We start from the raw sequence: 114,550 nt of genomic DNA, 5'->3' as shown, positions 1-114,550 counted from the left end.
GCGCTGGCGCACCACGGCACGGCCGAGAATTGCCATACTGTCGAACAGCGGCAGCGAACGCGACGAGCCGGACATGGCGACAAACAGCGGCGCGACGACGATGCGCAGCTTCTTGCCCATGTCATCCGCAAGCTGGCGCAGCGCTTCCTCGACGGTCGTTGCATTCCATTCGGCCAGCTTTTCCAATACGGGCTGAACGGCTCTCAGGATTTCCAGAATTTCTTCCGGATTGGTCTTCTTGATCTTCGAAAACGCTTCCGGCGCCGGCACCATGTCCGACTGCAGCAGGAAGCCCATCAGCGCCGGCAGTTCGCCGAGCTTGGTGATCCGGCTCTGGGAAAGCTTCAGCCCGTCCTTCAGCCTTGCATTCTCCGAAGCCCAGGCGGCGACACGGAGGATGAACTCTTCTTCCGACAGCGTTTCGCGCAGGAACCGGCCGTTCAGCCATTCAAGCTTCTGCGTGTCGAAGACGGCGCCGGACTTGTTGAGATTGTCCTGATCGAATTTCTCGATCAGTTCTTCCATCGTCATCAGCTCCTCGCCCTCGGCGATCTGGATGAAGAACAGGCCGAGGAAGTTCATCAGCGCTTCCGGCAGATAGCCAAGCGCCGAATAATAGGAGATCGAGGTCGGGTTCTTGCGCTTCGACAGTTTCGACTTGTCGGGATTGCGCATCAGCGGCAGATGGAAGAACTGCGGCGGCTCGAGGCCCAGATAGGTATAGAGCAGAATGTGCTTCGGCACCGAGGCCAACCATTCCTCGCCGCGCGCCACATGGGTGATTTTCATCAGATGGTCGTCGACGACATTGGCCATGTGATAGGTCGGCATGCCGTCGGCCTTCAAGAGAACCTGCATGTCGACCGCATCCCACGGGATTTCGACATCGCCGTAAACGCCGTCGGTGAACTTGCACGCGCCCTCTTCCGGGATCTTCATGCGCACGACATTGGGCTCGCCCGCTTCGATGCGGGATTTCACCTCTTCGGCCTTCAGATGCATGCAGAGCCCGTCATATTTCGGGGCGCGACCTTCGGCGCGCTGGCCGGCGCGCATGCGCTCCAGCCGTTCGGGCGTGCAGAAGCAGTGAAAGGCATGGCCCTCTTCCACCAGCCTGTCGACGAAGGGTTTGTAGATGTCCTTGCGGTCGGACTGACGATAGGGACCATAGTCGCCGCCGACATCGGGGCCCTCATCCCATTCAAGCCCGCACCATTTCAGCGCGTCGAGCACGTTCTTCTCATATTCGGGCGTCGAGCGCGAAGCGTCCGTGTCCTCGATACGCAGAATGAAGGTGCCGCCCATCTTCTTGGCGTAGAGATAGTTGAAAAGCGCCGTATAGGCTGTGCCGACATGCGGCTCGCCGGTCGGGGAAGGCGCAATGCGCAGGCGGGGGCCGGTTGTGCTCATCGTGTTCGTCCATGCTGCCGGCCGAAGACGGACACATCCGGCCGAAAGAGTTTTCCAGTGCTGAATAAGCGAAGCCGCAAGGCATGGATAGCCCGTCAGTCAGGGCGGCTCTTAACTGGCCTGCCTTAGGCCATATTCAACCCTTTCCGTCAAGCCGTCAGGCTCAATGGCCGGCCGATCCGCCTTCCGTGGCGGGCTTTTCGCCGCCAGCGGCGCGGTCGAGCCTGCGTTTGCGCCGCGCCAACATGTTGAGCCCTTCGACGAGACCGGAAAAGGCCATCGCCGCATAGACATAGCCCTTGGGCACATGGAAGCCGAGCCCGTCGGCAATCAGGGTCGTGCCGATCATCAGCAGGAAGGCAAGTGCCAGCATGACGATGGTGGGGTTGGCTTCGATGAAACGGGCAAGCGGGCCGGAGGCGACCAGCATCAGCGTCACCGCGACGACCACGGCAATCACCATGATCGGCAGGTGCTCTGTCATGCCGACGGCGGTGATGATGCTGTCGATCGAAAAGACCAGGTCGAGCAGCAGGATCTGGAAGATCGCCGCGGAAAAGCCGGTCTTAACCGCGCCACCGACCAGTTCGCCAGGCTCTTCCTCCGGATCAACATTGTGATGGATCTCCTTGGTCGCCTTCCACACCAGGAAGAGGCCGCCGGCAATCAGGATGATGTCCTTCCAGGAAAAGCCGTGGCCGAAGGCGGAGAAGAGAGGCGTCGTCAGCTGCACGATCCAAGCGACGGTCCCGAGCAGCACGAGGCGCATGATGAGAGCAAGGCCAAGACCGACGCGACGCGCCGTCTGACGGTTCTTCTCCGGCAGCTTGTTGGTGAGAATGGAGATGAACACCAGATTGTCGATGCCGAGCACGACCTCCATGATGATCAGGGTGACAAGCGCCGCCCAGGCTTCGGGCTGGGCCGTCAGGGCAATCAGATCGGTCAATGCGGTCTCCTCGGCCGGGCGGAAAATGGGGGTCGATGCGGTCGCTGATCTATAGCCGCAAATCGACGGCTGCACCATCAACGTCTTCGCCTGGACGAGGTTCCCATCAGGGCTCGCGGGTTGACAGCGCGCGAAGCGAGGCGCATTAGCAACGCAACAATCGAACTCATCAGTTCGAAATGAAAATTGCCAGTTCACTTGCCGGTCCGCCTCCCGGGACCGGCGCAGAAAGGCCTTTCAGGATGAGCAACGAACACGAGGGCAACCACGCCGCTGAGGCACAGGCTCCGGCGGAAAAGTCCGGCGGTGCGCGGAAAATCATCTTCGCCGTTCTCGGCCTCGCCATCATCGCCGGCGCCGGCTGGTTCGGCTATGAGTGGTGGACCGAGGGCCGCTTCATCGTTTCCACGGATGATGCCTATATCGAAGGCGATATCGCGACGATTTCGCCGAAGGTTTCCGGCTATGTCGAAAGCGTCGCTGTCACGAACAACCAGAAGGTCAACAAGGGGGACCTTCTGGTCAAGATCGATGACGGCGACTACCAGAACGCGCTCGCCCAGGCCGAAGCGCAGCTCAACGCGCAGAATGTGGCGCTGAAGGCGACCGAAGCGCAGATCGCCGGCGCCAAGGCCCAGCTCAATCAGGCGCAGGCCAATCGCGACGCGCTCGACCCGCAGATCGAGAATGCGAAGAGCGCGCTTCAGCGCGCCAACACCCTGAAGGAAAAGGGCGCTGCCACCGTCGCCGCCTTTGACGATGCCAAGGCGCAGGTCGACCAGCTGAAAGCGCAGGTCGAAGCAGCCAATGCCGCAATCGAGGTCGCGAAGTCGAACATCAATACGGCCAAGGCCCAGCTTGCGCAGCAACAGGCTGCGCTGAAGGAGCGCCAGCTTGCCGTCGACATGGCGAGGCGCAATCTCTCCTTCACCGAGATCAAGGCTCCGTTTGACGGCGTCTTCGGCAACCGCAATGTCCAGGTCGGGGACCTCGTTTCCTCCGGCGCCCGCCTCGGCGCACTGGTTCCGACGGAGGACCTTTATATCGTCGCCAATTTCAAGGAGACGGATCTCGACCGTCTGGGCATCGGCGAAGAGGTCCATGTCAGCGTCGACGCCTTCAAGGAGGATGACTTCACCGGCAAGGTCGTTTCCTTTTCGCCGGCCTCGGGCGCGGTCTTCGCGTTGCTCCCGCCGCAGAATGCGACCGGCAATTTCACCAAGGTCGTCCAGCGCATTCCGGTCCATATTTCCATTCCTGAGGACATGCTCGACCGGGGTTACCTGAAGGCCGGGCTTTCGGTGACGGCCGAAGCCGACAGCCGCACCGCGCCCGACGGCACGCTCGGCAAGGTCGTTGCCGGCAGCCGCTGAGAATGAGGCGCGGAACCCGCCGCCGAGGTGAAGCATGACTGAGACTGCCCAAAGCAGAGACCAAAGCGAAAACGCGTCTGCGGCCCCCGCAGGCGTGCCGTCTGACCATGTCAGCGCCCGCACATGGGCGGCCTTCGTCGTCATGGCCTTCGGCATGTTCATGGCGATCCTCGACATCCAGATCGTTGCCTCCGCGCTGACCGACATCCAGGCCGGCATTTCCGCAAGCGCGGACGAGATCGCCTGGGTGCAGACCTCCTATCTGATCGCCGAAGTGATCATGATCCCGCTGTCGGGCATTCTGGCGCGGATCTTTTCCACGCGCGTGGTGTTTTCCGTTTCCGCCGCAGCCTTTACCGCCTGCAGCGCGCTCTGCGCCACGGCCACCTCGATCGACCAGATGATCATCTACCGGGCGCTGCAGGGCTTCATGTCGGGCGGTCTGGTGCCGGCCGTCTTTGCCGTTGCCTTCACCGCCTTTCCGCCGTCCAAACGCTCGACCGTCATTCCCGTTGTCGGCCTGGTGGCAACGATGGCGCCGACCATCGGTCCGACGGTGGGCGGCTATCTCGTCGATGCCTTTTCCTGGCACTGGCTGTTCCTGATCAATGTCGTTCCCGGCATCCTGGTCACGATCGGCGCCTGGCTGCTGATCGATTTCGACAGGCCCGACTATTCGATCATGAAGCATTTCGACTGGATCGGCCTGGTCGCCATGGCGCTGTTTCTGGGGTCGCTGGAATATTTCCTCGAAGAGGGCAATATCGAGGGCTGGTTCCAGGCCGAGGTGATCCGCTATGCCTTCGTGGTGATGATCGTCGCCGGCGTCGCCTTCTTCTACCGATCCTTCACCAGCCGCTATCCGGTGGTCGAACTCAGGGCCTTCGGCAATTTCAACTTCGCCGTCGGCTCGATCTTTTCCTTTTCGCTCGGCATCGGGCTTTACGGCCTCGTCTACCTCTTCCCGCTCTACATGGCCCGCATTCGCGGCTATGACGCGCTGATGATCGGTGAGACGATGTTCGTCACCGGCGCCTTCATGATGGCGACCGCACCCGTCGCCGGCATCCTGCAGAACAAGCTCGATCCGCGGGTGATGATGGGCGCGGGGCTTGGCCTTTTCGCGCTCTGCACCTGGCAGATGACGCATATCACCGCCGAATGGGACTATTGGGAACTGTTCTGGCCGCAGGCCGGACGGGGCGTGGCGCTGATGATCTCGATGATCCCCGTTTCCAACATCGCGCTCGGCACATTGCCGCCCCAGGACGTCAAGAACGCCTCAGGCCTATTCAACCTGACGCGCAATCTCGGCGGCGCGGTCGGCCTTGCCATCATCAACACGCTTTTGAGCCGGCGCGACGATTTTCACTATGACCGCCTCGCGGCAAGCGTCGATGCGGCGAGTCGGACGACGCAGGAATGGGTGGGAACGCTTCAGGGGCTTTATTCCAGTCACGGCCTCGACGGCGAAAAGGCGGCGCTGCTGCAGCTTGGCCAAATGGTCTCGCAACAGGCATGGCTGCTCGCCTTTATCGACGTCTTCGTGCTGCTGACGGCGCTGTTTGCCTTCCTCACCCTCTGCAGCTTCCTCGTGCGCAAGCCGATGGATGGCGCAGGCGGCGGGGCGGGTCACTGACGATCTGTGCCGGAATTCAGGTCCGGGCGGAATAGCGGCTGAGGAACAGGGTGACGGCATTCTCCGCCATCTCCGAGATCTCCGCCTCGCTGGGCGGGGCATCCATCAGGCCAAACAGGCGCTGTTTCCAGAGATGCCCGGTGGAAAGCTCGAGAAGCTGGACGGCGGCAAGGCGCGGGTTCTCGGCCTGAAGCTCGCCGGTCTCGATACGCGCAGCAACGAAGTTGCTTACCGTATCGACCAGGTTTTCGGGATGGCCGCCGAAAAAGGAACGTACGAGCTCGGGGAAACGCTCGGCAACGCCGATGGCGATCCGCATCGCCTTCACCGTCTCCTCGCAAGTCATGCCAGTGGCGAGGCGCGCGGAGAAGCGCTTGAGAATATCCTCGGCCGGACCTTCCGCATTCAACGTCGCTCTCAGATCCTCGAAAATGAGCTGCTTGGCCTCGAGGATGATCGTCTGGAACAATTCGCCCTTGTTTTCGAAATAGACGTAGATCGTGCCCTTGGAGACGCCGGCGGCGCGGGTGATGTCGTTCATGCTGGCGGCATCGAAACCGACATTCATGAAGACTTCCCGCGCCCCTTCCACGATCTGCCGGCGCTTGACCGGATCTTCGCCCGCCGCATGCCGGCCCATGCGCTTTAGTGCGCACCGTGTCGGCTCATCGCGGCGACAGAACCTGCTTTTCGATTTCCCGAAACCCATTTTGTCTCACTCGCCGGCGCATGTCCCGACATCAGAAATGCGCCGTCAGCCTTTCGCGTTTTTCCTAGGGATACGCTGAGGCCCGGCGCATTTCAATGATTTAGTGAACTGATCGGTTCGATCAGTCTTCCCTGACTTCATCCGGCGTATAGACATACGGCGTCGAGCAGAACTCGCAGGTCACCGTTATCTTTCCGTCCTCGACGCTGTCATCGACCTCTTCGGCGGTGAAGCCCTTGAGAACGCCGAGAATGCGCTCGCGTGAGCAACTGCAGCGGTCGTAGACGCCCTGGGCGGGATAGACCGTCACGCCGCGTTCGTGGAACAGGCGGTAGAGCAGGCGCTCGGCGCCGACTTCCGGATCGGTCATCTCGTCGAGATCGATGGTCTCGACCAGCGCCTGGGCTTCCGTCCACGCGTCATCGGGGGAATGGGAGAGCGTGCCGTCATCGCCGTCGCCGCCATGGAGATCAGGCTGACGCATGCGGCCCGCCTCCTCCGGCAGGAACTGGGCGACAAGGCCGCCAGCGCGCCAGCGCTCGCGCGGCTGGCCGTTGTCGTCACGGTCAAGCAGCTTGGCAACGCCGAGCCGGACGGCGGTCGGGATTTGCTCCGACTGACGGAAATAGCCCATGGCGATTTGCTCCAGAGAGCTACCGTCAAGCTCGACGATCCCCTGATAGGGCTGCATGAAACTGCCCTGGTCGATGGTAAAGGCAAGCACGCCGCGACCGAGAAGGTCCTCCGGCGCGGCCTTGCCCGCATCAACCGCCGTCTTAAGCGCTTCTTCGCTGAAGCGGGCATAGCCGCGCAGCGCATCCGGCGTCGAGAAGTCGGCGACCAGAAGATCGACGGGTCCGTCGCTCTTGGTCTGCACGGTGAACTTTCCTTCGAATTTCAGCGACGTGCCGATCAGCGCCGTCAGCACCACGATCTCGGCGAGAAGCCGGGCGACGGGCTCGGGGTAGTCATGGCGCGACAGGATGGCGTCCAGCAGCGGCCCGAGCTGGACCGTGCGGCCGCGCACATCGAGCGCATCCACCTGGAAGGGCACAACCATGTCGTCTCCGGCGAAACCGAGTTCGCCGAGTTGCTGTTCCAAATCCTGCATAATTTCGTCTCCTTCGCCCCTTTCGAGGGCAAGGCCGGTCTCGTCGTCAGTCGATGGCGCCGAGACACCAGGCCATTACGGATTTCTGGGCGTGAAGCCGGTTCTCGGCCTCATCGAACACGACCGATTGCGGTCCGTCCATCACCTCGTCTGTCACTTCCTCGCCGCGATGGGCCGGCAGGCAGTGCATGAAGATCGCATTGTCGGCAGCCCGCGCCATCAGTTCGGCATTGACCTGATAGGGCTGGAACACATTGTGTCCGCGCGCCTTGTGTTCCTGGTTCATCGAGACCCAGGTATCGGTCACCACGCAGTCAACGCCCTCAACCGCTGACTTGGCATCCTCGAAGAAGGTCACTTCGGCGCCTTCCTTGCGGGCCCAGTCGACAAAGCGGCTGTCGGGTTCGGATCCCGGCGGCACGGCGATGTTGACGCGGTACCTGAACCGCGCCGCACCCTCGAGGAAGGAGTGCAGCACATTGTTGCCGTCGCCGGTCCAGGCGATCGTCTTGCCGGCCACCGGCCCCAGATGTTCCTCAAAGGTCTGCAGATCGGCCATGATCTGGCAGGGATGGGTGGCATCGGTCAACCCGTTGATCACCGGCACGGTGGCATATTCGGCAAGCTCCAGAAGTCGCGAATGATCGGTGGTGCGGATCATGATCGCATCGACATAGCGCGACAGAACGCGAGCCGTGTCGCCGATCGTCTCGGCGCGGCCGAGCTGCATGTCTTTGCCCGAAAGCACCAGCGTATCGCCGCCGAGCTGACGCATGCCGATGTCGAAGGAGACGCGGGTGCGCGTCGACGGCTTCTCGAAGATCATCGCCAGCACCTTGCCGGCAAGCGGTTTGTCGGCGGAGCCCGCCTTCTGGGCAGCCTTCCGGGTCGCCGCGTCATCCAGAATGTCCCGCAATGCGGTTGCCGAAACGGCGGAGAGATCGAGAAAATGTCTCGGAGAGGGCATGGAACTACTCTTTCTAGTGCTTCAGGCGGAGCGGGCGGACGAGAGCGTCGCTGCGGCGCGCGAAAGCCGCGCAAGCCCTTCCCGGACGTCCTCGTCACTGACAGTGAGCGGCGGCAACAGGCGCACGACATTGTCGCCGGCGGGCACCGACAACAATTTCTCGTCGCGCATCGCCGCCGCAAGCTCGCCGGCCGGCACCTTGGCCTTGACGCCGACCATCAGGCCTGCGCCGCGGATTTCCTCGATCACGTCGGGATAGCGGTCCTTCAGCTCGGCAAGCCCCTGGCGGAACAGAAGGCCCATCTCGCGGACATGAGCAAGAAAACCCTCTTCCAGCACCACGTCGAGAACGGCGTTGCCGACGGCCATGGCCAGCGGGTTGCCGCCGAATGTCGTGCCATGCACGCCCGGCGCCATGCCGGAGGCCGCCTCGTCGCTGGCAAGGCAGGCGCCAACCGGAAAGCCGCCGCCAATCCCCTTGGCGATCGCCATGATATCGGGCGCAACGCCGGTTTGCTGGTAGGCAAACAGCGTTCCCGTCCGCCCGACCCCGGTCTGCACCTCGTCGAAGATCAGCAGCAGGCCTTGCTCATCGCAGATCTCGCGCAAAGCCTTCAGGAAGGCCTTGTCGACGCTGCGCACGCCGCCCTCGCCCTGGATCGGCTCGATCATCAGCGCGGCCGTCGTCTCGCCGATCGTCTCCTTCAGCAGGTCGATATCGCCGGCAGGGATCTGGACGAAGCCCGGCGCCTTGGGGCCGAAGCCCTCCATGTATTTCGCCTGGCCGCCGGCCGCGATCGTGGCGAGGGTCCGTCCGTGGAACGCGCCCTCGAAGGTGATGATATCGATCCTTTCCGGATGACCCTTGGCGAAATGATAGCGCCGCGCGGTCTTGATCGCGGTCTCGAGCGCTTCCGCGCCGGAATTGTTGAAGAACACCTTGTCGGCAAAGGTCGCCGCCGTCAGGCGTTCGGCAAGCGTCTCCTGGCCCGCGACCTCGTAGAGGTTCGAGACATGCCAGAGTTTTTCCGCCTGATCCTTCAGGGCCTCGACCAGATGCGGGTGGGCGTGGCCGAGGGAGTTAACCGCGACGCCGGCGGCGAAATCGAGATATCGCTCGCCCTTGTCCGTCACAAGCCAGACGCCCTCGCCGCGCTCGAACCGGAGCGGTATTCTGGCGAAGGTGTTGAAAAGCGGCGATGATGCGGACATGGTGGTCAAGCTCCCGGCAAGGACAATATTGCCAGCCAGTTTCAGTCTGGGGCGGTTGCAGAAATTAAAAATGCCGCCTCAGGCGGCGGCTCGGCATATATTGTCATCTCCAACCCCAATGTCAACAAAGGCGGTGCGGCGCAACGCGATCGCACGCATGGCACATGATGAATGCGAAAAACACCAAGTTGGGGAAAACCACGAAAAAGGATTCCGGCGATTCGCTGTCGCCTTGCCACGATAGTGCCATGGGCCTAACTTAAACCCCAACAGAGAACTGCAGGCGGCGGATCTGATTACCCGGATTGGCGACACTTTCCTGTTTCGGAGGCATTCCGGAGCACGGTGATCGATTCCGCCCGCAAATAAGCCGGAGATAACACATGAGCTGGACAGACGAGCGTGTTGAAAAACTCAAACAACTCTGGTCCGAAGGGCTGAGCGCGAGTCAGATCGCCAATCAGCTCGGCGGCGTGAGCCGTAACGCCGTCATTGGCAAGGTGCACCGTCTGGCGCTGCCGGGCCGCGCCAAGAGCGGCGGCGCGACCCCGTCCGCCGCTACCCGTGCGACCGCCCGCAACACCGCGCCGCCGCGCGCGCCGAACTTCGCTTCGCGCGCCGCCGGCCGCAAGCCGTCGGATACGCCGGCATCGGCGCCAAGCGCGCCGCGTACCGCCGGCGCCACCGCGCTGAAACAGGAGATCGTCGCCGAGACGGAGGCCGCGCCCGAACAGAAGACCGCACCCGATAACAACGTCGTGCCGATCATGCGCAAGATTCCGCTGACCGACCTGACGGAGCGGACCTGCAAATGGCCGGTCGGCGACCCGACCCAGGAGGATTTCTACTTCTGCGGCTGTGAATCGCCGGAAAATTCGCCCTATTGCAAATACCACGCAAAGCTCGCCTACCAGCCCGCCAGCGATCGCCGCCGCGCTGGCTGATCCGGAGCTTCTGGTGCCGAAAAAAAGACCCTCGCAGCGTGGCCGCGAGGGTCTTTTCATATCCGGGATGAAGACGGATCAGGCAGCGCGCCGCAGCGGCTTGGCGCGGGCCGATGGCGCCTTGACGCCGGCGGCAACGAGAAGGCCGGCCGCGCCGGAAAGAGACCCCTCCCTCAGTTCCAGACCGAGGAAGCGGCGGCGCTCGAACGGTCCCGGCATGACGAGATGCTCCGCCTTCTCGGCGACAAAGCCGAAGCGCTGATAATATTCAGGGTCGCCAACCAGCAGGATCGCGCCGTGACCGCGGGCTTCGGCCGCAGCGATCGCCGCGCGCATCAAGGCCGAGCCGACGCCCTTGCCGTTGGCAGAAGGATCGACGGCGAGCGGGCCGAGCAGAAGCGCGGGCACGGCGCGACCGGCGGCATCCACGCCGGCATCGACATGCCAGAGCCGGACCGTGCCGATCAGCACGCCGTTGTCATCGCGTGCGACGAGCGCCAGGCCTTCGGCCGGCAGCCGGTTGCGGCGGAGCTTTTCCGACGATTTCTTCTTGCGCATCGGGCCCATGGCGCGATCGAGAAGGTTTTCCCGCGCGACGGCATCGAACGCGGCTTCCTCGCCGATGGTGAAGGCCGGAGCGTCCGCGAAAATCACATTGTCCTGAAAGAAAGGGGCCATCAGACCAATCCCCCGAAAAATCAGCCTCAAAAGACCGGCAGCGTCAGCCGCGCCGGCGTGCTACCGAGACTGCGGCCGCAGGGAGGGCCGCAGTCTCACTTCACACCCGTCATCCGAAGAGGTCTTCAGATGACGTAGGACTTGAGCGGTTCGAAGCCGTTGAAGGCGACGGAGGCATAGGTCGTCGTATAGGCGCCGGTGCCCTCGATCAGAACCTCGTCGCCGATCGTGAGCGTGATCGGCAACGGATACATGTTCTTCTCGTACATCACGTCGGCGCTGTCGCAGGTCGGACCGGCCAGGACGCAGGGTTCCATCTCGTCGCCGTCGCGGTCCGTGCGGATCGGGTAGCGGATGGCTTCGTCCATGGTTTCGGCGAGACCGCCGAACTTGCCGATGTCGAGGAACACCCAGCGATGCTTGTCATCGTCGGACTTCTTCGAGATCAGAACAACTTCCGACTTGATCACGCCGGCATTGCCGACCATGCCGCGGCCCGGCTCGATGATCGTCTTCGGCAACTGGTTGCCGAAGTGACGCGAAAGGGCTGCGAAGATCGCCTGGCCGTAGGCTTCCGCCGTCGGCACGTCGCGCAGATATTTGGTCGGGAAACCGCCGCCCATATTGACCATCTGCAGGTAGATGCCCTGCTTGGCAAGCTGGGCGAACACGCGCTTTGCATCTGCAAGCGCGGCATCCCAGGCTTCGAGCTTGGTCATCTGCGAGCCGACATGGAAGGAAACGCCGTAGCTTTCCAGACCCAGCTGATGGGCATAGACCAGCACGTCGACAGCCATCGGCGGAACGCAGCCGAACTTGCGCGACAGCGGCCATTCGGCGCCTTCGCCATCAGTCAGGACGCGGCAGAACACACGGGCGCCGGGGGCGGCACGGGCGATCTTCTCGACTTCCTCATGGCAATCGACGGCAAAGAGGTTGACGCCAAGCGCATGGGCGCGGGCGATATCGCGCTCTTTCTTGATGGTGTTGCCAAAGGAGATACGGTCGGCGCCGGCGCCGGCCTCCAGGACCATTTCGATTTCGGCCACGGAGGCGCAATCGAAATTGGATCCGAGGCTAGCGAGAAGCTCAAGGATTTGCGGCGCGGGATTGGCCTTCACCGCATAATAGATGGCGCTGTCGGGCAGCGCGCGGCGGAAGGCGGTATAGTTGTCGCGCACCACTTCGCGATCGACGACCAGGCAGGGGCCTTCGGGACGGCGGGTCTTGAAGAATTCGGCGATACGTTCGGTGGTCATGGTAACCCCCTTCTTTCGAAGCAATGACCCTGAAGCTAGGGTCGACAAAGGGCGTATCGATCCGCGCACGAACCCGGCCGGTGGAGACCCCGGGGACCGTTTGCGGCGACCGCTTAAGATTGAACAAGCCTGTTACAGCTCATCCGGCTTTGTCTGCCTTGGATTGGAGGGATATCCCAACCGCACTTCCGGCAATGATGGTATGTGCCTCTTTAGTACCCCGACTGTTGGAAAGTCGGGAGACACCAGAAAGGCCCGCACCGTCGTTGCTTCAAGATGTCCTCGCTTGACCGGTTGGCCGGAGAAGCGACTGGAGGGGTTAATTCCAGGTACCTTACCGAGTTCCTCACCATTCGAGAGATCGGCGGACACCCACAGGCACGCGCGACTTTGGGCAAGCGGAGAGATATTAAAATCGCTCTTGAAAATCAAGTGGGTGAACCCCAAAATCCTCTAATACAAGATCGCATTCGTGCTATCTGTTTGACAAAGCTCAAACAAATTTCCCTGCCAGCCAACAGGAGCGGCCATGGACACCCTGACGCGGATGCGCGCCTTTATCGATGTGGTCGAAGCCGAAGGGTTTTCCGCCGCCGCCCGCAAGACCGGACGCTCGAAGGCGCTGCTTTCCAAATATGTGCGCGAGCTTGAGGATGACCTCGGCGCCTTGCTGCTCAACCGCACCACGCGGCAGTTTTCGCTGACGGAGGCGGGCCATATCTATTTCCGCCGCGCCGCCGAGATCATCCAGGAGGTCGACAACCTCTCCGATGCCGTGCGCGCCAACAATACCGACCTGCGCGGCAGGCTGCGGATTTCGGTTCCGCGCACCTTTGTCGACGCGCCGGCGGGCCAGTCGCTGATCGATTTTGCCAAGGCGCATGCCGAACTGACGCTCGAGATCGTCGCCGAGGACCGTTTCGTCGATCTCGTCGAGGAGGGCTATGACGTCGCCGTCAGGATTACCCGGCTTGAGGATTCGACGATGATCGCCCGCAAGCTCGCCGATTCGATCAACCGGGTCTGCGCCTCGCCCGCCTATCTGGCAAATCTCGAAAGGCCGCTCAAAAAGCCCGCGGACCTTGCCCATCACCCGGTGATCGTCGACACCAATCCGAAATCCTTCAACACGATGCGTTTCGTGAACCCGGAAGACGGCACAACCTTTAGCGTGCCGATCCACGGACCGATCGAGGTCAATTCGCCGATGGTGACCATGCGCGGCGCGTTGTCCGGCCTTGGCATCGCGCTTCTGCCCGATTTCGTCGCCCGCCGGGCGATCGATTCCGGCGAACTTGTATCGCTGTTCGACGAATACCTGCCGCAGCACTCCGGCATTTATGCGGTATTTCCGCACCGGCGGTACCTGCCCGTCAAGGTCCGCTCCTTTGTCGATTTCCTGTCGAAGTGGTTCCGGGAAAACGACTGCGAAAAACAATGAGTCGGCACGTTTCTGACTCAATTCTGGTCCATGAGATCACAATCCGGCCAGATCGCCGCCATCGGGGGATGATGACTTGAAAATCAAAGCCGCGCTTTTTGGCCTGCTCTGCGCCGCCGGAGCTTCCGGACAGGCATTCGCGCATCCGCATGTCTTCGTCGACGCGCGCCTCGAGGTGGTCGCCGACGCGAATGGCAATGTGGCGGCATTGCAGAATGTCTGGCGGTTCGACGAGTTCTTTTCATCCTCCGTCATTCTCGACTACGACACCAACATGGACAATCAACTGACCGGCGACGAGCTGACCGAGATCGGCGAGACCGTGCGCCAGTCGCTCGCCGACTATAATTACTACACGCAGATCAGCGACAATGGCGAGGACGTGGCGCTTGCCATGCCGGATGTGATCCATGCCGACATGGTGGACGGGCAGTTGCTCCTGTTTTTCGCGGCAAAGCCGAAGAAGCCGCTGCCGCTGTCCGGCCACCTGACCTTCGGCGTCTACGATCCGACGATGTATACGGCGATCGATTTTCGCAACGACACCGACCTGGTGACCGAGGGCGCTGCCTTTGAGCAGTGCCAGACGAATGTCCTGCGGCCTGATGCAGACCAGATCCTGTCGGAAAACGCCGACAGCCTAACCGCCGCCTTTTTCAATGACCCGACCGATATGAGCAAACTTTTCGCCACCAAGCTGGATATCACATGCGACTAGCCCGCCCTCTTCTCGCCGTTGTCCTGATGGTCCTCGCCTTTGTCGCCGGCGCGAAATTCGCCGCCGCCCAGTCTCCGCTCGGCATCGGCGCGTCGGAGCCGTCCTTTTCCTCCTCCTTCGGCCCGTTCCAGGGGCTTCTGATCGCCATCAACCACTACCAGCAGCAATTCTACCGGGCGCTCACCGGCGCGCTGAAGGCCATGCAGGACGACCCGGTCAAGGTGCTGGGACTCGTCGGCCTCTCCTTCGCCTATGGCGTCTTTCACGCGGCCGGCCCGGGTCACGGCAAGGCGGTGATCTCGTCCTACATGATTGCCAACGAGACGGAGCTGAAACGCGGCATCCTGATCTCGCTTTTGTCGTCGCTGGCACAGGGACTGACGGCCGTGTTGCTGGTGGGCGCGGCCTATCTCGTCCTGCGCGGGACTGCCGTTTCCATGGGTGATGCGACGTTGCTCATGGAACGGGCGAGCTTTCTTCTGATCGCCGGATTCGGCGCATGGCTTGTCTTCGCCAAGTCGCGCCCGCTGTTCTCCGGACATGGCGGCCATGCAATGGCCCTTGCCGGAGCGGGCGGCGATCATCACGGACACAATCATGGGCACGGGCACGGGCACGCCGACCACCATCATCATGACGACCACCATCACGCAGCACATGATCACCATGACCATGTCCACGGCCCCGATTGCGGCTGCGGCCACGCCCACATGCCGGAACCGTCAATGCTTGGGGCCAAGGATTTTGACTGGAAGGGCGCAAGTGCCGCGATCCTTGCCATCGGCATGCGACCCTGCTCGGGCGCGCTGATCGTGCTGACCTTCGCTCTGCTGAATGGCCTGATCCTCGGCGGCATTGCCTCGGTCTTCGCCATGGCGATCGGCACGGCGATCACGGTGTCGGCGCTCGCCATCATCGCAGTATCCGCCAAGGGGCTCGCCGTCCGGCTCGCCGGCCCCGGCTCGGGACGTGCAACGGCCATCGGCCGCGTCATCGAGATCGGCGGCGCGCTGCTGGTGATGCTGATGGGGTTGACCCTTTTTGCCGCCTCGATGGCTGGCTAGTCCCGTTCACGCATCGGCGGAGTAGGCGACGAGGGCCGAACCTTCCTTGCCATAGAGAAAGCCGTTCGACAGAGGAACATCGGGATAGATCGCATTCAGCCGCGCCTTGCCAGTCTGCGCGTCGAGCCGACCTTCAAGCACATCGCGATAAACCTCTGCTACCGCCACCATGTCGCAATCCTGCGGCGACAGGCGGAAGCGATTGATGCCCGCGCGCCTCAATTCGTCCAGTTCGCCGATGAGCGACTGGCAGGTGTGCGACATGGTCTGAACCCCGTTGAGGCTCAGGAACGGCTGGCGATCAAGCGTGCGCACCTCAAGCCCGTCCGGCTCTTCACCGCAGACGAACAGGCAATTATCCTTGATCTTGCCCTTCGAGCGCGCATGGGCGCAGCGCGCCGAGATTGCCAGCGGCACCCGGCCAAAGGCAAAGACCTCAAGCTCGACGCCCGGTTCGTCTCCGGCAATTGCTGCAATCGAATCCATTGGCAGCTCGGGCGGAAGGCAGAGCGCGGTCGCGCCCCGCGTCTTCAAGAGCCTTGCTGTTGCTGCGTTATAGACATTGACGAGCGGGCCGACCGTATGCGGCCTGCTGTCGAGATACATGAAGGCGGAGAGATCGTTGACCTCGATCAGCCGGTCGTTTCCCTCGGCAATGGCCCGCAATGTCTTGGTCTCGCGCATCAGCGTGACCAGCGCATAGGTGGAAATCACCACTTCCTTGCCGGCGGCCTCCAGCCGTTCGATCACTTCATCCATATGCGGGTCGATGAAATGCTGCCGCTTGGAACAGACCGTCTCGCCGACAATGACGCGCGAAACCGGCGCTTCGTCGGCGATGCGGAAATAGAAGTCGCGCCATTTCGGTCCGTCCCAGAGATAATAGACCGGGCCGAGCGTGAGTTGCGTGCTGGTCATGCGATCTCCTCCTTATCGCCACTTCTTTTCATAGGCGCCAGACGTCGTTTTCTGGCCTTCAGACAGGCCGCGCAACCCGGCGAGCAGCGCCGCCCGGCGTTCCGGCTCGGCATCAAGCGCGGCCTTAAGCGTTGAGACGACCTCGGCCACATAAGCCTTGCCGCGCTGGCGACCCTCGATCTTGAGCGCAGAAACGCCCGCAGCGCGCAATGCGTCGATCTCGCTCATCACATCGAGCGAAACCGGGTCTTCGAAGGCATAGCCGCAGGCCTCGCCGATATCGAAGCGACCCTTGCAGAGCGTGGGATAACCGGCGGGCTCGCCCTGGCCAAAGCGATTGATCGTGTAGCCGCCAAGCTCGGAAACCATCTCATTGCCTTCGCGGCGGTAGCGCACATGGCTTGCAGGCGAACAGACGCCGTTCATGTTCGGCGACTTGCCGGTGGCGTAGGAAGACAGCGCGCAGCGCCCCTCGGCCATCACGCAAAGCCCGCCGAACACGAAGACCTCGATCTCGCATTTCACGGCCTTGGAAATCCTGGCGATGTCGGCAATCGTCAGCGTGCGCGGCAGGACGACGCGTTTAGCGCCGAAGGCATCGACCAGAAAGCTGATCGCATCCGCATTGGAGGCGGAGGCCTGAACCGAGACATGAAGACGCTGCTCCGGCAGGTTTTCCGCCACATAGGCCATAAGCCCCATATCGGCCAGGATCAGGGCGTCGGCGCCGAGCCTTGAAGCATCCCGTGCGCCTTCGTACCAAATCTCTTCCGCTCCGGCGCGCATGAAGGTGTTGAGCGCGACCAGCACCTTGGCGCCGTGCCGGTGGGCATAGGCGATCGCCTCGCCAAGCTCCTCACGTGAAAAATTCAGGCCCGGAAAATTGCGGGCATTGGTCTCATCGCGAAAGCCGCAATAGACGGCGTCCGCGCCGGCATCGACGGCGGCGCGAAAGGCGGAGGGGGTGCCGGCGGGGCAGATCAGCTCCATGAACGCGGCTCCTCGAACAGAACTTTGCCGCGAATACGCGCCGCCGTACGGGCAATGACCGGAGCGAAGGGACCCGCGAGCGTCGAAAGATCGCTCGGCAGGTCGATGTCGCAATCGTCAAGCGCGTTTCTCAGCGCCAGCATGGCTTCCATGTCGCCCGAGATCGCCAGATCGCGCGAGAAGAACAGCGCATCGCCGTCCAGCCGGCCTTCCATCAACGCCAGCAGCATGAAGAACGGCCCTTCGACGGACGCATCGGCACCATCTGGAGCATCGCCGCGCAGCACGGTTACCTCTTCGTCAGCCGGAGAAACGACAAAGACGAAAGGCAGGTCGATCGGGCGAAATGAGTAGCGTTTGGCCTTATGTTCGCCCAGCCGTTCAAACAGGCCGGGGTGGCGGCGGACCAGCCGCTGCAGCAGCATGTTGGCGGTGCGCTCGGCAATCGGAACCGGCACAAGATCAAAGGGTATCGCGAGTGCTGGCGGAAGTCTCATCAGTTCTGCCTTTTGTTAAGCCGTGATGGCTGCAAACTATCGGCAGTAGGAGCGCTCCGATTTGAGCTAGCGCAAAGACCCGAGCTTTTGCGAACGTCAATGAAACAACATGAAAAAAGACATGCCGCCGCACCGTTATGACGGGCTCCAGGACTTCCTTGAAACGCTCGAACGCCGTGGCCGGCTGAAGCGGATTTCAAGACCGGTCGCGCTGAAACACGAGATCACGGAGATCCACAGGCGGGTGCTCGCGAAGGGCGGCCCGGCGCTGATGTTTGAAAAGCCGGTAGATGATAGCGGAAGAATCAGCGCGATCCCGCTCGTCGCCAACCTCTTCGGAACGCGCGAGCGGATCGAATGGGGTTTCGGCCTGGCGGAAGGCGGAATCGGCGAACTGGCCACGCTCCTGAGCGAGCTGAAGTCCCCCCATCCTCCGGCAAGCCTGAAGGATGCAATGGGAAGCCTTCCGCTTCTGCGCTCGGCGCTTTCGCTTGGCGTGAAGGAAGAAAACCGCCCCCCCTGCCAGGAGATCGTCTGGCGCGGCGAGGATATCGATCTTGGCCGCCTGCCGATCCAGTGGTGCTGGCCGGGCGAGCCGGCCCCGCTTGTCACCTGGCCGCTGGTGATCACCCGTGATTGCGGGGGCTCCGGCCCCGCCAATGTCGGCGTCTACCGCATGCAGGTGCTCGGAAAGAACCGGCTGATCATGCGCTGGCTCGAGCAGCGCGGCGGCGCAAAACATTTCCGTTCGTGGAAAAAGGCTGGCAAGGACATGCCGGTGGCCATCGCCATCGGATCCGATCCGGCCACGATCCTGTCGGCCGTGATGCCGCTGCCGGAGGATATGAGCGAACTTGATTTCGCCGGCGTGCTCAGAGGCCGCAAGACGCGCATCGCCCCTGCCCTCACCCAGCCGCTTTCCGTGCCCGCCAATGCGGAAATCGTGCTGGAGGGCACGGTCTCAGTGACCGAGGAAGCCGATGAAGGCCCCTACGGCGACCACACAGGCTATTTCAACGCCGTCGAGCGCTTCCCGGTGGTCACGATCACGGCGATCACCATGCGCAGGAAACCGGTCTATCTGTCGACCTATACCGGACGCCCGCCGGACGAACCCTCCGTTTTGGGCGAGGCGATGACGGAGCTGTTCATTCCGCTGGTGAAACAGCAATTTCCCGAGATCACAGACATCTACCTGCCGCCGGAGGCCTGCTCCTACCGCGCCATCGTCGCTTCGATCGATAAGCGCTATCCCGGACAGGCGCGCCGGGTGATGATGGGGCTCTGGTCGATGCTGTCGCAGTTCAACATGACCAAGCTGATCATCATCGTCGATCCCGATATCGATGTCAGACGCTGGGACGATGTGATGTGGGCGCTTGCGACGCGTTTCGATGCCTCGCGCGACACGCTCATCCTTGAGCGCACGCCGGTCGACTATCTCGACTTTGCCTCGCCGAAACCTGGGCTCGGCGGCAAGCTCGGCCTTGACGCGACCAACAAGATCGGCCCGGAAACGGAACGCGAATGGGGCGCAGTGCTGGCGATGTCGGAACCGGTCAAGGACAGCGTCGACCGGATGTGGCATGAACTGGGGCTCTGAGAGGAGCCCGAAGGCCGGTCAGATGCCGGCGCCCTGGTTTTCGTAATTCGCCATGCCTTCCAGAAACTCCGAGACGAAGGGGCTTGCCGGCGAGCGCACAAGCTCCTCAGCCGTGCCAAACTGTTCGATTCGACCCTCCGACATGACGGCGATGCGGTCGGCGATCTCGAAGGCCTCTTCCTGGTCGTGGGTGACCAGAATGGCGGAAATGCCGACCCGTTTCTGCAGGTCGCGCAGCGCGGTGCGCAAGCCTTTCCGGATTTTCGTGTCGAGCGCGGAGAACGGCTCGTCCAGCAGCAGAAGGCGCGGTTCGATGGCGAGCGCACGGGCAAGGGCCACACGCTGGCGCTGACCGCCGGAAAGCTGCGAGGGATAGCGGTCCGCCAGATGGCCGATCTCGGCCATGTCGAGCAGGGTTTTCACCCGTTCGCCGATCTCGGAGCGCGATGGGCGACGCCCGCGCGGGCGCATCTTCAGCCCGAAGGCCGTGTTGTCGGCAACGCTCATATGCTCGAACAACGCGTAGCTCTGGAAAACCATGCCGAAGCGGCGCAGTCGCGCCTCCAGCCCGGTAATGTCCTCGCCCTCCATCAACAGCCTGCCGCTGTCGGCAAACTGCAAGCCGGCGATGATCCGCAAAAGCGTGGTCTTGCCGGAGCCGGACGGGCCCAGGAGCGCGACAAACTCGCCCGGCGCCACATCCAGATTGACGGCATCCAGCACCAGGTTGCTGCCATAGGATTTCGATACATTTTCGATCTCAAGACCCATGATCGGTCTCCCGGTTGAACTCAGTGCACATTCGGATGCCGCGCCTCGATTACCGATCGCAGGATCAGGGTGAGGACGGCGATCGCGGCAAGGATGGTGGCTGCGGCGAAGGCGCCGGTCACGTTGTAATCATCATAGAGAAGCTGGACCTGCAGCGGCAGCGTCATGGTTTCCCCGCGAATATTGCCGGAAACGACGCTGACGGCGCCGAATTCGCCGATGACGCGGGCATTGGCGAGGATCGCGCCATAGAGCAGTGCCCAGCGGATGTTCGGCAGCGTGACGTAAAAGAAAGTCTGCCAGCCATTGGCGCCGAGCGTCAGTGCGGCCTCTTCCTGATCGCGGCCGGCAATTTCCATCAGCGGGATCAGTTCGCGAGCGACGAAGGGGCAGGTCACGAACAGCGAGACCAGCACAATCCCCGTCAGGTTGAACATCAGCTGGATGTTCCACTGGTCGAGGAAGCCGCCGACAAGGCCGGTGGATCCATAGACGAGCAGGTAGCAGAGACCGGCAACGATCGGCGAGATCGAGAACGGCAGTTCGATAATGGTGACGAGCGCGCGGCGGCCCGGAAAACGGAACCGCGTGACCGCCCAGGCCGCGCAAATGCCAAACACGATGTTGACCGGCAGCGCGATCAGCGCCGTGATCACCGTCAGCGTGATCGCATGCAGCGTTTCCGGCTCGTTGATGCTTGCCACATAAGCGCCGATCCCTTCGGAAAAGGCACGCACGAAGATCGCAAGGCTCGGCATGCCCATCACCAGAGCTGCGAAGGCCACGGCAATGATAACGAGCACGAAACGCCGGGCACGTCGGCGGCGCATCAGGGCGCGTACTTGCGGGTGCATGGTCTCAGTCGCCATTGCTCAGCCTCCCCTCTTCAGGTGGCGTCCGGCGCGACCGGTCGCGATATTGGCCGCAATCAACACCACCAGCGCCAGCAACAGCAGCGTTCCGGCAATCGCGCTTGCGGCGGGAAAATCATATTCATCGAGGCGGATCATGATCAGCAACGAAGCGATCTCGGTCTTGTAGGGCATGTTGCCGGCAATGAAGATGACAGCGCCGAATTCGCCGAGCGAACGGGCGAAGGCAAGGGACGCGCCCATAATGAAGCTTGGCCAGAGCTGCGGAAAGATGATGTGGCGGAATACCTGGATATCGCTTGCGCCCAGCGTCTGCGCGGCCTCTTCGAGATCCGTTCGGAGGCTCTCCATCACCGGCTGCACGGTTCTGACCCCGAAGGGCACGGAGGTAAACGTCATGGCGATCGCGATCCCCCACCAGGTATAGGCGACCTTGATGTTCATCTCCGCCAGCAGCATACCCATCCAGCCATTGCGGTCGTAAAGGGCGACCAGCGCGATACCGGCAACGGCCGTCGGCAGTGCGAAGGGCAGGTCTATCAGGGCATCCAGGAGGCGCTTGCCGGGAAACTTGTAGCGCACGATCACCCAGGCGAGCAACAGACCGAAGCAGGCATTAAACACTGTCGCCATCAGCGCGGCCGAAATCGTCACCCGGAAGGCCGCGAGCGTGCGATCCGACGAGATGATGCGCCAGTAATCGCCAAACCCAAGCTGACCCAGTTGAAAGAACAAGGCGCTCAGCGGCAAGAGGATGATCAGGCAGGTAAACAGCAGCGTAACGCCAAGCGTCAGCCCGAAGCCGGGCATGACGCTGCGGTTCGCGCGTCTGTTCTCTGTCGGCATGATGAGAGTCATGATGGCCTTTGCAAGGTGATGCCGAGGGTTCTAGCAATGACTGTGTGACGGTGCGCGGGATTTGTTGACAGGTCAGGAGAAAGGCTTTGCGACAAAGACGGTAGAGCAGATCAGCCGCCATCCGACAATCAGCTTTTCGACAGATCCCGTACCTATCGACGTGTCTTGCTCGGGCTTGACCCGAGCATCCAGGCCGCTCGGAAAGCCTCGCCAGGACCCTCGGGTCAAGCCCGAGGGTGACGCGTTTCGGAAGCGGAGTGCGAAATGCCACTGAACCCGAGAAAAAAGCGCCGCCCTGCAAGTGTATCAGACGGCGCTCCTCACAAAGTTCGATTTACCGCGCTGCCTGGATCTGGTCCAGCACGCCACCGTCGCTGAAATGGGTTTCGTTGGCCGCTTCCCAGCCGCCGAACACCTCTTCGACCGTCACCAGCTTCACCTCCGGGAACTTGTCGGCATATTCGGCCTTCACTTCCGGATTGTGGACGCGGTTGTTGAACGAAGCGACAATCTCCTGACCTTCCTTGGTATAGAGGAATTCGAGATAGGCGGTGGAAACGTCCAGCGTGCCGCGCTCTTCGGCGACCTTCTCGACGACCGCGACCGGGAATTCGGCCAGCAGCGAGATCGACGGGACGACGCGCTGGTATTCATCTTCGCCGTACTGGGCCCGAATGTTTTCGACTTCGGCCTCGAAGGTGATCAGAACATCGCCGATGCCACGCTCGACGAAAGTCGTCGTCGCGCCGCGGCCGCCGGTATCGAAGACGGCGACATTGCCGAGAACCTTGCCGACAAATTCGCGCGCCTTGGCATCATCGCCGCCGAACTTCTCAAGTGCATAGGCATAGGCCGCCAGATAGGTGTAGCGGGCGTTGCCCGACGTCTTCGGGTTGGGGAAGACGAGCTGGACATCGTCACGGGCGAGATCGTCCCAGTCCTTGATATCCTTCGGATTGCCCTCGCGCACCAGGAAGGCCGGCAGCGAGTAATAGGGCGATGCATTGTTCGGCAGGGCCTGCTGCCAGTCCTCGGCGACAAAACCATTGTCGGCGAGGATCTGCACGTCGAGCACCTGGTTGAAGGTCACCAGATCGGCCTTCAGCCCCTGCAGAATGGCGCGCGCCTGTTTGGAGGAGCCGGCGTGGGACTGCTTGATGGTCACATCCTGTCCGCTCTCGTTTTTCCAGTACTCGGCGAAAGCCGGGTTGATCGTGGCGTAAAGCTCACGCGCGATATCATAGGACACGTTCAGGATTTCCACCTGTTCCTCGGCCTTTGCGGGCGCACCGGCGGTCAGGAGGAGAGCGGCGCCAAGCGCGGCGAAGAGTGTTTTTCTCATTGGGAAACCATTCTTTCGTGTTTCGAACTGTGGCGAAATCTAGAAAAGTTGATCACCCAATCCAAGAAAGCCATTCGCCTGAACACAACCTGGCTAGAAAATCATTTTCAATCTTTTGCCGATTTGCGCCTGTTATTTCCGCAGCGCACAAATCGGCCTCTGAGCATGGAGACAAAGGCGCCCTTTTGATCGCAGCCGCTGCTGGGCGGGGCCGCAAAGAGGCTTCTGAAAAGGCCTTGATTTTAGTTTCATCAAATATTATGTAGCTTGCTATCAATTAGCTCATTAAATAATAGAACACTATCATTATGCCGCCTGTCAGTACCCAGCAATATGCCGCGTTTGTCGAAGCGCTTTCGGTCGCGAGCCGCAAGATGCGCACAAATTACAACGCTCAGGTCGCCCGCTTCGGACTAACCTTCACGCGGGCGCGGGTCATCCAGCTCCTGTCGAAGCACGAGACGATGAACCAGAGCATGCTCGCCTGCGAGCTGGAGCTGGAAAAGCCGACCGTCGTCCGCATTCTCGATCGCATGGAGGCGCACGACCTGATCGAGCGCCACCCGGATCCCGCAGACCGACGCGCCAAACTCATCGTGCTTTCAAAGCACGGCGCGGCAATGGCCGACGAGCTTTCTGTTCTGCGCGGCGAGATCGCCCGTACGATTTTTGCCGACATGGATCCCGCCCATATCGATATCGCAACCGGTGTCTTCGAGGCGATCATCGCGAGGCTCGACCAGCTTTCGGAGGTGCCGGAAGATGAATGAAGCCGTTCAGGAGAGGCCGGCGGCGGCAGAACCGGCGCCCCGCCCGCTTTATCCCGGCGCTGCGCCGCCGCAGCCGCCAAAACCGCTCCCGCAGCTTCTGGCCTATATGTTTGCGGCAGCGGTCATCGGGCTGACCCAGGGGCTCGGCATGTCTTTCATTTCGGTCACGATCCAGCAGATCGCCGGGCCGCTCAAGGCGACCACGGCCGAAGCGAGCTGGCTCATGGCCGCCTACCTGGCGCCCAATGCCTGCCTGACGCTTATGCTGTTCAAGATGCGCCAGCAGTTCGGCATTCGCCGTTTCGCGGAAGTCTCGATTGTGCTTTTCGTCCTGATCAATCTCGCACATCTATGGGTCGATAGTTTCCAGACCGCGCTGATCGTCCGCTTCTTTGCCGGCATTGCCGCAGCCCCGATGTCGTCGATTTCCATCCTCTACATGCTGGAGGGCCTGTCGCGCGAACGGAAAATGAATATCGGGCTCAGCAGCGCCATGACCGTGATGCTGATATCGACACCGCTTGCCGGTGTCATCGCGCCCTATCTCTTCAATCATGGGGGCTTCAAGTCTCTCTATATCTTCGAAATCGGCATGGCGATGCTGTCGCTGGCATTGATTTTCCGCCTGCCCCTGGTTTCGGGCGAACGGGTCAAAGTGATCAGCCGATATGACCTGATTTCCTTTGGTTTTCTTGCCTTTGGCATGGGAGCGATAACCGTCGTGCTCTCGCTTGGCCGCATCTATTGGTGGACGGAAGTGAGTTGGACAGGCGCGCTGCTTATTGCCGGCGTGGCGTCGCTGACGGTCATGGCGATCATCGAGCTCAACAGGGACGATCCGCTGCTCGACATCCGCTGGCTAACCTCGGCGGAAATCATCCATTTTACCGGCGCATTGATGATCTTCCGGCTCATCCTCGCCGAGCAATCCACCGGCGTCAGGTCATTTTTCATCATGCTTGGCCTTTCAAACGAGCAGTTTGTCGGGCTTTACGGCATTATCCTGATCGCGACACTTGCAGCAGGTATGACCTGCGCCATGGTGCTGAAGCCTGGACGCGTGGCCTATATGCATGGTGCAGCGCTGGTCCTTCTGATCATCGGCAGCTTGCTTGACAGCCAGGCAACGGTCCTGACCCGCCCGCGTGATATGTTCCTGAGCCAGACGCTGATTGCGTTTGCCTCCGGCCTGTTCATGCCGCCGGCCATGATGATCGGTTTCATCGCGGCATTGAAACGCGGGCCGAACTATATTTTGAGCTTCATCATCGTATTTCTGACCACGCAACGGCTCGGCGCCATTTTGGGCTCGGCTCTGTTCGGCAGTTTTGTCACCTGGCGCGAACAGGTTCATTCGGCAGCCCTGGTGCAATCATTGCCGGCAGACAGCCCGCTGGTTTCAGAACGGATCGGCCAGCTTGCCGGGGCCTATGCACCGACGATCACCGACAGCGTGATCCGCTCGGCGGAAGGCGCTGCACTGCTAGCCCAGCAAGTCACCCGACAAGCCTATGTGCTTGCTTATAATGATGCTTTTCGTTTCACTTCGCTGCTGGCACTGCTCGCGCTCGTTATCCTTATTCTCGATGTCCTGTTCGAGAAATGGGAGAGTGCACGACTGCGCGCAAAGGCGGAAGGCCTTCCGGCCTGACCATTTCAAGGACTATAGAAATGACACGTGCTCTTCGCTCGCTCGCAACCTATGTCGTCTTTGCGGTCGGCATTCTCGGCATTCTGGCGCTTCTCTTCGCCTGGAATTTCCCGCCGTTCAACTTTGCCGACACCCGCACCGATGACGCCTATATCAGAGGCCAGGTCACCCGACTGTCACCGCAGCTTTCGGCCATCGTTGCAGATGTGCCGGTGCAGGATTTTCAGAAAGTCAAGAAAGGCGATCTTCTCGTCCAGCTCGACGACCGGATCTATTCCCGCCAGCTTGCGGAGGCGGACGCCGCGGTGCGCGTCGCCAGCAATGCGCTCGAAAGCAATATGCAGGCTCAGGAAACGGCCAAGGCACAGATCGAAGCCGCAAGCGCCGATGTCGCAAGCGCTGAAGCCGTGCTCGCCAACGCTACCTCACAATGGGAGCGCATTCACAAGCTCAGTAAAAAGCAGGTGGCCTCCGAAAGCAGCCTTGAGACGTCGAGAGCTACGCTTGATCAGGCCAAGGCATCGCTCGCAAAGGCGAATGCGGCGCTCGATGTCGCCCGACAGTCGTTGAAATCCACGATTATCGACAGGGAAACGCTCAAAGCGCGATTGGCTTCCGCCGAAGCCGCACGCACGCTTGCCAGGATCAATCTGGAAAACACCAGGATCATTGCGCCACGCGACGGAACCCTTGGCCAGGTGCAGGTGCACAGCGGACAATATGTCTCCGCAGGCTCCCAGCTCGTCTCTCTTGTCCCGCAAAACGTTTGGGTGATTGCTAACTACAAGGAAACGCAGTTGCCCGGCATGCGGGTAGGGCAAAAGGTCAGCTTCACCGTGGATGCGCTGGATGGCGAGCGCTTCAGCGGACACATTGAACGCTTCTCTCCCGCTGCCGGGTCTGAGTTCGCGGTGATCAAGGCTGACAATGCCACAGGCAATTTCACCAAAGTCTCCCAGCGCGTACCGGTCCGCATCGCGATCGACCCCGACCAGAAAGACATGGACAAGCTGATCCCCGGCCTCTCCGTGGTGGCAACGGTGGAAACCGAAAAGGGATAGCCGAACATCTTGCTGATGGGACCGTCAACCGAAAGAGGTCACCGCGAACACCACGGCACACGACCATGCCAGAATACCGGAAATTAGAAAGAAGGCTTTTTGGTGCCTCTTGCCGGGTTGATAGCACCCATAGCATCATTGTTTTTATTTTATTTTTTCCAACTAACGCATTTCGTGATACACATAATGTTACCCATTTTGCGCGCCATAGACAGCCAAGCGAACGGCTGTGAGCCCCATCGAGATTTTGTAGAAACCGACCGAGAGCTCTCGTGACCGCTCAGCGCTGGTGCTGCGCCCCGGACGTGAAGTCCGAACAACGGAATACCATCTGAGAGAAATGGGCATCTCCGAAACGGCGATCAGACAGCCATTTCTCTGACGCGACGCCCGTCGGCATCGAACAGATGAAGGCAGTCTTCTTCTGCGCCGAGAAAGACGAAGTCTCCGCGCTTGATGTTTGGTTCACCGGGAAGTTTGACCACAAAGGGCGTTTCCTCCCGACCGATGTCAACATAGGCAAGCGTGACCTCCCCCAAAGGTTCGGTCATCATCACCTTTCCGGCAAACAATGCGCCTTCTTCCGCCACCAGTGTCGTGTCTTCAGGTCTTAATCCAATATACCCCGGACCGCCTGTTCCCGGCAGAGGTCGCGAAATATGTATACGCTCGCCCGCCTCCAACGCGATCGCGAAGCCGTTGTCCTCCGGAGAAAAAACGCCGGGAACAATGTTCATGGATGGCGAACCGATGAACCTGGCAACAAACAGGTTTGCCGGATTGCGATAAAGCTCCATCGGTGTCCCGAACTGTTCGATCATGCCCTGATTGAGGACCACGATCCGGTCGGCCAGCGTCATCGCCTCGACCTGATCATGGGTCACATAAACCATTGTCGTATCGCTCATGCGCTCGGCAAGACGGGCAATTTCGAGGCGCGTCGCTACTCTCAAGGCCGCATCGAGGTTACTCAATGGTTCGTCGAAGAGAAAAACCCTCGGGTCACGGGTAATGGCGCGTCCGATGGCAACGCGCTGGCGCTGGCCGCCCGACAGTTCCTTGGGCCTTCTGTCGAGGTAGGGAGTAATCTGCAGGATTTCCGCAGCCTCCCGAACACGCCGGTCGATCTCGCTCTTGGGCGTGTTGCGTCCCAAAGACAGACCGAAGGCCATGTTTTCGTAAACGGTCATATGCGGATAGAGAGCATAGGACTGGAAAACCATGGCTATGCCGCGTTCTTTCGGCGTCAGGGAATTCACTACACGCCCGTCAATTTCCAGCGTGCCGGCGGTAATCTCCTCCAGCCCCGCAATCATGCGCAGAAGCGTGGATTTTCCACAGCCAGACGGTCCAACGAAAACGACGAATTCGCCAGGCTGAATGTCGAGGTCAATGCCGTGAAGCACCTCGACCGAGCCGTAGCTCTTTTTGACACCGGACAGGGTTACACCGGACATGGATCATTTCCTCTCGATTTTTCCGAAGAATGCGCTGGTGCCTTCCAATGAGATGACGCCATCTGACACGCTGTTCCTGAAACTTGGCACCTCAAGTGCGCTGAACGTGCTCACATCGAAGGGCGGCTTATATCGCGCCGGCAAGCGCCCCAGATTGAAGACACAGAGGACCTCCTCGTCTGCATACATGCGGCGGAAAGCCAGGATCGGCTCGCCGCCAACGCTGGCCGGGAGCAATTCGATATCCCCTTTGATCATCGCCTGATGAGCACGCCGGAAAGCGAGAAAAGCCCTGTAATGCGACAAGACGGAGGTCGGATCGGTTTCCTGACGGTTCACAGCCAGCGGCAGATGGTTGCTATCGACCGGCAACCAGGGGCGGGCTGGCGAAAAACCGGCATGATCCGCTCTGCTGTCCCAGGGCATTGGGGTGCGGCAACCGTCACGACCTTTGAACTCGGGCCACAGCCGAATGCCGTACGGATCGACGAGATCCTCGTAGGCCAGTTCGGCCTCGGTCAGCCCGAGCTCTTCACCTTCATAACAACAGACCGATCCGCGAAGCGAAAGCAGGAGCGAACCCATAAGCTTGGCAAGCCGGCCGACATCATCGGCATGTTCATGCCACCGGCTGACGTGTCGTGAAACATCGTGATTGGAAAAGGCCCAGCATGGCCAGCTGCCGGCTGCCTTTTCCTCAAAGCGGGCAATTCGCTTTCGGAAAATGTCAGCATCGTACTCGTCACCCAGAAAGTCGAAGGTGTAAGCCATGTTGAGCTTGTCGTTGTTCGACGTGTATTCGGCCATCAGGTCAAGCGACTGAGGACCATAGCCGATCTCGCCGACGCTCGCAGAGCCCGGATATTCGTTCAGCAAAGCCCGGAAACGGCGCAAGAAATCCACTGTTTCGGGGCGATTCTTGTCAAACAGATGGTTCTGGTAGTGATACGGCTCGATCTCTTTGGACTTCTCGACAAAGTCTGCCGGCGGATTGGAACGAAGGCGCGCGTCGTGACAGTAAAAGTTCGTCGTATCGAGCCGGAAACCATCGACGCCGCGTTCCAGCCAGAAGCGTACCGTATCCAGAATAGCGTCCTGCGCTTCCGGATTGAGCAAATTCACATCCGGTTGTTCGGCCAGGAAGTTATGAAGGTAGTATTGTCGACGCGTGCTGTCCCATTGCCAGGATGAACCGCCAAAGACCGAAAGCCAGTTGTTCGGGGGCGAGCCGTCAGGCTGCATGTCAGCCCAGACGAACCAGTCCGCCTTTGGGTTGGTTCGGCTTGACCGGCTCTCGATGAACCATGGGTGCTGGCTCGAAGCGTGGCTTAGAACCTGGTCAATCATGACCCGAAGACCGAGACGATGCGCCTCGGCAATCAAGGCATCAAAATCGTCAAGAGAGCCAAACATCGGGTCGACATTGCAATAATCCGAAATGTCATATCCGAAGTCCTTTTGTGGCGAGGCGAAAAAGGGCGAAAGCCAGATCGCGTCGACACCGAGCGCCGCAACATAGCCCAGCCGGGCGGTTATTCCGGCGAGGTCCCCAACGCCGTCGCCATTGCTATCCTGAAAAGACCGGGGATAGATCTGATAGATGACGGCGCCGCGCCACCAGTCTTCATCGCTGGAGATAGTGGCGAAGCCATTCTTCATATCTTTGGAAGGCATAATGAAAGTCATCCTTTGACACCTCCGGCAGTCAGACCAGAGATGATCTTTCGTTGGAAAATGAGAACCAGCGCGATCAGCGGAACCGTGACAATCACCGAGGCGGCCATGATGTTGCCCCACGGAACCTCGAACTCGGTGGCGCCGGACAGGAGCGCGATTGCCACCGGAACGGTTCTGAGGTCATCGTTGGAAATAAAGGTGAGCGCGAACAGGAACTCGTTCCACGCGTGAATGAAGGCAAGCAGCCCGGTCGTGACCAGTGCCGGCCACATCAGCGGCAGGAACACCCGGGTCACGATCGTCCACGGAGAAGCGCCGTCAACGATCGCCGCTTCCTCGATTTCGACGGGCAGGTCGCGCATGAATGTGGTCAGGACCCAAACCGTAAACGGCAGGGTAAAGATCATATAGGCAAGGACGAGCGACCAGAGCGAATTATAAAGGCCGATCGCGCGAATGACTTCAAACAGCCCCGCCAGCACTGCGATTTGCGGGAACATGGATACCGACAGGATCGTCAGAAGCAGCAATCCGCGGCCCCGGAACTGAATGCGGGCCAACGCATATGCCGCAGTGACTGCCAAAAGAAGCGAAATCAGAACGACGACAGTGGCTACGAAGACCGAATTCAGGATGTTTCTCGGAAAGGTCCCGTTGCCGAGAACAGCCATGTAGTTGGAGAGATTGAAATCAACCGGCAGATAGTTCACCCGGAACAGGGCCGTGCCGGACTTCATCGATGTCAGGGCGGCGTAGTAAAAAGGGAAAACCGACTGCAGCACAATGAATGCGACCAGAGCATAGAATGCAACTTGCTTGATCAGGCGCGGCATATCAGGCTCCTTTCCCGATATTGATCCGTCCGATACGGATGTAAGCGATGGTAATCAGCGCAACGACGAGAAAGAGCAGTGTCGATGCGGCCGAGCCGTAGGCGAACTTGTCGAAAGCGAACAGGTTCTGCTGGGCGAACACCGACATGGTTTGCGTCTGCTCGTTGTTCGGCGTGAGGATGTAGATCAGATCGAAAATACGAAGCGCATCGAGCAGACGGAAAATGACGGCGACCATCAATGCGGGCCGGACCAGCGGCAGCGTAATGCGCCAGAAAACCTTGAGCGGCGAGACGCCATCAATATAGGCAGCTTCATAAATGTCGCCCGGAATCATCTGCAATCCGGCCAGAACAAGCAGAGCCATGAAAGGCGTTGTTTTCCAGATATCAACGATCAGCACCGCAATCATGGCCGTGTCGGGAGAGGCCGTCCAGGCGATGGGCGTCGATATAAGGTGAAGGTTGAGCAGTACATCATTGATGATGCCGAACTGGTCGTTCAGCATCCAGCCCCACATCTTGGCTGAAACCACCGTGGGGATTGCCCAGGGGATAAGCACCGCCGCACGCACCACGCCCCGCCCGGCAAAATTGCGGTTCAGGACAAGCGCGATAACAGTCCCGAAAACGGTTTCGAATGCGACGGACACGAAAGCAAAGCGCAGCGTGTTCCAGACCGCTTGCCACCACGCAGCATCGGCCAACAATCCGAAGGTGAGCGTTCGTCCGTTGGGCAGCGTTATGGATGAAAGATAGTTTGAAAAACCGACAAACTCTGCGGCAGCGAGGTTGCTGAGCGAAGCGTCCGTAAAGCTGTAGTAGATGGTCAGGAGAAGGGGCCACCCCGCCACGAATGCCAGGATGATCAACATCGGGGTCACAAAAAGTATCGCCCAGCGTCTTCGGCTGGCTGAGAGCTGCAGCTTCTGATTCATGGCACGCCGCCAATCCCGTCTGATTTTTTCAATGTATATGGAGAAGGAGGGCGCGGCGGTGGCTTGACCGCCGCGCTGATGGCCGATTACCAGCCGTTGCCGCGAAGCTGATAGAGCTTCAGTTCAAGCTCTTCCAGATTGTCCTGAGCAGAACCATTGCCTGAAAGCGTATTGTAGGCGGTAGTCCAGAACAGCGACGAAACTTCGTTGTATTTCGACTTTGTCACGTTCGATGGTCTGGAAACGGCGGTCTCAAGCGAATCTTCCCAACGCAAAGCGAAGGGTTGTTTGGCCTGCACTTCCGGGTCCTCATACAATGCGACAGCGGTCGGCGCGTTCGAGTTATACATCACGCGATATTTCTGCGCTTCGGGAGAAGTCAGGTATTTCACCAGTTCAACCGCCGCGTCCGGGTGCTCCGAATATTTGGAAACCGCAAGGTTGAAGCCGCCAAGGGTCGCAGCGGACTCGCCGTTTTCGCCGGCGGGAAGCGGCGCAACATCAAATTTGCCCTTAATGGCCGAATCGTCCTGCTCACCCAGAGCGTAGGCATATGGCCAGTTGCGCATGAAGACAGCATTTCCAAGTTGCCAGATTCCGCGCGTATCCTCCTCCTTGTAGGAAAGAGTTCCTGGCGGAGAGATAGTGCCGATCCATGATTTCGCGCGCTCAAGCGCTGCTGCGGCATCTGGGTTGTTGACGCTGATTTCCCCATCAGCCTCGACGATATTGCCGCCGCCGCTGGAGACAAGCCATTCCAGCCCGTCGCATGTCAGCCCTTCATAGGGCGCCCCCTGAAACAGAAAGCCCCACATGCTGGCGTTGCCGTCCGCTCTTTCAGCGTCCATGATTTCCCGAGCAGTCGTGGTCATTTCATCCCAGGTCTTTGGGACATCCTTGCCGTATTTCTCGAGCAGGTCCGTCCTGTAGTAAAGTCCGGGGATGGTTGCATACCAGGGCAAGGCGACGAGCTTGCCATCGACGGTCTGGGAGCGGATGGTCGACGGGAAATACTCATCGATGACATCTTCGGTATAGGGCGTCAGATCAATGAACTGATCGGCAAGTTGCGGCGCCCAAACCACATCGGTGCGATAGACGTCGATGTCGGGATTCCCAGCCGCAAGCCAAAGCCGGTACTGAGAGAATTGATCGCTTGAGGAGGGCGGCAGAGAAACCACCTTGACCGTATGTCCGGTCTTGTCCTCGAAAGACTTCAATTGCTCCTGAAGAAGCCCGAGATCGTTCCCGACAAGCCCGGTCACAATCGATATTTCGTCGGCACGGGCTGCGGTCGAGGCGAGCAGCGACAAGGCGAGTGCCGCACCGCTTATGGTGCAACCGGCCAATAGAGATTTCATGGTTTTCGTCCTCCCAAGGTTCTAGATCCTGCTTCCTCAAACACGGGAGATTGCAGCGACGGCGAAGCCCGACTGCAGCCTACAGGACCCAAATTGGCTATCCAATTCGTATTGGATGAGTCGTAACCTAATCCCTATTCATCGGTTGTCAAACACATTTTTTTGACGTTTTAATTGGAAATATGACTCTTTTTGCTATATGTCTGATATAATTATGTTTCCAAATCGAATTGGAATTTAACCAGCTCGCCATTGTCGCGAGCCTCTACGCCAAGTGCCTTTTGACATGAACCAGAAAGAACTCGCGACATTTCTCAATCTCTCCCAGACCACTGTTAGTCGCGCGCTTGCCGGCTATGCCGACGTGAGCGAAGAAACGAAGCGGCTCGTTCTTAAGACGGCCCTGGAACATGGTTATCGCCCGAATTCGTCAGCACGCCGGCTTGTCACCGGAAAGGCGGGCTCTATCGGCGTGGTCTTCCCGATGGAGAGAAATTTGATCGTCGATCCGCACTTTCTCGAGGTGCTCGCAGGGTTGAGCGAAGCGCTGGGTGAAGTGGGAACCGACATTCTGCTGACGCCGACAATTGCGGCTCACGAAATCGACACCTATGACCGTCTGGCTCGTGAAGGCGCCGTTGACGGCATCATCATCGTCGGCACAAAGGTCGAAGACGAGCGGGTCGAACACCTTGCCAAGCTTGACTTCCCGTTTGTCACGCATGGCCGAACGAAGCGCGGAAGCGAGCACGCTTATCTTGACATAGACAATGAAGGCGGATTTCGGCGGGCAACGGAACTTCTGCTTGACCTTGGCCACGAAAAGATCGGGCTGATCAACGGACAGCCCGACCGAAATTATGCAGATGACCGGCTTATTGGCTACCGGAAGGCCTTGGAGGGCCGCCATCTGAATTTCGAGCCATCTCTTGTGGTTGCTGCGCCGATGACGGTGGAAAAAGGATATCAGGCTGCGCGTGCGTTTTTGTCGCAAACCGTGAAACCCACGGCAATTGTCTGTGGCTCAACCGTTGTTGCCATAGGGGTCATGCAGGCTTTGCGGGAGAACGGGCTCGATATCGGAAAAGATATCTCGATCGTTGCACATGATGATGGCCTATCCACCGTTCGCGCGGATCTGTCGAGCCTTCCGCTGACGACGACATTCTCTCCCGTTCAAGCCGCCGGCAAGCGCATCGCCCAAATGCTGCTTGACCGCATTGGAGGTGAGGCCGTGACGGCACTTCAGGAAATATGGCCCGTCGACCTGATTGTCAGAACATCCACCGGTAAGGTTTGACGACCTGCGATCGCCACTATCCCCGCAAGCCCTTCACCCAGAAATCCGCGTATCATCAGGACGCCGGAGCCTAAAATGAGTTCTTAGTCGCCTCCGAGCAGGCTTCCCACTTATACACGATGGAGGCGAACAGCTTCTTTTCATGGGCCACCCGCGGATGATCCGCGAGTTGCGCATGAGCACTCGACAGCAGTAGGCGTTGGTTCCTTGCGGTTTCCACTTCGCCATCGCACCGCTTTTCCTGCGCTTTGAAAAGATCGTACCGCGCTGTAAGAGAGACCTCCCGTCAGCCAAACGCAATAGAGGCTTCGCGTTCAAGCTGACCGAAATCCATCCACGCCGCCCAGCACGTTCGGACGGTTGATCCTGGAAAACGCCGCACCTCTATCATCAAAGAGATGCAAAGCGTCCGGCTGAAAGGTAACAGGGTATGCGCCCCCGCGGCTCCAGAACGTATCACCGCTTGCTTTCACCATCAGCGACTGCCCCCCTGCCCCCTGCAACTGCAGCATGGCATGATCGCCAATATTCTCGGCCACCTCGATAGCGCAGGCAAAACCACCAGCATCGCCAGCGGGGTCGATATGTTCCGGGCGGATGCCGATCGTCACCGTGTCGCCGCTGCGCGTATCAGAAGCAGGGCGAACCGGCACGGAAACCCGGGCAAACCCGGAAACCTCCACAATAATCGCGTCGGCTTCCACGGCGGCGATGGTCCCTTCGAGAAAGTTCATCTTCGGCGAACCTATGAAGCCCGCAACGAACAGGTTTTGCGGCAAGTGATAGAGCTCCAGCGGTGTTCCCACCTGCTGCACATCGCCATGGTCAAGCACCACGATCCGGTCGGCAAGCGTCATCGCCTCGATCTGGTCGTGGGTCACATAGGCCATGGTGGTGCCAAGGTCGTCATGCAGTTTCGACAGCTCGAGCCGCATGTGGACGCGCAGCGCCGCGTCGAGGTTCGACAGCGGCTCGTCGAACAGGAACACCTGCGGGTCGCGGACGATCGCCCGACCGATGGCGACGCGCTGGCGTTGACCGCCCGAGAGTTGACTGGGGCGCCGCTCCAGCAGATGCTCGATGTGCAGAATGCCGGCCGCCGCGCGCACCTTGCGGTCGATTTCATCCTTCGGACGTTTGGCGAGCTTGAGGCCGAACGACATGTTTTCGTAGACGGTTTTGTGCGGATAGAGCGCATAGGACTGAAACACCATGGCAATGCCGCGCGCTTTGGCCGGAATATCATTGCAGCGCTTCTCCCCGATCAACAGATCGCCGCCGCTGACCTCCTCCAGCCCGGCAATCATGCGCAGCAGCGTGGATTTACCGCAGCCGGAAGGGCCGACAAAAACGATGAACTCGCCGTCGCGCACCTCGAGGTCAATGCCCTTGATGACTTCCAGCGCACCGTAGGACTTGCTCAGATTTTTCAGGGTAAAGCCGGCCATTGGTTTCCTCCTCGGCTGTTTCGCGTCTGTCAGGGCCGCGCGTCGAAGACAACGCCATTGCCGGTGATGAACTGGTTTGAATAGGGGTAGAAATGCTTCTCGAAAGGCATGCGCGGAGTGGCGGCATAGCGCGCAGCAAAGCCCTCCGGCCTGAAAAAGGCCTCGGTCGCCGCCCGCAGATCCGCCTTCAGCGCCGCCTCTCCCGGCGCCCGTGAGAGATCGTTCCACTCGTCGGGATCATCGGCGAGGTTGTAGAGCTCCTCGCAGCCGTCCAGGTAGAGGCAGTATTTCCAGTCGCCGCGGCGCAGCATGCAACCGGCGTGGTCCGGCTGCTTCAACACGGCACTTTCGCAGAAGAGGTCACGGTCCGGCGCCTCACCTCCGGCGATCACCGGCGTGAGGTCACACCCTTCCAAACCGTCGGACGGAGTAACTCCCGCTGCGGCGCAAAGGGTCGGGTAAAGGTCGATCAGTCCGGCAAGCGCATTCGTCCGGCACCCGGCCTCTGCCACGCCGGGCCAGCGGATGATCAGCGGAACACGGGCGGAATCCTCATAGAAGACGGTCTTCTGCCAGAGCCCCCGCCGCGCCGCCATCTCACCGTGATCGGAGGCGTAGATGACGATCGTATCCTCGAAGAGACCGAGATAGTCGATCACATCCAGAAGCCGGCCAACGGCATCGTCGACCCATTCGACGCAGCCGTAATAGGCAGCCAGCGCCCGGGCATTCACCGCATCATCGCCCCGGTGATGCGCCGTGCCGCTCGCCGCCGCCGCTTTCCGCACAAAGGCGGGCGCATGGGAAAGCCAGTCGGGATCATAGTCCGGCAGTTCCACCCTGCCCGCGAAACGCTCGAAGAAGCGACGCGGCGGGTTGATCGGAAAATGCGGTTTGTCGAAATGGACGGCCAGAAAGAACGGCGCATCTCCCGGTCGGCCCGCATGGCCCTGCAGCCATTTGGCCGCCTCGCTGACGCAGATCTCCGTCTGCGTCATGGCAAGGGGAATGCCTGAAGGGCCGGCATCGCCCAGGATATCGCCGAGGCCGGATTCGTTGGCGTGGCGGGCGGGATCCGGCTGGTGCGCCTGGCCGTAGAGATCGCCGTAGGGGCGTTCCTGAAAGCCCTGGAACTGCTCGCCGTTGAAATGCGTCTTGCCCACAAGCGCGGTGCGGTATCCGGCGCTGCCGATCGCGCGCGCCAGCGTTGGGCCGTTGGCGGGGAGGATGTGGCGATTGTCGTAAATGCCGGTCGTGCGGCAGTATTTTCCAGTCAGAAGGCTCGCCCGGCTGGGCACGCAAAGCGGGTTCTGGCAATAGGCATTGTCGAAACGCATGCCGCCCGCGGCCAGGCGGTCGAGCGACGGCGTTTCCACCGGCGTGTCCGCACAATTACCCATCGCACGCACGCTGTGCTGGTCGGAAAACAGGAACAGAATATTAGGCTTCTTTTTCATGATCTCTTCCTCAGGCCTTGACCGCGCCGCCAAGCCGAAGACCACCCTTCTGCAGCGGCTTCTGGATCAGGAAATAGACAAGCAGCGTGGGCGCTGTGTACAGCAGCGCGAAGGCGGCAAGCTGGCCATACATGGCCTCGCCATATTCTCCGAAGAAGCTGTAGAGCGAGACGGCCATCGGATAGTTGTCGCGGCTTTGCAGCAGGATGAAGGGTACGAAGAAATTGCCCCAGTTCTCGATGAAGGAGAGGATGAAGATGGTCGCGATCCCCGGCGCCAGGAGCGGCACGACGATATAGGCGACGCCTTCCATGCGGGATGCCCCTTCCGTCCACGCCGCCTCTTCCAGATCGGTCGGAATGGCATCCATGAAGCCCTTCATCAGCCAGACCGCAAAGGGAAGCTCCGCCGCCGTGCGGAAGACGATGACGCCCGCAAGCGTATCGACGAGGCCGATATGGACGAACATCACATAGATCGGCACCATGATGGCGGTGATCGGCAGCGCGCTGGCAAAGACGATGGTGTAGATATACTGCTTTCCGTAGCGCAGCCTGTAGCGCGACAACGGATAGCCGGCAAAGAGCGCGAGGATGACCACCAGGCAGGACGTGCCGGCCGAAATGATGACGCTGTTCATGAAGGGCCGGATCGCGACATCCTCCGTCAGGATCGCGCCGAAATTCGTCAGGCTCCAGCGGGCCGGCAGTTGAATGGCAAGCGTCGCCTCGGCATCGAAAGCGGCCAGCACCATCCACACCATCGGCACGACGAAGGCGATGGCAACGAAGGTGAGCGCGATATCGGCGGCCAGCCGGTCGCGGGTCTTGGCCTTGGCAAGATTAGCCATTGCGCGCTTCTCCCACTTTGAACAGACGGACATAGATGAGGGAGGCGATGACGCCGAAGCCAAGCAGCAGGACGGCGATTGACGAGCCGTAGCCGATAAGGCCGAAATCATAGGCCTGATTGTACATCAGGAGCGGCAGCGTTTCCGAGCGCGTGCCGGGCCCGCCCGCCGTGGTGATCCAGATGATACCGAACACACCGAGCGTGTTGAGCGTGGTCAGCACCACATTGATGGCGATCACCGGGCGGATGATCGGCAGGATGACGCCGAAGATCGATTGCATGCGCCCTGCCCCGTCGATCTCGGCGGCTTCAAGCACTTCGCTCGAGACATCCTGAAGAGCTGCGGAATAGACGAGCATGGAAAAGGCACAGCCGCGCCAGATGTTGATGACGATCACCGCGGCAAGCGGCGCCGTCAGAAGCCATTGCTGGTGGGCAAAGCCGAAAATATCGAAAATCTGGTTCATGCCGGATTCGTCGCCGCGCAGGAATGTGTACCACAGAAAGCCCGCAACGACTTCCGGCACCACCCAGGCGGTGATGACGATGACCGAGGCAAGGCTCTGGATGGCAGGCGTCGCCATCTGCCGCACATAGGCAATGCAAAAGCCGACAATGTTCTGCCCGGCAACGGAGAGGCCGACGAACACCGCCGTCCGTCCGAGCGCCGCCCATGTGCGCGGATCGGTAAAGAGATAGTAGTAATTCTCAAAGCCGATGAAGGCCGGATTGCGTGCTGCGTAGCCCGACAATCCGAGATTGGTCATGGATGTGTAGATGGCCCAGATGATCGGCACCAGAAAGAAGGCGACGATCATCAGGGTGGCCGGGGCAAGCGGCACAATGCGCATCAGCACTGCTGCCGGCCCTTGGCCCGTTCCGCTTGCCCCTTGCGCCATGTCAGTTCGCTTTTTCGACGTTCGACGAGCCGGCAAGACGGGTGAGCTGGCGGTCGAAGCGGCCGGCGGCGTCTTCGACGCTGTCTCCGCCGACCGTTACGGCCTCCATCGTCTCCTGGATGAGGGAGGAGACCTGCGGATAGATTTCCAGCGCCGGGCGGAAGTTGGTCACCTCAACCAGTGAGGAGAAGAAACCGGCGGTCGGATTGGTCTCGAGATAGGTCTCGTCCGCGATGACGTCCTTGCGCACGCCGATCGATCCGGCGCGAATGGCATAGGTCAGGCTGTTTTCGAAATTGGCGACCGTGGTCATGAAATCAAAGGCGAGATCCTTGTCCTCGGTCTTCGGGCTCATGGCGATGGTCCAGCCGCCGGACATGGAGGTGAAGCCGTTGCCCTGGCCATTCTGCGTCGGGATCTTGGCCATGCCCAGCGTCTCGTTCCACGCCGCCCAGGGCGCGGTGCCGCCCTCGATCCAGCGCGCCCAGATCCAGTTGCCGTCGATGAACATGGCAACCTTGCCCTCGGGCACGCGCTGTTCGACGAGAACGTTCTGGAAGCTCGAATCCTGAAGATCGGTATCGGACACGAGATAGCCGTTGTCATAGGCGGTTTTCAGGAAGGCCAGCGCATCGCGGAAGCCCTTGGATCCGACGATCCATTTCTGCGTTTCCGGATCGAAAAGCGTTGCCGAGAGCCCGCCCGGCGTGCCGGAGATCAGGTTCATGAGACCCCGCATCGTGCTCGCCTCGTTGCCGGCCTTCGTCACATAGATATTGATCGGATCGACGCCGGGGAGGTTTTCCTTCACCTTGGCCGCGGCATCGAGAATGTCCTGCCAGGTCTTCGGCTGCCAGTCAGCCCCCACTCCGGCCTTTTCGAGAAGGTCCTTGTTGTACCAGATGGCCTGGGTGTCGGTGCCGAGCGGAATGCCGTAAACCTTGCCGTCGACGAAAGACTTTCCGTTCTGGACCGCGATCTGGGAGAACTGATCCCACTCGTCCCAGCCGGAGAGCCGCTCGTCCAGCGGCTCGAGATAGCCCGCGGCGGCATCCGCGGTGATCTGGAAACCATCCTCATAGATGATGTCAGGCGCCGTCGATGCCGACTGGTTCATCAGCGAAACCTTGGTGTAGTAGTCGCGCGCCGACGAACTGATCGCGTTGAGCTCGATCGTGTCGCCGGGGTGTTCGGCTTCGAATTCGGCCTTGGCCGCCTCCATGACCGCCGACACATAGGGCGATTCGCGATAGACAACGGACAATTCCTCCGCCTGCGCCAGGGCAGGTAGACCACAGGCAAAGCCAGCGGCCAGCAGCGTTGACAGCTTCAATTGAGCACGCAAATTCATGTTGTTTCCTCCCTAAAAGACCTGCAAACGATATCACATATTTTTCGCTGGTCAACAAAGCTTCACACCAAATTTCACGCTCTATCTGCGATTTCTGCCTTAAAACTAGCCTTTTACGGGACTTCTCTTTGATGTATTGACTAAATTTAAGGCGCGTGCCAATGATGCGGACATGCAAACGTTACCAGATAAGTGATATGGCAGAACAAAGAGACACTATGACGCCCGTCGTCCTGGCGGTGGATATCGGGGCCACCAAGATCGCCGTCGGCCTCGTGCATGCCGATGGCGCAATCGCCTTTCAGTCTCGCGAGCGCTCGCCCGTCAGGGCGGAGCCGAGCCTGGCGCTGATCGAGCGGCTCGGCAGGGCAGCCGAGGCCCACGCCAGAAAGAACGGGCTCACCATAGAGGGAACGGGCATTGCCTGCGGCGGTCCGCTCGACCTCGAAAAAGGCCTGGTCCTGTCTCCGCCCAACCTGCCGGACTGGGATCGCATACCGCTGACAAAGCAGATGGAAACCAGCTTCGGCGCGAAGGCCTATCTGCAGAATGACGCGGCGGCGGGCGCAATCGCCACGGCGCTTTGGGACAATCCCGACGCGGTGAGGGACGTGACCTATATCACCGTCTCTTCGGGGATTGGCTGCGGCGTCATCACCGATGGCTTTCTTTATACCGGCCATACCGGCAACGGGTCGGAGCTCGGCCACATCCCGCTGATTTACGATGGCCGCGCCTGTAACTGCGGCCTGACGGGATGTTTTGAAGCCTATGTCTCGGGAACATCGATCGGCAAGCGCTACACCGAAGCCAAGGCCACGTGCATGGCGACGCCGCGGTCCTATTCCGCGCGCGACGTCGCCGAGGCGGCGCTTGCCGGCGACGAGGAGGCCCTTGCCTTCTGGCACAGTTCGATGGGCATGCTTGCCCGTGCGGTGCGCGCGGCCGCCGATCTGTTCGATCCCGCCCTGCTGGTGCTCGGCGGCGGCGTGACCGAGGCCGATGGAGAGCTCTTCGCGCCCGCGATGGCGCTCGTCGGCAGCAGCATGGCCGCCGGCGTCGGTCAACGCCTGACGGTGCGCAAGACGGGCTTCGGCCGCAATTCGGGCGTAGCCTCTGCGGCCTCCGTCGCATGGAACGAAATCGGCAGCGCCACGGGCGTCAAGGTGAGGATCAGAGAATGACGGCAAGCCTGGAAGAGGAGATGGCGGCCCATTTTGCCATGAACGCGGAAATGCGGGCTCGCCTTCCCGATATCATCGCCATCGCTGACGCAATCTGGCAGAGCGTATGTGCGGGCGGTTGCGTCTATGTGTTCGGCAATGGCGGTTCGGCCGCGGAAGCGTTGCATTTCAGCGGCGAGCTGATCGGCCGCTATAAATCCAACCGGCGCCCCCTGCCCGCGACCTGCCTCTCCGCCGATGTCTCGGCGCTCACCTGCATCGGCAACGACTTCTCCTTCGATGCCGTTTTCGCCCGTCAGGTCACGGCCCTTGCCGGACCGCGGGATATCGTCATTGCCTTTTCCACGAGCGGACGGTCGGAGAATATCCGCTCCGGGATTGCCGCCGCCTGGGCAAAAGGCGCCAAAACCGTTCTCTTCACCGGCCAGAACGGCGCCGAAATCGCGAAGGATTGCAGCCTCGCCTTCATTTCACCCCACACGATGACCGCCCGCATTCAGGAAATGCACCAGCTAGCCATGCACCTGATCTGCGCCCGTCTGGAAACACTCGTCGCGGAGAGCGAAAATGTCTGAGCAGAAATCGCGTTTTGCCACCATTCACATGGTCGGCCATGCCCATCTCGATCCCGTCTGGCTGTGGCGCTGGACGGAAGGCTATCAGGAGGCCCGCGCGACGCTTGCCGCAGCCGTCGCCCTCCTGGAGGAGTTCGAGGATTACGTCTTCACCTTCGAACAGGTCGCCGTCGTCGACTGGATCCGCGAGAGCGACCCAAAGCTTTTCTCCCGACTTCGCGACCTCATCATGTCCGGGCGCATCGCCATGGTTGGCGGCTGGTGGGTCGAGCCGGACTGCAATCTGCCGAACCTCGAATCCTTTGTGCGCCAGGGCCTGATCGGCCAGCGCTATCTGCTTGAGCATTTCGGCGGCATCGCCAATGTCGGCCTCAATGCCGACCCCTTCGGCCACTCCGCGGCCCTGCCGCAGGTGCTTGCCGGCCACCGGATCGCCTCCTACTGCTTCCTGCGCCCCGGCCCGCACGAAATCGACATGCCGCATACGCTTTTTGAATGGCAAGGGCTGGGCGGCGCCTCGGTTGCCGCCTACCGGATCCCGCATGAATACTGCACGACGGCGGAAAACGTCGACCGGCATATGGAATCCGCCATCAGCAAGATCGGCGCGGCGCTTGAGGACGAGGCCATGGTCTTCTATGGCGTCGGCAATCATGGCGGCGGCCCGACCCGGCGAAACCTGAAGAGCATCGAGGCGCTTGATGCAGACGGTCGGTTCGGAAGCCTGGCCATGTCCGGCCCCGACCGCTATTTCGAGGCGCGCCGGAAGAACGGCACGCCCATGCCGGTTCACGAGGGCGAGCTTCAGCGCCACGCCGCCGGGTGCTACGCGGCCTTTGGGAAGATCAAGCAGATGAATCTGAAGGCAGAAGCAGCCCTTCTGGAGGCGGAGCGCTATGCCACGCTTTCCGCGGCCACACAGGGGGTCCCGTACCCCCGCGAAAAGCTCGACGAGGCATGGAAGACGCTGCTCTTCAACCAGTTCCACGACATCCTGCCAGGAAGCTCGATCCTTCCCGCCTGCGAAGACGCGGTCCATGCTCTTGGCGGCGTGATCGCGACGGCAGACAGGGTCACCAACCGCGCCCTGCAGATCGCAGCCCGCGACATCGCCATACCGGCAGACGAGGAAACGCAGCCGCTCATCGTCTTCAACCCGCATCCGTTCGAAGCCGAGATCACGGCGGAACTGGAACTATCCTTCCTGCCGGGCAACTGGATTGTCAGCGCCGAGGATGGCGAGGAAACGCCCTGGCAGAAGATCAGGGCCGATGCGACCATCCGCGAGGAAGATATCTTCCGCGACCGCTATCGCGCCCGCATTGCCTTTCCCGTCAGGGTCCCGGCCTTGGGCCACAAGCTCTATCGCGTGCGTAGAACCGATGCGCCGCAAACCACGCCGCAAGTCCAGGCGCGCGCTCACGCGACCACCATCGAGAACGCGCATCTGCGGGTGACCATCAACCCGCAGACCGGCTGGCTTGACGAATTCGTCACTCTTGCCGACGGGCAGGATCTCGCCCCTGCCAAAGGCGCCATCCATACCGTCGTATCGGCCGATGGTTCCGACACCTGGGGACACCGGGTCGAGACCTATGTGGGCCAGGGCCGCCAGTTCGAAGTCGAGAGCATCCACATCGAGGATGCCGGCCCCGTTCGCGCCGCCGTCCGCGTCAATGCCCGCCTCGGACGCTCTCGCCTGAGCGAGCTCTTCGTGCTCGACAGCGACGCCCGATCGCTCGAAATCCGCACCGAGATCGACTGGCATGAAGAACTCCACCTTCTGAAACTGCGCTATCCGACGGCGATATCGGCCAGTACGGCGCGCTACCAGATGCAATATGGCTATGTGGAGCGGCCTGCGGACGGTCTCGAATATCCCGGCCAGCGATGGGTCAGCGTCGCCGGTTCGGATGGCAAGCGGATCAGCGTGATCAACAATGCCAAATACGCCTATGACTGCGTCGATGGCGATATCGGCATCACCGCCGCGAGAAGCCCTGTCTTTGCCTGGCACGATCCGCGCGAATTGCGCGACAGTGAGCATTATCACTATCAGGATCAGGGCCTGCAGCGCTTCAGAGTGCGGCTTTTGCCCCAGACGGGCGACGATATGGGCGAGGCAACCCGGCTTGCCGAAATGATGGTCATGCCGCCCCGCGTTATGATGGAAAGCTTCCATCCTGGCGACATGCCTGCAGCGCGCGGGCTGATTTCCGGCCTTGAAAAAACGCCCGGCCTGCGGCTGACGGCGCTGAAGCCCTGGGAAGACGATCCTGCGGCGACCGTGATGCGCTTCGTCAACGACACGTCCGGCCCGATTGCGGCCCGGCTTGAACTTGACTTTGCCGGCGGCCATCCGCTTTCGCTCGACCTCAAACCGTTCGAGATCCGCACGGTGGCGATCACGCCCTCAGGCAAGATCGTCACCCTCGATCTTCTCGAATTCGAGCCCGACCGCAAACTTCACCTCCTGTCCGAAGGTATCTGACCATGGCCCGCAAACCCGAAATCTGGCCGCCCCTCCTCACCCCGTTTCTGGAAAACGGAGAGGTCGACTTTGGGGCCATCCAGGGTCTTGTCGACTTCTATCTCGCGCGCGGCGTTTCCGGCCTGCTTGTGACTGGTCTCTCCGCCGAGCCGCTTTCGATGAACGATGTCGAGCGCGCCGAGATCGTCGCTGCTTCGGTCCGCGCCGTGGCGGGGCGCGTCCCCATCGCCGCTTCGGTGTTTCGCAAGGAAGGCGAAGCCTGGCCTGAGGCAATTGCGCGCCTAAGGGCGATCGGCGGCGTCGATTGCGCCGTGCTTTTGACCGGACACCTCGTCGAAGAGGGTGAAAGCGACGAGCGTTTTCTCCAATGTCTTGAGGCGATCATCGCCGATAGCAGCGGCGATCTCGGTCTCTACGAGGCGCCCCGTCCCTATAAGCGGCTGATCTCGGACAAGGCTCTTGCCTGTGCGGCTGAGAGCGGACGCTTCACCTTTTTGAAGGATACATGCTGCGATCTTGCGCGAATCAAGCGCCGGATCGACATTGTCAGCGGCAGCCGGCTGAAGCTGATGAACGCCGAGGTGGCAACATTTCGGGCCTCGTTCGAGGCCGGTGCAGACGGATTCTGCGGTCTCATGGCCAATGTCTTTCCGGACATGCTTGAGCGGGCGGCGAGCGAGGAGACCGACGCGCTCTCGCTGCTGCTGACGGCCGGTGATATGGCGCTGGAGCAGAGCTATCCCGGATCTGCCAAGGCCCTGCTCGGCGAAAACTATGGGGTCGGCCTGACCAGTTTCTCACGCGTTTTGGGGCGGCTGACGACGCGCAGCGACTGCACCGGTCTTTTCGCTCTTGATGAATACTTCAACAGATACCAGAAAACGCGTTAAAAGGGCATTTTTGATGAGGCACGTACTCCATGGCAGATAAGCGCGTCACGATCGGCGATATCGCGGAGGCGGTCGGTCTTTCGACATCGACCGTCTCGCGCGCGCTCAGCGGCAAGGGCTATGTCGCGGCAGACGTCAAGGCGCGCGTCGTCGCGGCGGCGCAGAAGATCGGCTATGTGCCCGACCTCAATGCCCGCAATCTCAGGCAGGGCTCCAGCACCCAGATCGGCCTCGTGGTCTCGAGCATTCTGGACCCTTTCTATGCCGAACTTGCCACCGGTTTTCAGGAGGTCGCGCGATCGGAGGGCTATGAGGTCATCCTGATCATCGACCGGGCCGATCCGAAGGAGCAGAGGGCGGCAGTGAAGTCGCTGATCGCCATGGGTGTTTCGGCAATCGCGATCACGCCGGTCTCCGCAGAAGCGGTGGCAAGCGTGCGCGATTTCGGCCGACCGATTCTTCAGATCGACCGTTCCGTCAAAGACGACAACTCGCTCGTCGCAGGTGACAACAGGGCCGGCGGCAAGATGGCAACGGAACATCTGATCGGCTTCGGCCACGAACGGATCGCCCTCCTCATCGACCACGACCAGTGGACGACAGGGCGCGCGCGCATCGAGGGCTGGCGCGAAGCCTTTACCGAGTGCGGCCTAGCCGTGCCGGAAGACCTCATTTTCAAGCTCGGCTCCTCGGATGCGGAAATCGCCTCCGGTCTTGACCGGTTCGTCGGCACGCTGAAATCAAAATCAATCACCGCAATCTTCTCGGCCAACAGCGTCGTCTCGCAGCGCCTTTACGTGGCGCTTGGCAAGCACGGTGTGCGCGTTCCAGACGATGTCTCGGTGGTCGCCTATGACGACGCGCTCTGGATGACGATGGTGACCCCGACCATCAGCGCCGTCAGCCAGCATGTCGAAGAAATGGGCCGCCATGCAGCGGAATTGCTCATCCGACAGATCGGCGCGGGCCGCAAGGGCCCTTGGCCCGTTCGTACCTTTGTTCAACCGAGCCTGATAGCGCGCTCCAGCGTGCTCGCTCTGAATAGCGGGTGATGATCGAGCCCCAGGCTCTGACACGGCAAAGACCGTGAGCGTCGATGCCGGCGAGCCGCAGGCGCCGAAGCACCGGCCGGCCGCTCATTCGTGCCAACCAAGGCGCTGGGAGATCACGCGCGCCTGATAGACGACGATCTTGGCCAGATCCGGAATTTCGTTTTCGGGAATCTGCCAGGCCGGGCCGTTGACGCTGATGCCGGCGAATACGCGGCCATTCTGATCGTGGATCGGAGCGCCGAGACATCGCAGTCCCGGTTGATGCTCCTCATTGTCCACGGCATAGCCCTTCTCGCGAATTTCGGCCAAGGCTCTGCGCAGATCATCGGGCTCTGTCATTGTCTGGTCGGTGTAGCGCGACAGGCCCGCCGAAATCACCCGTTCGACGGCGTCCTCCGTCTGAAATGCGAGGATCGCCTTGCCGATGCTCGTGCAATGCACCGGCGCGTTCTCGATCATGCCCGCTTTGGTATGGCTCTCGGTTCCGGAACCGACGCGATGGATGACCACAGCCTGCATCCCGTCGAAAACAGCCAGATGAACGGTCTGGCCGGTCATGTGCTGAAGAGATTCCATCATCGGCCGGGCTTCCCGGCGCACATCGAGATTGGCGAGCACGATATCGCCGAACTCGAACAGCCGGAGCCCCAGGCGATAGCTGTCACGCTCCCTGTCCTGATCCAGGAACCCGACCTCTCGCATGGAAGCCACAAGCCGGTGCGTCGTGCTCTTCGGAAACCCCGTCCGCTGACATATCGTCGCTAGCGACAATGCGCGGTCATTGACCGAAAAGCACTCCAGGATGCGCACCACCTTCGACAGCGACTTCAATCCCTCATCGCCTTTGGTTTTCATCCGTGTTGTCTGATCGTCATTCATGATTACCCCCAACAGCGTTCCGTGGATCCGTTTGCCATAATAAGGAATTTCGTCCTGTTATACGGAATGCCTAAATCGTTTCAGATTCGAGTTAGGCTCTGAAATAAATTCACCGAAAGACACCATAAACGATCTTTGCCACTCCGTAAATCCCGATATTCGGAACAGTATTCTTTTTTTTGGGACTCATGTTGACAGATCTGACCTCTGGTGAGAGTATCAATTCGCGGTACAGCATTCCGCTATGCGGTATTGCGTCAGGGAGGTCAGATCTGACGTGCAGCACAATTGCGATGTGGCGGGGCCGTTTCCGAGTGGAAGGGCGCAGGCTTCGCTGCCCGCGTCAAACAAAGAGGATTCTGGACCGCAGGGCCTTGTCGGCTCTTTTCGGAACCCAAAAGGAAGATTGGGAGGAGAATTCAATGAATATTCTGAAGACGCTTCTGGCGACGACCGTGGTGGTCGTCGGCGGCATTTCGGCAGCGTGCGCCGAATACCCGGAACGGCCGATCACGCTGATCGTGCCCTGGGGCGCGGGCGGCGGAACGGATGCCACCGGCCGGATTCTGGCAACGCTGATGGAAGAAGAACTGGGCCAGCCGATCAACGTCGTCAACCGCACCGGGGGCGGCAGCGTCATCGGCCACAAGGCGATCGCCGATGCCGATCCCGACGGTTACACGCTGGGCATTATCACCACGGAATTGTCGATGTTCCATTGGCTCGGCACATCCGACCTGACCTACAAGGATTTCACCCCTCTCGGCCTTTATAACGCCGACCCGTCCGCCGTGGTCGTCAGAACCGACGGCCCGTTCGACAGCATGGACGCGCTTACAGCGGCGATCGAGGAAAATGCCGCGGCGATCCGGGCGGGCGGCGCCAATCAGGGCGGCGTCAATCACCTGGCCTATGTCACGCTGGTGAACGAGCTTGACGGCGACAGGGCATTCTGGGTACCGACCGAAGGCGCCGCTCCTGGCCTGCAATTGCTGGCATCCGGAGCGATCGATGTCGGCGTCGTCCAGCTTCCCGAGGCTCAGGGATTGATCGATGCCGGCGAGCTCAAGGCGCTGACAATCCTCGGCACCGAGCGCGATCCGGCACACCCGAACCTGCCGACAATCAAGGAAAGCACGGGGATCGACTTTCCGATCAATGGCTGGCGTGGCCTCGGCGGGCCAAGCGACCTCCCCGGCGATGTCAGCGCCACGCTGATTGAGGTCATGGCCGATGTCGTCAGCAGCCCCGCATTCGCTGACCTGATGGCCAAACGCTCCTACGGCGTCGTGTGGGAAGGCGGCGACGCCTTCGTCGACTACCTCGCCCAGCGTGACGAGGCCTTCGGCAAGGCCATGAACGCCGCCGGTCTCGTCAAGGACTGACGGACCGGACCGGTCGCCGAAGGCACTCCATTCCACAACTGAAACTCGTTCTTTTCGGCCGTATCCCGGCCGGAGTGCCTTCGGCCGTCTGCTCGCGACACCAATGGAAAGGAGTGAGGCCATGAATGCCCCCTCACCAAGAGACGACAATGCAGATCGCATCGCCACCGGCGTTCCGGACACCGTCCTCGGATTGCTTTTCATGATCGGCGGCGTGGTTCTGGCTGTCACCGGAACGCGTATGGAAGGGCTCGGCGGCATGACGATCGGCGGGGGCACCCTACCCATCATCATCGGTTGCGCCTTCGTTCTGGCGGGCGGCATCCTGGCATTTCAGGGACGCGTGGAAATCGCGATGCTGCGTCGTCATGCGGCCGTGCTGTTCAAACGCGAGGATTTCACCTGGTTTCCGGTCACCGTGCTGGTGAGCCTTGGCCTCTATACCCTGCTTCTGGAATCCGTCGGCTTCCTGCCGCTTACCTTTCTGTTCATCCTGCTGATGATCCGCATCGGCGGCGGCGGCCTGGTACGCGGCAGCCTCTATGCAGCATTTCTGACGGTGTTCATCTACGTCCTCTTCGTCAACGGACTTCGCGTTCCGTTGCCGGTCGGCATTCTCGGGTGAGGAGAAACGGCCATGCATGTCTTTCTCGAAGCAATCGAACTTGTCATCACGCCCTATACATTACTGGTGATCTGCGCCGCGGCCACTTTCGGCCTTTTCGTCGGGGCCATTCCCGGCCTCACCGCGACGATGGCGACGGCCCTGCTTGTACCTTTCTCGTTCTACATGGATCCGGTTCCCGCCATCGCGGCCATCGTGGCCTGCACCACGATGGCCATCATTGCAGGCGACATTCCCGGAGCGTTGATGCGCATTCCCGGCACCCCGGCATCCGCAGCCTATGTCGACGAGGCCTATGCCATGACCAAAGCCGGCCGGCCGGCAAAGGCGCTGGGCATTTCCGTCTGCTCGTCATCGGTTGGCGGTATGATCGGCTTTGTCGCCCTGCTCTTCATCGCGCCGGCCCTCGGCAAGATCGCACTGCAGTTTTCGAGTTTCGAATATTTCTGGCTGGCGATGCTGGGGCTGTCATGCGCGGCGCTGATCAGTTCGGGAAGCAAGGTCAAGGGAACGCTTTCGCTGCTTCTCGGCCTGTTCATCGCGACCGTCGGCCTCGACCCGCTGACGGCCACGCCCCGCTTTTCCTTCGGCTGGACGGAACTGATGGGCGGCATCAGCTTCATACCGGCCATGATCGGCATGTTCGCCCTGTCCGAAATCCTCCGGCACAAGGCCGGCGAGCCCGGCAAACGCGAACCGGTCATGAAGATCGGCAACCCGCTTGCCGGTATGGTGGGCACGCTTTGGCGTCATAAATTCAATGTACTGCGCGGCAGCGCGTTCGGCACGGTGATCGGCGCTCTGCCCGGCGCCGGCGGCGATCTCGGCGCCTGGATTTCCTATGCCATCTCGAAGAAATTCTCGAAAACGCCGGAAAAATTCGGGACCGGACATTCCGAAGGACTGGTGGAGGCCTCCGCGACCAACAATGCCGCGCTGAGTTCGGCGTGGATCCCGGCCATGGTCTTCGGCATTCCCGGCGATGCTGTCACGGCCATTGCCGTGGGCGTCCTGGTGATGAAGGGCATGAATCCCGGCCCGACAATCTTCATCAACAATCCCCAGAACTTCTACGCGGTCATGATCGTCTTTGCGCTGGCGAACCTGCTGATCATCCCCCTCGGATGGCTTGCCGTACGTTTTTCGCGCTCGATCTTCCGCCTGTCGCGCACCTATCTCAACGCCTCCATTCTCGCCTTCTGCATCGTCGGCTCCTACGCGGTCAACAATTCGGTCTTTGGCGTCGGCGTGATGCTGGCCATGGGCGTGGTCGCCTTCATTCTCGAGAGCAAGGGGTTCCCGATCGCTCCGATCATCCTCGGCATCGTGATCGGGCCGCTCGTCGAGAAGAACTTTCTCACATCGATGATCATCGCCGACGGAAACTTTCTGGGCTTCTTCGAACGCCCGATCGCCGCCGGACTGGGCCTCTTCACGATCGCCATCTGGGTGCTGCCCTTGATCATCAGAGGGGTCCGCCAAACCCGCAAGCTTGCCGGCGCGACCGGCGGGATCGCCAATACCGACCGGGGCCCGCAGTAAGGCGCGAGGAACCGGCGACTCGAAAGGAAAGGAGATGACGGAAAAGCAATATCGACGACACCCCCGTACCGGGACAACCATCGTTTGGAAAACTCCAGAAAGAGACTGAAATGTATAACAAGGACACTTACGGCCGCGTTCTCATCCCGCTCGTCACCCCTTACGGCGAGGACCAGAGCGTCGATCACGGCAAACTCGCGGCCCTCGCAACCCATCTGGTCGACAACGGCTTTGCCGACTCGCTCATCCTGTCAGGCACCACCGGCGAGTTTCACACTCAGACATTCGCCGAACGGGTCGCCATTCTCGAAACAGTCAAAAAGGCAGTGGACGGCCGCGTTCCGCTGATCGCCGGCGTCGGCTGCACCTCGACGATCGAGACGATCGCGCTTGGCAATGAAGCAAAGAAGCTGGGTTTCGAGACGGTCATGGTCGTGGCGCCTTACTACACCAAGCCGGCGCAGCAGGAGATCCACAACCACTTCGTCAAGGTTTCCGAAGCGCTTCCGGACCTCAACATCATGCTCTACAACATTCCGATCTTCACCGGCGTCAACATTGACCCCGCTACGGTCGGAAAGCTTGCATCGCTTGACAATATCGTGGCCATCAAGGAGGAGGCAGAACTCAATCCCAAGCAAATGACCGCTTTCCTCAACGCCACGCCGGAAGACTTCATCGTCTATAATGGCGACGACACCATGGTTCTCGAAGCCTTCACACAAGGCGGCGAAAAACGGATCGGCGGCGTGGTGTCGGGCGCGTCCCACGTGGTCGGCGACTATATCCGCAAGATGATCGACACTTTTCTGGCAGGCAATATTGCCGAGGCCGCGGCGATGCAGCGCAAGCTCTATCCGTTGCTGAAGGTCATGGGAATCAACGGTCGCACGAACCCCGTAAGCCTCTGGAAGGACGCTCTGCGCCTGACTGGAACGGATGCGGGCGTGCCGCGTCTGCCCCTGACCCCCGGCACGCCAGAAGAAGTCGAAGCTGTTCGAAAAGCCCTTTCCGACTTCGGCATCCTCTGACGCAACCACCGGGAGAGGACGCTGGCGGGCGTCCTCTTCTGGAGCCCCAAACGTTTCGACCAAGCGCGCTTGATAGCCACAGGACCACAGACAATGAAAAAAGGTACATCATTCCACGGGATCATTCCACCCGTCGTCTCGACCTTCACCAAAGACGAAGCGATCGACGCGGCCCTTTATCGCCGAGAGGTCCGCTACCTGCTGGATGCGGGCGTCCATGGCATTTCGCCCGGCGGAAGCACCGGCGAGGGCGCGGCGCTGACGAATGCCGAGCTGGTGCAGATGATCGAGATCATCCAATCGGAAAACCGGAAGGGTGTTCCCATTGTCGCCGGCGTCGCCCGCTGCTCCACCGCTGCGGCGATCGAAACCGCCATGGCGGCCAAGACGGCCGGCGCGGATGCGCTTATGGTCACGCCGACGTTCTACAATGTCCTGGTGCCGGACGCTGCCGGAAACAAGCGCTTTTACGGCGCAATTTCCGAGGCGGTCGGCCTGCCGATCATCATCTACAACGTCGTGCCGCAAAACGAGATCTCGTCCGAACTCTTTTCCGAGCTGCTCGACATCGAACACGTGATCGGCGTCAAGCAGAGCGTCGGCGGCGTCATGGCGATGTATGACATGCGGGTCGCCTGCAGCGATCGCGGCATGGTTTATGCCGCAACCGACGAAATGCTCCATTCCTGTTTCGCGCTCGGCGCCGACGGCGCGATCTCTGCCATTCTGGCACTTTTCCCCCGGCTTTCGGTGCGCATGTGGGACCTGACGCGGGCCGGAAAACACGACGAGGCGCTCAAGATTCAAAACCGCCTCTATCCTCTCTGGAAGATCGTACGCGGACCGCAATTTCCCGCCCGCATGAAGGCGGCAGCCCGGCTTCTCGGGCGCGACTGCGGATTCTCGAAAAGCCCGATGTCCGACGTGCCGGAAGAACTGGTCGACCGGATGGCGGCAATTCTGAAAGGCGTGAAAGACGAATAGATGCAGGAGATATTGCATGAAGCGTCGATGACAGGGGTAGCCGCAAATCAGCCGATGAACCTGTGACAGCGGGAAATTTGATTTCGAGGCGGCAGCGCGAGCGAGGTAACTGGCGTGCCGCCCTTGATCTCCAGCTGCGCAGGCTCGCAGAATGTGCGCGCCGCATCGGGCCGGATCCGCAACCATCGAACGGTCCTTCTTCTGCTATTGCCACCTTCTTTTCTCATCTTGGGCGGGAAAGTCTCTACAATTCGCGGGGCTATTCACTTTAGGGCGTCCAGAAATTGACGCCCTCTATAACCTTCAGATTCCAAAGCCCTTTTTACGGCTTCCGAAGATTCACCATGCGCGGGGCCGAGGGTTGTCTGGAACGTTCAGGAGCTAACGGGGACCGGTGCGGGGACACGACCGCATGATTTGCGAGAATTGGAGTTTCGAGCACATGCCCTTGAGGGGGATATTCAGGGAGAACGAAAGCGCCCCCTAAGTCATTATTTATATTGAAAAAATAAAAGATAGGTGGTGCCCCTTGCCGGAATCGAACCAGCACTCCTTTCGGAACCTGATTTTGAGTCAGGCGCGTCTACCAGTTCCGCCAAAGGGGCCCTCCGGTCGACTTGGCGACCGGGTTGGGGCGAAATATACGGGGTACGGCCGTTGCGTCAACCGGGATTTTGATCCCGATCATGCGAAAAGGCGGCTTCACGCCGTAGTGAAGAATGGACAAGCGGCGCAGGATTTACCATCCTCCGGCAATATTCTAAATCCTTGTCGCCAATTCTTTCCGGATCATCACATGTTGCGCCGCCTTTATAACTGGACACTCTCCCTTGCCGCGACGCGCCACGCCGAACGCGCGCTGTTTGCCGTTTCTTTTGCCGAAAGTTCGTTCTTTCCCATCCCGCCGGATGTGCTGATGATCCCGATGGTGATCGCCAAGCCGCTGAAATGGGTGCGTATCGCGCTCATCTGCACGCTCGCCTCGATCCTCGGCGCGATCGGCGGTTACCTGATCGGCATGTTCCTGTTCGAGGCCGTCGGCCAGCCGATCCTCGCCTTTTACGGCAAGGAGCACTCCTTCGAGCAGATCGCCGAGTGGTACAATACCTGGGGCGGCTGGGGGGTTCTCTTTGCCGCCATTACCCCCTTCCCCTACAAGGTGCTGACGATCTTCTCCGGCGCGACGGGGCTCAATTTCGGCATCTTCCTCCTGGTGAGCGTCATCGGTCGCTCGTTCCGCTTCTTCCTGATCGCCTTTCTGCTCAACCGCTACGGCGTGCCGATCCGCGATTTCATCGAGAAATATCTTGGCATTCTCTTCACCGTTTTCGTCGTGCTGCTGTTCGGCGGATTCTACCTCGTCAAATATGTCTTTTAGGTCCATCCCATGCTCCCCCGCTTCATCACAGACAATCGTCTCGTCATCAGCCTCGCTCTGGTGACGCTCGGCATGGCCGTCTCGGTACTTTCGGCCCTCGGCTTCGAGCATATCGGCGGTTACATTCCCTGCCATCTCTGCCTTTTGGAGCGCAAACCCTATTACATCGGCGTGCCCGTCGGCATTGTCGGGCTGCTTGCCATCCGCTTCGGCTTCATACCGCGCCTTATCGGCAGGCTGGCGCTCCTCGTCATCGCCGGGCTGATGATCTGGGGCATGATCATGGGCATCTACCATTCCGGCGTCGAATGGCACTGGTGGGCGGGTCCGACGGATTGTTCGGGTTCGCTTTCCGGCATGACGACGGATGCCAACTCGCTTCTCGCCGACCTCGATCGGGTCACCGGTCCGAAATGCGACGAGGCAGCGCTGCGCGTGCTGGGCCTCTCCTTCGCCGGCTGGAACGTCGTCGTCAGCATCATCATCGCGGCGATCGCGCTCTGGGGCGCCGGCACGCCGAAGAAGTAGGATCATGGCAGAACACCGGGCACACTTTTCGCGCCCGGGCCCCTTGATCCTCACCCCGCTATAGCTTCTACATTCCTCTCAATCTCAAACGCGGAGGCGAAGCATGTCGGGGCATCATCACGATCACAGCCATGGCGGGCACGGTCACGGCGGGCACGGTCATGGCGGGCACGGGCATTCCCACGCGCCCAAGAGCTTCGGCCGCGCCTTTGCCATCGGCATTTCCCTCAACATCATCTATGTGGCGCTGGAGGCGGTGTTCGGCATCATCACCGGCTCGCTGGCGCTTCTGGCCGATGCCGGACACAACCTCTCTGACGTTCTGGGCCTCGTGCTGGCCTGGGGCGCGATCTGGCTTGCGGCCAAACCGCCGGGCGGCATTCGCACCTATGGCTTCAAGCGCGCGCCGATCCTGGCGTCGCTCGCCAATGCCATCATCCTGATTGTCGCCGTCGGCGCCATAAGCTGGGAGGCGATCGGCCGGTTCTTCACGCCCGAGCCGATCGAGACCGGCACGGTGATCTGGGTCGCGGCGGCCGGCGTGCTGGTCAATGGCTTCACCGCCTTCCTGTTTGCCTCAGGCAGCAAATCGGACATCAACATTCGCGGCGCCTATCTTCACATGGCCGCGGATGCCGGCGTCACCGTCGGCGTCATCATCGCGGCCATCGTCATCAGCTTCACTGGCTGGGATTGGATCGACCCGGCCGTCAGCCTCGTCATCGGCATTGTCATTCTGGTCGGCACCTGGGGCCTGTTGCGCGATTCGACCCGGCTTGCCATGGACGCAGTGCCCGCCGGCATCGACATCGAAAAAGTCCGCGCGCATCTGGAAGAGGCCGATGGCGTCGACGAAGTCCACGACCTTCATATCTGGGCGCTCAGCACCACCGAAACGGCGCTGACGGCGCATATCGTCTGCGCCGAGGGCTATCACCGCTCCCTGCTCGCCTCGCTTCCAGAAGAACTGCACGAGGATTTCGAGATCGGCCACACCACACTGCAGATCGAAACCGCAGACACGGCCGAGAAATGCAGGCTGCGCCCCTCGGACGTGGTGTGAGGCACGGGGAGCGCCGCACCTTCGCGTCGGGGAGCCAGGCCGGCATCAAGGAGCAGGCTTTGCCAGCCCGCCATGCCATTGGCGGCGGGTTCGACGGTATCGTCGTCATGCCCGCGATATTCGCGAATGACAGCCAGTCAGCGCCGAGGATCGAAATGAGCAATGCCCCCGACCTTTCCGACCCGCCGTCCTCGCTGGACATGACGGCCCTCATGGTGCCGCTCAATACCCAGGAGATTTATTGCAGGAACGGCTGATACCATGCGTTCTCGTCAACTTCCCAAAGCCGCCGCTTCATGAAACCGGGGCATCGTCCATGCCGCCGATCCGGGTCAGAAGCGCCACGCCGGTCCTGATGCCCTTGATGAAAAGGTCGATCTTCAGATTCTCGTTCGGCGCGTGGTTCGCCTCGTCGGCATTGGCATAGGGCACGACGAAGGCCGGCGTCTTCAGGATCTTGGTGAAGACGTAATCGGGCAGGCTTCCGCCGACGGTCGGGTAGAGCAGAGGCGCCTCACCGCGTGCATCGATGATCGCCTGTTCGATGGTTGCGGCAAACGGGTTGTCCATCGGCGTCTTCGACGGCAGCATGCCGTTTCTCGGGATGAATTCGACATCGGGCGCGTGGCGCTCCACATGCGCCTTCACCTTCTCGAAGACGTAATCCGGCGTCAGCGGTTCGACGAGACGGATATCGCATTTCGCGATCGCCTCGCATGGCAGCACCGTTTTGGTCCCTTCGCCGCCATAGCCGCCGTGAAAACCGTTGATCGTCAGCGTCGGGTGGAACATCAGCCGGTCGTAATAGGCGCGGTCGGCGGGCGCGTCCAGTTCTTCGATACCGAGATCGGCCTTGATCGCCTCAAGGTCGAGCGGCAGTTTGCTGACGGCCTCGCGTTCCATATTGGTCGGCGGAATGACGGGTTCGTTCAGGCCTTCAATCGTGATTTCGCCGGCCTCGTTCTTCATCGTTGACAAGAGGTGCACGAGCTTCCAGATCGCGTTCGGCATGACGCCGCCGAAATTGCCGGAATGGGCATCACGCCTTGCCGTGCGGCAATGAAGCTCGAAGGAAGCAACGCCGCGCACGCCGAAGGTAATGATCGGTCGGCCGCTCTCATGCAGCGGGCCGTCGGAGGTGATCACCAGATCGGCCTTTAGCTCGTCGGCGTGCTCGGCGACGAACTCGGCGATATGCGGCGAGCCGATCTCCTCCTCGCCCTCCAGCAGGAAGAGCACGTTGCAGGGCAGTTCGCCCGCTGTTTCCAGAAGGGTTTCGATCGCCATCAACTGGGCGAAGTGCTGGCCCTTGTTGTCGCCAATGCCGCGGGCATAGATGCGGCCGTCGCGGATGGTCGGTTCAAAGGGCGGGCTCTTCCATTCCGAAAGCGGTTCCGGCGGCTGTACATCGTAATGGCCGTAGAGCAGCACGGTCGGTTTGCCCGGCTTCTTCTCCCACCGGCCAAGCACCATCGGATGGTTTTTCGTCGCGATGGTCTCCGCCTCAAACCCCATGGCTGTCAGCTTGTCGACCAGAATGCCGGCGACCTCGCGGATCCCCTTGTTCTGGGCGCTGATCGAGGGATGGCTGACATACTCCATCACCCGTGCGATGAAATCATCCGCATGGGCATCGATATGGGCGAAGGCGGTTTCAAGTCCGGTTGCGGTCATGGCTTCAGCCCTCCTCACGGTTCAGGATCACGGCACCCGAGGCATCGACGCGACCGCTCCAGCCGGGTTTGACGACGGTGGTGGTATCGAGTTGGGTGAGGATTGCCGGCCCGGCGAATGACGCGCCCGCGCCAAGCGTCGCCCGGTCGATGACGGGAACGGTTTGGGTGCCGGTTTCAAAATGCAAGGGAACGGTGTCATACGGCGTGATCGCGCCGTGCTGCGGTGGCAGAGCGGCGATTTCGGGCGCATCGACCCGGCCCTTCGCCTCGATCCTGAGCGTCACCAGTTCGATCGCCGCGTCAAGGGTGAAGCCGTAAAGCGCCTGATGGGCCTCGGCGAAACGCGCTTCAACCGCTGCGGCATCATCAGCCCAGGAGACGGCGAGCTCTCCACCCTGGCCGTGATAGCGCAACAGCGCGACCGGTTGTTTTTCACGCGCTTCAAGCGACACGCCTTCCTCGTCGAACCATTGATCGGCCTGTTCGGCGAGCCCGGCGAGTATCGCCCCGGCGCTTTCCACATCGATCGTGCCTGCTTTTGGCATGGTTCGGCTGAACTCGGCCTTGAGGTCGGCGGCCAGAAGACCGTCGGCGCATAACACGCCGGGGGCGGCCGGGATCATAACCTGGCGAATGCCCAGGAGTTCGGCCAGTGCGCACCCATGCAGCGGCCCCGCGCCGCCGAAGGGCACCAGGGTGAAATCGCGCGGATCATGGCCGCGTTCGACGGAGACCACCCGCACGGCGCCGACCATGTGGCTGTCGACAATGGCGAGAATGCCGCGTGCCGCCGCCTCTCGTCCCAGCTTCAGGGGCTTGGCGACGGCAGTGTCGATCACGCCAAGAGCGGCCTCGACATCGAGCGCCATGCGCCCGCCAAGCAGTTTTGCCGGCAGATGGCCGAGCGCGACATGGGCATCGGTCACAGTCGCTTCGCCGCCGCCATTTCCGTAGGCGGCAGGTCCGGGCATGGCGCCGGCGCTTTGCGGGCCGACCGTCAGCGTGCCATCGGCAACCTTGGCGATCGAACCGCCGCCCGCGCCGATCGTCACCATGTCGACCATGGGAAGCGGCAGCGGCCATTCACCGATGCGCCCATGCTGGGTGAGCCCGATCTCGCCATCCTTGATCAGGCAGATATCGGCGCTGGTGCCGCCGATATCGACGGTGATGATATCCTTGATGCCGCAGGCCGATGCCGCAGCCCGCGCCCCGACCACGCCGGCAGCCGGTCCCGAAAGCGCCGTAAGCGCAGGCGCCTTGCGAATGGCGGCAGCACCGGCAACCCCGCCGTTCGATTGCATAAGCAGCAGCGGCGCATCGACCTTCTCGTCGGCAAGGCGCTGTTCCAGTCTTTCGACATAGGACGTCACGCCCGGCATGACCGTGGCGTTCAGCACCGTGGTCAGCGAGCGCTCGAATTCGCGCACGACCGGCAGAACATCCGTGGAGCAGGTGATCGCATGGTCCGGCAGCTCTTCGGCGAGGATGGCGACAACGCGTTCTTCATGGGCGGCATTGGCAAAGGCATGCAGCAGGCAGACGCCGACGGAAGTCACATCCATGGCGCGGATCGCGACCGCCGCCTTGCGCACGCTTGCCTCGTCGAGCGCCTCGAGAACCGCGCCGCCGGGCCCAATGCGCCCGTCGATCTCGATGATGCGGGCAGCGGGAACGGGGCGCTCCGGTTTGACCCAATTGTAGAGGTTGGCCTTGCGCGGAATATCCTGCCGGCCGATTTCCAGCACATGGCGGAAGCCGCGCGTCGTGATCAGTGCGGTTCTGGCGCCCTTGTCCTCAAGGATCATGTTGGTGGCAACGGTCGTTCCGTGCAGCACTTGCGACAGTCGCGAAGCCTCAAGGCCGGCATCGCCAAGGGCGAGACGGATGCCGTTGAGAAAGGCTTCCGAGGGGTCCGCCGGGATGCTCGGCGTCTTGGCGCGCCACACCTTGCCGCTTGCCCGGTCCAGAAGCGAGATATCGGTGAAGGTTCCGCCGATATCGACGGCGATCGAAAGGGCGGTTTCAGGCGAGGACATCGACATACTCCTGGCGATGGAAGGCTTTGGTCTCGGGGCGGTTTTCGCGCAGTGCCGCCGTTGCGGCGCGGTCGACAATGCTGTCACGGATGACGACGCCGTAGAGTCGTTCTGCCGCTTCAGTGCTGACAAAGCCGCCGAGCACATCGGCCAGCACCTTGTCCGCCGCCCGGTCGAAGGGATGGCCGTAACCGCCGCCGCCGCCCGTTTCCATACGCAGGATGTCGCCCTTGACCAGCCGGTTGCCGTCCGAAAGCGGTTTCAATATCTTTTCGTTGGCGAGTCCGGGATTGACGGTGACGCGGCCGCTGCCGCCGCCCATGCCGCCGTGAATGCCCCAGGGCGGGTTCTTGACGCTGTCGATCCGGACAGCCAGCATCATGTCCTCGGCGAGGATCTCATATTCGCGGACGATCCCGCAGCCGCCGCGATATTTGCCCGCGCCGCCGGAGTTCTCGACGATCCCGTAGCGCCTGAGCCGCACCGGATAGCCAACCTCGAGAAATTCGACGGGATAATTCTCCTGGGCGACGAAATAGACCGCATCGATGCCGTCGGCATTCGGCCGCGCGCCATAGCCGACGCCGATGCCGTCGGCGAGCAGGAAGCGCTTCAGCCGGCCGTCGTCCTCATCGCGGAAATTGCCGCGCATGATGGTGATCACGTAAGCCGAATTGGCGGCGGGCGCCTTGCCGCCTGCGACATTCACGAGGCCGTTGATTGCCGAGAGCACACGCATCGTCGTCAGACCGCGCATGCCGAGCGGTGCGGGAAATGTCGGCTTCAGCAACGATCCCTCGCGCAGTCTCACCTCGTCAATCGCGTTCGGGCCGCCGGCATTGCAGACCTGCGCCGGGTCGCCGCCGAGATAGAACAGGCCAAGCGCCATGCCGGGCACCCCCCGGTTCATCAAGAAATTGACCGGACCGGGAGCTTGATCGTCTGTGGCCGTGGCATCGAAGATGAAGCGGTCGTCGCCGTCCTCGGCCTCTTCCCGCGTCAGAGAAAAGCGGATCTTGAACGGACCGTTGCCATGCCCGTCGGTGTCGATCGCATCGGTGAAGGAATAGGTGCCATAGTCGAAGGTCTCGGCCAATTTCTCACGCACCAGCTTGCGGGTGCGCACGAGAAGCTGGGAGAGCGCGTCGGCGAGCACATCCGCGCCGAAACGATCGACGATCTCGCCGATGCGGCGCACGCCGAGGTCAACGCTCGCCATCAGCGCCCGCATATCGCCGATGCTCTGGTCGGGGAAACGCGAATTGCGGTGGAAGATTTCAAGCGCGGTCTCGTTGGTGACGCCGGCCGAAATCAGCTTCGTCGGCGGCACGATGATGCCTTCCTGGAAGATCTCCGTGGCATCCGGGCTGATCGAGCCCGGGTGGATGCCGCCGATATCGGCGAAATGCGCCCAGCTCATCACGAAAGCGCAAAGCCTGCCGTCATTGAAGACGGGCGCCAGCAGAACCTGGTCATTGGAATGGGAGACCGCGCCGCGCGAGCCGTAGCAGTCATTATACCAGTAAAGATCGCCGGGCTGCATGGTTTCGGCCGGGAACTTCTCCAGCACGGGCGTGGTCATATCGCCGAAGATCGGAACCATGGAACCGACAGCCATCACGCCGTCTGCATCGAACAGCGCGGTATAGAAATCCTTCTTCTCGCGAATGAAGGCGGAAATCGCGGTGCGCTCAAGCAGCGCTTCCATCTCTGCCTGCGCGGCAGCCACCGCGCCGCGGATGATCTCGAGCGTTACCGGGTCGCAGAGCGGCGGGACGCCGTCGCTTTTTTTGTTCACTGTGTCTGACATTTTATGACCTTCATTCTGAAACTGACCGCCGCCGCCCGTTCAGGCCGGATCGCCGGGAAAGACCACGACATTGCCAAGCCCGCCCGCTTCGACGCGTTCATGGGCAAGGGCGATGTCGGAAAGGGGAAAGGTTGCACCGATGGCGACGTGCAGCCTGCCGGAGCCGGCAAGCGCATCTATCCTGGTTTCGCCGGAGCGGCGGGCGTCCTCGGGTATGGCAAAGCCCTGGATGAAGCGCAGATTGGCGCCGATGGAGGCAAAGGCGTAGTAGGAGAGAACCGGCTCCGGATTGCTGCTTGAGGAATAGGCGGCGATCGTTCCGTTGGGCTTCAGCACGGCGGCGGCGAGCGCGGCATTGGCGGCGAAATCGACCTCGATGATCCGGTCGACGCCGGCGCCTTCCGTCAGATCCAGAATGCGAGCCGCCACATCCTCTTGCCTGCGGTTTACGGTGATCTCCGCCCCCGCATCCTTCGCGTGACGGGCGGACGCATCATTGCCGACAGTCCCGATCACGCGCGCTCCATCGAGGGCCGCCAATTGCACGGCGAAATGACCGACCGCGCCGGCTGCGCCACTGACAAGCACGGTCTTGCCGTCAACGCCGCCATCGGCAAAGACGGCGCGGTGGGCCGTCATGGCGGGCACGCCGAGGCAGGCGCCTTCGGCAAAGGTCAGATGATCGGAGAGCCGCACCGCCTGACGCGCATCGATAGCAATCAGCTCCGCAGCGGTTCCATAGGCGCGGCCCCTTTCCCGGTAGCCGCCCTGGGCATTCCAGAGCCAGACGCGCTCGCCGATGCGGCCGGCATCGGCGCCCGGGCCGACGGCGATAATCTCGCCCGCACCATCGGTGTGGGGAATGATCAAGGGGTGATCCATGCCCACGCCGCGCCATCCCGCGCGGCGCTTGACATCCGCCGGATTGATGCCGGAGGCCCGGACGGCCACCAGCACCTCGCCGGGACCGGGGACGGGATCCGTCAAATCGCCGAATTTCAGGACGGCCCGCGCGGGGCCGGTCTTTTCGTACCAGGCAGTCTTCATCAACCCGCCTCCCCGTCATAGAGGTGGCAGGCGACAAGGCGTGTGCCGACAGTCTGCGGCTTCGGGGCGTCCGAAGCGCAGCGCGCAAAGGCCTTCGGGCACCGGTCGCGAAAAACGCAACCGGACGGCGGATTGCGCGGATCCGGCGCGCCGCGTCCGATCGGCAGCGGTTCATGGCTCTGGTCCGGGTGGGGCACAGGAACCGCGGAGACGAGCGCCTTTGTGTAAGGGTGCAGCGGTTCGCGCACGATATCCTCGGTCGGCCCGTCTTCCATGATCCGGCCGAGATACATGACGATGGTGCGCTCGCAAACATAACGCACCAGCGCCAGATCGTGGCTGATATAGATCGCCGTCAGCCCCAGCCGGTCGCGGACGTCGCGGAAGACGTTGAGCACGCCGGCGCGCACCGAGACATCGAGCATGGAGACCGGTTCGTCGGCGACGACGAATTCCGGTTCCAGGATCAGCGCCCGCGCCATCACCACACGCTGCAATTGCCCGCCGGAAAGCTGGTGCGGATAGCGGTCGAGAAACTGTTTGGGATCGGGCAGCTTTACCAGTTCGAGTGCCGCAATGATCTTCGCCTCGCGGTCCTTCCTGGGAATTCCGGCATTTTCCAGCGGCTCGGCGAGCGCCGCGCGGATGGAAAAGCGCGGATTGACCGCATCGAAGGGGTTCTGGAAGATCAGCTGCGCCTGCGCACGGAATTTTTTCAGCCGCAGCCGGCCCATTCCGGAAAGGTCATAGCCCTCGAAATTGATGTTTCCGCCGGTCACGTCCTCCAGTTTGAGGAGAAGCCGGCCCATGGAGCTTTTACCGCAGCCGCTTTCACCCAGAAGCCCGATGCTTTCGCCCCGACGAATATCGAAACTGACACCGTCGACGGCCTTCACGACCGAGGAATGGCCCCGCATGACCGACAGCGCGCTGCCGACCCTGTAATGCAGCTTCGCCTCGAAGACCGAGACTAGGACGTCGCTCTTTTTGCCCGACATCATCACAGGCCCACCCCCCAGGTTTCGGTCTTCGCTGCTTCGACCCGAAGCCTCCCGGCCTCGCCGGCGCGGTGGCATGCCACCTGGTGGACCGCGTCTAGCGCGACGAGCGGCGGTTCGGACGCGCAGATGTCGAGGGCGAAGGGACAGCGCTCGGCGAAACGACAACCCTGCGGCGGGTCGGCGAGGCTCGGCGGCGCGCCCTCGATCGGCGTCAGTTCGCCGGTCTCAGCCCCCGTCAGGTCGGGAAAGGCGTTCTTGAGGCCCATCGTATAGGGATGCGATGGCTGGGTGAGCGTCGCCCTGGTGGTCCCGGCCTCGGCCACCTTGCCGGCATACATCACCACGGTGCGGTCGCAGATATAGGCGACGACCGAGATGTCGTGGGTGACCAGAATGACGGACAGGCCGAGCCGTTGCTGCAGTTCCTTCAACTGGTCGAGGATTTGCCGCTGGACGATGACGTCGAGCGCCGTCACCGGCTCGTCGGCGATCACCAGTTTCGGATCGAGCGCCAGAGCGAGGGCTATGGCGACGCGCTGGCGCATGCCGCCTGAAAACTGATGCGGAAAATCCGACAGCCGACCGGGATCGATGCCGACCATGTCGAAAAGCTCTTCCGAACGGCGGCGGGCATCCCTGCGTCCCATGCCGCCGCGCTTTCGCAAGACTTCGGCAAGCTGGTATTCGACCGTATAGACCGGATCGAGCGAGTTCATGGCGCTTTGCGGCACGAAGGCGATATCGCGCCAGCGCAGCGCGTTCATCCGCCGTTCGGGCAATTTTGCGAGGTCCTGCCCGGCAAACATGATCCGGCCTCCCGAAATCGATGCGTTGTCGGCCATGACCCGGGTCAGCGCCCGCGCAGCGGTGGTCTTGCCGCAGCCGGATTCCCCGACAAGGCCGGTGATCGAGCCCTCGGGCACCTCGAAGCTTGCACCGTCCACGGCATGAACGAGGCCGCCGGGGACCTTGTAGGATACGGTGAGGTTCTCAACGGAAAGAAGCGGTTCGCTCATCGGCTCAACTTCGGAAACAGGAGGTTTTCATAGCCGCGCGTGACGAAGAAGCCCGCGCTGACGACCAGGATGATGCAGAGGCCCGGGGGGATGAACCAGTAATAGGCCTGCTTTGCGAGCGCCTGGCTGGCAAAGGCATCCTGCAGCATGTAGCCCCAGCTGATCGAGTTCGGATCGCCGAAGCCGAGAAAGCTGATGGAGGCTTCCGTCAGGATCGCCCAGCCGATCGCGATCGATCCGTAAAGGAAGGAGAGCGGCAACACATTGGGCGCAACATGACGGGCGATGATCTTGAGGCTGGAAGAGCCGGAAATCCGTGCCGCCTCGACATAGCCGCGCGTTCTCAGCGTCAGCACCTGGCTGCGGATGACGCGCGCGGTATCGCGCCAGAGCACCAGCGCCATGGCGATCACCACATTCCAGATCGAGGGTTCGAGGAAGGCGGCGATGACAATGACGAAGGGCAGGAAGGGAATGCCGAAGGCGATATCGGCAAGCCGCATCAGGATCGTGTCGACCCAGCCGCCGAAATAGCCGGCGAGAATGCCGACGAGCGAGCCGATCAGCACCACCATGAAGGCGGCCGTCAGCCCAATCACCAGCGCCGAACGGCTGCCATAGACAAGCTGGGAGAAGATATCGCGGCCAAGGCTCGTGGTACCGAGAATGAAGCCGTCCTGTCCCGGCCGGAGATCGGCGGCGAGATCGTAGGACGCTGAATAGAGGATCTCGTTCGGATCATGGGTAGCGATATCGGGCGCGAAAATCGCCGCCAGGATGAAGACAACATAGATGAGGACGCCGGCGATGGCGAAGGGATCGCGCACCGGGAATTTCAGGGCGCGGGCGAAGCGGCCAAACCCGCCGGAAAGGGAGGAGGCAATCTCACGCATGGCCGACCCTCGGGTCAAGCAGGGCATAGAGCAGGTCGGCGATCATGTTCATCAGGATCACCACCACCGCGATCAGCAGGAAGGCGCCCTGCGCCAGCGGATAGTCGGAGGCCGAGACCGCGCGCACCAGTTCGCGGCCAAGTCCCGGCCAGGAAAACACGGTCTCGACCACGACATTGCCCTGAAGCTGGTAACCGACGGCGATCGCAAACGAGGTCATGATCGGTAACAGCGCATTGCGGGCGGCATGGCGCACGACGACGGTCCAGCTCGAAAGCCCCTTGATGCGCGCCATGGTGACGAAATCCTCCTTCATCACGTCCAGCATGTTGGAGCGCATCAGGAGCAGCGGCAGGCCCTGGCTGTAGATGGCCAGCGTCAGCGCCGGCAACGCAAGATGAGCGAGGAAGTCGCGCGAGGTATAGAGCGCGAAATAGCCGTCATAGCTTTCGCCGGCCGTACGCGTGCCGCCTGCCGGAAACCAGCCGAGCCAGAAGGAGAAGACGGCAAGCAGCACCATGCCGAGCCAGAATTCCGGCATGGCGCGAGTGGTGAGAACCGCCGGAATGGCCGCCTGCTCGACCCAGTTGCCGCGCTTCCAGGCAAGGTAGGCGCCTGCCAGAATGCCGAAGGCATAGGCAACGATCAGCGAGGTGAAGGTGAGGATCAGCGTGTTCGGCAGAAGCGGAAAGATGATGTCGGCCACCGGCTTGCGATAGGTGAAGCTCTCACCGAGATTGCCCTGCAAAAGATTGCCGATATAGATCAGATATTGCTGCCACAAGGGCTTGTCGAGCCCAAAGGAGGCCATCAGGATTTCCTGCTGCTCCAGGGTGAAATTCGGATCGATATAGGCCGCCATCGGGTTGCCCGGCATCAGCCGGAACATCAGGAACAGTATGGTGACCACGGTCCACAGGACCAGCAGCATCTGCAGCACGCGGCTGCCGATCGGCTTTAAAGTTGACATGAAGCGCCGTCCTCTTCCTGCTGCGTTCTCAGGTCAATCGCAATCAGGCATGAAGGTCGAAAAGGGGGCGGCAGGCAAGCGCCCGCCGCCTTTTCAAGAGCTGCGTCGGCCTAGTTGCCGAGCGTTTCCTTGATGTCGCCCGGATAATGCAGCTTGCCGCCCTCAAGCGTATAACCGGCATCTTCCAGCGTCTGCTTGGCGAGATCTGTGCCGGTGGCGAAATCCTCGACCGCCGGGTCGTGCCAGAATGCAAGCGCCGGCGAGACGACGGAATTGGAGGGCACAGCATAGCCACGATAGGCGGCCTTGGCGATCAGCTGCCGATTGACCGCCTGCGACAAGGCCATGCGGAAGGCCGGGTCGTCAAAGGGGGCGCGGCGGTTGTTGAAGCCGATATAGCGGAAACCGATATCGACAGTGGAAACCGCTTCGAGATCGGGATTTTCCGTTGCCGCGTCGACGAGAACCTGCGGGTCGCCCGGAAATTCGCCGATGAAGTTGAGCTCGCCCGATTTCAGCATGCCAAGCGCTGCTTCCGCATTCGGCACGATGCGCAGGATCCAGCGATCGGCCTTCGGCGCGTGGAAGTGATCGGTATTGGCTTCCAGAACGATTTCCTCGTTCTTGGTCCAGCTTGCGAACTTGTAGGGACCGGACCCGATCGGCGTCTCTTCCTGATAGCTTTCGGCGTTTTCCGGCTTGTCCTTCAGATCCGCCAGGATCGGGCCCCAGACATGTTCGGGGATGATGTTGATCTTGGCGAGCGTCGAAGTCAGGAAGGAGGCCAGCGGCGTCTTCAGGTGGAAGGTGACGACATCGCCCTCGACGTCGACGCTGTCGATGTTCTTGGCAAAGGGCTGGTACATCGGCGCTTCTTCGCTGGCGGCCGCCTCATAAGAGAACTTCACGTCCTCCGCCGTCACCGGCTCGCCGTCGTGCCACGTCATGCCGGGGCGCAAGGTCAGCGCGATCGTGGCGTCGTCGAGCCATTCATAGCTTTCCGCCGCCCAGGGCTGGGGCAAGCCGTCAGGGCCGACGCGCAGAAGCCGGTCATAGACAAGCTCGGTCACCCAGCTGTCGACGCCGCCCGAAATATAGAGCGGGTTGATCGACTTCACATTGTCGGAGGAGTTGAGGACGATATCCTTTTCCTCGCCAAGCGGGGTGATGTCCATGAAGGTCCAGGCGTTCTTGATGCCGATGCCGCTCTGGTTGACGACGGTTTCCGGATCGAAGATCGCCTTGTTGAAGGCAAAGGTGGATTTGGGGTGAACCAGCATCATGTTCGGCTGGTCGGCGCTGAGGATGTCCTGAGCTTCGAACACCATCTCCCGGCGCTTGTCCTGATCGACCTCGCGGCGCTGCGCTTCAACGATCGAGTCATATTCGGGGTTCTTGTAGCCGATGAAATTGTAGCCAGACTCGGCTGTGGTCGAGTGGAACAGGTTGAACAGAAGCTCATCCGGGTCCGAGCGCTCCGGCCGCCCGACCATCTGCCAGGCTGTGGCGTCCCAGGCGCCGCGGTCGTACCAGACGACATTCGACATCTGCTCCCAGGGCATGACCTCGACCTTGACGTCGAGACCAAGCTTTCGCCATTCCTGGGCAATGAGCTGGACGGACTGGAATTCGGCCTGCTGACCGGCCTGCGGCCGGGAGAAAAGCACGATTTCGCGAATCTCGTCGCCGGCAAAGGCGGGCAAGGCCGCCGTGGAGGCCAGCAACGCGGCAAGGGAAGCCCGCGCGATATAACTCATGGTCGTTCTCCTCTGAACGGTTTGGTTCTTTTTATCGTGTCCGGATTTTTCCGGTTATATCTTGGAAACGGCGCTTGCCGGTCGTGCCGGCTGTTTCGACGGGGAAGCCTACGAGAGCTTGAAATACAATTACAGATGTTTTATTCAGTAAAACGCCGTTTCGTAATTTTAAGTAAAGCAGATTTTGGCGCGATTGCAAGTCGCGAAAAAGATGACAAAGCAGGGGACTTAAAACGTGAGTGAGGGGAAGGATTACACGATTGCCGCCGTCGACCGAGCCATGGTGGTGCTGGAGGCGCTGGCGGCGCGGCCCAATCAGGGCCTGACAGAACTCGCCAAATCGCTCGGCATGACGAAATCCCTGGTCTTCCGGATCCTCTTCACGCTTGAGGAGCGCGGCTTTGTTTCGCGGGATGCGGAGCGTTCGGAATATGCCCTTGGCCACCGGATCGGCGTTCTGGGCGAGTGCCTTGGCAAGGATGGCGGCCTGTTGTTTGCCGCGCGCCCCGTCATGGACTGGCTGCGCGATGTGACCTCCGAAAACGTCAATCTGGTGATCCGCGACGGAACCCAGAGCTATGTGCTTGCCACGCGTCCCGGACGGCATTCGATGCGTCTCTTCGCCCAGGCCGGCCGGTTCGGGCCGCTTCATGCCGGCGGCAGTTCGCAACTGCTTCTCGCCTATGCGGAGCCTTGGGTAATCGAAGAGGTTCTTTCTAAACCGCTTGAAACCTTCACGCCCTATACCATCACCGATCCCGACAAGCTGCGCCAGACGCTCGAGCGCATTCGCGCAAGCGGCTACAACATCGTCACCAATGATCTGGATGAGGGTGCGTTTTCCGTGGCCGCACCGATCAAGGGGGCAGACGGGTCAGTGACGGCCTCGATCTCGGTCGCCGGGGCCGTCATGCGCCTTGACGAGGAACGCCGCGCGGCAAACCTGGAGGCAGCGCTTGAGGCCGGCCGCCGGATCTCGCAAAAGCTTGCCGTGGGCGGTGTACTGAAGGCGGGCTGAGCCTGCCTGCCGTGGCCAGCATGCCCGTTCGCCCTTCATCGTCTGAATTGCCGGCCTCGCTCCGCTGACGGTTCTCCCTTCTATTCGCCAGGACGCGATGCAGGAACGCTTGCAGCGGTCAAACTCCTCTGTTACGCTAAAAAATAAAACATCGTTTTATCTAATAAAACAGACAGAGGAAAACAGCTGTGAACGATATCGAATCCGCCATTCTCGGCGCCGTTTCGCTTGATGCCCCCTGGGCGCTGGTCGAGAGCTTTTCCACCTACAAGCGCGAGCATCCGGACGATGTGAACCGCGGCATGGACGAGGTGAAGGCGCGTCTTGAAAAATACGGCGTGCCGGTGACAATGCACCAGCCGGAGCTCTTCTTGAGCCTGCCGGGCAAGGCCCGCGTGGAGGCCGACGGCAAGACCTTCCGCGCCAAGCCGCCGGCCTATTGCGTCGATGCGCGCGATGGCCTTTCCGGCGAACTCGTCTATGTGCCGAGCAACCAGCCGAAGGCGATTTCGACCATGTTCGAACGCTCGGTGGAGGATGCGAGCGATCTCGCCGCCCGCGTTTCCGGCAAGATCGTGTTGTCGGAGGGCTTCGCCAATCCGGGCCTGGTCGCCCAGTTTACCGAGCTTGGCGCAATCGGCGTGATCGCCATCAACCCCGGCGTCGACATTCACTGGGGCATCTGCACCACCGTCTGGGGCACGCCGGATCTCGATGACCTGCCCCGCAAGCCGCGCATTCCGGCCGTCGCCGTCAACCGTGAAGGCGGCGATCAGCTGATCGAGCTGGCGAAGGCGGGCGCGCAAGTTACTGTGTTTGCCGAAATGGAAGAGGGCTGGTTTTCCTCCAAACTGCCGGAAGTCTTCATCGAGGGCGCGGAAGAGCCCGAAAAGTACATCCTGCTGCACGGCCATCTCGACAGCTGGGATGTCGGCGTCGGCGACAACGCCACAGGCGATGCCTCGCTTCTGGAAATGGCGCGGGTTCTTTACGAAAACCGCGACAAGCTGAAGCGTTCCGTGCGCGTGTGCTGGTGGCCGGGCCACTCGACCGGGCGTTATGCCGGCTCCACCTGGTTTTCCGACAATTTCGCGCTCGATCTGGACGAGAACTGCATCGCCTCTGTCAATTGCGACAGCCCCGGCTGCCGCTGGGCAACCGAATTCATCAATCTGTGCATGATGAGCGAGACCGAGGATTTCCTCTCCGAGGTGATCGAGGAAGTGGCCGGCAAGAAGGCCGAGGGCGAACGTCCGCACCGCGCCGGCGACTATTCCTTCAACAATATCGGGCTTTCGAGCTATCTGATGCTGTCATCGACCATGGCCGAGCGCGCGCGGGAGGAGAAGGGCTATTACACGGTCGGCGGCTGCGGCGGCAATATCGCCTGGCATACCGAGAATGACACGCTCGAAATCGCCGACAAGGATATTCTTCTGCGCGACATCAAGGTCTATCTTCTGGCCGTGCTGCGCAATGCCAACGCGGAAATCCTGCCGTTTGACTGGCGCAAGACGGCCGGGGAGTTCATCGCTACGATCGCGGACTATCAGAAAAAGGCTGGCGATCGCTTCGATCTGGCGCCAGCAATGCAAGCCGCCGAGGCCCTGAAGGCTTCTCTGGAAGCCTTCTACGCAGGCATCGAGGATGGTTCGGTGACGCCGGCCACCGCCAATGTCGTGATCCGGAAACTCGCGCGCATCCTGATCCCGCTGAATTTCACTCGTGAACAGCGCTTCCGGCATGACCCCGCCGTGCCGATCCCGCCGCTGCCCGCCCTCTCGGCGGCAGCCGATCTCGACAAGCTCGGTCCGGCCAAGCTCGGCTTTGCCCGCACCCAGCTCGTGCGCGGCCAGAACCGGGTGATCGCGGCCTTGAAGGAAGCAAGGGCGCTTATCAAGTAAGCCGTCCCTTGCGCTTTCGTAGTTATATAAGAAGCCCCCGCGTTTTTTTTTGCGAGGGCTTTGGATGATTTTGGTTTCCGGGGCAGGACCTGGACACTGTTTTTTGCTCGCTACCATCCGTCAATTCATCACGGCTGCCGTGGGCAAAGCGACGTCTTTAAGCGCTTGTTTCCCGAAGACATGCCAGACTGAGTTTCCACCAGACGCCGCGCCCGTGCCATTTCAAAGAACGATTTCGTCGAACACGCGCCGGCAGTCCATCTCATATTCCAGACCGACGATCGGCGGCCGGTTATAGTGCCAGGCAAGTCCGTTGCGGTGAACGCCTCGCGGCGCAAGCTCCGTCTCGATCAGCGGGTGGATGTCATGGACCGAATAGATTTGCGCCGCTGTGGTATCCGCCCACTTGCCGCCGAAAAAGCCCATGCGGCGCTCCATCTCGTTAAGCACAAAGGCCGCTTTCTCGCGAATGGCCTCGGGACTGGTTTCACCCGGCCGGACGATATGATCGCGGTAATTGGCCTTGCCTTCAGGCACCTCGCCGGAGCCGGCGATCGCGAAGGTCTTCGGTGCGTCCCCATCCTTCACCGTGTAGCAGAAGGCATGGAAGCCCGGCTCCTCCGGCGCGCCGATCTCGGGGCAGATATTGGAGCGCGCCACCGGATTGTCGTCGCCTTCCATGATGTTCCAGGCACGCAAGGTTTCCGCGTAAAGCGTATTGAAGGCGGCGAACCCATCCTCGCTGAACTGGCCGGGCGAGCGCATTTCACAGGCGCAGAAGGCTTCCGGCGGCCGGCCGATTTCGGCGAGATGGGCGGCGATGCGCTCAAAGCCCTCTTTCATCGGCACGACATCGAAAAAGCGGGCGCGGACGATGCGGTAGCCCTCGAGGGCCGCAACGCCGGCTGAATACTGCATCACGCCGGGAATATAGTGGTAACCACCGGCCGCCATGGTTTTTGTCTGCATAGTCAATTCCTTCTGTCTGATATGTGCTGCGGCTCACGAGCCGACCGAAACGACACTTTCCATGCGCCTCAGGGCAGCGATGATGCTGTAGGCCGTGATTGCGCTGCTCTTCGGATTGTCCGCATCGGGCAGGTTTTCCGACACGGCCGTGATCGTGCCGCCTTTGGAGCGGATGGTGATTTCATGGGTATTCATGGCGATGCCGGGATCGGCCCATATCTCGACAGACGTCCGATCGGCACCGAGCCCTGCAAGGGCGACGGTCGCCGCCACATTGATGTTTTTGGGGAAGGCCGCGATCGATTGCCGGGCACTGCCGGAGAAGAGGCATGTGGGCTCTTTGATCTCGGACGCCGCGACGGTCTTGTCGCCGATCCTGACGCCGTCACCGAAGGAAAGCGGCGGTTTGCGGGTTTTCAACGCCACAGCCTCCAGTCCGATCTCGCGCGCGGCCCGCAACCCGTCAAGTCCGGCAATCGCACCGGATGGCGCAAGGATGGCGAGGTCTGCTGCGCGTGCGGCATCGAGAAAGCCATCGGAGCACAGCAATTGCCCGACGCTTGCGACAACGAAAGTTTTGCCGCCGTGGTTCAGCATCGCGTTCGCGAGCACCGAAAAGGCCGATGGCGGCAGACATTCGACCACGATATCGGCGGCTTCCGGCAGGTCGGCAAGCGGCAGGATAACGGGGGATGATCGCAGGCCCGCAAGTCGCGCGCCTGCAGTTGCCGCGTCACGGACGGCGACGGCTTTCAGCTCAAGACCCTCGATCCCCTGATCAAGCGCCGCCGCCACACGCATGCCGATCGACCCCAGCCCGGCGACTGCGACCCTCAACGGTTCAGCCATAATTGACCACAAGGAGCTTGATGTCGGTCATGCTGTCCATCGCATAGCGCGTGCCCTCGCGTCCGAGGCCGGAATCCTTCCAGCCCCCGAAGGGCATGGTGTCGATGCGGTAGATCGGCACGTCATTGATCATCAGCGCCCCGACATCCCAGTCCTCCAGCGCGCGGAAGGCGGCCTTCATGTCGTTGGTGAAGAACCCGCCCTGCAGGCCGAACCGGCTGTCGGCGGCGCGGCGAACGCCCTCATCGGCATCCTTCACCTTGGTCAGCGTCACCACCGGGCCGAAAATCTCGTCGGCCTCGACCTTCATGTCGGGCTTCGTGTCGGTCAGCACTGTCGGTGCAATGACGGCTTTCTCGCGCGTGCCGCCGGTCAGAACGCGCGCGCCCTGCTCGACCGCCTCGTTGATCCAGCTTTCGATGCGCATCGCCGAGCGCTCGTCGATCACCGGCCCGACATCGACCCCCTCCTCCATCGGATTGCCGACCTTGCAGGCTTCCACTCGGGCCACCAGTTCCTTCTCGAAGGCGTCATAGACCTCTTCATGCACGAAAATGCGCTGGACGCCGATGCAATACTGGCCGCCATAGACGACGCCGCCGCGCACGCAACGCGCCGCTGCAAAGGCGATATCGGCATCCTCGGAGACGACCACCGCGCCATTGCCGCCGAGTTCGAGCGAAACCTTCTTCTTGCCGCTCAGCGATTTGATATGCCAGCCGACCGGCACGCTGCCGGTGAAGGTGACCATGGCGATGCGATCGTCGCGCACAAGCTTTTCGGCCAGCGGCACATCGCAATGCACCACCGTCAGCGCCTCCTCAGGCAGACCGGCCTCAACCATGACCTCGGCGAGCAACCGGCTGGTGAGCGGGGTCTGCGGCGCGGGCTTGAGGATGACCGAATTGCCCACGGCGAAGGCCGGCGCCAGCTTGTGCAGCACCAGGTTCAGCGGAAAGTTGAACGGCGTGATCGCGAGGATCGGACCGATCGGGAACCTTCGCGCGATGCCGATGCGCCGGCCAAGCCCGTTGAGCGTTGCCAGATCGGCCTTCGACAGATCGAGCGGACTGCCATCGGCAGACGCCGTCTGGTATTCGAAGACCGCGCCATCGATATCGAGCGGCACTTCCTCGCCGCCGAAGGCGCGCGCCTCGCGGGCCGCACCGCGCAGGTTCAGAAGCGAACGCGATATCTCGCCGCGCGCATCATAAAGCGGCTTTCCCGCTTCCGCCGCGATGAGGCGGACGAACTCGTCCTTTCGCGCCTCGATCAGGTCCGCGGTGCGATCGAGAATATCGGCGCGCACGAAACGCGGAAGCTTGCGCATCATGTCGAAGCCCTTTTGCGCCGTCAGGATGGCCTGTTCGACATCGACCTCTTCCGAAACCGGCATATGCCCGACGAGGCTGCCGTCATAGGGCGAGAGAATGGCGTCCTGGCGGGGATCGGGATTCTGGGAAGCGTGCATTGGAGTTGCTTTCTGTGTTTTCTTTAAATGTCAGGCCGCGCCGATATAGGCTTCGCGCACGGTGGGCTCCTGACGGAGTTCTTCTGAAGTGGCTGCAAGGGAAATCCGGCCGCGATCGATCACATAGCCGCGATGGGCAAGGTCGAGCGCGGTCATCACATCCTGCTCGACAAGCAGGATGGCGACGCCGGTCTTGTTGATTTCGATGAGGGATTCGCTCAGGAGTTCGACGGCGCGCGGGGCGAGACCGAGCGAGAGTTCGTCGATCATCAGCAGTTTCGGACGACTCATGATCCCGCGGCCGATCGCGCACATCTGCTGCTCGCCGCCCGACAGCGTCGAGGCATCCTGATGCGCCCGTTCGGCAAGGCGCGGGAACATGGTCATGACCCGTTCGAGGTCTTCCTCGACCGAGGCGTCCCTTTTCCTGAGATAGGCGCCCATCATCAGATTGTCCTTTACCGACATGGTGCGAAACAGACGCCGGCCTTCGGGCACATGAGCAATGCCGCCCGTCAGGATCCGGCGCGTGTCGGCGCCTGCCAGGTCCTGGCCATCGATCAGGATGCTGCCCGCCGTTGGCGGAAGCAGGCCGGAGATCGTGCGCAGCAGCGTCGTCTTGCCCGCGCCGTTGGAGCCGATCAGGCAGACGATCTCGCCGGCATTGACGGCAAGATCGATGCCCCAGAGAACCCGGATTTCGCCGTAGCCGGCCTCAAGCTTGTCGATCTGGAAGAATGGTTCAGACATCGGCTTTCTCCCCGGCATTGGCTTTCGCATAACGATTGCCGAGATAGGCCTCGATCACCTTCTCGTTTCGCGTGATCTCGTCCGGCCGGCCTTCGGCGATCTTGGCGCCGTGATGCAGGACGACAATGCGGGTGCAGAGGCTCATCACCACCTTCATCAGATGCTCGATCAGGATGATGGTGACCCCGCGCGCCGCAATCGACCGGATCATCTCGAGCGCCGTCTCGATCTCCGCCGGGTTGAGCCCGGCATTGACCTCGTCGAGCAGCAGCACCTTCGGCTTCATGGCGAGGCTCTTGGCGAGCTCCAGTCGCTTGCGGCCGGCAAGGGTCAGTTCGCCCGCCAGCGTGTCGCGATGCTGTTTCAGCCCGAGGAATTCGATCGCCTCGTCGGCGGCGTGCATCGCCTCGGTGGTGGAGGCGGCCCCCGCGGCAAAGACCGCCGGCGCCATGACGTTTTCCAGCACGGTCATTTCGGGAAACGGCTGGACCACCTGATAGGTTCGGGCAACGCCGAGCCGGCTGATCTGATAGGGCTTCATGCCGTCGATGCGCCGGCCGTCATAGATGACGCTGCCGGAAGACGGCTTGAAGACGCCCGTTACCAGATTGACGAGCGTGGTCTTTCCCGCGCCGTTGGGGCCGATCAGACCGACAATCTCGCCCGGTTCCACCGAAAGGTCGACTTCGTTCACCGCCGTCAGCCCGCCGAACCGCTGGGTCAGGCCCTTGAGTTCAAGGATACTCATGGCTTGGTCTCCGTTTTGTGTGTCGAGCGCTTGCGCCATTTGCGCATGGCGGCGCCGACGACGCCGTTGGGCAGGTAGAAGATCAGTCCGACAATGAGGATGCCGAGAACGGCGGCGTGGATGGAGAGGAAATTGCGCCAGACCACTTCCTCGATGACGAGGAAGATGCCGGACCCGATGACCGGTCCGAGGAGCGTTCCGGGCCCGCCAAGCATGGTCATCACGATCGGGCGGACCGTGGTCATCACCGAATAGACGTCCGGCGGTTCGATGTAGAACACCCATGAAGCATAGAGCGCGCCGGCGGAGCCGACGAACAGGGCGGAAAGCACAAAGGCGATGATCTTGTAGAGCGTGGTGTTGATGCCGACCATGGAGGAGGCATCCTCGTTCTGGCGGATGCAGCGAAGGGCAAAGCCGATGCGTCCGGCCGAGACATACCAACTCATCAGGAAGGTGAGCACGGCAAGGGTGAGCATCGACCAGAAGAACAGGCGCGCCTGGGCGGTGACCGACATGCGGATGATCGGCAGGTTGAGCCCCATGCCGCCGCCCGTCAGGCTGGTCCAAGAGGTGGTGACTTCCAGAAGCACTTCGGCAAGGACGAGGCTGGCAATGGCGAAGTAATGCCCTTTGAGGTGCAGGATGGCAGCGCCCATGGCGGCGGCGAAGGCTGCGGCCATCACCCCGGCCGCCGCCCAGGCCAGCGGCATGGCAAGGCCGAGCCCCTGCAGGATGGCGCCCGTATAGGCGCCAAGTCCGAAGAAGGCGGCCGTTGCAAAGGACGGATAGCCGGCATAACCGCCGATGATGTTCCAGGATTGAGACAGCACCGCATACATGGCGAACATCGTGCCAAGGCGCAGAAGGTAATTATCTCCGAAGACCGGCAGGAAGGCGATGAGGGCAAAGAAGCCGAGGGCAATCAGCGGATTTCTCATTCATACCCCCTGCGGCCCATGATGCCGGTCGGCTTGAAGATCAGGAGCAGGATGAGCAGGACGAAGGCGATCGTCAGCCCGTGTTCCGGGCCGATGAATAGCGCGCCGAAACTCTGGATGAGGCCGAGCGCCAGCCCGCCCACAATGGCGCCGGCAATGCTGCCGAGCCCGCCGAGAACGCAGACGATGAAGGCGATCGACAGATATTCCGAGCTTGCCAGCGGCGAGATCGGGAAAACGAGGCTCAAGAGACTGCCCGCGGCACCGGCCATCAGCGCACCAATGCCGAAGGTAATCGCGTAGATCGTCTTCACGTCGACGCCCATCAGGGCTGCCGCCTCCCGGTCCATGCGCACGGCAACGATGGCATGGCCGATCTTCGAGCGCACCAGCAGCAGGTATAAAAGCCCGGTCAGGACGCCTGCGAGCAGCATTGCCATCAGCCGGTCGAGCGGAAACACCAGTCCGGCAATCACCTTGCTGCCAAGCGGATTGCCAAGCTGCACCGAGCGATAGTCAGCACTGAAGGCCAGCAGCATGCCGTTGTTCAACAGAAGGTCGAGACCGAAGGTCAGCACCAGCGTCGTCAAAACCGGCGCGCCGACCACCCGGTTGATCAGCCCGAGTTGCACCACATAGCCGAGCGCGAACAAAAGCGCGCCGGCGATGATGACCGAAACGAACGGGTGAATGCCGAGGTGAACATAGGCAAAATAGGCGATGTATGAGCCAAGAACGACAAACGAGCCGTGCAGCACGTTGATGACGTTCAGGACACCCCACACCAGTGAGAAGCCGACCGAGATACAGGCATAGAGCCCGCCCAGCACCAGCCCGTTGAGGAGGATCTGTGCGTATAGCATTGCTGTGTTTTCCGCTGTCTGGGCGGCCGGCCGCCATGGCCGACCGCTAAAGCGCTGAATGAGGAAAGCCGAGACTTATTCGATACCGCCGAAACGCATATCGGCCTGCTTGATCTCTTCCGGATAGATCGTCTTCGCGGCGCCATCCTGAATCTGGAAGACCGGCGGCTCGAGCGAGTCGATCTGCCCGTTCTCGCCGAAATGCACCGGGCCGTAGAAGGTCATGGCGTCCATCGCGGCCAGCGCATCGCGCACGGCGGTCGGCTCAATCGTGCCGGCATCCTCGATGGCAAGCTGCAGGACGACGCCGGCGGCGGCAGCGGAGGCTTCCGCATAGTCGGGCGTGGCGTCATACTTCGCTTCGAAGGCCGTCACGAAATCCGAAGTCGCGCCGAAAATGCCCTCGCCATCATAGGCAACAGCGGGATGCCACCAGGCAGCGCTCGAGACGTTGTTGGAGAGGTCGCCCGTCGCCTCGATGAATTCCTTGTAGGCAGGACCGGCCAGCATCGTCAGCGCCTTCGGCTCGATGCCGAGATCGGCCATCTGGCGGCGGATGAGAATGAGGTCATTGATGTAACCGGTGGCAAAGATCCAGTCCGGCTTGGAACGCATCATCAGCGTCATGGCCGAGGCATGATCCATCGTGCCAATGGCGTATTCGTCAAAGGAGATGACCTCGATGCCGTTGTCGCCGGCCGATTTTTCCATTTCCTTGGCGATTGCCAGCGGAAACAGATCGTTGCGGGCGTAGATCGCGACAGTCGAGATATCCTCGCCGGACTCGGCAACGATCTTGGCAAGTGGATCGGTCAACGTATTGTTGGGCGTGAACGTGCCGAACAGATATTGATAGCCCTGATCGTAAACCTCGACAGAGGAAGCCGTCGCCGCGACCATCGGGATCTGGTAGCGCTCGGCAACGGAGCTTGCCGCCTTGGCAGCGCCCGAACCGAAGGGCGCGAACAGGAAATTGACGTCATCAGCCGTGATCAGCCGCTCGGCGGTCTGTACGGCGCGCGGCGTCTGGCTCTCGTAGTCGACATAGACGATCTCGACATCATAGGTCGTGTCACCGGCGGTGATGCCGCCGGCCGCGTTGACGGTTTCGGCCCAGAGGTCATAACCGCGCTGCTGCTTCAGGCCTTCCGGGGAGAGCGGCCCCGTCAGCGGCAGCGGCGCGCCGACCCGGATCGTCTCATTGGCAATCGCCGGACCAGAAAGCAGCATTGTGGCGCCGGCAAGCGCGAGCAGCCACGACTTCGTAGAATGCGTCATTTCGGAACCCCTCAGTTCTCGTTGTTTTTTGATGCACCGTGAGATTTGGCGATCTCCGGATATCAACAAGGTAAGGGGAAAAGCGTGCTTCACGGAAGTCGTAATTGAGGCACGCAGCGTTGCACTTTACGCAACGCCGACGAATTCATCGGCCACTTTGCGGATATATTCCACCAGTCGGCGTGCAGCCGGGCTCAGTTCGATCTCCGCGCGTTTGCACACCTGGGTGGTCGACAGCGACAGGACATTCGACGCGATCGGGACGCCGATCAGCTCACCGGATTGCAGTTCGCGCTCGAAGGAGAAAGCCGGCAAGAAGACGATGCCCATATCCTGAAGCGCGAATTGTCGCATCATGTCGATGGAATTGGTTTCCAACCTGATCTTGAGCGCGAGCTGCTCGGACCTGACGACATGGTCGACCAGTTGACGAATGCCGAAGGACTGGTCCGGCAGGCCAACCGGCTGTTGCCGAACCTCTGCGAGGTCGAGCTCCCGCCGTCCGGCGAGCGGATGGTGGCGCGACATGACCGCCATCACCGGCTGGCGCAGGCTGACCAGCGTATCGATCTCATCGCGCGGAAAAGGCTGGAAGGAAATACCGATATCGCAGCGATCCTCGGCGACCGCCCGCATTACGCCATCGGTTCCGGCCACCAGCACCTGATAGGTGATATTCGGGTGGTCCCTGCCGAAACGGGCAAGCGCGCGCGGCAGAAGGCCGCCGATCATGCCCTCAACCGTATAGATGATGACATGACCACTTTCGAGGTTTTTCAGCGCATCGATCTCCGCGCGCAGCCGCTGCAGTTCCTTGTTGCGCCCCTTCACGAAGCGCAGGACCAGCTCACCCGCCGGCGTCAACCGGACGCCCTGGGACTGGCGGACGAGAAGTTCGGTTCCGTAAGCATATTCCAGCTTCTGGATCTGCCGGCTGACCGAAGACGGCGAGATATGCAGCTTTTCCGATGCCTTCCTGATCGAACCGAGCTCCGCGACAGTTTCGAACTGAAAGAAGGCTGTTTCCATATCCGTTTCCGATTGATGTGTCGAAACAGGCCGCGGGGGCCGTTTCCCTTCAGCGGCTGACGCTCTGACGTCAAGCCCGCGATCCTTGCGAAAAAGGCCTGGAAACGCGGGCTCCATAAGACTTTCAAACTGCCGCCCTTACTACGGTATTGGGTGAGGCCACGTTTTGCAATCGGGAGCGCGTTCGCATTCCTATAGTGGCCTATCGCATCCTGACGCGCTTCAGCGCCGTCCCGGCGGGCGCGGCGAGGCACCGGGAAGAACCGGCCAGTCCTTGTAGATATGCAGTAGCAGACCATGATCCGGCGCCTTTGGACGACATGCTCGAAGCCAAGGGAAACGCCGGGGGCGGCATCAACCAGCTTGTTGGCGAGATAGCCTGGGGATTCCCGATCGATCTTCCGCGTCGCACAGATGAAACGGCGCGAGAAACCGCCCGAGTAGACCCAGCCGGTTGGCGGGCACGCTTCGTCTCCGCAAGAGCGCCATCGTCATCGTGGGGAGCACGAGCCATTCTTCGGCATGTCCGCCGAATGGACAAGGCGAATAAGGGCCTGTCACTCCCGCGCGGAAAGAGCGATTAATGCTTCGGACCGGCCTTTAGGCCACCAGACGGAGCCTTTCGCCATGACCGAGAAAACGATCCTGCCGCCGCCGCCAGAAGAACCGTCGACACGATTGTCTTGCGTCGTTCAGCCATCATCGCCGCCTTTCGCCGGCATCAGGACAGTGCCTGCCCCGCATGACAATGCGGGCTTCGTGTTCGCTATGCAGCATACTTCCTCCCGGTCGATGCAGCGCTTCCTCCGTTTCAGCTTCTAGAAGCAAGACTCCGAAAAAGGGAGGAGCAGCATCAAACCGTACGCCAGGCGGACGCTTTACTGAGCCAGATCAATGCACGGCGACCGCCGGTCGTTTTCCGCCGCGCGGCCGGCAGGCCCCTTATCGGCTCGGGCGTCGTTTCCCGTGTCCGGCGCAATCATTCGCGATCGCCCATGGGCCGCAAGCACTCTTGACTTCCGTCTAGTAAAACTTTACTAAAGCTTACTAGAGAGGGCGCCGGCCTGTTCGTGGAGGGGCTGCCGGCGGCGAGGGAGGAAACAGAATGGCCGGGATCGAACTCCGCCAATTACGCAAATCCTACGGGGCTTTCGAGGCCATTCCCGCCATCGACCTCACGATCGAAGACGGCGAGTTCTGCATATTCGTCGGGCCATCCGGCTGCGGCAAATCCACATTGCTCAGAACAATCGCAGGCCTTGAGGACGCAAGCGCCGGCGAGATCCTGATCGGCGGCGAAGAGGTCAGCCGGCGCCACCCGGGAGAGCGCGGCGCGGCGATGGTTTTCCAGAACTATGCGCTCTACCCGCACATGACCGTGCGCCAGAACATGGGCTATGCGCTCAAGATCGCGAAAAAGCCGAAGGAAGAGATCAAGACAACGGTCGAGCGCGCCGCCCGCACCCTTGGTCTTGAGGATCTGCTGGAGCGCAAGCCATCCGAACTTTCCGGCGGCCAGCGGCAGCGCGTGGCGATCGGGCGGGCGATCGTGCGCGATCCGAAAGTATTTCTTTTCGACGAACCGCTTTCCAATCTCGATGCGGAACTGCGCACGCGCATGCGTCTTGAGCTTGCCGACCTTCATCGTTCGCTCGGAGTCACCATGGTTTACGTCACCCACGACCAGGTCGAGGCGATGACGCTTGCCGACCGTATCGTGGTGCTGCGTTCTGGGCGGATCGAGCAGGTCGGCTCCCCGCTCGACCTTTATGAAAACCCCGAAAACCTGTTTGTCGCGCGCTTCATCGGATCACCGTCGATGAACATACTGAAGGCAGAGACTATCGCTGACGGTATCCGACTGACCGGGCTTGATGGCCCGCCCTTGCCCCGGCCGGATTTTGTCCCGGCCGCGTGGCGCGGCCCGCTCGGCATCAGGCCCGAACATCTGCGCCTGCACCCGGGCGGAATGGAGGTCCGTCTGCGCGCCGTCGAACATCTGGGCGACGTCACCTACGGCTATGCGACGCTTTCGGACGGCACCGAGCTCTGCATCGACCTTCAGAACCACAGGAAAATGGCTGCCGGAGACAGCGTCGCGCTCGCCATCCCCACGGAGCGGGCATTCTTCTTCGACCAGAAAACGGAGAGAAGGCTCCGTTAACTTTCAGCACGGGAGGACAAAATGCTGAAATCGATACTCAAGGGCAGCGCCGCGACACTGATTGTGTCCGGCATCATGGCGGGCGCGGCGAGCGCCGAGGAAATCCGCATCTATTTCAATGCCGGCCACGGATATGACACCTATCTTGAAGTCTTCGAGGAGTTCGAGGCCGACAATCCCGGCTGGACCGTCGCCTTCGAGCGCTACCAGTGGCCGGACCTGCGCACCAAGCTGGTGGCCGATTTCGCCGCCGGCAATCCGCCCGACCTCGTTGCCGAACCCGGCGCCTGGGTGCCGGAATTCGCCCAGCAGGGCCTGCTCTACAACCTCGACGATCTTGCAGCGCGCGATCGGGCGGAATTCGATTATCCCGGCGACTGGCAGGATGCTTCCGTCGAAAAGAACACGGTCGACGGCTCGCTCTACGGCGTCCAGATCCACCTGACCTGCGCGACCCTGCTCTACAATGTCGACATGCTCAAGGAAGCGGGCTACGACAATCCGCCGACGAACTGGGCAGAGTTTCGGGAGATCGCCAAGGCGACCACCAAGAACGGCGTCTTCGGCTTCGCGCCCAATGCGGTCTGGGCCTATTCCATGCCTTGGGTGATGCAGAACGGCGGTCGGTACTATGATCCCGAAACCGGCAAGATCGCCTTCGGAAGCGAGGCGGCGGCAGAAGGCGTGCAGTTTCTTTCGGATCTGATCCACGAGGACCGCTCGGCTCCCGTTCCAGTCACCGGCGCCGATTACGAGGGCCCGCAGCGGCTCTTCACCGCCGGTCGCGCGGCGATGATCATCACCGGCCCCTGGGACATCAACCCCATTCGCACCGGCAATCCCGACCTCAACTGGGCGGTTGCGCCGTCGCTGAAGGAAGTCGAGCAGGCAACGATCCAGGGCGGCGTCAGCCTGATGATCCCCAAGGATGCGCAATATCCCGAACAGGCCTGGGACCTGATCAAGCGCCTCACGGCCGTCGATGTCGAGGTCGCCACCTCACTGCAGTATTCGATGACCATGCCGCGCAAGTCCTGGCTGAAGGACCCTGAAGTGCAGGCCGATCCAATTCTCGGCCAGTTCGGCGCCTGCCTTCCCTATTCGCGCGACGTGACGCTCGAACTGCGCCAGGCCGGCAAGTACAATCCCGCCATCGATGAGGTGCTCAACGGCGCCATTGACGAGGTTCTGTTTGCCAATGAACCGGCAGCCGAGGTGCTTGCCGCAGCCGAGGATGAAGCCAACGCGATTCTTGCGAACGAATAAGAGGAGCATGCCCCGGTCGCCGGTTGCGCCGGGGCATGCCGCTTTCCAGCGGGGAATGACGGGATGACCTACAAAACCAGGCGGACATTGACAGCCTATGCCTTTCTGTCGCCGGCCATCGTCTATTTCCTGATCTACTTCTTCTGGCCGATCGCCATCGAGTTATGGGCGAGCTTCAGAAGCGGACAGCCGCTCATCGGCGACTCCGCCTTCGTCGGGCTGAAGAACTATGCCCATATCCTGAACGACAGGCTGGCGATCAAGGCGATCAAGGCGACGCTGATCTACGCCATCGGCAGCGTGGTCTTCACGCTGGTTCTGGCGCTCGGGCTCTCGGCGCTTTTGGTCGGCCCTGTGAAGGCGCGCAACGGCATAAGGGCAATCCTGTTCTTCCCCTACATCATCTCCTTCGTGATCTCGGCGCTGATGTGGCGGGCGATCCTCGATCCCTATACCGGCCTTCTCAATGCCGCGCTTGCCAAAATCGGGCTTCCGCAGCAATTCTGGCTGGTCGATCCCGATACCGCGATCTGGACGCTGATCGCCGTCTCCGTCTGGAAGGATCTCGGCTATGCGGTGCTGATCTACATCGCCGCGATCCAGGGCATTCCCGCCCATCTCTACGAGGCAGCCCGCATGGACGGCGCCAGGCGCCACCATCTCTTCCGCGACATCACGCTGCCGCTGTTGATGCCGACCACGCTGTTTCTCGCCGTGGTCATAATGATCGCCTCGCTCCAGGAAATGGCGCTGCCCTACCTGATGACCCAGGGCGGACCGGCGAACGCCACGCGGCTCTATTCGCTGCATGTCTACGAGACCGCCTTCCAGGGGCTCAACATCGGCTATGCCTCTGCACTCTCCTTCGCCATGTTCATGCTGATCCTGTTGATCACATGGGCCCAGTTCAAACTGCTTCACCGCGACATAAGGCACGTATGAGGACGACATGGCCCGCAAGGACGCCCATACAACAGCATCAAAACTGCTGATCTATCCGCTTCTGGCATTCTTCGTCCTGATGGCGGTGCTGCCCTTCCTCTACATGGTGTCGCTTTCGTTGCAGAGCGATGCGGAGATGTTTTCCGGTCAGGTGGTGGTCATTCCCGAAAGCCTGCAATTCTCGAACTATGTGACGATCTGGGAGAAGGCGCCGTTTGCGCGTTTCATGCTCAATTCCCTGATCGTGGCGGGAACGATCACGCTGCTCCATGTCCTGTTCGATCCACTGATCGGCTATGTCTTTGCCAAGATGGAGTTTCCGGGAAAGCGGTTGATGTTCGTTTCGCTGCTGGCCACGCTGATGATCCCGTTCTTCATCCGGCTCATCCCGCTTTACGTGATGACGGCCGAAATGGGCCTCCTCAACACCTATCCGGGCCTGATCCTGCCCTTTGCCATGAGCGCGTTCGGCATTTTCCTGATGCGTCAGTTCATCATGCCGATACCCGACGACCTGGTGGCGGCCGGCCGGCTCGACGGAGCGAGCGAATTCAGGATCTTCATCGATATCATTCTGCCGCAGCTCAAACCCGCGATCGCGACGCTGGCGCTCCTGACCTTCGTCTTCCAGTTCAACGAGTTCATCTGGCCGCTGGTGGCTGTCTCTTCCGAGAGCATGCGTCCGATCACCACCGGGCTTACCCTTTTCAACCAGGAATTCTTTACCCAATGGAATCTCACAGCCGTGGGCGGCATGCTTCTGTTCCTGCCCTGCTTCCTGCTCTTCGTCATCATGCAACGCTATTTCGTGCAGAGCGTCATGCTCTCCGGCATGAAATGAGGACGAGGCCATGACGAAAAAGACGAAACGCCCGAATGTACTGGTCTTCTTCACCGACCAGCAGCGCTGGGACACGGTTGGCGCCCATGGCAACCCTCTGGATCTCACCCCCAATTTCGACATGATGGCCGAGAGGGGACGCTTCATCCGCAACTCCTTCACCTGCCAGCCGGTCTGCGGCCCCGCCCGCTCGGTGTTTCAAACCGGCAAATATCCGACGACGACCGGTTGCTACCGCAACGACATACCGCTGCCCGCCGGCGAGAAGACGCTTGCGCATTATTTCGGCGAGGCCGGTTACGAAACCGGCTATATCGGCAAGTGGCATCTTGCCGGGGCCGACCCGGTGCCCCGCGGCCAGCAGGGCGGCTATGACGAGTGGCTTGCTGCCAATATCCTGGAATTCACGTCCTGGCCGTATCAAACCGATCTCTTCGATCGCGAGGGCGAGCGCCACCGTCTGCCGGGCTACCGGGTCGATGCGCTGGCCGATGCGGCGATCCGCCATATCGACCGGGCGCGCGACAACCCCTTCTTCCTGTTCCTCTCCTTCCTGGAGCCGCACCATCAAAACCAGCACGATAACTACCCGGCGCCTGTTGGCTACGCGGAGCGGATCGCGCGGCGGATCACATCCTACCCTTCCGACCTCGACACGCTGGGCGGCACGACGAAGGAACACTATCACGGCTATATGGGCATGGTCGCGCGGCTCGACGAAGCCTTCGGCCGGATCATCGATGCGCTGATCTCGCGCGGCGAACTCGACAATACCATCATCCTGTTCACCTCCGATCATGGCTGCCATTTCAAGACCCGCAACGCGGAATACAAGCGCTCCTGTCACGAGGCCTCGATCAGGGTGCCGACGCTGCTTGCAGGCCCCGGGCTCGACGGCAAGGGGGATATAACCCGCGCCGCCTCGCTGATCGACCTGCCGCCGACCTTGCTCGACGCCGCCGGTATTGAAATACCGGCAGCGATGGAGGGGCGGTCGCTCCTGAGGCCGACCGACCGGCCTGAGGACGAGGTGTTCATCCAGATCAGCGAAAGCCAGGTCGGTCGCGCGCTCAGGACCGGACGATGGAAATACTGTGTCGCCGATCCAGACGCCGACGGCTGGAACGACAGCGCCAGCCGGCGCTACGTCGAGACGCATCTCTACGATCTGGAGCGCGACCCGGCCGAACTTGACAATCTCGTCGCCGCGCCCGACTACGCTGAGGTTCGCGGCGAACTGGCAAAACGCCTTGCCGCGCGTATAATCGCCGCCGGCGAGGCGCCCGCGGAGATCGCTCCGGCGAACTGACGGGCAGAAAGGTACGGGTGCATGGTAACGCTGAAGGAGATCGCCAAGCGGACCGGGGTCGCGGAATCAACCATCTCGCGCATTCTCAACCGCGATCCGACCCTTTCGATCTCCGATGAAAAGCGTCGCCGCGTGGTCGAGACGGCCGAGGCGCTGCAATATGTGATGCGACGGTCGCGCAGCAACCGTAAGGAAGACGCCTCAGTCGCGCTGCGCCGACCCGGCGACCTTCGGTCGGTGATGATCGTGCACTTTCTTTCCAGCGCTTCCGAACTCTCCCAGCCCTTCTATGTCGGCCTGCGCCAGGGCATCGAAGCACGCGCGGAAGCCTATGGAATGGCGACGACAAGGCTCTTTGCCGGCGAATTCGATCCGGCAATGCTTACCCGCGGGCGCAATGTCGGCATCATCTCCGTCGGCGATCTTCCCGACGGCCACCTGGAGGCGATCCGCGCGCTCGGCGTTGCGACCGTCCTTGCCCATCCGCAGGAAAAACCCGTCGATGTCGATGTCGCCTATGTAGACCTGTGGAGCGCATCCACCCGGCTTTGCGAATGGCTGCTGACACGCGGGGTCAGACGGCCGGCCCTTGTCGGCGTTCAGGGCGCCCAGTCGCGACGGCTGGCCGCGTTCCGGTCGGTGATGACAGAGGCCGGCCTGTTCGACCCGGACTATGTCACCTATGCAAGAGACTCTTCCGACGACGGGCAAGACCAGATACGCGCCTTGTTTTCACGCCTTGCGGAAACCGGCAAGCCGCTGCCCGACGCCGTGGTGATCTATGCGGACCGCACGGCGGTCGAGGTCTACCGCGGACTTGAAAAGGCGAAACTGTCGATCCCCCGGGATGTCCAGGTCGTCGCATTCAACGACAGTTCGATCGCCCACATGCTCGCGCCCAAGCTCTCTACCCTGCGTCTGGAAGCCGGCGTCATCGGAGAGACCGCAGTCGACCTGCTGATGGAAAGGCATGGCGGACGCAAGGCCGCCAAACACGTGGAGATCATGCCCACCATCATCGAGCGCGGCAGCACGCGCAAACGATAGGCCTTCGGCGCGGCGTTTCGTGCCCGGCCCGAAGGCCGGGTCTGGCGGATATCTGGACCCGGCGTCGCCTCAGCCTTTCGCCACCACGACCCGAAAGCCGTTGCCGCGCCAGGAGCCGGCGGGCTCCAGCGAGCCGCGATAAACGCCGTTTGCCTTCCATGCGGGGCTGGAGAAGCAGCCGCCGCGCAGCACCCGTCGAATATCGGCGGGAGCGTCGAGCGCCTCGCGACCGTCCGACTGCCAGGGAAAGGCGAAGGCCGGCGTTCCCATGTCGCGGCCCCAGAGCGTCGTGCACCATTCCCAGGCCTGCCCTGCCATGTCGAGACAGCCCGATGGCGCCCGGCCTTCGGGAAACAGGCCGACGGTGCAGAGGTCGTTGAAGCCGGTTTCCTCGCCATTGGCGTGCTCCGCCGCCCACACCTCGCCCCACGGATAAAGAAGGCCGGAGGGCCCGCGCGCGGCCGCCTCCCATTCGCGCTCGCATGGCAGGCGGACGATTTCGTCCGGCCCAATGCGGCCCTCGGCGCGCCATTTCTCCGTGGCCCAGGCGCAATAGGCGCGGGCGTCATGCCAGGTGAGATCGGTTGCCGGATGGGAGGCGCGCTCCGGGTTGCGGCCGTTGACGCTTTTCCATGGCCGGTCGGTTTCGGTGACGAAGCGGAGATAGGCGGCGTTGACGACCGGGTAGACGCCGATCCTGAAATCGCCGACCGGGGCGTGGTGCGCCGGCGCGGAATTCGGGTGGATGTCACCGCCCATCGGGTAAAGGCCTGCCGGAACGCTCGCCAGCGCTTCGAGGTCGCGCGGATCGCCGAGCCGGGCGAGAACCTCGCCCGCGCGCCGCCTGAGGCCGGCCGGCGCGCCGTCTGTCGCGATCGCGTCTACCAGTGCGGCGGTCAGCGCCTTGGCTTCGGCCGTGCCGGTGGCGACCAGTTTTCCGGCGCAGAGCAGGACGGGAAGATCGGCTTCAGACCGCGCAAGGCCGCGCGCCAATGCCGCCGCCCGTGGCGCATCGGGACCGATCCAGTCGCAGAGAAGGTCGAACGGGCCGGCCCACCGGGCCGGCCGGGCGCTGACGGCTGCAAGCAGCGCCTCGTCGCTCATCGCCTCAAGCGCCGCGGCATCGCGATAGCTCTCAGCCCAGCCTGCATCGGTCGGGGCGAGCGCGGCGACGTCACGGGGTGCCACCGGTCGGCCAATGTCGAGCGAGAGCCGCCAGAGGCCGGGGAGCACGAAGTCCTTTTCGTCGTGGGCGCCGGAAAAACCGTTCTCGGTCTCGAAGGCGGCGCGTTCCGGTCGCGCAAGCCCGAGAAGTCCGTATTCCGGAATGCTCGCAGGGCGGCGGATGCCCTCCAGCGCGCGGCTTTCGCAGAGAACGAGAAGCCGGAGCGAGGGCTGGCCCTTGATGACGGCCGCCGATCGGACAAGCAGCGCTTCCGGATCGGCGCGGGTTTCCAGCGCGTCGATGATCAGGAGTACGGGCGTGTCACCGCGGGCAAGGGTCGCTGCAAGCATGGCCTCCGCATCATCGTCACGGCGGCAGAGAACGACTTCCGGCAACACGTCGGGAAGGTCATGCGCCAGGAGGTCGCCCGCGGCGTTGCGATGGGCCGGGCGGAAGAGATGGTCACGGGCGGCGGTCCCCTCTCCGTTGAGCGCTTCCGACAGCAGTCGGGCAAAGGTCGTCTTGCCGCCGCCATCGGGGGCGTGCAGCAGGAGGGCGGGAAACATGAACACCATTTCGGCGGCGGTGAAATGCACCGGCCGGCGCGGCCCGGCCGCCTCGCCGCTGAAGGCGCGCAGCCCCTTGGCCTCCTTGTCCTCATGGGTGAAGCGGGCAAGCAGCGGCAGGATCGCCGCGTCGCGAGGTCCACCCCCGGTGGCTGTCTTTTCTGTGGTCATTTGAAAAGCTTGGCGACTTCGGGATTGTGAAAGCGCTGGATTTCGACCGCGTAGCCCGCTGGATCCTCGAAGAAAAAGTGCTCGCAGTAATTGCCGCGCAGCATATCGGAAAGGCCGGTCACGCCGGCCTTTGAAAGCTTCTCGTGCCAGCCGGCCACATCCTCGGAAACGATTGTCAGCAGCGCGGCGCTCTTCGGCTGATGCTTCAGATGGCCCCTGTTGCCGTCGACGATGCCGAAATAGGCGTTGCCGGCGATCCGGTAGATCCGGGCGAGCCCCTGGTCGAGCACGAGTTCGAAGCCGAGCACGTCCTCATAAAACGGTGCGACCGCATGGATGTCCTCGTAATAATAGAAGGTGATCGCGCATTCTTTCAGGCCTTCGGTGGTCATGATGGTCCTCTTTCAATTCAGGCGACGCTGAGATAGCCCTTGGGATCGAGGCTGAAGCCGTCGAGCCCTGCGGCATGCGCCATGCAGTCGATGGGGTGGAACAGGTAGAGCCAATGCGGGTGCGCCCCGAGATGGGCGAGCACGCGGGCATAGGCCTCCGTGCGCGACCCTGTCCCGACCGTGCGCCGGGCGGTTTCGAACAGCTGATCGGCCTCGTGATCCTCGACGCCCTGCCACCAGACCGCGCGGGAGCGCGACGAGATCTTGTCGTCCAGCACCCGGAAGGTGCTGTGGGGCGAGGAATCAAAGATCGCCAGATCGCCGGTCCTCTTCGCCCCCAGTTCGCGGGCATAGCCCGGACGATCGCGGGCGGTGTCGATGGTGACGGCAAAACCGACGGCCTCAAGGCTCTTCGCGATAAAGCCGGCAATCTCCGGGGCGCGTTCGGGCATATAGAGCGGGGTGCGCAGGGTGAGCGTCTTGGGCGCGTCGGAGGCAGCGACAAGTGCCGCGGCCCTTTCCGGATCGAAGGGGATATCGGGCATCTGATCATCCATGCCGTTATGAAACGGGCTGACGATGGTTTTCGCCGGCACGCCGAGCCCGCCCATGACTTCGGACACCAGCTTCTCTCGGTCGATGGCAAGATTGGCGGCGAGCCTGAGGGCGGGGTCGGCAAAGGCCCCTTCCCTGCCGTTCATATAGGCGATCACCGCAAGCGTGGTTGGCTGCTCGTGCCAGACATGGCCGTCAAGGCTGCGCCGCGGGGGCTCGAGCCGCTCCAGATGGGTTGCAATATCGATGTCGCCGGATTTCAGCGCCTGAAGCCGCGCTTCGGTGTCCGGCATCGCTACCAGAAGCAGTTCCCGCCCGTCGCTGTGGCGCACGGTGACGGATGCGCCGCGCTCAAAGGCGACGACCTGCCAAGGGCCCGTTCCGATCGTTGCCGTTCCGTCGGGCGCAATCTTCGGCAGGTAGAATTCCGAAAGAATGTCCGGCAGATCGGGAAAGGCGTCCGGCGTCGCAATCGAAAGCACGGCGCCTTCGGCGGCGATCTCGGCGCCTTCGAGATAGCGGGCATAAGACCACGGCATGCCGAACATGTCGCGGGCATCGCAGATCGCCGCGACAAAGCGTCTGGCGTCTTCGGCCGTCACCGGCGTGCCGTCGTGATAGGTCGCGCCGTCGCGCAGCGTCAGGGTCCAGCGGCGGCCGTCATCGGAAAGGCTCCAGCGGTCGAACAGGCCGGGCCGGGCCGCGCCGTTTTCCCAGCGCAGCATCGGCTCCAGCACCAGGTTCTTCAGCGTCAGGATGCTGGCATCGTCGGTGACGCGGTCAGGCGGCAGGAAGTCGATCTTTTCGAGCGCGATCGTGATCATGCAGCACTCCTGCGGCGCGGATTGAACCAGTCGGCGAGGCTATCCCCGATCAGGTTGAAGGAAAGCACGGTGATCAGGATCGCGAAACCGGGCCCAAGCGCGGTCCATGGGCTTGACCGCACGAAGCTCAGGTTCGCCGAGACATCCGCGCCCCATTCCGGCATGGGCGGCTGGGCGCCGAGGCCGAGAAAGCCGAGCGCCGAGGTCTGCAGGATGGCGCTGCCGAAGGCGAGCGAGGCCTGCACCAGCAGCGGCCCGATGGAATTGACGAGAATATAGTGGTTGAGGATGCGGCCCCTTGGAAGGCCCAGCGCATAGGCTGCCTCGACGTAAAGTCTGGAGGATACGCCGAGCGACTGGGCGCGGGCGACGCGGGCAAACTGCGGGGCGAGCGTGATCGCCACCGCGATCATGGCGTTCTGCAGGCTCGGGCCGAAGGCGGCGGCAAGCGCGATCGCCAGCACGAGGGTTGGAAACGACAGGATTGCGTCGACGATGCGCATGATCACGGTATCGACGATGCCACCGGCAAAACCGGCGACGAGGCCGAAGAACACGCCGACCACGAAGGCGGCAGCGACCACGAACACGCCGATCGCCAGCGTATAGCGCCCGCCGTTCAAAACGCGGGACAGCATGTCGCGGCCGAAATTGTCGGTCCCCAGCCAGTGGCTGAGCGACGGCGGCTGCAGCTTGTCGGCCATGTTGATGGCGAGCGGCGACGGCAGGAAGAAGGGACCGACCAGGACGGCGAGGAGCAGGACGGTCAGCACGATCGTGCCGACGAGGGCGAGCGTGTTGTTGGCGAGGAAGCGTTTCAGGTCGGACATGATGGTCTCCTCAGCGCATCTTGCGGCGCACGCGCGGGTCAAGCACGGCATAGAGAATGTCGACGATCAGCGAGGTCAGCATGAACATCAGCGCGAACACCAGCGTTGCACCCTGGATGACGGGATAATCGCGGTTGCGGATCGCCTCGTACATGTAGCGCCCGATCCCCGGCCAGGAAAATATTGTCTCGGTCAGGATCGCGCCGCCCAGCATCTCGGCGAATTTGAGGCCGACCACGGTGATGGCGGGTAGCAGCGAATTGCGCAGCGCGTGGTTATAGACGACATCGTGGCGGCTTAAGCCTTTGGCGCGGGCGGTGCGCACGAAGTCCTCGTCCATCACCTCCAGCATGGTGGAGCGCACGAACCGGCCAAGCGTCGCCGCCAGAAACACCGCGAGCACGGTGGTCGGAAGCACCATATGGGCGAGAGCGCTTGCGACCGCGCCGGGTTCGCCCGAAAGCCAGGCATCGATGATCGAAAAGCCGGTGACGCGATCAACGAAGAAATAGGGCGAGATGCGACCCGATACCGGCAGCCAGCCGAGCCAGGTGGCGAACACAAGCTGCAGCAGCAGCGCCAGCAGGAAGGCCGGCATCGAAACGCCCGTCAGCGAAATCACGCGCACGGTATGGTCGAAGCCCGAATTGGCGCGGGTGGCGGAGACGACGCCGATCGGAATGCCGATGAGAATGGCGATCAGAACCGCGGTGATCGAGATTTCGAGCGTTGCCGGCAGGCGGATCAGGATCTCGCTGAGAACCGGCTGCCCGCTTTTCAGCGAATTGCCCATGTCGCCATGCAGGAGCCCGGTGAAATAGCTCCAGAACTGCGCCAGCGCGGGCTGGTCGAGATCGAGCTGGGCGCGCAGCGCGGCGATCTGGCTTTCAGTGGCGCCGGGACCGAGCAGCGTGACGGCCGGATCGCCAGGAATCAGGCGCACCAGCGAAAACACGATCACCAGAACCAGCAGCAGCACCGGTATCAGCGCCAGCAACCGCCGCACGAGAAATGCAAACATCCCATCACCTTGTCAAAGGAGACGGCTCGATGGGGGGGCATCGAGCCGTCCTGAGCTTTCACCTGGCTTGGGCCATTCGGGAAAGCTCATTTTGTATCTTTTTTGCAAACGCCCGCTTTTGAAAAAGCGGGCCGAGCCTTTTCGGGGCGCCAGTAAGGCGCGGGTCTATTCCTTCGAAACGCCGAAATATTCCGTCAGCGGCGGGGCCGAATTGATGACCAGGCCATCGACATTCGAGCGGGTGAAGACAATCAGCTTCGGGCTGAAAAGGTAGGCGCCGGGAATGCCCGTCACGAGTTCTTCCTGGATCGCGCCATAGAGCGCCTTGCGGGCTTCCATGTCGGGGTCCTGCTGCGCCTTGAGGATCAGAGCGTCGAGCGACGGATTCTCCGGCATGCGGAAGGTCATGGCCGTGTCTTTGAGGCCGGAAAGATAGCCGATGGTGATGTGCGCATCCGGGTCGTTGTACCAGGGCTGGCGGCCATCGAGCGCGATGTCCCAGTCGCCGGCGACATGCAGCGCGCGGTAGGACGGGAACTCCGTCTGGGCGATCTCGGTGTTAATACCGACATCGGCGAGATTGGCCTGAACGAAGGTCGCGACATCGCCCCAGAGCGAGCCCTGGAAGGAATAGAGCTTGAGGTTCAGATCGCCCGGCTCATAGCCGGCTTCGGCGAGAAGCGTCTTCGAAAGTTCCGGGTCGTATTTCGGTGCGAGATCCTTGACCTTGGGGTCGAAGGCCCAGCTGTTGGAGGTGAGCGGGCCGTAGACGCGCTCGGCCGTGCCGTCGAAGACGCCGGAGAGCAGGCCGTCGTAGTCGATCGCGTGCGCAATCGCTTCACGCACCTTGATATCGGCGACCGGCGAATCCGTCTTCGAGTTGTTAAACTCGAGCTGGCGGATGATCTGCGAGGGCTTTTCGATGATCGCAATGTCCGGGTTGTTGGCGAAGGCCTTCATTTCCTCCGACGGAACGGCCGAAAGCTGGCTCTGCTGCTGGATGACGTCGATGCCGCCGTTTTCCAGCTCCAGCCTGCGGGTCGATGCTTCGGGAATGATCCGGTAGATCAGGCGCTTCAGCTTGGGTTCGCCGCGGAAATAATCCGGGTTGGCGTCGAGCACCACGCGGGTATCGGGTTGGTAGGCGCGGAACGCGAACGGGCCCGTGCCGACCGGTTGGTTGGCGAAGTCATCGCCATATTTCTCGACGGCGGCCGGCGAAACGATCGCGGCCTGCGGCTGCGCGAGGATCGACATGAAGGCCGGATAGGGCTCGCTCAGGTGGATCACCACCTCATCATCCGTCGGCGTCTCGATGCTGTCGATCATGCCGAGCGAGGCCTTGACGTAAGGATTCAGTTCCTTGGTCCGCTCGAGCGAGAACTTCACGGCCTCGGCGTTGAACGGCGTGCCGTCCTGGAACGCGACGCCGTCCTGCAGGTCGAAGGTGAAGGTCTTGCCGTCCTCGGAGATCGACCAGCCACTTGCAAGCCGCCCCTCGAGCTCGGCAAAGTCCGGCGCCTTCCAGGCAACCAGCGTGTCGAACACGTTGAGGATAATCTCGCTGCCGACGGGTTCGGCCTTGTTGGTGCCGGGCTCGAGGCCGGCCGGATCGGAGGGGACCGCGATCACGAGCGTTTCGCTCTCTTGCGCGGTGGCGGTAGTGGCAAAGCTGGCGACAGCACCGGCGGACACGAGGGCGGCGAAGCCCATGGCCAATGCAGCACCTGACATCGCGCCGAATGATCTGCGGGTCAGGTTCATACTGAACTCCTCTTGTTTTCGATGTGCCGGATTTTTCCGGTCGTCATTATTTCAATACTCGTGATATTTCTTTTGCAATATCAAAAATAGATTCTTTTGCCGTTCGGTGTCCGATTTCACGGAAAATCGAACCCGGTGACTATCGTTTGTGCATCTGCACAGGGCCACTGCACACGCCTTGATCACCGCGGAAACGGGCCACGCTTCACCGGTCGGTCGCCACGACTGGCATATTGCGACCAGGAACCGGGATACATCGCCGCTTCGACTCCGATCGCGGCAAGTGCCAGCACCTCATGCGCCGCCGACATGCCGGCTCCGCAATAAACCCCGACCGGCTTCAACCCATCGACGCCAAGGCCGAAAAAAAGCTCTCGGAGCGTGGCGCTGTCGGCGAATGGACCAGGGTCGGTTAGCGTATCGAGCGTCGGCGCGCTGATTGCGCCCGGTATGTGCCCGCGCGTCGGATCCCCGCCAATTTCGGGCCCGCCAATATAGTTCGGTCGGATGCGGGCATCGAGCAGAACGCCCTTTTCCGCGAGCACCAAAGCCTGATCGGCATCGAATTGCGGCATATGACCGGGCGTCAGGCAAATATCTGATTTTTCAGGAGTAAATGGCCTGCTTGTGGTCGGAAGGCCGGCAGCAATCCAGGCCGGCAGGCCGCCGTCCAGCACGCGAACATCGGGCAGTCCCGCCCATCTCAGCACCCACCAGGCCCGCGCCGCCGTCATCGCCCGGTCGGCGTCATAAATAACCACGGGGCGCTCGCGGGTCAGGCCCCAGCCTCTGGCCGCAGCCTCCAGAGCTGTGATCGCAGGAAGCGGCCGGTTGCCAGCCTCCGGGCTCGCCGCCCCCTGAAAGTCGCGATAGGCCTCGCTCTCCACCGCGCCCGGAATGAAGACGCCATTGCGCGAATCGGCGCCGGTATAGGGATTGGTGGACTGCACCACCAGAATATGCGGCGCGGCGCAGCCCTCCATCATCCCGAAAAGCGCCTGCGGGGTCACCAGCGACCGGTTGCGCGTCTCGTCATCGATCCTGAGCATCAAAACCTCTCAACTTTGGTATTTCTGATATATCACGAGAAACTTTATATTTGACAGAATGATTGCAATGCGGTGTAAATTGATGCAACAAAAAAGTCTTTCGCTTTCCTCTCCACGGAAATCACCGTCATGTCCATTCTTGCCGTCCGCAATCTGACCACAGCCTTTTCGACCGCCGAAGGCTGGCGCGATGTCGTTGACGGCGTAAGCTTTGATGTGGACGCGGGCGAAACCGTCGCGATCGTCGGCGAGTCGGGCTCCGGCAAGAGCGTCACCGCGCTTTCGGTGATGGGCCTGCTGCCGAAGGGCAAGGCGCGGGTGACGGGCGAAATCCATTTCCGCGGACGCGATCTGCTGAGGCTTTCCGAGGAAGAAATGCAGGCCGTGCGCGGCAATGAGGCGGCGATGATCTTTCAGGAGCCGATGACCTCGCTGAACCCGGTCATGTCTGTCGGCGCCCAGATTGCCGAGCCTTTGCGGCGCCATCGCGGCCTGCCGAAGGCGGACGCGATGAGGGAGGCGATCCGGCTGATGGACCGGGTGCGCATCCCGGCCGCCGCCAGACGGGCCTCGGAATACCCGCATGAAATGTCCGGCGGCATGCTTCAGCGCGTGATGATCGCGACCGCGCTTGCCTGCGCGCCGAAGCTTCTGATCGCCGACGAGCCGACCACCGCGCTCGACGTGACAATCCAGGCGCAGATCCTTGAACTGATCAAGGAATTGCAGGCCGAAGACCATATGGCGGTGATGTTCATCACCCACGACATGGGCGTGGTTGCCGAGATCGCCGAAAAGACGGTGGTGATGTACCGCTCGAAGATGCTGGAGGCGGGCGCCACCGAGGATGTCTTCGCCCGGCCGAAGACCGATTACACCCGCGACCTTCTCGCCGCCGCCCCTCGCCTCGGCGATCTCGGCGACAGCGCCGTGCCCCGCCCCTATCCGGGGCGCGACGGGGTGCTCGCCAATCCGGTCGACACCGTCGATCACGGCGGCGATGCCCTTCTTGAGGTGAAGAACCTCTGCGCCCGCTTCGATCTGCGCAAGGGCGTTCTCGGCCGGGTTCATGCCCGCGTCCACGCCGTGGAAAATGTCTCGTTTGCGCTGCGCAAGGGCGAAACGCTGGCACTTGTCGGGGAATCGGGCTGCGGCAAGTCGACCACCGGGCGCGCGATCCTTCGGCTCACGGAACCGGTTTCCGGCTCGGTCATGCTTGAGGGGCAGGACGTCTCGCTGCTGAAGCGCAAGGCGCTGATGCGGCTCCGCCAGTCGATGCAGATGATCTTTCAGGACCCGTTCTCCAGCCTCAATCCGCGCATGCGGATCGGCGAGGCGATCGCTGAACCAATGCTGGCCCATGGCCTCACCACGCCCGCAGAGGCGCGCGCCAGGGTCGCGGGTCTTCTCGATCATGTCGGGCTCTCGCCGGACATGGCCACGCGCTGGCCGCATGAATTTTCCGGGGGGCAGCGCCAGCGCATCGCGATCGCCCGCGCGCTCGGACTCGATCCGAAGCTGATCATCGCGGACGAGTCCGTTTCCGCCCTCGACGTCACCATCAAGGCGCAGGTCGTGAACCTGATGATGCGGCTGCAGCAGGAACTCGGACTTTCCTATCTGTTCATCAGCCACGACATGGCCGTGGTCGAGCGCATCAGCCACCGGGTCGCCGTCATGCTGCTCGGCGAGATCGTCGAGATCGGCCCGCGCGCCGCCATCTTCGCCAATCCCGCCCACCCCTATACAAGACGCCTGCTCTCCGCCGTGCCGGAACCCGATCCCGCCCGCCGGCTGGTGCGGCGCGACATTCCGCTTCAGGAGCTGAAAAGCCCGATCTTCCCCGCCGACTTCATACCGCCGCGCCGTGTCTATGACGCAGTCGGCCACGATCATTTCGTCATGCGCCAAGAGGCCGCGTGAGCCTATCGAGTAACAACAACATGGCGCGTATTCTCGTTCTGAACCCCAACAGTTCCGAAAAGGTGACGAATTCCATCCGTCGCTCCGTTGCCGGCCTTGCCGCGACAACGAACCACCAGCTCGTGTTCGAGCGCCTGCCGGAAGCACCGCTCGGCATCGAAAGCGATCAGGATGTCGAGACCGTCGCCCCGATGGTGCGCGAACGGGCGCTCGCCGGCGATGCCGATGCGCTCGTCATCGCCTGCTTTTCCGATCCCGGCGTCGAGGACACCCGCGCGTCCGTGACGGATATCCCGGTAATCGGCATCGCCGAGGCCGGGTATTATGCAGCACTCCAGTTCGGCAGGCGCTTCGGCGTCGTCTCGCTCGGCCCGGCTTCGATCGCGCGCCATGCGGTGCGCATCGCGGGGCTCGGGATCACTGCCCGGCTCGCCGGTGACCGCTCGGCAGACCTCACGGTCGAGCAATCGGGCGACGAGGGCTTGTCGCGGGCCAAGGTCATCGAGACCGGCAAGGCGCTCGCGGGCCGGGATGGCGCCGATGTCATCGTGCTCGGCTGCGCCGGCATGGGCAACCAGCGCCCGTTCCTGCAGCAGGCGATCGGCCTGCCGGTCATCGATCCGGTGCAGGCAGCCATTGCCGCCGCCATCTCCGCTCTCAATCTCGAATATATTGCGAAGGCTTAAGAATGGACCTCATACTGCGCGGAACCGTCGTCACCCCGCTTGCCGCCATCGAAGGCGGCTGGATCGCCGTGCGTGACGGCAAGATCGCGGCGATCGGCGACAGCACGACCACCCCACCGGAGGCGGCTGAAACCGTCGATTACGGCGAGCGCCTGATCATGCCTGGCGTGATCGACGGCCAGACCCACGCCACCAGCGCCAAGGGGCTTGAGGGCATCGGCGACACCACCCGCTCGGCGATTGCCGGCGGCGTCACCACGCTGGTCGACATGCCGTTCGACAATCCGCTCCCGCTCGACCGGCCCGAACGGCTTGCGGCCAAGGTCGAAGCGATCGCCGCGTACAGCCACGCCGATATCGCGCTTTATGGAACGGTCACCGCCGAGACCGGCACGAACCATATCGACGCGCTGATCGCGGGCGGCGTTGTCGCCTTCAAGATCTCCTCGTTCGAGAGTTCGCCGACGCGGTTTCCGAGGATCAATGCCGCGTTGATGCTCGACATCATGGAAAAGCTTGCGCCCACCAACCTGCCGCTCGGCCTCCACAACGAGGATCAGGAGATTGTGCTCGCCCGCATGGCGCGCGCCCGGGCGGCCGGCGAAAACGGCATCAACGCCCATTCCACCGCCCGGCCCGTGGCCGCCGAGCTTTCGGCGACCGCCCAGTTCCTGGCACTCGCCCAGGCAACCGGGGCGCATGCCCATCCGGTGCATCTGTCGAGCGGCGAAGGCTTCTCGCAGGTCGGCGCCTTCGCCGATCTCGGCGTGCGCGCCACGGGGGAAACCTGCATGCACTATCTCTGGTTCGATGCCGCCCGCGATGGGATGAGGCTCGGCCCGCGCATGAAGGTCAATCCGCCGATCCGCCCCGGCGAGGTCGACAATCTCTGGGATGCGATCGTTGACGGGCTTGTGGCCTTCACCTCGTCGGACCATTCGAGCTGGCCCATCGACGGCAAGCTGACGGCCTCGATCTTCGATGCCGGCGCCGGCGTGCCGGGGCTCGAAACCCTGCTTCCCGCCTTCTTCACGGCCGCGGAAGCGCGCGGGCTCGATGCCGCCATGCTCGCCGCCGAGCAGCTCTCGGAGCGTCCGGCCGCCTTCTTCGGCATCTCGGACCGCAAGGGCGCGATCCGCGTCGGCATGGATGCGGATTTCGCCATTCTGGAACAGGGCGCCTTCATCTGGGATGAGGCAAAGGCCCATGACGGTCTGAACTGGTCGCCCTTCCATGGCGATACCTTCACGGTCAAGGTCGCGGCCACCTATCTGCGTGGTGCATGCGGCTTTGATGGCACCACCATCACCGGCCGGCAGGGCTCGGGGCGCTATGTCGCCCGCGGCGCCGATTGCTGGTTCGGCAACTGAGGATCTCGGATATGAGCCTTCTGACCAACGACGCCAAGGGCGTCTACGTGATCTCGGTCACCCCGTTTCACGACAACGGCGATGTCGATTTCGACAGTCTCGACCGCGTCACCGACTTCTATCTCGAAAAGGGCGCGACCGGCATTACCGTACTCGGCATGATGGGCGAGGCGCCGAAGCTGACGCAGGCGGAAGCGCGCGAAATCGTCGCGCGCGTCATCAGCCGCGCCGGCAAGACGCCGGTGGTCGCCGGCGTCTCGGCCCCGGGCCTTGCCGCGATTTCCGAGCTTTCGAAGGCGGTAATGGATAGGGGTGCCGCGGGTGTGATGATCGCCCCGCCCGGAAGCCTCCGGACCGACGAGCAGATCACAACCTATTACAGCCAGGCCTGCGCTGCCGCAGGCGATGGCGTGCCGGTCGTGCTGCAGGATTTCCCGCTGTCGACGGGCGTGCAGATCTCCGTGCCGCTGATGGGCCGAATCATCGAGGAAAACGACCAGATCGTCATGCTGAAGCATGAGGATTGGCCGGGCCTCGCCAAGATCTCGGCGCTGCGCGATGCCGAAAGCAAGGGCCGCCGCCGGATTTCGATCCTCTGCGGCAATGGCGGCGTGTTCCTGCCGGAAGAGATGGCGCGCGGCGCCGATGGCGCGATGACCGGCTTCGGCTATCCGGAAATGATGGCGGATGTCGTGGCACTTGCGGACGCCGGCGACATGGACCGGGCTCAGGATATTTTCGACGCCTATCTGCCGCTGGTGCGCTACGAGCAGCAGCCGGGTCTCGGCCTCGCCGTGCGCAAATATGCGCTCGTCAAGCGCGGCGCGATTGCCTCCGCGGCCCTGCGCAAGCCCGGCGCCGGACTGGCGCCGGCCGCGATTGCCGAGGTTGAACGCCTCATCGAAAGACAGACAAAAAGACTGAAGGAGATCGGCTGATGGATTTCAAGCTTTCCGGAAAACACGCGCTGGTGATCGGCGCAAGCCGCGGTCTTGGCGCCGCCTGTGCAGCCCTTCTCGCGGAAGAAGGCGCAACCGTGATCGCTGCCTCGCGCTCGGGCGCGCTGCCCGATGGGCTTTCTCCCGAGATTGCCGCGCGGATCACGGCCGTCACGCTTGATCTCGAAGACACGCAATCGGTTGCGGCAATGAAGGACCGTCTTGCCAGCGAGCCGGTCGATATTCTCGTCAACAATTGCGGTGGCCCCAAAGCCGGACCTGCGCGCGGTCAGTCCGCCGCCGCATGGCAGGCGGCCTTTGCCGCCATGGCTACGCCCGTCTTCGAACTGACCGATGCGGCGCTTTCCAGCATGAGCGACAAGGGCTGGGGCCGCGTCATCACCATCGGTTCGTCTGGCATCGAGGCACCGATCCCCAATCTGGCGCTGTCGAACGGCGTGCGCGGCGCCATGGCCGGCTGGTCGAAGACGCTTGCGGGCGAAGTCGCCGACAAGGGCATCACCGTCAACATGGTGCTGCCCGGCCGGATCGCGACCGACCGCGTGGCCGAACTCGACGCCGGCAAGGCCGCCAAAACCGGCGAGAGCGTGGAAGCCGTGCGCGAGGCCTCCCGCAAGACCATCCCCGCGGGCCGTTACGGCCGGCCGGAGGAGTTTGCCGCGATCGTCGCCTTCCTCGCGTCCGCGCAGGCCAGCTTCATCACCGGTTCGATGATCCGCGCCGATGGCGGCATGATCCGGAGCCTGTGATGACACAGATCGTCTCCGTCGACCGGCGCGGCAGCGATGCCAACAAGTGGCGGGCCTTCGGGCCCGACGTCATTCCGCTGCCGGTCGCCGACATGGATTTCGCCGTTGCACCGGAAATCATCGCCGCCATCGAAAGGCGCCTCGCCCATCCGGTGCTCGGCTACGGCGCTGCGACCGACAGCCTACGCGAGACGCTGGTTGCGGCGCTTGCGGCCGAATATGGCTGGCATGTCGCGCCCGAATGGCTGGTGTTCCTGCCGGGCGTGGAGCCGGGCTTCAACATGGCGCTCAACGCCTTCACCGCGCCCGGCGACACGGTGATGCAGGAATATCCTGTCTACAAGCCGCTCAGGACCGCACCGGACACCTGGGGATTGACGACCGCCGCCGTCTGGCAAAGCCCGTCCGGCGATGGCCGGTGGGTCTCGAATGAGAAAGCCCTCGAAGAGGCCGCCGCGCGCTCGAGACTGATGCTGCTCTGCAATCCGCAGAACCCGACCGGGCGCGTTTATACGCGCGACGAACTGGCGCTCAGGGCCGAACTCTGCATCCGCCACGACATGGTGCTGGTGTCGGACGAGATCCATTGCGGCCTGACGCTCGATGGCCGCGCGCATGTTCCGGTCGCATCGCTGTCGAAGGCGATCGAGGCACGCACGATCACCCTGATGGCTGCGAGCAAGACCTGGAACATCGCCGGGCTTAAGGCGGCCTTTGCCGTGATCGCCGATGAAAAGCTTCGGGCCGCTTTCATGGGCGCGAAGAAGGGGCTGGTCGACAGCGTCAACATCCTCGGGCTTGCCGCCATGGAGGCGGCCTATCGCGATGGCGCCGAATGGCGCGATGGGGTTCGGGCGACGATTGCGGAAAATCGCGATATGCTGCAATCCTTTGTTGCCGCCACCCTGCCAAAGGCCAAGGTTCTGCCGGCCGAAGCGAGCTTTCTCGCATGGGTCGATCTTTCCGCTTATGCACTTGATGCGCCGGCGGCGGACTGGCTACTCACGCATGCCCGCGTCGGTCTCAGCGGCGGGTCGGATTTCGGCCCGGGGCTTGAAAACTGGGTCCGCCTGAATTTCGCATGTGCAAAAGAGACCCTTGCCGAAGCGCTCGCGCGTATGGCAAAGGCGCTGGAACAGAGGTAACCGGGGGTGGCAATGGCGCGCGGCAAGAGCGAAACGAAGGCGGGCGTTCGCAAGAACGGCACACAGCAGGATAAGTCGAAATCGCTGACGGCGCAGGCCTATGACCTGCTGCGCGCCGAGATCATTACCTGCCGGTTGCAACCGGGAGCGGAAATCGGTGAACAGGAACTGGCCGAAAGGCTCGCGATGAGCAAGACGCCGGTGCGCGAGGCGTTGGCGCGCCTAACGCTCGAAGGGCTGGTGGAAGCCTTTCCCCGGCGCGGCTATCGAGTGACCGCCGTCACGGTGAAGAGCGTCAACGACGTATTCACGGTGCGCAAGGCGCTTGAAGGCGTGGCCGGAGAGTTGGCGGCCGCCCGCCTGACCGACGAGGAACTCGACAGGATCGAGGCGCTATCGGTCGCACAATACGTGCCGGACGAAGAACCGACCATCGCGGCCTTCATCAAGGCCAACAATGATTTTCATGCCGCGATTGCCGCCGGCGCGCGCGTGCCGCGTCTTGCGACGCTGATCGATTCCTATCTCGAGGAATCCACCCGGCTCTTCCACATGGGTGCAACCATCCGCGACGTAAACCCGGAAACCTCCGCCGACCACGCCCGCATCGTCGCCGGCCTTCGCGCCCGCGACGGCGATGCGACCCGCGAGGCGATCATCCAGCACACGGACAACACCCGAAGGGGTCTGCTTCGCGCCCTGATCGCCGACGATGAATCGCCGCTTGTGCTGTGACATCCTCGCGCGGCGGACGAGAAGTGGAATCCGTTTTTTTTCGATAGCCCGGGGCGGAACGGAAAGAAAGCCGACCATCGGGGCCCGTGACCGCCCGGCCGCGACCTGGCCAAAGGATCATGCAGCCGAAACAACGGACGGCCATTCGCCGTTCTGGTCAAGGAAGCGTACGCCGCAGTGGCGCGCCGCCTGATTTCGCCGAGCGGTCTTATCTGCGACTTATACCCTGTCAACCTTCACGCTCATGGCGCAAAGGTTGATGGAGCGTCTGGCCTGGCGTCGACCAGGCCAGCCCGGCCAGACATATGCGGCAGCTCAGCCGAGCGAGATAGTGATTTCCTCAACCTCGGCTTTCGAGGCGCCGCGATAGGCGGTGACTTCGATCTCGACCTTGAAATCCGGCGCGCCGAGCGGCGAGCAGGTGACGGTGCGCTGCGGGTCGATGCCGCGGAAGCGCTCTCCGACATATTCCATCACCGCCTTGGCATCGTCGACGTAAGGGATGAAGATCTTCGACTGGACGACGTCGGCGAGGCAGGAATCGACCGACTTCAGCGCGCCTTCGATATTGTCGAAGCACTGGCGGGCTTGTTCCACCGGATCGGTCGACATTTCGCGGGTCTTGTAGTTGCGGCCGGCGGTGTTGGACACGAAGATCCAGTCGTCCACGCAGACGATGCGCGAATAGCTTTCCTTGGTTTCGAAGATGGAGCCGGATTTGACTTTGGTGATCTTGACCATGGTTTTTCCTGTTCTGTTGCGGTTTGAGAGGGACAAAGGAAGAGTGTCCGCAGGCGAGGCTGCCTGCGGTAAGGATAGAAATCGGATGAGAGGCCGGCGGGGCGGCTACTGCTTGTAGAAGCGCTCCGCCGCTTCTGCGCTGATGCGCCCTTCGGCGAGGTCGCGCCGGACGGCCGCCGGGTCGCGCGCCGCCGGATCGCCGTAGCCGCCGCCGCCGGGGGTGGTGATCGAGACGATCTGGCCGGGTTTCAGGTCGACCATGCCCGAGAAATCACTGCGGCCGTCGCCGAAGTCGAGCACGGTGCCCCGCGCCGAGGTGCCGCCATCAAGGCCCCAGGGCTCGGAGGCCACGCGCGAGCCCTCGACGGTGAAACGGCAGGCCTTTTCCGCCCGGTAGACCCGGCGCACGCCCATGCCGCCGCGATAGGTGCCGGCGCCGGCGGAATCATCCACGAGTTCGTAGCGCAGCAGCGTCAAAGGATATTCGAGCTCCAGCGATTCCACCGGCAGGTTGGAGGTGTTGGTGAGGCTGACATGGATGCCCGAAAGCCCGTCGGAAGACGGCCGCGCGCCGCCGCCGCCGCCGATGGTTTCGAGATAGACCCAGATCGAGCCGTCCTCATGGGTGCCGTTGAAGATCGCGCCGGTGCAGCAGCCGTTTCCGGCCGCCATGACCTTGCCCGGAAGCGCCTTGGCGAGCGCGCCATAGACGAGGTCGCAGACCCGCTGCGCAGCGGCGATACGGCCATCGACGGCCGCCGGATGTTCGCAGTTGAGGATCGAGCCCTTCGGCGCGGTCACCGTCAGCGGACGGGCAAGGCCGGCATTGGGCAGGATCGTCGGATCGACCACCGATTTCACCGCGAAATAGCTCGCCGCCAGCAGCGAGGTGTAGATCAGGTTCAGCCCGGCGCGAAGCTGCGGCGGACCGTCGAAGGCGAGCGTCATCTCCTCGCCGGCAATGGTGATCTCGACCGAAAGTTCGATCCGATCGGCGCGCTGGTTCGAATCGAACTGGTCGGAGAAGCTGTAGGTGCCGTCGGGAATTTCGGCAATGCCGGCGCGCATCTTGCGCTCGGCATAATCCTGAAGCGCCTCGCCGGCGGCCAGAACCTTCTCGGTCGTGTATTTGACGCAGAGGTCCTGCATCCGCTGAACGGCGAGCCGGTTGGCCGACATCTGGGCCCTGAGGTCGGAGAGCCGCTCGCGCGGGACCTGGCAGTTGAGCAGGAACATTTCCTGCAGGTCCTGGTTCAGCACGCCTTCGCGATAAAGCCGGACCGGCGGGATGCGAAGCCCCTCCTGGTAGATATGCTCGTGGCCGCGATCGGCAAAATCCGAGTGGTGGGCGGTGTTGACCGCCCAGGCCACCAGCGTGCCATCGACGAAGATCGGTTCGGCGAGCACGATGTCGGGCAGATGGGTCGCGCCGCCGGCATAGGCGTCGTTGGCCATGAACACATCGCCCGGCTTGATGTCGTCCAGCTTGAACCGGCCATAGATCGCGCCGATAACGCCGAGGAAGGAGCCGAGATGCATCGGGATATGCTCGGCCTGGCAAAGCGTGTTGCCGTGGCGGTCGAAGAGGGCGGTCGAGCAGTCGCGGCGCTCCTTGATGTTGGTGGAATAGGAGGCGCGCACCAGCGCCTCGCCCATCTCCTCGACGATGGACTGCAACGCCGAGCCGATGACTTCTACCGTGATGGGATCAATCGTGGTCATCGTTCAAACCTCCAGGATGAGATTGAGGTAAGGGTCAACCGTGCCGGTCATCTCCGGCAGCAGCACCGTGGTTGTGTCCATCTGTTCGACAATGGCCGGGCCGGCAATGACATTGCCGGCCTTCAGCAGGCTGCGCTCATAGACCGGGCAGGTGACGAAACCGCCGGCTTCCGACATCCATACATCACGCTCGCCGATCTTCGCGCCCGCGGCATCAGGGCCGTGATCGTCCTGTTTCTGGAACTCGGCCTTGTCGACGATGCCGGCGGCTTCGACGCGCAGGGTGACGAGCTGGATCGGCTCGCCCTCGGCGATGAAGCCGAAGCGCTGGCGATGCGCCGCCTCGAAGCCCTTTTCAAGCGCCGCAAAGGTCTCCGCCGTGATTGGTCCGGCCGGAACCGTGACCGAAAGCTCGTAATTCTGCCCGGCATAGCGCATGTCCACCGTACGGGTGATCACGCGGCGATCGGCGGCAATGTTTTCCGCCGCGAACCAGACATCGGCCTGTTCGGCAAGCGCGGCAAAACCGTCTTCCAGCGCGGGGCGGGCGGCGTCGGAAAGCTCCATCAGCCGCGACAGGGCGAAATCGGAGCGCAGGTCGGTAAGGAGAAGGCCAAGCGCGCAGAGCGTTCCGGGCGTCAGCGGCACGATCACTCTCGCCATGTCCAGTTCACGCGCAAGACGGGCGGCATGCAGCGGACCCGCGCCGCCGAAGGCCATCAGCGCATAATCGCGCGGGTCATGGCCGCGCTGGACCGAGATCACCCGGATCGCCTTCGCCATATTGGCGGTGACGACCGAGATGATGCCCTGCGCGGTTTCCATCACGCCGACGCCGAGCCGGTCGGCGAGCCGCTGGATCGAAGCGAGCGCCAGATCGTGCCGCACCTTCATGCGGCCGCCGAGAATTTCGACCGGGTTCAGGGTCTGCAGCACGATATTGGCATCGGTCACCGTCGGCTCCTCATTGCCGAGCCCGTAGCAGACCGGCCCCGGATGGGCGCCGGCCGAACGCGGGCCGACCTTCAGGAGGCCGCCGGTATCCACATGGGCGATCGAGCCGCCGCCTGCGCCGACCGTGTGGATATCGAGCATCGGCGCCTTGATCGGATAGCCATGGACATCGGCCTCGCCGGTGAGCTGGCAGACGCCGTTCTGCAGCAGCGCCACATCGGACGAGGTGCCGCCGACATCGAAGGTGATGATGTTGGCAAAGCCGGCCATCCGGCCGATCGCCTGGGCGCCGACGACGCCGGTCGAGGGACCGGAGAGCACGGTGCGCACCGGCAGGTTGCTTGCCTGATCGAAACCGATGACGCCGCCATTCGACTGGGTCAGTTGCGGCGCGACCTTCAGGCCGATGTCAGAGAGGCGATCCTTCAGCCTTCGGATATAGCGCTGCATCACAGGGCCGAGATAGGCGTTGACCACGGTGGTCGAGAGCCGCTCATATTCGCGGAATTCGGGCGCGACGGCGTGGGAGGCGGAGACGAAGACATCCGGCAGTTCTTCCGCTGCGATCTCAAGCGCGCGCTCCTCATGCGCGGTGTTGAGGAAGCCATAGAGGAAGCAGATCGCCAGCGCCTTGATATCCTCGGCGGCAAGCGCGCGGAAGGCTTCGCGCAGCGCGTCTTCATCCAGCGGCAGGGCAGCGCTGCCGTCCGCCTTCAGCCGTTCGGGCACTTCCCGGCGCAGGTCGCGGGTGACGAGCTGTTCCGGCTTTTCGGCGAACATGTCGTAGAGGTTCGGACGCTTCTGGCGGCCGATCTCAAGCAGGTCACGGAACCCGTCCGAGACGACGAGGCCGGTCTTGACGCCGCGCAGCTCGATCAGCGCGTTGGTCGCCACGGTCGTGCCGTGGCCGAGAAAGGCGAGATCGGCGGCTTTCGCGCCGACCTTTTCCAGTCCTTCCACCACACCTTGGGCGATGGCCCGCGACGGATCGTCCGGGGTGGAGGAAACCTTCCAGATCTCGATTGCTCCGGTCTCATCATTGAAGAGGCAGACGTCGGTGAATGTTCCGCCGGAATCGACGCCGATTCTCCAGGCCATGTCATGTTCCCTTTGGTTATTGCCGTCGCGCCGCTCTTCAGGCGGCCTTGGCAGTCTTCGAAAAGCGTTCATACCGGAAAGGCGCCGGATCAACGCAGGTTTTTTCATTGCGGACGATCTCGGCCATCAGCCGGCCGGCGCCCGGTCCGCTGCCGAAGCCATGGCCGGAAAAGCCCGATGACAAATAGAGCCCAGGGACGGCCGCAATCGGGCCGATCACCGGGATCGCGTCCGGCGTCGCATCGATCATGCCGGCCCAGCTATGGGTCAGGCGGGCATCGGCGAAGGCCGGAAAGGCGCGTGTCAGGTTGCGGACCGCATTGTTGTTGAAGGGCGCATGCGGAAGCGGATCAAGCGTCCTGATCGTTTCGAACGGTGTGACCTGATCGAGCGACCAGCGGCGCGCCATCTTCAGTTCGCTCATCGTCTGGCCGTTGACGCGCAGCTTCAGCTCCCGCCAGCTCGTCAGAAGCGTCGGCAGGAAATCGAAAAACAAGCGAAAACTGTCGGGCGTGATCGGCGCGACATTGGCATTGCGCTGGGCGATGGTGTAGCCGCCGTCGAGACGCCTGCGGAATGAGAAGTTTCCGCCGCCGACCGGCATCTCAGGCACTGCGCCCTCGCTTTCGATCCGCGCGGCCGTTCCGAGAAGCTTCAACTGCGGGAAATCGAGCCCGAGATTGCCGAGGAAGAGACGCGACCAGGCGCCCGCCGCGACGACGACGCTCGATGTCGCGATCGTGCCCTTTTCGGTGACAACGCCGCTGGTGCGCCCGCCGGCCGTCTCGATCCCGCGCACCGCACAGCTTTCGATGATCGTTGCGCCGAGGCGCACGGCGGCGAATACCATTTGCGGTACGGCCTGTTCCGGCTCGGCGCGCCCGTCATTGGCGGTATGAAGCCCCAGCGTGTATTGCGCGGCAATGCCCGGCAGCAGTTTCTGCAGGCCGGCGGAATCGAGAAGCGTCGAGGGCATACCGGCCTCGCGGCCATATTTCTCCCAGGCGGTGAATTCGGCGATTTCCGCCTTGGTGCGGCAGACATAGGTGATGCCGGTTTCGCGGAAGCCGGTCTTAATGCCGAAGCGACGGTCGATATCGCGCCAGAGATTGAGGCTCTCGATCGTCAGCGGCAATTCGGCGGGGTCGCGTCCCATCTGCCGCACCCAGCCCCAGTTGCGCGAGCTCTGCTCGGCGGCAACCGTGCCCTTCTCGCAGAGAACGACATTGACCCCGGCCTCGGCCAGGAACAGGGCGGTCGTGACCCCGGCAATGCCGCCGCCGATGACGACGACATCGGCGCTTGCAGGCAGGGGAGACGAAAAGCCCGGACGTTGCAAATTCGGAACCGGCATGGCGCAATCCTCAGAGCATGTCTTCAAGGCGACAATTGACCAGCATTTCCGCCATCGCCGCATTGTTGGGAAGCTCGATTGCGGTGCGCACCAGTTCGGCCATGGTTTCCGGCTGGATCATGTCCTCAGGCTTGACCTTGCTGGTGTAGGAACTCATCTCGGTGCGCACGAAGCTCGGGCAGATCGCAGTGGCGCGCACACCCTTTTCCCAGGCGACGTGACGGGTCGTGTGTGTGAGGCCCATCACCGCGAACTTGGTCATGTTGTAACCGACGAAGCCGTTGCGCACGCGTTTTCCCGACATCGAGACGATGTTGACGATCCGCCCGCGACCCGTTTCTTCCAGATGCGGCAGGCAGAGGCGCGTCAGCCGCAGCGGCGCCTTGACGTTGACGGCCCAGAGCCGGTCCAGCGCCTCTTCATTGTCGTCGGTAAGCAGCACCTGCTCGCCGCTTCCGGCATTGTTGACGAGGCCGTCGATGCGGCCGAAATCCGCAGCCGTGGCATCGACCCACGCTTTCGCCGTCTCAGGCTCAAAGGCATCGAAGCGGTGATAGCGCAGCATCTCTCCGGGTGCGCCGAACGCGGCCTCGAGCTTGGCAACATCGCGCGCGCCGAGCGAAAGCCGGTAGCCGTGCTGAAGAAGGTCCCGGACGATCGCCGCGCCGATGCCGCGATTGGCGCCGGATACCATGATGACCGGTGCGCTCTGTGATGAAGTGTACATTTATCAAATTCTCTTGCAACGTTATGCGGAAATCGACCGCCGCTTTATGCGTCTATATGATGTTTTATGATTGATATGCCATAAAATGACGGTTGACAATCGGCATGAAACCAAAAAATTGATCAAAAAATGCAGTAATTGGCGTTGCAATCCATGATATTGAGCAAAAAGCGTGATCTTTTATGCATTTTTAATTGACAGCTTTGGATGAGGCTGCTTACTTTGACAAATCCGAAGAAACGAAAACGTCTCGGTGCCCGACCAAAGCGGGCGGGCGCGAAGCCTTACGAAAGGGGAACAGAATGACCATCACAAGACGTGCGCTGATGCGCAATGCTGCCCTTGCCGGCGCGATCGGCGCCCTTGGCAATCGTGCCTTTGCCGCCTCCGCAGTTCGCTGGGACATGGCGGACGAGTACAATGCCGACGCGCTCTCCGGCAAGGCGTCGAAATACTTCCTGACCGAGCTGCAGAAGAAGGTCGGCGACCAGATCGCCATCACTTATCAGGGCGGCGGCGCGCTCGGCTACAAGTCTGCGGACCAGTTCGACGCCGTACAGGATGGCGCCGTCCAGACCGCCGTGACGCTGATGACCCAGCTCGGCGGCATCGATCCGCTGTTCAACCTGTCCTCCCTGCCCTTCATCGCGAAGACGCCGAAAGAGGCCTATCTCCTCTGGCAGGCGGCCCGGCCGGAATATGAAAAGATCTTCGCGGACAACAACATGGTGCTGCTTTGGGCCATGCCGAACCCGCCCTCCGGCATCTTCGCCGACCGGGCGATCACGTCGATGGATGCGCTCAACGGCCTGCGCATCCGCACCTATGACGTCAACGGCACGCAGACGTTGATGAAAGCCGGCGCCGCGCCGCTGCAGATTGCCTGGTCCGACCTGATCCCCCAGCTTTCGACCGGCGCAATCGACGCGGTGCTCACCTCCGCCGATGGCGGCGTGCAGCTTTCGCTCTGGGACTATCTCAGTGATTTCACCGAACTGAACTACGCCATGGGCCTGTTCATGTGCCACGTGAACAGGGATGCCTTCGACGCCCTGCCGAAGGACGTTCAGGACGCCATGCTCGGCCTGACGGATGCCTGCGACGCCTATAACTGGCAGATCATGACCGACAGCATCGAGGCGTCCTACAAGATCCTGCGCGACCACGGCATGACCGTAACCACCGCCGCCGATGTGCCGGATGACGTCTTCGCAACGCTGAACGCCGCCGGCACGGCCGTGCGCGAGGAATGGGCGACCAAGACCGGTTCGCGCGGCAGCGACGTGCTGGCGCAGTTTGATGCGCTGAAGGCAGGCTGATATCTCTCCTCCCGCGGCTCGCCCTTTCAAAGATGGCGGGCCGCGTGAATCATTTCATTCAGCGGGCCTGTGGCACGAAGGCCGTGATCGCCCGCTGTAGCGGAGACGATCATGGCGCTTGAAGAACCGCATTCACATCACCGCTCCGAGGCGACGGACGACCCACAATGGCTGCGGCTGATCGCCCATGCCTCGACCATCCTCAATCGCACTGCGGCCTTCATTGCCGCCTGCATCCTGGTCCTGATGACAGCCTTCACGCTTCTGGAAATCTGCCTGCGCGTTTTTTCCAAGTCGACCTTCATGGCCGACTCGCTGGTCGGCAACGGCGTTGCCGCCGTGGGTTTCCTGTCGGCGGCCTGGGCTCTGGAAGAAGGCTTCATGATCCGCGTCAAGGTCCTGACCGATCGAGCCGGGCCGAAACTGTCCTGGATGTGCGAGTTCTTCACGCTCGTCGCCGTCGAGGCGCTGATGGTTTTCCTGGCCTGGTACCAGTGGAAGTCCGTTTTCAAGAACTGGAGCCGGGGCACCGTCTCCGAAACCTACCTCCCCATCCCGATGTGGATCCCCGAGAGCTTTTTCCTGATCGGCCTGTCTCTGATGGCGTTTCAGGTAATCGTGCGGATCCTCAGGCTTCTCGCCGTCGGCCATGCCGACGAACGCGCGCTGACGCTCTAGCTGAGGAACGCAAGCCATGTCCGTTTCAATGTCCGTGCTGACGCTGCTGCTGCTGCTCGTGCTCTTCCTCGGCGCCGGCACGTGGATTTTTGCCGGCCTGATGCTGGTCGGCGCCGGCGCGATGTATTTCGCGCTCGATTTCAACTGGGTCCGGATCGGCTCGATCGCCACCAAGGTCATCTCGTCTTCCGCCGTCTCGTGGGAACTCGCCGCGATCCCGATCTTCATCTGGATGGGCGACATCATTTTCCGCACGGATATTTCCAATCGCCTGTTCCGTGGCCTTTCGCCGCTCGTATCCCGCGTTCCAGGCGGCCTGCTCCACACCAATGTCATCGGCTGCACCATCTTCGCCGCAATCTCAGGCTCCTCCACGGCAACAACCGCCACGGTCGGCAAGATCACCATTCCGGAACTGAAGGCGCGCGGCTATGACCTCTCGCTTGCCTCGGGCTCACTTGCCGGCGCCGGCAGTTTCGGCCTGCTCATTCCGCCCTCCATCGCCATGATCGTCTATGGCGTCCTGGCGCAGGTCTCGATCGCAAAACTTTTCGCCGCAGGACTTCTGCCGGGCCTGATGATGGCAGCGCTCTATTCCGGCTATATCGGAATTGTCTCGCTCATCCGTCCTTCCGTAGCGCCGCCTCACGGAGAGCCGGTATCGTGGAGCGTGATCTGGAGGGGGCTTCTCGATCTCGTGCCCATCCTGGTTCTGATGACGATTGTGCTGGGCGCGATCTATACCGGCATTGCAACGCCCTCCGAGGCGGCCGCGGTCGGCGTTTTCGGCGCAATCGTGATCACGCTCGTCACCCGACAGTTCGCGTGGCAACTGATGATTGACAGCCTGAAGAGCACGATCCGGGTCTCCTCGATGATCTTGATGCTGATCGCGGCCTCGGCCTTCCTGTCCTCGGCGATCGCCTATATGCATCTGCCGTCGTTGATCACCGAAAGCATCGCCGCGATGAACCTCTCGCCCTATGGCGTTCTGCTGATCCTCGCGGTTCTCTATATCGTCCTCGGCATGTTCCTCGACGGCACCTCGATGACTGTCATGACCGTGCCGATCGCGGTTCCGCTGATCGTGCATGCCGGCTTCGATCCGCTCTGGTTCGGCGTCTACCTCGTCATCATGATCGAGATGAGCGCGCTTACGCCGCCGGTCGGCCTCAACCTGTTCATCCTGCAGGCGCTGACAGGCGAAACCATCGGCAAGACCGTGCGCGCCGCCTTGCCGTTCTTTCTGCTGTTGTGTATCGGTACCGCCCTGCTTGCGATATTCCCGCAGATTGTGCTTTGGTTGCCCAACGCCCTTTGATGGCGGCGTTGCACGCATCTCCACTATCGACGACCCGAAGGCCGGACATTGAACGAAGAGACCAACAGCGAAGAACTCCTGCCCGCCGAGCGCCGCCAGCAACTGGTGGACTGGTTCAAGAACAACCAGGCCGGCACCAGCCAGGACCTGGCCCGCATGTTCGGCATCTCCGTATCGACAATCCGTCGCGACCTTGACCTGCTGGCCTCCGAAGGGCTCGTCAAACGCACCCATGGCGGCGCCGTCAGCATCCGTTCGCGCGCGACCTACGAGCCCTCCACGGACCTTGCGCGCCGCACGGCGCTGGAGGAGAAGCAGGGGATCGTGCGCGAGGCGATGCGCTTCATCGAGCCCGATCAGGCCCTGCTGATCGACACCGGCGCCGTCATCTGTCACCTGCTGGCGGAAGAGATCGCCGGCCTCGACATTCCCCTGACCATCATCACCAACGATCTCCATGTCGCCAAGGTGCTGACCTACAAGCCAAACATCAAGCTGATCGTGCCCGGCGGGGCGTGCCGCTTCGGCTCGTTCAGCCTGCTCGGCGAACCGGGCTTGAGTTTCCTCGCCGACATTCGCTGCGACTTGTTCTTCATGTCCGCAGCCGCGATCGACGAGCAATGCGTATCGGAAACCCTCCTGGAACTGGTCCAGTTGAAGCGCGCCATGATCGCCGCCGCCAACAAGGTCATCCTGATGGCCGATTCCAGCCGCTTCATGGAACGCGCCCTGCACAAGACCGCCTCGATTGAAGCGATTGACACTATCATCACCGATGAAGGCCTCGCGCGCGAACAGATCGACAAATTCCCGTCCCCAGGTCCTCAATTCATCACGGCGCTGATGTCCTAGATCGTTTCCGCCTTTCTCCGAATCGCGGAACCGCGCCGAAGCGGTTTCGAGGGCGCAGCGAACAGCCTTCATGACCTCCTTCGGTCCCATTTCCGCAAATTGCAGCGGGGCAGGAGCGGCATTGCCGGATGCGACCGCTGCTCCGTTGTGCCGGAGTGGCAGCTTGTCGTTGACCAAGAACCGTCCGTGTCCCGGTTTGAGAAACAAGCGTCAATGCCGATGGCGGGCTACGAACGCGCAAAGCATTGCGGATATCACGGGGTACAGCGTCCGGATCAGACCTGCTTCGCCTCACG

102 protein-coding genes and 1 tRNA gene (2 of these 103 cut by a window edge) are annotated in these 114,550 nt (G+C 62.0%); 45 read left to right on the top strand and 58 right to left on the bottom strand.

The window, feature by feature from the left end; all coding sequences use genetic code 11:
- Positions 1–1,410: the 5' portion of a glutamate--tRNA ligase gene (gltX, locus tag FF124_RS03875; RefSeq protein ID WP_138747173.1), read on the bottom strand. It extends 57 nt beyond the left edge of the window; 1,410 of the gene's 1,467 nt are visible here — the first part of the coding sequence; it begins with the start codon at positions 1,408–1,410; its stop codon lies beyond the left edge, outside the window.
- Positions 1,411–1,573: 163 nt separating this feature from the next.
- Positions 1,574–2,359 carry a TerC family protein gene (locus FF124_RS03870; protein WP_138747172.1) on the bottom strand — a complete coding sequence of 262 codons (786 nt, stop codon included), beginning with the start codon at positions 2,357–2,359 and terminating at the stop codon, positions 1,574–1,576.
- Between the two features lie 242 nt (positions 2,360–2,601).
- Between FF124_RS03870 and FF124_RS03865 the strand changes: the two genes are divergently transcribed.
- Positions 2,602–3,732 (top strand): HlyD family secretion protein, encoded by a 1,131-nt coding sequence (locus FF124_RS03865; protein ID WP_138747171.1) that lies wholly within the window; start codon positions 2,602–2,604, stop codon positions 3,730–3,732.
- Between the two features lie 34 nt (positions 3,733–3,766).
- Positions 3,767–5,371, top strand: coding sequence for a DHA2 family efflux MFS transporter permease subunit (locus tag FF124_RS03860; RefSeq protein ID WP_138747170.1), 1,605 nt, complete (start codon positions 3,767–3,769; stop codon positions 5,369–5,371).
- A 16-nt stretch (positions 5,372–5,387) separates the two neighbouring features.
- On the opposite strand, the gene FF124_RS03855 is transcribed toward FF124_RS03860, so the two are convergent.
- The 4 genes from FF124_RS03855 to FF124_RS03840 form a co-directional block, all read right to left on the bottom strand.
- Positions 5,388–6,011 carry a TetR/AcrR family transcriptional regulator gene (locus tag FF124_RS03855; RefSeq protein ID WP_187326800.1) on the bottom strand — a complete coding sequence of 208 codons (624 nt, stop codon included), beginning with the start codon at positions 6,009–6,011 and terminating at the stop codon, positions 5,388–5,390.
- A 190-nt stretch (positions 6,012–6,201) separates the two neighbouring features.
- Positions 6,202–7,191, bottom strand: coding sequence for an Hsp33 family molecular chaperone (locus tag FF124_RS03850; RefSeq protein ID WP_138747168.1), 990 nt, complete (start codon positions 7,189–7,191; stop codon positions 6,202–6,204).
- Positions 7,192–7,237: 46 nt separating this feature from the next.
- Positions 7,238–8,158 carry an ornithine carbamoyltransferase gene (gene argF / locus FF124_RS03845; RefSeq protein ID WP_138747167.1) on the bottom strand — a complete coding sequence of 307 codons (921 nt, stop codon included), beginning with the start codon at positions 8,156–8,158 and terminating at the stop codon, positions 7,238–7,240.
- A 21-nt stretch (positions 8,159–8,179) separates the two neighbouring features.
- The gene (locus FF124_RS03840) at positions 8,180–9,370 is read right to left on the bottom strand and encodes an aspartate aminotransferase family protein (protein ID WP_138747166.1); all 1,191 of its coding nucleotides are present in this window, start codon (positions 9,368–9,370) and stop codon (positions 8,180–8,182) included.
- Positions 9,371–9,753: 383 nt separating this feature from the next.
- Here FF124_RS03840 and FF124_RS03835 point away from each other — a divergent pair, with 383 nt between their 5' ends.
- Positions 9,754–10,314, top strand: coding sequence for a GcrA family cell cycle regulator (locus tag FF124_RS03835; RefSeq protein WP_138747165.1), 561 nt, complete (start codon positions 9,754–9,756; stop codon positions 10,312–10,314).
- 78 nt (positions 10,315–10,392) lie between these two features.
- On the opposite strand, the gene FF124_RS03830 is transcribed toward FF124_RS03835, so the two are convergent.
- Positions 10,393–10,992, bottom strand: coding sequence for a GNAT family N-acetyltransferase (locus tag FF124_RS03830; protein WP_138747164.1), 600 nt, complete (start codon positions 10,990–10,992; stop codon positions 10,393–10,395).
- Between the two features lie 125 nt (positions 10,993–11,117).
- Entirely contained in the window at positions 11,118–12,251 is a 1,134-nt protein-coding gene (gene odc2 / locus FF124_RS03825) for an ornithine/lysine decarboxylase (RefSeq protein WP_138747163.1), read from the bottom strand.
- Positions 12,252–12,780: 529 nt separating this feature from the next.
- Here odc2 and FF124_RS03820 point away from each other — a divergent pair.
- The 3 genes from FF124_RS03820 (at position 12,781) to FF124_RS03810 (ending at position 15,474) form a co-directional block, all read left to right on the top strand.
- On the top strand, positions 12,781–13,692 hold the full coding sequence (locus tag FF124_RS03820; protein ID WP_138747162.1) for a LysR family transcriptional regulator: 912 nt from the start codon (positions 12,781–12,783) through the stop codon (positions 13,690–13,692).
- A gap of 76 nt (positions 13,693–13,768) precedes the next feature.
- A complete protein-coding gene (locus FF124_RS03815) occupies positions 13,769–14,410 on the top strand; it encodes a DUF1007 family protein (RefSeq protein ID WP_425462502.1) in 642 nt (213 codons plus the stop codon).
- Positions 14,401–15,474: a nickel/cobalt transporter gene (locus tag FF124_RS03810; RefSeq protein WP_138747161.1), complete on the top strand. Its 1,074-nt coding sequence runs from the start codon at positions 14,401–14,403 to the stop codon at positions 15,472–15,474. The genes FF124_RS03815 and FF124_RS03810 overlap by 10 nt, the downstream gene beginning before the upstream one ends.
- A gap of 6 nt (positions 15,475–15,480) precedes the next feature.
- Here FF124_RS03810 and ubiV read toward each other — a convergent pair whose 3' ends face one another.
- The 3 genes from ubiV to ubiT are packed head-to-tail and all read right to left on the bottom strand — an operon-like array spanning position 15,481 to position 17,882.
- Entirely contained in the window at positions 15,481–16,392 is a 912-nt protein-coding gene (gene ubiV / locus FF124_RS03805; protein ID WP_138747160.1) for a ubiquinone anaerobic biosynthesis protein UbiV, read from the bottom strand.
- Positions 16,393–16,404: 12 nt separating this feature from the next.
- Entirely contained in the window at positions 16,405–17,382 is a 978-nt protein-coding gene (gene ubiU, locus FF124_RS03800) for a ubiquinone anaerobic biosynthesis protein UbiU (RefSeq protein ID WP_138747159.1), read from the bottom strand.
- Positions 17,373–17,882 (bottom strand): ubiquinone anaerobic biosynthesis accessory factor UbiT, encoded by a 510-nt coding sequence (ubiT, locus tag FF124_RS03795; RefSeq protein ID WP_425462506.1) that lies wholly within the window; start codon positions 17,880–17,882, stop codon positions 17,373–17,375. The genes ubiU and ubiT overlap by 10 nt, the downstream gene beginning before the upstream one ends.
- Before the next feature lie 106 nt (positions 17,883–17,988).
- Here ubiT and FF124_RS03790 point away from each other — a divergent pair, with 106 nt between their 5' ends.
- Entirely contained in the window at positions 17,989–19,482 is a 1,494-nt protein-coding gene (locus tag FF124_RS03790) for a UbiD family decarboxylase (RefSeq protein ID WP_138747157.1), read from the top strand.
- An 18-nt stretch (positions 19,483–19,500) separates the two neighbouring features.
- On the opposite strand, the gene FF124_RS03785 is transcribed toward FF124_RS03790, so the two are convergent.
- The 4 genes from FF124_RS03785 to cysP form a co-directional block, all read right to left on the bottom strand.
- Entirely contained in the window at positions 19,501–20,253 is a 753-nt protein-coding gene (locus FF124_RS03785) for an ABC transporter ATP-binding protein (RefSeq protein WP_138747156.1), read from the bottom strand.
- 20 nt (positions 20,254–20,273) lie between these two features.
- On the bottom strand, positions 20,274–21,122 hold the full coding sequence (gene cysW, locus FF124_RS03780; RefSeq protein ID WP_138747155.1) for a sulfate ABC transporter permease subunit CysW: 849 nt from the start codon (positions 21,120–21,122) through the stop codon (positions 20,274–20,276).
- Positions 21,123–21,125: 3 nt separating this feature from the next.
- Entirely contained in the window at positions 21,126–21,983 is an 858-nt protein-coding gene (cysT, locus tag FF124_RS03775; protein ID WP_210237429.1) for a sulfate ABC transporter permease subunit CysT, read from the bottom strand.
- A 334-nt stretch (positions 21,984–22,317) separates the two neighbouring features.
- Entirely contained in the window at positions 22,318–23,325 is a 1,008-nt protein-coding gene (cysP, locus tag FF124_RS03770) for a thiosulfate ABC transporter substrate-binding protein CysP (RefSeq protein ID WP_138747154.1), read from the bottom strand.
- 308 nt (positions 23,326–23,633) lie between these two features.
- On the opposite strand from cysP, the gene FF124_RS03765 reads away from it, so the two are divergent.
- Genes FF124_RS03765 through FF124_RS03755 form a run of 3 tightly spaced genes read left to right on the top strand, consistent with a single transcriptional unit; the run spans position 23,634 to position 26,807 of the window.
- Positions 23,634–24,095, top strand: a complete 462-nt coding sequence (locus tag FF124_RS03765) for a MarR family winged helix-turn-helix transcriptional regulator (protein WP_138747153.1) — start codon at positions 23,634–23,636, stop codon at positions 24,093–24,095.
- Entirely contained in the window at positions 24,088–25,746 is a 1,659-nt protein-coding gene (locus tag FF124_RS03760) for an MFS transporter (RefSeq protein WP_187326799.1), read from the top strand. Before FF124_RS03765 ends, FF124_RS03760 begins: the two co-directional genes overlap by 8 nt.
- A 20-nt stretch (positions 25,747–25,766) precedes the next feature.
- Positions 25,767–26,807, top strand: a complete 1,041-nt coding sequence (locus tag FF124_RS03755; protein WP_138747152.1) for an HlyD family secretion protein — start codon at positions 25,767–25,769, stop codon at positions 26,805–26,807.
- 362 nt (positions 26,808–27,169) lie between these two features.
- Here FF124_RS03755 and FF124_RS03750 read toward each other — a convergent pair whose 3' ends face one another.
- The 5 genes from FF124_RS03750 to FF124_RS03730 form a co-directional block, all read right to left on the bottom strand.
- Entirely contained in the window at positions 27,170–28,264 is a 1,095-nt protein-coding gene (locus tag FF124_RS03750; protein ID WP_138747151.1) for an ABC transporter ATP-binding protein, read from the bottom strand.
- 3 nt (positions 28,265–28,267) lie between these two features.
- Positions 28,268–29,950, bottom strand: a complete 1,683-nt coding sequence (locus FF124_RS03745; protein ID WP_425462501.1) for an alpha-glucosidase — start codon at positions 29,948–29,950, stop codon at positions 28,268–28,270.
- The gene (locus FF124_RS03740; protein WP_132309151.1) at positions 29,947–30,774 is read right to left on the bottom strand and encodes a carbohydrate ABC transporter permease; all 828 of its coding nucleotides are present in this window, start codon (positions 30,772–30,774) and stop codon (positions 29,947–29,949) included. The genes FF124_RS03745 and FF124_RS03740 overlap by 4 nt, the downstream gene beginning before the upstream one ends.
- Before the next feature lies 1 nt (position 30,775).
- Positions 30,776–31,711: a carbohydrate ABC transporter permease gene (locus FF124_RS03735; protein WP_138747150.1), complete on the bottom strand. Its 936-nt coding sequence runs from the start codon at positions 31,709–31,711 to the stop codon at positions 30,776–30,778.
- Between the two features lie 86 nt (positions 31,712–31,797).
- A complete protein-coding gene (locus FF124_RS03730; RefSeq protein WP_138747149.1) occupies positions 31,798–33,072 on the bottom strand; it encodes an ABC transporter substrate-binding protein in 1,275 nt (424 codons plus the stop codon).
- A gap of 286 nt (positions 33,073–33,358) precedes the next feature.
- On the opposite strand from FF124_RS03730, the gene FF124_RS03725 reads away from it, so the two are divergent.
- Complete coding sequence (locus FF124_RS03725; protein ID WP_138747148.1) at positions 33,359–34,372, top strand: substrate-binding domain-containing protein; 1,014 nt, start codon at positions 33,359–33,361, stop codon at positions 34,370–34,372.
- 314 nt (positions 34,373–34,686) lie between these two features.
- On the opposite strand, the gene FF124_RS03720 is transcribed toward FF124_RS03725, so the two are convergent.
- From FF124_RS03720 to FF124_RS03700, 5 genes are read right to left on the bottom strand one after another with little or no spacing between them, the layout of a single operon-like run.
- On the bottom strand, positions 34,687–35,820 hold the full coding sequence (locus FF124_RS03720) for an ABC transporter ATP-binding protein (protein ID WP_138747147.1): 1,134 nt from the start codon (positions 35,818–35,820) through the stop codon (positions 34,687–34,689).
- 29 nt (positions 35,821–35,849) lie between these two features.
- Entirely contained in the window at positions 35,850–37,277 is a 1,428-nt protein-coding gene (locus FF124_RS03715) for a sulfatase family protein (RefSeq protein ID WP_138747146.1), read from the bottom strand.
- A 10-nt stretch (positions 37,278–37,287) separates the two neighbouring features.
- Complete coding sequence (locus FF124_RS03710) at positions 37,288–38,127, bottom strand: carbohydrate ABC transporter permease (protein WP_024708646.1); 840 nt, start codon at positions 38,125–38,127, stop codon at positions 37,288–37,290.
- Positions 38,120–38,980 carry a carbohydrate ABC transporter permease gene (locus tag FF124_RS03705; RefSeq protein WP_246072181.1) on the bottom strand — a complete coding sequence of 287 codons (861 nt, stop codon included), beginning with the start codon at positions 38,978–38,980 and terminating at the stop codon, positions 38,120–38,122. Before FF124_RS03705 ends, FF124_RS03710 begins: the two co-directional genes overlap by 8 nt.
- Positions 38,981–39,029: 49 nt before the next feature.
- Positions 39,030–40,379 (bottom strand): extracellular solute-binding protein, encoded by a 1,350-nt coding sequence (locus FF124_RS03700; protein WP_138747145.1) that lies wholly within the window; start codon positions 40,377–40,379, stop codon positions 39,030–39,032.
- 218 nt (positions 40,380–40,597) lie between these two features.
- Between FF124_RS03700 and FF124_RS03695 the strand changes: the two genes are divergently transcribed.
- The 5 genes from FF124_RS03695 to FF124_RS03675 are packed head-to-tail and all read left to right on the top strand — an operon-like array spanning position 40,598 to position 46,571.
- On the top strand, positions 40,598–41,563 hold the full coding sequence (locus FF124_RS03695; protein ID WP_187326797.1) for an ROK family protein: 966 nt from the start codon (positions 40,598–40,600) through the stop codon (positions 41,561–41,563).
- Positions 41,560–42,138, top strand: coding sequence for a D-sedoheptulose-7-phosphate isomerase (locus FF124_RS03690; protein WP_187326796.1), 579 nt, complete (start codon positions 41,560–41,562; stop codon positions 42,136–42,138). Before FF124_RS03695 ends, FF124_RS03690 begins: the two co-directional genes overlap by 4 nt.
- Positions 42,131–44,629 carry an alpha-mannosidase gene (locus FF124_RS03685; protein ID WP_138747142.1) on the top strand — a complete coding sequence of 833 codons (2,499 nt, stop codon included), beginning with the start codon at positions 42,131–42,133 and terminating at the stop codon, positions 44,627–44,629. Before FF124_RS03690 ends, FF124_RS03685 begins: the two co-directional genes overlap by 8 nt.
- Positions 44,630–44,631: 2 nt before the next feature.
- The gene (locus FF124_RS03680; protein WP_138747141.1) at positions 44,632–45,519 is read left to right on the top strand and encodes a dihydrodipicolinate synthase family protein; all 888 of its coding nucleotides are present in this window, start codon (positions 44,632–44,634) and stop codon (positions 45,517–45,519) included.
- Between the two features lie 29 nt (positions 45,520–45,548).
- Positions 45,549–46,571, top strand: a complete 1,023-nt coding sequence (locus tag FF124_RS03675) for a LacI family DNA-binding transcriptional regulator (RefSeq protein WP_138747140.1) — start codon at positions 45,549–45,551, stop codon at positions 46,569–46,571.
- Positions 46,572–46,655: 84 nt separating this feature from the next.
- On the opposite strand, the gene FF124_RS03670 is transcribed toward FF124_RS03675, so the two are convergent.
- A complete protein-coding gene (locus tag FF124_RS03670) occupies positions 46,656–47,450 on the bottom strand; it encodes an IclR family transcriptional regulator (RefSeq protein WP_138747139.1) in 795 nt (264 codons plus the stop codon).
- 422 nt (positions 47,451–47,872) lie between these two features.
- Between FF124_RS03670 and FF124_RS03665 the strand changes: the two genes are divergently transcribed.
- From FF124_RS03665 to FF124_RS03645, 5 genes are all read left to right on the top strand, one after another.
- A complete protein-coding gene (locus FF124_RS03665) occupies positions 47,873–48,835 on the top strand; it encodes a tripartite tricarboxylate transporter substrate binding protein (protein ID WP_187326795.1) in 963 nt (320 codons plus the stop codon).
- A 121-nt stretch (positions 48,836–48,956) separates the two neighbouring features.
- A complete protein-coding gene (locus FF124_RS03660) occupies positions 48,957–49,460 on the top strand; it encodes a tripartite tricarboxylate transporter TctB family protein (RefSeq protein ID WP_187326794.1) in 504 nt (167 codons plus the stop codon).
- 12 nt (positions 49,461–49,472) lie between these two features.
- Positions 49,473–51,002, top strand: coding sequence for a tripartite tricarboxylate transporter permease (locus FF124_RS03655; protein WP_138747136.1), 1,530 nt, complete (start codon positions 49,473–49,475; stop codon positions 51,000–51,002).
- Positions 51,003–51,112: 110 nt separating this feature from the next.
- Complete coding sequence (gene dapA / locus FF124_RS03650) at positions 51,113–52,033, top strand: 4-hydroxy-tetrahydrodipicolinate synthase (RefSeq protein WP_138747135.1); 921 nt, start codon at positions 51,113–51,115, stop codon at positions 52,031–52,033.
- Positions 52,034–52,126: 93 nt separating this feature from the next.
- Positions 52,127–53,017, top strand: a complete 891-nt coding sequence (locus FF124_RS03645) for a dihydrodipicolinate synthase family protein (protein ID WP_138747134.1) — start codon at positions 52,127–52,129, stop codon at positions 53,015–53,017.
- 520 nt (positions 53,018–53,537) lie between these two features.
- On the opposite strand, the gene FF124_RS03640 is transcribed toward FF124_RS03645, so the two are convergent.
- A tRNA-Leu gene (locus FF124_RS03640) sits at positions 53,538–53,622 on the bottom strand.
- 191 nt (positions 53,623–53,813) lie between these two features.
- Between FF124_RS03640 and FF124_RS03635 the strand changes: the two genes are divergently transcribed.
- From FF124_RS03635 to FF124_RS03620, 4 genes are all read left to right on the top strand, one after another.
- Positions 53,814–54,395, top strand: coding sequence for a YqaA family protein (locus FF124_RS03635; protein ID WP_138747133.1), 582 nt, complete (start codon positions 53,814–53,816; stop codon positions 54,393–54,395).
- 9 nt (positions 54,396–54,404) lie between these two features.
- Positions 54,405–54,923, top strand: coding sequence for a disulfide bond formation protein B (locus tag FF124_RS03630; protein ID WP_138747132.1), 519 nt, complete (start codon positions 54,405–54,407; stop codon positions 54,921–54,923).
- Between the two features lie 103 nt (positions 54,924–55,026).
- The gene (locus FF124_RS03625) at positions 55,027–55,986 is read left to right on the top strand and encodes a cation diffusion facilitator family transporter (RefSeq protein WP_138747131.1); all 960 of its coding nucleotides are present in this window, start codon (positions 55,027–55,029) and stop codon (positions 55,984–55,986) included.
- 59 nt (positions 55,987–56,045) lie between these two features.
- Positions 56,046–56,243, top strand: a complete 198-nt coding sequence (locus FF124_RS03620) for a hypothetical protein (protein WP_138747130.1) — start codon at positions 56,046–56,048, stop codon at positions 56,241–56,243.
- A gap of 37 nt (positions 56,244–56,280) precedes the next feature.
- Here FF124_RS03620 and FF124_RS03615 read toward each other — a convergent pair whose 3' ends face one another.
- The 9 genes from FF124_RS03615 to FF124_RS03575 form a co-directional block, all read right to left on the bottom strand.
- Positions 56,281–57,660: a M20/M25/M40 family metallo-hydrolase gene (locus tag FF124_RS03615; RefSeq protein WP_138747129.1), complete on the bottom strand. Its 1,380-nt coding sequence runs from the start codon at positions 57,658–57,660 to the stop codon at positions 56,281–56,283.
- A 4-nt stretch (positions 57,661–57,664) separates the two neighbouring features.
- The gene (locus tag FF124_RS03610; RefSeq protein WP_210237428.1) at positions 57,665–59,701 is read right to left on the bottom strand and encodes a hydantoinase/oxoprolinase family protein; all 2,037 of its coding nucleotides are present in this window, start codon (positions 59,699–59,701) and stop codon (positions 57,665–57,667) included.
- On the bottom strand, positions 59,688–61,511 hold the full coding sequence (locus tag FF124_RS03605) for a hydantoinase B/oxoprolinase family protein (RefSeq protein ID WP_138747127.1): 1,824 nt from the start codon (positions 61,509–61,511) through the stop codon (positions 59,688–59,690). The genes FF124_RS03610 and FF124_RS03605 overlap by 14 nt, the downstream gene beginning before the upstream one ends.
- 39 nt (positions 61,512–61,550) lie before the next feature.
- Positions 61,551–62,558, bottom strand: coding sequence for an NADPH:quinone reductase (locus tag FF124_RS03600; protein WP_138747126.1), 1,008 nt, complete (start codon positions 62,556–62,558; stop codon positions 61,551–61,553).
- Positions 62,558–63,559 (bottom strand): ABC transporter ATP-binding protein, encoded by a 1,002-nt coding sequence (locus tag FF124_RS03595; RefSeq protein WP_246072166.1) that lies wholly within the window; start codon positions 63,557–63,559, stop codon positions 62,558–62,560. Before FF124_RS03595 ends, FF124_RS03600 begins: the two co-directional genes overlap by 1 nt.
- Positions 63,559–64,575 (bottom strand): ABC transporter ATP-binding protein, encoded by a 1,017-nt coding sequence (locus FF124_RS03590; protein ID WP_138747124.1) that lies wholly within the window; start codon positions 64,573–64,575, stop codon positions 63,559–63,561. Before FF124_RS03590 ends, FF124_RS03595 begins: the two co-directional genes overlap by 1 nt.
- Positions 64,572–65,468, bottom strand: coding sequence for an ABC transporter permease (locus FF124_RS03585; RefSeq protein ID WP_187326793.1), 897 nt, complete (start codon positions 65,466–65,468; stop codon positions 64,572–64,574). Before FF124_RS03585 ends, FF124_RS03590 begins: the two co-directional genes overlap by 4 nt.
- Complete coding sequence (locus FF124_RS03580) at positions 65,461–66,438, bottom strand: ABC transporter permease (protein ID WP_138747122.1); 978 nt, start codon at positions 66,436–66,438, stop codon at positions 65,461–65,463. Before FF124_RS03580 ends, FF124_RS03585 begins: the two co-directional genes overlap by 8 nt.
- Positions 66,439–66,548: 110 nt before the next feature.
- Entirely contained in the window at positions 66,549–68,195 is a 1,647-nt protein-coding gene (locus FF124_RS03575) for an ABC transporter substrate-binding protein (RefSeq protein ID WP_138747121.1), read from the bottom strand.
- A gap of 235 nt (positions 68,196–68,430) precedes the next feature.
- Here FF124_RS03575 and FF124_RS03570 point away from each other — a divergent pair, with 235 nt between their 5' ends.
- Both FF124_RS03570 and FF124_RS03565 read left to right on the top strand, forming a co-directional pair.
- Entirely contained in the window at positions 68,431–69,213 is a 783-nt protein-coding gene (locus FF124_RS03570; RefSeq protein WP_138747120.1) for an IclR family transcriptional regulator, read from the top strand.
- 188 nt (positions 69,214–69,401) lie between these two features.
- The gene (locus FF124_RS03565) at positions 69,402–71,117 is read left to right on the top strand and encodes a M28 family metallopeptidase (RefSeq protein WP_138747119.1); all 1,716 of its coding nucleotides are present in this window, start codon (positions 69,402–69,404) and stop codon (positions 71,115–71,117) included.
- Between the two features lie 222 nt (positions 71,118–71,339).
- On the opposite strand, the gene cnbZ is transcribed toward FF124_RS03565, so the two are convergent.
- The 9 genes from cnbZ to FF124_RS03520 all read right to left on the bottom strand — a co-directional run bounded on the left by cnbZ (position 71,340) and on the right by FF124_RS03520 (position 80,015).
- Positions 71,340–72,086 carry a 2-amino-5-chloromuconate deaminase CnbZ gene (gene cnbZ / locus FF124_RS03560; protein ID WP_138747118.1) on the bottom strand — a complete coding sequence of 249 codons (747 nt, stop codon included), beginning with the start codon at positions 72,084–72,086 and terminating at the stop codon, positions 71,340–71,342.
- Between the two features lie 33 nt (positions 72,087–72,119).
- Positions 72,120–72,935, bottom strand: a complete 816-nt coding sequence (locus FF124_RS03555; RefSeq protein WP_138747117.1) for an aspartate dehydrogenase domain-containing protein — start codon at positions 72,933–72,935, stop codon at positions 72,120–72,122.
- Positions 72,928–74,406, bottom strand: a complete 1,479-nt coding sequence (locus FF124_RS03550) for an aldehyde dehydrogenase family protein (protein ID WP_138747116.1) — start codon at positions 74,404–74,406, stop codon at positions 72,928–72,930. The genes FF124_RS03555 and FF124_RS03550 overlap by 8 nt, the downstream gene beginning before the upstream one ends.
- A gap of 30 nt (positions 74,407–74,436) precedes the next feature.
- Positions 74,437–75,156, bottom strand: a complete 720-nt coding sequence (locus FF124_RS03545; RefSeq protein WP_138747115.1) for an ABC transporter ATP-binding protein — start codon at positions 75,154–75,156, stop codon at positions 74,437–74,439.
- Positions 75,149–75,904, bottom strand: a complete 756-nt coding sequence (locus tag FF124_RS03540) for an ABC transporter ATP-binding protein (RefSeq protein ID WP_138747114.1) — start codon at positions 75,902–75,904, stop codon at positions 75,149–75,151. The genes FF124_RS03545 and FF124_RS03540 overlap by 8 nt, the downstream gene beginning before the upstream one ends.
- Positions 75,901–76,845 (bottom strand): branched-chain amino acid ABC transporter permease, encoded by a 945-nt coding sequence (locus FF124_RS03535; protein WP_138747113.1) that lies wholly within the window; start codon positions 76,843–76,845, stop codon positions 75,901–75,903. The genes FF124_RS03540 and FF124_RS03535 overlap by 4 nt, the downstream gene beginning before the upstream one ends.
- Positions 76,842–77,708, bottom strand: a complete 867-nt coding sequence (locus FF124_RS03530; RefSeq protein ID WP_138747112.1) for a branched-chain amino acid ABC transporter permease — start codon at positions 77,706–77,708, stop codon at positions 76,842–76,844. Before FF124_RS03530 ends, FF124_RS03535 begins: the two co-directional genes overlap by 4 nt.
- 75 nt (positions 77,709–77,783) lie before the next feature.
- Positions 77,784–78,986: an amino acid ABC transporter substrate-binding protein gene (locus FF124_RS03525; protein ID WP_138747111.1), complete on the bottom strand. Its 1,203-nt coding sequence runs from the start codon at positions 78,984–78,986 to the stop codon at positions 77,784–77,786.
- Between the two features lie 126 nt (positions 78,987–79,112).
- Positions 79,113–80,015, bottom strand: a complete 903-nt coding sequence (locus FF124_RS03520; protein ID WP_138747110.1) for a LysR family transcriptional regulator — start codon at positions 80,013–80,015, stop codon at positions 79,113–79,115.
- A gap of 627 nt (positions 80,016–80,642) precedes the next feature.
- Here FF124_RS03520 and FF124_RS03515 point away from each other — a divergent pair.
- The 7 genes from FF124_RS03515 (at position 80,643) to FF124_RS03485 (ending at position 87,584) form a co-directional block, all read left to right on the top strand.
- The gene (locus FF124_RS03515; protein WP_138747109.1) at positions 80,643–80,837 is read left to right on the top strand and encodes a hypothetical protein; all 195 of its coding nucleotides are present in this window, start codon (positions 80,643–80,645) and stop codon (positions 80,835–80,837) included.
- Between the two features lie 283 nt (positions 80,838–81,120).
- Positions 81,121–82,179 carry an ABC transporter ATP-binding protein gene (locus FF124_RS03510; protein WP_138747108.1) on the top strand — a complete coding sequence of 353 codons (1,059 nt, stop codon included), beginning with the start codon at positions 81,121–81,123 and terminating at the stop codon, positions 82,177–82,179.
- Between the two features lie 21 nt (positions 82,180–82,200).
- A complete protein-coding gene (locus FF124_RS03505) occupies positions 82,201–83,445 on the top strand; it encodes an ABC transporter substrate-binding protein (protein ID WP_138747107.1) in 1,245 nt (414 codons plus the stop codon).
- A gap of 63 nt (positions 83,446–83,508) precedes the next feature.
- On the top strand, positions 83,509–84,387 hold the full coding sequence (locus FF124_RS03500; RefSeq protein WP_138747106.1) for a carbohydrate ABC transporter permease: 879 nt from the start codon (positions 83,509–83,511) through the stop codon (positions 84,385–84,387).
- Positions 84,388–84,394: 7 nt separating this feature from the next.
- Positions 84,395–85,228, top strand: a complete 834-nt coding sequence (locus tag FF124_RS03495; RefSeq protein ID WP_138747105.1) for a carbohydrate ABC transporter permease — start codon at positions 84,395–84,397, stop codon at positions 85,226–85,228.
- Between the two features lie 10 nt (positions 85,229–85,238).
- Positions 85,239–86,537 carry a sulfatase family protein gene (locus FF124_RS03490; RefSeq protein ID WP_138747104.1) on the top strand — a complete coding sequence of 433 codons (1,299 nt, stop codon included), beginning with the start codon at positions 85,239–85,241 and terminating at the stop codon, positions 86,535–86,537.
- Between the two features lie 21 nt (positions 86,538–86,558).
- Positions 86,559–87,584, top strand: a complete 1,026-nt coding sequence (locus tag FF124_RS03485) for a LacI family DNA-binding transcriptional regulator (protein WP_138747103.1) — start codon at positions 86,559–86,561, stop codon at positions 87,582–87,584.
- A gap of 69 nt (positions 87,585–87,653) precedes the next feature.
- On the opposite strand, the gene FF124_RS03480 is transcribed toward FF124_RS03485, so the two are convergent.
- From FF124_RS03480 to FF124_RS03450, 7 genes are all read right to left on the bottom strand, one after another.
- The gene (locus FF124_RS03480) at positions 87,654–89,486 is read right to left on the bottom strand and encodes a formylglycine-generating enzyme family protein (protein ID WP_138747102.1); all 1,833 of its coding nucleotides are present in this window, start codon (positions 89,484–89,486) and stop codon (positions 87,654–87,656) included.
- Positions 89,483–89,878 carry a VOC family protein gene (locus FF124_RS03475; protein ID WP_246072165.1) on the bottom strand — a complete coding sequence of 132 codons (396 nt, stop codon included), beginning with the start codon at positions 89,876–89,878 and terminating at the stop codon, positions 89,483–89,485. The genes FF124_RS03480 and FF124_RS03475 overlap by 4 nt, the downstream gene beginning before the upstream one ends.
- 17 nt (positions 89,879–89,895) lie before the next feature.
- Complete coding sequence (locus FF124_RS03470) at positions 89,896–91,257, bottom strand: ABC transporter substrate-binding protein (RefSeq protein WP_138747101.1); 1,362 nt, start codon at positions 91,255–91,257, stop codon at positions 89,896–89,898.
- Positions 91,254–92,087: an ABC transporter permease gene (locus FF124_RS03465; protein WP_138747100.1), complete on the bottom strand. Its 834-nt coding sequence runs from the start codon at positions 92,085–92,087 to the stop codon at positions 91,254–91,256. The genes FF124_RS03470 and FF124_RS03465 overlap by 4 nt, the downstream gene beginning before the upstream one ends.
- Before the next feature lie 10 nt (positions 92,088–92,097).
- Complete coding sequence (locus tag FF124_RS03460; protein WP_138747099.1) at positions 92,098–93,108, bottom strand: ABC transporter permease; 1,011 nt, start codon at positions 93,106–93,108, stop codon at positions 92,098–92,100.
- Positions 93,109–93,273: 165 nt separating this feature from the next.
- Positions 93,274–94,872, bottom strand: coding sequence for an ABC transporter substrate-binding protein (locus FF124_RS03455; RefSeq protein WP_138747098.1), 1,599 nt, complete (start codon positions 94,870–94,872; stop codon positions 93,274–93,276).
- Positions 94,873–95,054: 182 nt separating this feature from the next.
- Positions 95,055–95,921 (bottom strand): sulfurtransferase, encoded by an 867-nt coding sequence (locus FF124_RS03450; RefSeq protein WP_138747097.1) that lies wholly within the window; start codon positions 95,919–95,921, stop codon positions 95,055–95,057.
- Positions 95,922–96,050: 129 nt separating this feature from the next.
- Here FF124_RS03450 and FF124_RS03445 point away from each other — a divergent pair, with 129 nt between their 5' ends.
- Genes FF124_RS03445 through FF124_RS03415 form a run of 7 tightly spaced genes read left to right on the top strand, consistent with a single transcriptional unit; the run spans position 96,051 to position 103,488 of the window.
- Positions 96,051–97,844, top strand: a complete 1,794-nt coding sequence (locus FF124_RS03445) for an ABC transporter ATP-binding protein (RefSeq protein ID WP_138747096.1) — start codon at positions 96,051–96,053, stop codon at positions 97,842–97,844.
- Positions 97,841–98,530: an aspartate/glutamate racemase family protein gene (locus tag FF124_RS03440; protein ID WP_246072164.1), complete on the top strand. Its 690-nt coding sequence runs from the start codon at positions 97,841–97,843 to the stop codon at positions 98,528–98,530. Before FF124_RS03445 ends, FF124_RS03440 begins: the two co-directional genes overlap by 4 nt.
- A gap of 2 nt (positions 98,531–98,532) precedes the next feature.
- Complete coding sequence (locus FF124_RS03435) at positions 98,533–99,900, top strand: dihydroorotase (RefSeq protein WP_138747095.1); 1,368 nt, start codon at positions 98,533–98,535, stop codon at positions 99,898–99,900.
- An 11-nt stretch (positions 99,901–99,911) separates the two neighbouring features.
- Positions 99,912–100,838, top strand: coding sequence for a dihydrodipicolinate synthase family protein (locus FF124_RS03430; protein ID WP_138747094.1), 927 nt, complete (start codon positions 99,912–99,914; stop codon positions 100,836–100,838).
- Entirely contained in the window at positions 100,838–101,608 is a 771-nt protein-coding gene (locus FF124_RS03425) for an SDR family oxidoreductase (RefSeq protein ID WP_138747093.1), read from the top strand. The genes FF124_RS03430 and FF124_RS03425 overlap by 1 nt, the downstream gene beginning before the upstream one ends.
- A complete protein-coding gene (locus tag FF124_RS03420) occupies positions 101,608–102,753 on the top strand; it encodes a MalY/PatB family protein (RefSeq protein ID WP_138747092.1) in 1,146 nt (381 codons plus the stop codon). The genes FF124_RS03425 and FF124_RS03420 overlap by 1 nt, the downstream gene beginning before the upstream one ends.
- Positions 102,754–102,765: 12 nt before the next feature.
- A complete protein-coding gene (locus FF124_RS03415) occupies positions 102,766–103,488 on the top strand; it encodes a GntR family transcriptional regulator (RefSeq protein ID WP_138747091.1) in 723 nt (240 codons plus the stop codon).
- A gap of 315 nt (positions 103,489–103,803) precedes the next feature.
- Here FF124_RS03415 and FF124_RS03410 read toward each other — a convergent pair whose 3' ends face one another.
- From FF124_RS03410 to FF124_RS03390, 5 genes are all read right to left on the bottom strand, one after another.
- On the bottom strand, positions 103,804–104,229 hold the full coding sequence (locus FF124_RS03410; RefSeq protein WP_138747090.1) for a RidA family protein: 426 nt from the start codon (positions 104,227–104,229) through the stop codon (positions 103,804–103,806).
- A gap of 105 nt (positions 104,230–104,334) precedes the next feature.
- A complete protein-coding gene (locus tag FF124_RS03405; protein WP_138747089.1) occupies positions 104,335–105,951 on the bottom strand; it encodes a hydantoinase B/oxoprolinase family protein in 1,617 nt (538 codons plus the stop codon).
- 3 nt (positions 105,952–105,954) lie between these two features.
- Positions 105,955–108,003, bottom strand: coding sequence for a hydantoinase/oxoprolinase family protein (locus tag FF124_RS03400; RefSeq protein ID WP_138747088.1), 2,049 nt, complete (start codon positions 108,001–108,003; stop codon positions 105,955–105,957).
- A gap of 37 nt (positions 108,004–108,040) precedes the next feature.
- Positions 108,041–109,357 (bottom strand): NAD(P)/FAD-dependent oxidoreductase, encoded by a 1,317-nt coding sequence (locus tag FF124_RS03395; protein ID WP_138747087.1) that lies wholly within the window; start codon positions 109,355–109,357, stop codon positions 108,041–108,043.
- A 10-nt stretch (positions 109,358–109,367) separates the two neighbouring features.
- Positions 109,368–110,084: an SDR family NAD(P)-dependent oxidoreductase gene (locus tag FF124_RS03390; RefSeq protein WP_138747086.1), complete on the bottom strand. Its 717-nt coding sequence runs from the start codon at positions 110,082–110,084 to the stop codon at positions 109,368–109,370.
- A gap of 302 nt (positions 110,085–110,386) precedes the next feature.
- On the opposite strand from FF124_RS03390, the gene FF124_RS03385 reads away from it, so the two are divergent.
- The 4 genes from FF124_RS03385 to FF124_RS03370 all read left to right on the top strand — a co-directional run bounded on the left by FF124_RS03385 (position 110,387) and on the right by FF124_RS03370 (position 114,254).
- Positions 110,387–111,403 (top strand): TRAP transporter substrate-binding protein, encoded by a 1,017-nt coding sequence (locus FF124_RS03385; protein ID WP_138747085.1) that lies wholly within the window; start codon positions 110,387–110,389, stop codon positions 111,401–111,403.
- 111 nt (positions 111,404–111,514) lie between these two features.
- The gene (locus FF124_RS03380) at positions 111,515–112,081 is read left to right on the top strand and encodes a TRAP transporter small permease (RefSeq protein ID WP_138747084.1); all 567 of its coding nucleotides are present in this window, start codon (positions 111,515–111,517) and stop codon (positions 112,079–112,081) included.
- A gap of 16 nt (positions 112,082–112,097) precedes the next feature.
- Positions 112,098–113,402 carry a TRAP transporter large permease gene (locus tag FF124_RS03375; RefSeq protein ID WP_138747083.1) on the top strand — a complete coding sequence of 435 codons (1,305 nt, stop codon included), beginning with the start codon at positions 112,098–112,100 and terminating at the stop codon, positions 113,400–113,402.
- Positions 113,403–113,450: 48 nt separating this feature from the next.
- On the top strand, positions 113,451–114,254 hold the full coding sequence (locus FF124_RS03370) for a DeoR/GlpR family DNA-binding transcription regulator (RefSeq protein ID WP_138747082.1): 804 nt from the start codon (positions 113,451–113,453) through the stop codon (positions 114,252–114,254).
- Between the two features lie 291 nt (positions 114,255–114,545).
- Here FF124_RS03370 and FF124_RS03365 read toward each other — a convergent pair whose 3' ends face one another.
- A protein-coding gene (locus FF124_RS03365; protein ID WP_138747081.1) for an alpha/beta fold hydrolase crosses the window boundary here: on the bottom strand, positions 114,546–114,550 show its final stretch. It continues 871 nt past the right edge of the window; the window shows 5 of its 876 coding nt (coding positions 872–876); its start codon lies off the right edge, out of view — the gene reads right to left on this strand; its stop codon occupies positions 114,546–114,548.

The organism is Martelella lutilitoris, from assembly GCF_005924265.1.
In the GTDB taxonomy this organism is placed as follows: Bacteria; Pseudomonadota; Alphaproteobacteria; order Rhizobiales; family Rhizobiaceae; genus Martelella; species Martelella lutilitoris.
The sequence above is the reverse complement of the archived record's forward strand: the minus strand, read 5'-3'. Positions and strand labels throughout refer to the sequence as shown.

Coding starts and splice junctions, on each gene's coding strand:
- FF124_RS03735 (WP_138747150.1), bottom strand. CDS start 31,711: ATGAATCAGAAGCTGCAGCTCTCAGCCAGCCGAAGACGCTGGGCGATA.
- FF124_RS03475 (WP_246072165.1), bottom strand. CDS start 89,878: ATGACCACCGAAGGCCTGAAAGAATGCGCGATCACCTTCTATTATTAC.
- FF124_RS03615 (WP_138747129.1), bottom strand. CDS start 57,660: ATGACCGCAACCGGACTTGAAACCGCCTTCGCCCATATCGATGCCCAT.
- FF124_RS03745 (WP_425462501.1), bottom strand. CDS start 29,950: ATGACTTTCATTATGCCTTCCAAAGATATGAAGAATGGCTTCGCCACT.
- FF124_RS03720 (WP_138747147.1), bottom strand. CDS start 35,820: ATGGCCGGCTTTACCCTGAAAAATCTGAGCAAGTCCTACGGTGCGCTG.
- FF124_RS03505 (WP_138747107.1), top strand. CDS start 82,201: ATGCTGAAATCGATACTCAAGGGCAGCGCCGCGACACTGATTGTGTCC.
- FF124_RS03680 (WP_138747141.1), top strand. CDS start 44,632: ATGGCCCGCAAACCCGAAATCTGGCCGCCCCTCCTCACCCCGTTTCTG.
- FF124_RS03705 (WP_246072181.1), bottom strand. CDS start 38,980: ATGCGCATTGTGCCGCTTGCCCCGGCCACCCTGATGATCGTCGCCTTC.
- FF124_RS03585 (WP_187326793.1), bottom strand. CDS start 65,468: ATGCGTGAGATTGCCTCCTCCCTTTCCGGCGGGTTTGGCCGCTTCGCC.
- FF124_RS03645 (WP_138747134.1), top strand. CDS start 52,127: ATGAAAAAAGGTACATCATTCCACGGGATCATTCCACCCGTCGTCTCG.
- FF124_RS03715 (WP_138747146.1), bottom strand. CDS start 37,277: ATGAAAAAGAAGCCTAATATTCTGTTCCTGTTTTCCGACCAGCACAGC.
- FF124_RS03435 (WP_138747095.1), top strand. CDS start 98,533: ATGGACCTCATACTGCGCGGAACCGTCGTCACCCCGCTTGCCGCCATC.
- FF124_RS03535 (WP_138747113.1), bottom strand. CDS start 76,845: ATGAGAAATCCGCTGATTGCCCTCGGCTTCTTTGCCCTCATCGCCTTC.
- FF124_RS03460 (WP_138747099.1), bottom strand. CDS start 93,108: ATGTTTGCATTTCTCGTGCGGCGGTTGCTGGCGCTGATACCGGTGCTG.
- FF124_RS03660 (WP_187326794.1), top strand. CDS start 48,957: ATGAATGCCCCCTCACCAAGAGACGACAATGCAGATCGCATCGCCACC.
- FF124_RS03755 (WP_138747152.1), top strand. CDS start 25,767: ATGACACGTGCTCTTCGCTCGCTCGCAACCTATGTCGTCTTTGCGGTC.
- FF124_RS03700 (WP_138747145.1), bottom strand. CDS start 40,379: ATGAATTTGCGTGCTCAATTGAAGCTGTCAACGCTGCTGGCCGCTGGC.
- FF124_RS03690 (WP_187326796.1), top strand. CDS start 41,560: ATGACGGCAAGCCTGGAAGAGGAGATGGCGGCCCATTTTGCCATGAAC.
- FF124_RS03685 (WP_138747142.1), top strand. CDS start 42,131: ATGTCTGAGCAGAAATCGCGTTTTGCCACCATTCACATGGTCGGCCAT.
- FF124_RS03455 (WP_138747098.1), bottom strand. CDS start 94,872: ATGAACCTGACCCGCAGATCATTCGGCGCGATGTCAGGTGCTGCATTG.
- FF124_RS03625 (WP_138747131.1), top strand. CDS start 55,027: ATGTCGGGGCATCATCACGATCACAGCCATGGCGGGCACGGTCACGGC.
- FF124_RS03675 (WP_138747140.1), top strand. CDS start 45,549: ATGGCAGATAAGCGCGTCACGATCGGCGATATCGCGGAGGCGGTCGGT.
- FF124_RS03765 (WP_138747153.1), top strand. CDS start 23,634: ATGCCGCCTGTCAGTACCCAGCAATATGCCGCGTTTGTCGAAGCGCTT.
- FF124_RS03820 (WP_138747162.1), top strand. CDS start 12,781: ATGGACACCCTGACGCGGATGCGCGCCTTTATCGATGTGGTCGAAGCC.
- FF124_RS03525 (WP_138747111.1), bottom strand. CDS start 78,986: ATGACGCATTCTACGAAGTCGTGGCTGCTCGCGCTTGCCGGCGCCACA.
- FF124_RS03670 (WP_138747139.1), bottom strand. CDS start 47,450: ATGAATGACGATCAGACAACACGGATGAAAACCAAAGGCGATGAGGGA.
- FF124_RS03555 (WP_138747117.1), bottom strand. CDS start 72,935: ATGGCTGAACCGTTGAGGGTCGCAGTCGCCGGGCTGGGGTCGATCGGC.
- FF124_RS03810 (WP_138747161.1), top strand. CDS start 14,401: ATGCGACTAGCCCGCCCTCTTCTCGCCGTTGTCCTGATGGTCCTCGCC.
- FF124_RS03385 (WP_138747085.1), top strand. CDS start 110,387: ATGACCATCACAAGACGTGCGCTGATGCGCAATGCTGCCCTTGCCGGC.
- cysW (WP_138747155.1), bottom strand. CDS start 21,122: ATGGCGACTGAGACCATGCACCCGCAAGTACGCGCCCTGATGCGCCGC.
- FF124_RS03790 (WP_138747157.1), top strand. CDS start 17,989: ATGAAAAAAGACATGCCGCCGCACCGTTATGACGGGCTCCAGGACTTC.
- FF124_RS03395 (WP_138747087.1), bottom strand. CDS start 109,357: ATGCCGGTTCCGAATTTGCAACGTCCGGGCTTTTCGTCTCCCCTGCCT.
- cnbZ (WP_138747118.1), bottom strand. CDS start 72,086: ATGCAGACAAAAACCATGGCGGCCGGTGGTTACCACTATATTCCCGGC.
- cysP (WP_138747154.1), bottom strand. CDS start 23,325: ATGAGAAAAACACTCTTCGCCGCGCTTGGCGCCGCTCTCCTCCTGACC.
- FF124_RS03410 (WP_138747090.1), bottom strand. CDS start 104,229: ATGGTCAAGATCACCAAAGTCAAATCCGGCTCCATCTTCGAAACCAAG.
- argF (WP_138747167.1), bottom strand. CDS start 8,158: ATGCCCTCTCCGAGACATTTTCTCGATCTCTCCGCCGTTTCGGCAACC.
- FF124_RS03425 (WP_138747093.1), top strand. CDS start 100,838: ATGGATTTCAAGCTTTCCGGAAAACACGCGCTGGTGATCGGCGCAAGC.
- FF124_RS03835 (WP_138747165.1), top strand. CDS start 9,754: ATGAGCTGGACAGACGAGCGTGTTGAAAAACTCAAACAACTCTGGTCC.
- FF124_RS03495 (WP_138747105.1), top strand. CDS start 84,395: ATGGCCCGCAAGGACGCCCATACAACAGCATCAAAACTGCTGATCTAT.
- FF124_RS03830 (WP_138747164.1), bottom strand. CDS start 10,992: ATGGCCCCTTTCTTTCAGGACAATGTGATTTTCGCGGACGCTCCGGCC.
- FF124_RS03400 (WP_138747088.1), bottom strand. CDS start 108,003: ATGGCCTGGAGAATCGGCGTCGATTCCGGCGGAACATTCACCGACGTC.
- FF124_RS03375 (WP_138747083.1), top strand. CDS start 112,098: ATGTCCGTTTCAATGTCCGTGCTGACGCTGCTGCTGCTGCTCGTGCTC.
- FF124_RS03465 (WP_138747100.1), bottom strand. CDS start 92,087: ATGTCCGACCTGAAACGCTTCCTCGCCAACAACACGCTCGCCCTCGTC.
- FF124_RS03430 (WP_138747094.1), top strand. CDS start 99,912: ATGAGCCTTCTGACCAACGACGCCAAGGGCGTCTACGTGATCTCGGTC.
- FF124_RS03740 (WP_132309151.1), bottom strand. CDS start 30,774: ATGCCGCGCCTGATCAAGCAAGTTGCATTCTATGCTCTGGTCGCATTC.
- FF124_RS03415 (WP_138747091.1), top strand. CDS start 102,766: ATGGCGCGCGGCAAGAGCGAAACGAAGGCGGGCGTTCGCAAGAACGGC.
- FF124_RS03480 (WP_138747102.1), bottom strand. CDS start 89,486: ATGACCACAGAAAAGACAGCCACCGGGGGTGGACCTCGCGACGCGGCG.
- FF124_RS03540 (WP_138747114.1), bottom strand. CDS start 75,904: ATGAGTATCCTTGAACTCAAGGGCCTGACCCAGCGGTTCGGCGGGCTG.
- FF124_RS03485 (WP_138747103.1), top strand. CDS start 86,559: ATGGTAACGCTGAAGGAGATCGCCAAGCGGACCGGGGTCGCGGAATCA.
- FF124_RS03450 (WP_138747097.1), bottom strand. CDS start 95,921: ATGCTCAGGATCGATGACGAGACGCGCAACCGGTCGCTGGTGACCCCG.
- FF124_RS03500 (WP_138747106.1), top strand. CDS start 83,509: ATGACCTACAAAACCAGGCGGACATTGACAGCCTATGCCTTTCTGTCG.
- ubiV (WP_138747160.1), bottom strand. CDS start 16,392: ATGACCAGCACGCAACTCACGCTCGGCCCGGTCTATTATCTCTGGGAC.
- FF124_RS03665 (WP_187326795.1), top strand. CDS start 47,873: ATGAATATTCTGAAGACGCTTCTGGCGACGACCGTGGTGGTCGTCGGC.
- FF124_RS03655 (WP_138747136.1), top strand. CDS start 49,473: ATGCATGTCTTTCTCGAAGCAATCGAACTTGTCATCACGCCCTATACA.
- odc2 (WP_138747163.1), bottom strand. CDS start 12,251: ATGACCACCGAACGTATCGCCGAATTCTTCAAGACCCGCCGTCCCGAA.
- FF124_RS03390 (WP_138747086.1), bottom strand. CDS start 110,084: ATGTACACTTCATCACAGAGCGCACCGGTCATCATGGTATCCGGCGCC.
- FF124_RS03850 (WP_138747168.1), bottom strand. CDS start 7,191: ATGCAGGATTTGGAACAGCAACTCGGCGAACTCGGTTTCGCCGGAGAC.
- FF124_RS03595 (WP_246072166.1), bottom strand. CDS start 63,559: ATGATGTCGGGCAAAAAGAGCGACGTCCTAGTCTCGGTCTTCGAGGCG.
- FF124_RS03550 (WP_138747116.1), bottom strand. CDS start 74,406: ATGCACGCTTCCCAGAATCCCGATCCCCGCCAGGACGCCATTCTCTCG.
- FF124_RS03840 (WP_138747166.1), bottom strand. CDS start 9,370: ATGTCCGCATCATCGCCGCTTTTCAACACCTTCGCCAGAATACCGCTC.
- FF124_RS03380 (WP_138747084.1), top strand. CDS start 111,515: ATGGCGCTTGAAGAACCGCATTCACATCACCGCTCCGAGGCGACGGAC.
- FF124_RS03405 (WP_138747089.1), bottom strand. CDS start 105,951: ATGACCACGATTGATCCCATCACGGTAGAAGTCATCGGCTCGGCGTTG.
- FF124_RS03445 (WP_138747096.1), top strand. CDS start 96,051: ATGTCCATTCTTGCCGTCCGCAATCTGACCACAGCCTTTTCGACCGCC.
- FF124_RS03760 (WP_187326799.1), top strand. CDS start 24,088: ATGAATGAAGCCGTTCAGGAGAGGCCGGCGGCGGCAGAACCGGCGCCC.
- FF124_RS03520 (WP_138747110.1), bottom strand. CDS start 80,015: ATGGAAACAGCCTTCTTTCAGTTCGAAACTGTCGCGGAGCTCGGTTCG.
- FF124_RS03710 (WP_024708646.1), bottom strand. CDS start 38,127: ATGGCTAATCTTGCCAAGGCCAAGACCCGCGACCGGCTGGCCGCCGAT.
- FF124_RS03860 (WP_138747170.1), top strand. CDS start 3,767: ATGACTGAGACTGCCCAAAGCAGAGACCAAAGCGAAAACGCGTCTGCG.
- FF124_RS03785 (WP_138747156.1), bottom strand. CDS start 20,253: ATGGGTCTTGAGATCGAAAATGTATCGAAATCCTATGGCAGCAACCTG.
- FF124_RS03610 (WP_210237428.1), bottom strand. CDS start 59,701: ATGTCCTCGCCTGAAACCGCCCTTTCGATCGCCGTCGATATCGGCGGA.
- ubiU (WP_138747159.1), bottom strand. CDS start 17,382: ATGGAGCTGATCTGCCCCGCCGGCACCCCCTCCGCCTTTCGCGCCGCC.
- FF124_RS03580 (WP_138747122.1), bottom strand. CDS start 66,438: ATGTCAACTTTAAAGCCGATCGGCAGCCGCGTGCTGCAGATGCTGCTG.
- FF124_RS03470 (WP_138747101.1), bottom strand. CDS start 91,257: ATGATCACGATCGCGCTCGAAAAGATCGACTTCCTGCCGCCTGACCGC.
- FF124_RS03545 (WP_138747115.1), bottom strand. CDS start 75,156: ATGTCTGAACCATTCTTCCAGATCGACAAGCTTGAGGCCGGCTACGGC.
- cysT (WP_210237429.1), bottom strand. CDS start 21,983: ATGACTCTCATCATGCCGACAGAGAACAGACGCGCGAACCGCAGCGTC.
- FF124_RS03695 (WP_187326797.1), top strand. CDS start 40,598: ATGACGCCCGTCGTCCTGGCGGTGGATATCGGGGCCACCAAGATCGCC.
- FF124_RS03420 (WP_138747092.1), top strand. CDS start 101,608: ATGACACAGATCGTCTCCGTCGACCGGCGCGGCAGCGATGCCAACAAG.
- FF124_RS03865 (WP_138747171.1), top strand. CDS start 2,602: ATGAGCAACGAACACGAGGGCAACCACGCCGCTGAGGCACAGGCTCCG.
- FF124_RS03855 (WP_187326800.1), bottom strand. CDS start 6,011: ATGGGCCGGCATGCGGCGGGCGAAGATCCGGTCAAGCGCCGGCAGATC.
- FF124_RS03600 (WP_138747126.1), bottom strand. CDS start 62,558: ATGAAGACTGCCTGGTACGAAAAGACCGGCCCCGCGCGGGCCGTCCTG.
- FF124_RS03630 (WP_138747132.1), top strand. CDS start 54,405: ATGCTCCCCCGCTTCATCACAGACAATCGTCTCGTCATCAGCCTCGCT.
- FF124_RS03725 (WP_138747148.1), top strand. CDS start 33,359: ATGAACCAGAAAGAACTCGCGACATTTCTCAATCTCTCCCAGACCACT.
- dapA (WP_138747135.1), top strand. CDS start 51,113: ATGTATAACAAGGACACTTACGGCCGCGTTCTCATCCCGCTCGTCACC.
- FF124_RS03510 (WP_138747108.1), top strand. CDS start 81,121: ATGGCCGGGATCGAACTCCGCCAATTACGCAAATCCTACGGGGCTTTC.
- FF124_RS03730 (WP_138747149.1), bottom strand. CDS start 33,072: ATGAAATCTCTATTGGCCGGTTGCACCATAAGCGGTGCGGCACTCGCC.
- FF124_RS03490 (WP_138747104.1), top strand. CDS start 85,239: ATGACGAAAAAGACGAAACGCCCGAATGTACTGGTCTTCTTCACCGAC.
- FF124_RS03575 (WP_138747121.1), bottom strand. CDS start 68,195: ATGAGTTATATCGCGCGGGCTTCCCTTGCCGCGTTGCTGGCCTCCACG.
- FF124_RS03635 (WP_138747133.1), top strand. CDS start 53,814: ATGTTGCGCCGCCTTTATAACTGGACACTCTCCCTTGCCGCGACGCGC.
- FF124_RS03515 (WP_138747109.1), top strand. CDS start 80,643: ATGACCGAGAAAACGATCCTGCCGCCGCCGCCAGAAGAACCGTCGACA.
- FF124_RS03530 (WP_138747112.1), bottom strand. CDS start 77,708: ATGCTATACGCACAGATCCTCCTCAACGGGCTGGTGCTGGGCGGGCTC.
- FF124_RS03750 (WP_138747151.1), bottom strand. CDS start 28,264: ATGTCCGGTGTAACCCTGTCCGGTGTCAAAAAGAGCTACGGCTCGGTC.
- FF124_RS03590 (WP_138747124.1), bottom strand. CDS start 64,575: ATGAGCGAACCGCTTCTTTCCGTTGAGAACCTCACCGTATCCTACAAG.
- FF124_RS03605 (WP_138747127.1), bottom strand. CDS start 61,511: ATGTCAGACACAGTGAACAAAAAAAGCGACGGCGTCCCGCCGCTCTGC.